Origin of the sequence: Belliella calami (assembly GCF_022549695.1) — a bacterium.
GTDB classification, from domain to species: Bacteria; Bacteroidota; Bacteroidia; order Cytophagales; family Cyclobacteriaceae; genus Belliella; species Belliella calami.
The window spans coordinates 1-115343 of sequence record NZ_JAKZGS010000012.1; the positions used below are offsets into that span (position 1 = coordinate 1).

Sequence of the window (115343 nt, forward strand, 5' to 3'; positions counted from 1 at the left end):
TCAAAGCCAGTCACGATAGCATTCGAGACTGGCTTTTTTGCGTTTGGGGGCATTGTCCCACCCATAACAACCCACCTCTTCCCATCCCGATCCGCCGTGGCGGATAAGCCCTGCAGCGCCGATGGTACTGGTACGCCGCGGCGCACGGGAGAGTAGGTCGCCGCCACATTATTCAAAGCCAGTCACGATAGCATTCGAGACTGGCTTTTTTGCGTTTGGGGGCATTGTCCCACCCATAACAACCCACCTCTTCCCATCCCGATCCGCCGTGGCGGATAAGCCCTGCAGCGCCGATGGTACTGGTACGCCGCGGCGCACGGGAGAGTAGAGCCTGTCCCGATTATCTGGATCGCCGCCACATTATTCAAAGCCAGTCACGATAGCATTCGAGACTGGCTTTTTTGCGTTTACACCCCAGAGAGAATTATCCAGACAAGAATGCAGAGGGGCAAAGATTTTCTGTAGAGCAGATGGCTCATGCAGAGACGCAGGAGCGCATAAGGTTTTTTATTGTTGGAAAGTTATGTGATGGGATTGATTTTTTCGGATTGGCCGTAGTGTTGAAGGATGTTTAGACTTAAAAGTATAGCGGAAAGACTTGGAAGTAAACCTTCGAGGTTTCAAAAAAAACCTCGAAGGTTTCTGTAAGGGTGGCATGAGTTACATAAGGTTTTTTATATTTACTAGGGTTTTCAGATTTTCTAACCATTGCTGGGTTACTTTCTGTCGTTTAACTTTTATATTATTATAGGCTTCTTTGCCAGTAATGAAGTGAGAGAAATATTATTTTGCGGATATCTGGATTAGCAATACAAGATACTAGTAGATTTTAGCTTAGTCAATGGGAAGTAAAACCCAATAATCGAAAAACTTTATATGGGAAGTTGCAAAATTGCATACATCCATTTACTATTAAATTAACATTTCTCTATCCCCTAACTTCTTGTCAGTTTCTATTTTTCTACAAATTTTCTCAGACAATTTATGCCAAATATTGCCTCTATCCATAGATGTTTCTTAACTTAGATTCCCCAAATTCAAGGAGTATTTATGTACATTATTTTTGATACCGAGACCACTGGATTACCTAGGAGTTATGACGCTCCCATGTCAGCGGATGACAATTGGCCCCGATTAGTTCAGCTAGCTTGGCAACTTCATGATGCCAAAGGAAAGTTGATTTCCAATAATAATTTCATTGTCAAGCCCGAAGGTTTTACCATTCCTTATAATGCTGAAAAAGTCCATGGAATATCCACAGAGAGGGCATTGAAAGAAGGTCATGACTTGGTCAAAGTATTGGAAATATTCCATAAGGAAGTAGAGAAGGCTCAATACTTGGTTGGGCACAATATCGGTTTTGATATCAATGTAGTTGGATCCGAATTCCTGAGAAAGGATGTTCCAATGCAGCTTCAGAAGATGGAGGATTTGGATACCAAGGATATCTCAACAGAGTTCTGTGCTTTGCCTGGAGGTAGGGGAGGGAAATTCAAATGGCCGACACTTACAGAATTGCACAAAAAACTTTTTGGAGTAGGTTTCGAGGATGCACATGATGCAGCATATGATGTAGCAGCTACAGCCAAATGTTTCTTTGGTCTGATTACCCAAGGAGTTCAACCTCCTGTGACAGGGGTGCAGGTTGCTGAAGTAGTCTATGAGGAACCAAAACTTGATGCAGCAAACTTTGTAGATGCTAAAGATGATCAAAAATCAGCTGCCAAAGACGTACTCCGTGCCGCGGGAAAGGCTGATATTTCAGACATGGTTGGGATGCCATTCTCCCATCTTCATGTGCATACACAATATTCGGTGCTTCAGGCAACTTCTGAAATACCAGCGATGATTTCCCTAGCCAAAGAAATGGGAATGCCTGCAATAGCCATGACAGATCATGGTAACATGATGGCGGCTTTCAACTTTGTAAAAGAGGCACTTGCAAAAGATATTAAACCAGTAATCGGTTGTGAATTCAACCTGACAAAAGATAGGAAAAACAAAAGCCAGAAAGATGATGGGTACCAAACCGTACTTCTTGCTAAAAATAAAGCAGGATATCATAATCTAGCCAAACTGGCATCTTATGCAAACATAGAAGGGTTCTACTATTTGCCTAGAATCGATAGAGATGTTTTGGTAGAATACAAAAGTGATTTGATAGCTACCACTGGTGGGCTTTGGGGTGAGATTCCATTTTTGATCCTGAATGTTGGGGAGACCCAAGCAGAGGAAGCCTTTGTTTGGTGGAAGGAACAGTTTGGTGAGGATTTTTATGTAGAACTAAATAGGCATGGGATTCCCGAAGAGGAAAAAGTCAATGAAGTGTTGCTGAAATTGGCAGAAAAATATGATGTCAAATACTTTGCCGCCAACAACACCTATTACAATCAAAAAGCAGATGCCAAGGCACATGATATTTTACTTTGTGTAAAGGACGGGGAACTGGTAGAAAAGCCAAAAAAATATATTGGCAAGAGAGGAAGAGAGTACAGGTATGGATTTCCAAATGACGAATTTTATATCAAGAGTCCTGAAGAGATGAAAAAGCTCTTTGCGGATCTTCCTGAGGCAATCGCTTGTACCAATGAAATCGTAGAAAAAATCGAGACTTATAAGCTCGCAAGGGAAGTTTTACTTCCAAAGTTTGATATTCCTGAAGAATTCAAAGATCCGCGTGATGAAGAAGATGGACAGAAAAGAGGGGAAAATGACTTCCTTAGACATCTGACTTACGAAGGAGCCAAGCAAAGATATCCAGAGCTGACAGATGAAATCAAAGAAAGGCTGGATTTTGAATTGGCTACGATTGAGAAAACGGGATATCCAGGATACTTCTTGATCGTGCAGGACTTTATCACCGCAGCGAGAAATATGGGGGTTTCTGTTGGGCCTGGCAGGGGGTCTGCAGCAGGTTCAGCGGTTGCTTATTGCACAGGTATTACAAATGTCGATCCGATAGCGTACAACCTCCTTTTTGAGAGATTCCTAAACCCTGACAGGGTTTCTCTTCCAGATATTGATATTGACTTCGATGATGAAGGTCGTCAGAGTGTGATTGACTATGTGATCAAAAAATATGGATCCAAACAAGTAGCCCAAATTATCACCTATGGTACGATGGCAGCCAAATCTGCTATTCGAGATACGGCAAGGGTGTTGAATTTACCGCTTTCTGAAGCGGATAGATTGGCTAAGCTAGTGCCAGATATTAAACTGAAGGCACTTTTTGCATTGTCAAAAGACAGAGCAAAGCTTTCTGACAAGCTCAAAAACAATGGGGAAGATCTTGGCAAAGCAGACGAACTTATCAGAATATCTAAAGGTCAAGATGAATCCTCAAAAACGATCAATCAAGCAACTATGCTTGAAGGGTCAGTAAGAAACCTTGGGATTCACGCTTGTGGTGTTATCATTACTCCAGACGATATTACCAATTTTGTACCAGTTGCATTGGCTAAAGATTCGGACTTGGTATGTACGCAGTTTGATAACTCCGTAGTAGAAAGTGCTGGCCTATTGAAAATGGACTTCTTGGGCTTGAAGACACTAACCCTGATCAAGGATGCGGTGAAGATAGTCAAAGAAAGGCATGGAATCCAACTGGATCCTGACAATTTCCCGATTGATGATGTGAAGACCTATGAGCTTTTTCAACGTGGTGAGACAGTCGGTATATTCCAGTACGAATCTGCAGGAATGCAGAAATACATGCGGGAATTAAAACCTACTGTTTTTGCGGATTTGATTGCCATGAATGCGCTTTATAGACCGGGGCCTTTGGCTTACATTCCATCTTTTATCCAAAGAAAGCATGGGACAGAGCCTATTACCTACGATTTGGATGACATGAAGGAATACCTAGAGGAAACTTATGGTATTACTGTCTATCAGGAACAGGTGATGTTGCTTTCCCAAAAACTCGCTGATTTCACCAAAGGTGAAGCGGATGTATTGAGAAAGGCAATGGGGAAAAAGCAGAAAGATGTCCTTGACAAAATGAAACCAAAGTTTATAGAGCAAGCAGCTGTTAAAGGACATGACGCCAAGAAGCTTGCGAAAATCTGGACTGACTGGGAAGCATTTGCCTCTTACGCTTTCAATAAATCCCACTCGACCTGTTATGCATGGATTGCTTATCAGACAGCTTACCTCAAAGCACATTATCCAGCAGAATATATGGCTTCTGTATTGAGCAACAACATGAACGATATTACCCAAGTGACATTCTTTATGGAAGAATGTCGGAGAATGGGAATTTCTGTATTGGGGCCGGATGTGAATGAATCCAAAAGTGGTTTTACCGTAAATCAAGAAGGTAAAATTCGATTTGGATTGGCGGCTATCAAAGGCTCCGGTTCTGCAGCTGTTCATTCGATCATTGAAGAAAGGGAAAAGTCAGGACCATATCAGAATATTTTTGATTTCACCAAACGGGTAAATTCAAAAGCTGTCAATAAAAAAACTTTGGAATCTCTTGCAATGGCAGGAGGATTTGATTGTTTTCCTGCTCACCATAGAAGGCAGTATTTGGAGTCTGTAGATGGTGATGGAACTGTCTTGGAAAAGGCTGTAAAATATGCCCAAAAAGTACAACAGGAAGCAGACAGCTCTCAAGTTAGTTTGTTTGGAGGAGGAACTGGTATGGAAGTTCCCTTACCGAGCTTTACTCCAATTGAACCTTTCAGTCAATTGCAGCAGCTGAATATTGAGAAGGAAGTTGTCGGTCTGTATATTTCTGGACATCCTTTGGATCAATTCAAAATCGAGATAGAAGCATTTACCAATACACCACTTCCTGATTTTGCAAACATGGATATACTTCGTACTAAAGGAGATATCAAAACAGCAGGGTCTGTGTCAAGTTTTGCGCATAGGACAACCAAGACGGGGAAACCGTTTGGGACATTGTCGCTTGAAGATTATCATGGAGCACATACATTTTTCATCTTTGGGGATGACTATGTGAAGTTCAAAGAGTACTTTATGACGGGTTGGTTTCTCTATATCACTGGATCCGTACATCCGAATAAGTGGAAAGAAAATGAATTTGAATTCAAGATAAACAACATCACCCTCCTAGATCAAATCCGAGGCAAGATGATCAAAGGGCTAAGAGTGAATATTGATTTGGATGATTTGACTTTGGATTTGATGGAAAAATTGGAGAAAATCACCCAGAAGTATTCAGGTGATGCCAAGCTATTTATCAATGTCATAGACAGCAAAGAAAACATCACCCTAGACCTCATGTCCACCAAATTCAAAGTAGATCCATCCAATGAAATGATCCAAGAATTGGGGATGCTACCGGAGGTGGTCTATCAGATTGTGTAATAGGAGTTAAAAGATTGGAGGAGATTAAAATTGAAAAATTGATCAAGGCTTTTTTGGGGCTGTTGTGATGGATAAGAAAATCAGCGCAATCAGCGGGCTTTATTTATTTCCCGCAGATCTCGCAGATTACCGCAGAAGTAGGAGTATGGATTGATCAAGTTCTTTGTTTCCGGTAAAGAATCAGCGTACATCAGCGCAGTCAGCGGGCTATATATTTCTCCCGCAGATCTCGCAGATTACCGCAGAAGTATGAGAGTGGATTGATCAAGTTCTTGATTTTCGGTAAAGAATCAGCGGATATCAGCGTAATCAGCGGGCTTTAATTATCTCCCGCAGATCTCGCAGATTACCGCAGAAGTAGGAGTTTGGATTGATCAAGTTTTTAAATTCCGGTAAAGAATCAGCGTACATCAGCGCAGTCAGCGGGCTATATATTTCTCCCGCAGATCTCGCAGATTCCCGCAGAAGTAGGAGTATGGATTGATCAAGTTCTTAATTTTCGGTAAAGAATTAGCGGATATCAGCGCAATCAGCGGGCTATATATTTCTCCCGCAGATCTCGCAGATTACCGCAGAAGTAGGAGTATGGATTGATCAAGTTCTTTGTTTCCGGTAAAGAATCAGCGGATATCAGCGCAATCAGCGGGCTGTTTATTTTCCCCGCAGATCTCGCAGATTCCCGCAGAAGTAGGAGTTTGGATTGATCAAATTCTTAATTTTCGGTAAAGAATCAGCGTACATCAGCGCAATCAGCGGGCTGTTTATTTTCCCCGCAGATCTCGCAGATTCCCGCAGAAGTAGGAGTTTGGATTGATCAAATTCTTAATTTTCGGTAAAGAATCAGCGTACATCAGCGCAGTCAGCGGGCTATTTATTTCTCCCGCAGATCTCGCAGATTCCCGCAGAAGTAGGAGTTTGGATTAATCAAATTCTTAATTTTCGGTAAAGAATTAGCGGATATCAGCGCAATCAGCGGGCTGTTTATTTTCCCCGCAGATCTCGCAGATTACCGCAGAAGAGGAATGGGTTGGTTTGATGATAAATCCCTAGAAAAAAATCAGTGCAAATCTGCCTAATCAGTGTCCTCTGTGTTCAATCTATCTTTGTATTTTTCAATTAGTTTTGGATCGTAGAGTGGATGGCCAAAGAATTTGATTTTGTTCTTTCCATCTAGAAGAAAGGTACGTAGATTCCTGTCGGCTGTGAGCAAGTCATTGGAGTTTTCGAAAGTATATCCATCATCCCAAAGTATTATGCCCTTTACATCGATAGATGGTTCAAAATGCCTTAAGAAATATATCGAATCGGCAGGTGGGACATTCAAGACATAAATTGTTTGGGCAAGTGTGTTTTCTTCTGTGATTTCCCGGAACAGCATATCGGCTTGGTTAAGGTCATTGATGACACATTTCATACAGACACCATCAACGATGGAGATGATTTTCTTTTTGGGCATGAATTGAGTTAGGATAGAATCAGGATCATAAAGCTTGCCACTTATTAGTAGCTTTAAATTCCTGTTGAATTCCACGGCAGGTCGGTCGATTATGAGATCAGAAGCTTTATCATTTTTTCTGTGGCAAGCAAAAAATATAAAGCCTAGGACTAAAAATAAAACTATTGCTTTGTTGTTCATATTCCTAATCATAATGGAAATAACCTAATGGGATTTCTCTATCTGAGAAAAAGCAGAAAATGCGATTGTTTTCCTCATCTACGGTGAAAGTCATAATTTGATGTTCTGTGTCTAGGGTTTTTAATAATTCTCCTTCTAGGCTAAAGAACAGTAATTTATTTGGCTGAATTCCTTTTGGTCTTTGATTTTTATCTAATAAAAAGCCGTAATCGCCCAAATAAGAAGTTATAATATATTTATCTGTGATTGTCGTTTGACCAAAAAATTTCAATTTTCTATTCTCATTATCAAATTTCTTTTCTCCAATTAGGTTCATTTTAATTTTACCATGATTATCAAAGACACTTAGTATATCATAATTAGTATATGATAGTACCATTATATTATGATGGTATGAATAATCAAAGTAAGCATTTGTTCTTTCTCCGACGAGATTTGGGTGCTCTTCCCCAAACTTTTCAATATTACCAGTTTCCAAATCCCATTTGCCTAAGCTGGTTCTAAACTCCCCTGGTCTAAGTACTTCAACCCAAGACCCATAAGCTAATTGTTCATCTACAAATTTTAGTCTAGATAAAAACTCTCCCTTTCCAAAAGGAAAAGAAACTGAAGGTTTGTATTTGTCATCCAGAAGTAATGAATCTAAATTGAATTGAAACAACTTTAGTTTTGCAAAATCGGGAATCCAAAATCTATCTGAATGGTAGCTTTGAGTAAATTCTCCAATTCTTGTGATTTCACCAGGGCCTTCTCCTAAAAATCCAGTACTACTTATATATTCAAAATTGTTTTTATTATAGATATGTATTGCTTTTTCTGCTGTTGAAAGCATATCCATAACGATTAAATACTCACCTAGAATTGAAAGTCCACCATAAGTGATCAATGGTTCTGTGTCAAAATCCTGAATTTTAGTTGAAATGTTTTCAACTTTATCTATTGTAAATGGTCTATCAAAGGAATCTTGTTCACAAGATATAAATAGAAGCATAGTGAAAATGGAAAAGATTCTCATGTTATCTTTTTGTTTTATATAAAAATATTTGTTGTAAAAAGATTCTCAATTATAGTCAACTAAACTATAATTGAGAATAGCTCTTTTATTGAACCTTTACATCTCCCCAGTCATATTCTTCTAGGCAAGAATGCCATCCATTACACGAACATCCACCACTACCTTGAACACACCCATTCGGGCAATCTGGATTAGTTTGAGCAATGCTGTTGCCGCTCATCATCATCCCACCTGCAATAAAAAGAGCACAGGCTACTAAAGTAATCTTGATTTTTGAAAACATAATATAGTTATTTTGGTTAAAATTATACAGAGCAGACTTTGCTATGCAATCAATACTTTTCAATCAAAAAATAATGATACTTCAATAATATATATATATATATATATATATAAGCTAAATGCAAAATGGTGCGTATTTCTGCGTAAATAAAAAATCCCGCAGATCTCGCAGATTCCCGCAGAAGTAGGAGTGTGGATTGATCAAGTTCTTAATTTCCGGTAAAGAATCAGCGTACATCAGCGTAATCAGCAGGCTATTTATTTCTCCCGCAGATCTCGCAGATTACCGCAGAAATAGGAGTTTGGATTGATCAAATTCTTGATTTTCGGTAAAGAATCAGCGGATATCAGCGTAATCAGCGGGCCTTATTTATTTCCCGCAGATCTCGCAGATTCCCGCAGAAGTAGGAGTTTGGATTGATCAAATTCTTAATTTTCGGTAAAGAATCAGCGGATATCAGCGCAATCAGCGGGCTGTTTATTTTCCCCGCAGATCTCGCAGATTACCGCAGAAGTATGAGAGTGGATTGATCAAGTTCTTGATTTTCGGTAAAGAATCAGCGGATATCAGCGTAATCAGCGGGCTTTATTTATTTCCCGCAGATCTCGCAGATTCCCGCAGAAGTAGGAGTTTGGATTGATCAAATTCTTGATTTTCGGTAAAGAATCAGCGGATATCAGCGCAATCAGCGGGCTGTTTATTTTCCCCGCAGATCTCGCAGATTCCCGCAGAAGTAGGAGTTTGGATTGATCAAATTCTTAATTTTCGGTAAAGAATCAGCGTACATCAGCGCAGTCAGCCGGCTATTTATTTCTCCCGCAGATCTCGCAGATTCCCGCAGAAGTAGGAGTATGGATTGATCAAGTTCCTGATTTCCGGTAAAGAATCAGCGTACATCAGCGTAATCAGCGGGCTATTTATTTCTCCCGCAGATCTCGCAGATTCCCGCAGAAGTAGGAGTTTGGATTGATCAAATTCTTAATTTTCGGTATAGAATCAGCGTACATCAGCGCAGTCAGCCGGCTATTTATTTCTCCCGCAGATCTCGCAGATTCCCGCAAAAGTAGGAGTATGGATTGATCAAGTTCCTGATTTCCGTTAAAGAATCAGCGTACATCAGCGTAATCAGCGGGCTATTTATTTCTCCCGCAGATCTCGCAGATTCCCGCAGAAGAGAAATGGGTTGGTTTAATGACAAATTCTTAGAAATAAATCAGTGCAAATCCGCCCAATCATTGTTATCCGCATTCAATCATTAAAGTCCTAAAAGCCTCAATTCAAGCAAAAAGCTCTAAAACACCTCAACTTTCACTTTTCAACCTTGCAACATTCCAACCCTCATATATGCTTCTCCTTCCCCGAGGCAATCTCAAAAAGCAATTCCCTAGACCTGTGAAGTTGGGCTTTGACAGTACCAAGCGGCTTGTCCAGTTCTTGTGCAATTTCATCGTAGGATAATTCTTGGAAATAGCGGAGCTCAACCAGTTTTCTGTATTTGGCGGGCAACTTATCGACAAATACCCTGACCATTTCGATTCTCTGGGATCTGATGAATTCATCCTGTGGATTGTTGTCATCATCTTCCACATCTATCGTCACAGAGTTTCCTCCGTCATCGCTCAAGGTGGTATTCAAACTCATGGTTTTGAGTTTTTTCTTTCTGATAAAGTCAATGGTATTATTGGTGGCAATTCTGAAAAGCCAAGTACTGAAAGTATAGTCTTTTTTGAACTTGTGAAGGTTTTTGAATGCTTTTGCAAAAGCTTCCATTGTCAAATCTTCGGCATCGTCAGCATCTCTGATCATTTTCAAAATCATAAAATAGACTGCTTTTTTGTAACGCTTCATCAACGTAGCATAAGCTTGCTGATCCTTTTGGTCAACAGCCTGATCTATTAGATCAAAATCTTCTAAAGCTTTATTCGAAAAACCTCTTGTATTTACTTCCATCTAACTTTTTTTGATTGATACCCCAAAGTCCCTACAATCCAAAAATACCCCAGATAAATGACATCGAAAAACGTTGTCCAATACACTTTTGTATTTCCTTCTAATTTTTTTCTTGCCGATGTAAATACCGAAGTGAGCAATATCGACCGGACAATAGTTATACCTATAATTAATGAAAATTGTTCCCAATTTTGGTTAATGCCATGAAATATAGTCAAGGAAATACTGCATACCCAAAATAATAGATGGGAAAATGAGTAAAGTCCAATTTTCAGTTTGTCTTTGCTGCGATAATATTTTCCGGCATGGAAATGCCTCTTTTTTTGCAAAAAGTAATTTTTCCAAGTTGATTTTGGCTTTGATAGTGTATTGCACAATGGATTTATGACCACTGTGGTGTTTTTGCCGTTTGCATATTTGTTGATAAATAGGTCGTCGTCACCACATTCGATTTGCCAAAGATCTTTGAAAGCCTTTTTCTCCATGAAGAAACCTCTTCTATAACAAAGATTTCTTCCCACACCCATAAATGGCGCCCCCCAAAGTGCAAATGAAAAATAAAGCATCCCTGTCCACAATGTTTCAAATTGAATCCATTTGTTTAAAATACCGACGTCCTTTTCATAAGGGGAATAGCCTAAAGCAAATGTTTTGCCTTCCTCTCTAACTGGTGCTGTCATCAAACGAATCCATTGATCGGATTGTGGAACACAGTCTGCGTCGGTCAGCAAAAGCACATCATTTTTCGCTACTTTGATACCAAGTGTGAGTGCGTATTTCTTTGAGGTGACATGATCGGGGGTGTATTTGATCGTTACTGTTCGGAGTTGGGGGTAGATTGCCATCATTTTTTCCAACAAAACCCTAGTCCCATCAAAAGATCTGTCATTGATGATCATGACATCATAGTTTGGATAATCTTGGCTGCAAAGAATTGGGATAAGTTTTTTGAGGTTGGCTTTTTCATTGTGAGCAGCAACTACAATGGTCACACCTTCCATGTTGCCATTGTTTTTTCCTGAATTTTTGTTTTTGTTGGAGTAGGAAAGCCTTCCAAAAATAAAAAGTATGTAGATCAATTGCACACCTAGGGCAACCAAAAACATTATCCACAAAATATCATTGATCATTCTTATGCATTTAACTGGCAAATATAAAAGCAAATTCAGCATTCATTTAAGAATAAGCTTATATTTTTGTGCTTGAATTTATGAAGAAGTGCCAAAGGCCGTAATATAAAGGTCTTGGTGCTTGAGAAAAGGATATGAAATTTACATTAGAACATACAGACCCTCAGAGTAAAGCAAGGGCAGGAGTACTCAAGACTGATCATGGAGATATAGAAACTCCTATTTTTATGCCTGTAGGGACAGCGGGCTCAGTCAAAGCAGTTCATCAGCGTGAACTGACTTACGATATCAAAGCCCAGATTATTTTGGGGAATACTTATCATCTTTATTTGAGGCCGGGACTAGGTGTATTGGAAAAAGCTGGAGGATTACATAAATTCAATGGCTGGGAAAAACCAATCCTGACAGACAGTGGTGGTTATCAGGTGTTCTCTTTGGCAGGCACGAGGAAAATCACCGAGGAAGGTGTGGTTTTCAAATCACATATCGATGGTTCCAAGCACATTTTTTCTCCGGAAGGAGTGATGGATATTCAGAGAAGCATCGGAGCAGATATCATTATGGCATTTGATGAGTGTACTCCATATCCTTGTGAGTTTGAATATGCGAGGAAATCAATGGAGATGACCCATCGATGGCTGAAGCGTTGTATTGATAGATTTGATAGTACTGAAGGGAAATATGGCTATAGACAAACTTTGTTTCCGATCGTACAAGGCTCTGTTTACAAAGATTTGAGGAAGCAATCTGCGGAATTTATTGCTTCTTGTGACAGGGAAGGAAATGCTATTGGAGGATTGTCTGTAGGTGAACCTGCTGAAATGATGTATGAAATGACCGAAATGGTCACTGATATTCTCCCTAAAGACAAACCAAGATACTTGATGGGAGTTGGTACTCCAGCCAATATTTTGGAGTGTATTGCGTTGGGAGTGGATATGTTTGACTGTGTGATGCCTACCAGAAATGCAAGAAATGGAATGCTGTTCACATCTGAGGGAATCATCAATATCAGGAACGAAAAGTGGAAAGAAGATTTCAGTTCTATAGACCCTGCGATCAATTCTTACGTAAGTAGTTTTTATTCCAAGGCTTATTTGAGACATTTGACAATATCAAAAGAAATCCTAGCTGCCCAGATCGCCAGTATTCACAATTTGGCCTTCTATCTATGGCTGGTAGGTCAGGCGAGAGAAAAAATCAAATCAGGTGAATTCTCCACTTGGAAAGATCAAATGGTCAAAAAAGTCAGTACTAGATTGTAAGCACATGAAATTATTGGATAAACTCATCATCAAGGATTTTCTCAAAACCTACTTTTTTGTGGTTTTGATGCTGATCCTTATTGTGCTTGTTCTGGATTTTACAGAAAAAAATGATGCATTTATCCGAAACGAAGTGCCTGTATCGGAAATTTTGAAGTATATGGCCAATTATGGCCTATATCTCAATAATTTACTTACTCCCATTACAGTATTTATCTCAGTAATTTTTATTACTTCCAAGATGGCAGGGAGAACAGAAATCGTTGCCATTTTGAGTTCAGGAACGAGTTTCGTCCGCATGCTTGTGCCGTTTTTTACCGGAGCAGCATTGATCGGAGCAGCTTCATTTCTGTTGAATGGATGGGTTTTGCCTGTTGCGACGGCTGGAGTTACTGAGTTTAAGACAAGATATTTGGAAGATACTAAATTCTACAATGAAACAAACATCCATATCAAAGTAGCTCCTGATGTTTATGCTTATATTTCGAGGTATTACCCTTCGGGAAATATGGGTTATAGCTTCACTTTGGAGCAAATTAGGGATGGGGAATTGGTTGCCAAATTATCAGCAGACCGAATAGTTTGGGATACTGCCATCAATTCTTGGACGATGAAAAACTGGAACTTGAGGGTTTTGAACGATATGGGGGAAGATTTTACAAAAGGAGATAACCTCGATACCTTACTTTCCATTACCCCTGATGATTTTGATTTGCCTTCCAATCATCATGAGACTTTGAAATTGCCAGAATTGACACGTCAAATCCAAGTATTGGAAGATAGGGGAGCTGACAATGTGAATTATTATAAGATTGAAAGATATGTTAGATACATGTCTCCATTTGCGGCAGTTATTTTGACATTTATAGGGGTCATCGTTTCATCTAAGAAGACCAGGGGAGGTTCTGGATTTCAGATTGCCTTGGGTTTCATGCTGGCCTTCGTCTATATTATTTTGTTTTTATTGTCTCGGACTTTTGCAGAAGCTGGTACCACATATCCTATATTTGCGATATGGCTGCCCAACTTGGTATTTGCCATCACAGGATTGGTGTTGTATAAAACAGTGCCAAGATAAATATGCTTCAAAACACTACAGTCAAAGATTACCTAATGCTCCATTTCATCGTGTTGATTTGGGGATTTACAGCTATTTTGGGATTATTGATCAGTATTCCATCAGTAGAGATTGTTTTCTACAGGACGCTTATGGCAAGCGGTTTTTTGGGTTTGGTGTTTTTGGTGAAAAAGCAAAAAGTCAGACTTACAAACCAAGAACTTTTGAAAGTTATCGGTACAGGTTTTTTGATTTCCATCCATTGGATTTTATTTTTTTGGGCGGCGAGGGTTTCCACAGCTTCTGTTTGTCTTGCAGGCATGGCTACGACATCTCTTTGGACGGCTTTCATTGAGCCAATGGTCAATAAATCCAAAGTTAAGTGGTTTGAGATTTTGCTTGGGATGATGGTGATTTCAGGCCTTTACGTAGTTTTTAGCTTTGAAGGTGGCTATTGGCTGGGTTTGACCATGGCAGTAGCTTCAGCGTTGATTGCAGCAATTTTCACAGTGATCAATGGGAGGTTGATCAAGAGGCACTCTCCTTATGTATTGACCTTTTATGAAATGTTTGGAGCCTGTATTTTTTCGGTTTTGTTTATGCCATTTTATGCAGCATTTTTTACAGAAGGAGTGGGTTTACAACTGATGCCAAATGGTTGGGATTGGTTTTGGTTGTTTCTCTTGGGTGGTGTTTGTACTGTTTACGCTTTTTCCGTTTCGGTAGAGCTGATGCGTAGGTTAACAGCCTTTGCGATCAACCTAACGGTAAATCTAGAGCCCGTTTACGGTATCGTATTGGCGGTATTGATTTTTGGTGAAAAGGAACAGATGACTCCAGGTTTTTATTTGGGGACATTGATCATTTTGATCTCAGTTTTGCTCTATCCCGTGTTCAATTATTTCAACAGGAGAAGGCAAGCTAAGAGGGTTTTGGGGGTTTGAGATCATTGTTCTTAAAACTGAGTAGTACGCCGGAAACGCTTAACCTCTGCTAAGAAATTGTGTGTGGGGATATAGTGCAAAATTTGGCTATAATTCCATTTTTATTTTTTTTTTTCAGATTCCAATTTTTGAAATAATTTCCTTAGAGTACATAGTATATTTACTCTGCCCTTCGGTAGCTTTATTTTAAATTATCAATAGTGAGAAAATTTTAGCTCTTTTTTTTGTAATATGATAAAAAAAACATTGATTTAAATTAATTGAAGAAAATTGATTGAATTTTTACCGTGAAAAACATTTTTTTTTGATATTCAGAAAAAATTGAGAAATAATTGTTGTTTTTTTTATTATTCAAAACAATTTATGTTTGCTGAAATTTAAACAAAAAACATATGAAAATCAATTTAGCAATCATTGGTTTGTTTTTTCTTATCATTCCACAGAATCTTTTTTCTCAGGATCAGAAGTCAAATAAGTTTCAGGTACATGTTAACTATCTTAATATAGAAAACAAAATAAGAGGAGGTGCTAATTCGGGTATTGGAATAGGAACAGAATATCATTTTCCAATAGTCAAAAGTATTGGTTTGGATGGAATTGGAGGGATAGGTTATGAAAGGCTCCTTAATTGTTCACTTTGCCAATCTGAATGGTTTGTGAATGGATATTGGGCTGGAATAGGTCTTTCCAAAAAATTTCAGATAAAAGATAAACATAAGTTTATGACTCAGGTAAGATATAGGTATGTTGGATTTGAAAGAAATGAAGCTGAATTGTTGGAAATGGATGGTACTTTTGTGAGATGGCAAGAAGCAAAAAAGCCACAAGACATGTTAGGCTTTAGATTTAGTTATTTTTTGCCTGTCAAGGTTCCAGTAATTTTGTCCTATACATTCGAAAATGGATCGTTTCATAGAATGAATTCATTTTCTTTAGGATATCAGTTTTAGAATTGTTAGTCGGTCACCTTTTGAAAAATCGGTGACCGATTTTTTTGGAGATATTTTTACTTTTTTTAATTCATTCCAAGTTTAGAAATTTAAATATTTTTTTCCAATAATATTTTGGTTTGCGATTCTTCTATCTGCTTGAAATATTCCGCCATCCCTTCTTCTGCTAAATTGACCATGTCCTTGTCTTCTTTGGCTTGACTATATGATTTTACATATGCAGCTCTTTTGAGATGCTCAAGGTATAATCTTAAGGCTTTTTCAATTAGCTTGTTTTTAGGAATCTCTAATTTCTTGGCATGCTCGTCGAGCATTTCCAATAAGTCATTTGGAAGTGAGCTAGTAAAAGTTGCCATATTTTTACATTTGAAGTAATAATACAAATTATATTTATAAAATGTAAATATGGATTTGTCAAAAATTATTCATGAACTTTACTACATCTCTCCCTCAAACACAAAATAACCTTCTTTCCAAACCCCTTTTTCTACTTTCTCATCAAACAATCCAAACACTGTCGACCCTGACCCTGACATGGCAGCGTAGAAAGCACCCATTTCATAAAGTTTACTTTTGATAGCTGCAATCTCTGGGTATTTGGGGAAGATGCTTGCCTCAAAATCATTGATCAATTCATCCTTCCACCTCGATCGGTCGGCAAGGACTTCAGATAGGTTAACTTTCGGTGCTTTTGGGATTACACCGGCATAAGCTTCTTGGGTTCCGATATGGATATTTGGGTTGATTAGTAGAAGGTGTTTGCCTTTCAGGTCGATATTCACTGGCTCAAGAACTTCTCCTCTTCCTGTAGCGATCTTTGGCGTATTTTCTACGAAAAAAGCACAATCACTACCCAATTGCGCAGCATAATCTTCCAAAAACCAATCTTCAAGCAACAAATCAAAAAGATTGTTCATCAAGCTCAATGCAAAAGCAGCATCTGCTGAACCACCCCCCAAACCTGCACCCATAGGGATGTTTTTGTGAAGATGAATGCTCACATGCGGCAATTCATTGAAGTCTTTGCGCAGGAGTTTGAATGCTTTGAGTATGAGGTTGTCTTTGTCTGAACCAGGGATAGGCAAACCCGTACTTGTGAAAGTGGTTTTCTTGTCTAAGATCATTTCCAACGCATCGTACAAAGGAATGGGGACCATGCAAGTCTCTACCTCGTGATAGCCATCTTTTCTTTTGGCTGTGATGTGTAAGCCAAGATTTATTTTTGCATTTGGGAAACTGATCATGCCCCGAATTTATAAATTATGTGACGAGATAAATAATTCACCAAGCAAATCTTTCAAAACCATTTGTTTTTCAATAGTTTATTGTTTTTTATTGTGATTTGTGGAAATACAAAAACTTTGCGTATTCATTACTGTATCTTATCGATAAGGATTTTTTATTTATAAAAAAATCAAAAAAAATAACTTTTTGTTAACACTTAGCGAATCCGTGATTTTGTTTTGAAATTTTAAATAAATTTTAAAAAAAAAATATATAATTCTGATTATAAACAAAAAAAAGCATGATAATTTTTTCAAAAAGTTTAATGACGGTATTTAAAATTTAAATGTGAGATAAAAAAAGAATTAAAATATTGTAAGTATGGAAATTGAGGTTTAATATTGTATCACGAAATCGAAACAAAAAATATTAACCATAACCACATGTTTAAATCAGTCAGCCTTATTGGAATTATTATTCTCATCATTGGAAAACAATGAGGCGCTGGACTATATAAATTAAACAACCATATAATTCTAGGTGCCTCATCCAAGTGAGGCACTTTTTTTTATACAAGCTTATTAAATAAACCTATTGAACCATGAGTTTGAAGAAATACAGTTGGGAAATCAGCCAAAATGAAGAGCATCCGGCCGGCAAGGCCATGTTGTATGCCACAGGCTTGACTGATAAGAAAATGAACCAACCCTTCGTGGGTGTTGCCAGTTGCGGCTATGAAAGCAACCCTTGCAACATGCACCTCAACGACTTCGCCGGTCTGATCAAAGCATCTTCCCAAGAGCATGATCTGACCGGTTTAGTATTTAATACCATTGGTATTTCGGATGGTACGACGATGGGTACTTTGGGTATGCGCTATTCCCTTGTATCTAGGGAGATCATCGCCGATTCTATAGAATCTTTTATCATCGGTCATTCCTTTGATGGCTGTATCTCTGTCGCAGGTTGTGACAAAAATATGCCAGGAGCACTGATGGGGATGATCAGGACAAACAGACCCTCAATCCTCGTCTATGGAGGAACAATAGCCTCGGGTAATTACAAAGGTGAAAAACTTAACATCGTATCTGCATTCGAAGCTTTTGGCAAGCGTGTCAATGGAAATATTTCTGATGAAGACTATGATGGTGTGATCCGAAATTCATGCCCTGGAAAAGGCGCTTGCGGAGGAATGTACACAGCAAATACCATGTCTTCTGCCATCGAGGCAATGGGCATGTCTTTGCCTTATTCCGCATCATATCCTGCTAATTCCCCCGAGAAATTGAGGGAGTGTAGAGAGGTCAATAAATTCATGAAAATCCTTCTTGAAAAAGACATCAAGCCAAGTGATATCATTACCAAAAAGAGTTTGGAGAATGCTGTCACTGTGATCATAGCACTTGGAGGAAGCACCAACGCTGTGATGCATATCATTGCGATTGCGAGGACTGCCGGTATTGATTTTACCATTGAAGATTTTAAGGCGATCAACGCAAAAACTCCGATGATAGGAGACTTCAAGCCTTCAGGTAAATTTATGATGGAAGACCTTCACGAGCAGGGTGGACTTCCTGCATTTATGAAGTACATGTTGCAAAATGGGTTTTTACATGGCGATTGCCTTACAGTAACTGGTAAAACTTTAGCTGAAAATCTTGAGAATGTGGATGCGATTGTTCCTTCTATGGTCAATGTAATCCATCCTTTAGAACAACCTATCAAGGCTACGGGACACCTTTGTATCTTAGATGGAAATCTTGCCCCCGATGGAGCAGTTGCCAAAATCACAGGAAAAGAAGGGAGTTCATTTACAGGGCCTGCAAGGGTTTTTGACTCAGAGCAAGAGGCAAATGACGCTATTCGTGACCATAAAGTACAGAAAGGAGAAGTGCTTGTGATTCGAAATATTGGCCCAAAAGGTGGTCCAGGCATGCCTGAGATGCTTAAGCCTACATCAATGATCATTGGTGCTGGCTTGGGTTCTGATGTGGCATTGATTACTGATGGCAGATTCTCGGGTGGTACTCATGGCTTTGTGGTAGGACATGTCACTCCGGAAGCATTTCTTGGGGGACCGATCGGATTGCTGAAAGATGGTGATATGGTCACTATTGATGCAGACAAACTGAAATTGACTTGTGAAGTCAGTGAAGAGGAGTTTTCTGAGAGGAGAAAGGCTTGGAAAAAGAAAGACATTAAGGGCCTACAAGGTACTTTGAAAAAATATAATTTATTGGTTTCCACAGCCTCTGAAGGATGTGTGACTGACAAACAATAAAACCCAACACCATGATAAGAGGAGCAGATATCGTAGTGAGATCATTGATAGCCGAAAATGCCAAGCATATTTTTGGGTATCCAGGAGGGGCGATTATGCCTGTGTATGATGCGCTTTATGATTATAGTGATCAGATTAGGCATGTTTTGACACGACATGAGCAAGGGGCAATCCATGCCGCTCAAGGATATGCACGTGTCTCTGGACAAGTCGGTGTGGCCTTGGCAACTTCAGGCCCTGGTGCTACCAATTTGATAACAGGCCTTGCTGATGCCATGATTGACAGTACACCTTTGGTCTGTATTACAGGTCAAGTTGCTGCACATTTGCTGGGTACTGATGCTTTTCAAGAAACGGATGTGGTCGGAATTTCAATGCCTGTGACAAAGTGGAATATTCAGGTCAGAAGAGCCGAAGATATTGCTCCAGCTATCGCAAAAGGCTTTCATATCGCAAGATCTGGTCGTCCAGGACCAGTTTTGATTGATATCACAAAAAATGCCCAGACTGATTCTGGAGAGTTCAATTACGTGCCTTGCTTAAGTATCAGATCCTACAGGCCATATTTTGAAGTGAAGAAAGATGAGGTGCAAAAAGCAGCTGAATTGATCAATGCTGCAAAAAGACCTTATGTATTGTATGGACAAGGTGTTGTCATTGGAAAAGCAGAGTCAGAGTTAAAAGCATTTTTGGACAAAACAGGAATTCCTGCAGCATGTACTTTATTGGGTTCAGGAGCTCTTTCGGAAGAGCATCCTTCATACGTTGGTAAACTTGGTATGCATGGAAACTATGCTCCAAATATGCTGACCAATCAATGTGATGTGCTGATAGCTATCGGAATGCGCTTTGATGACCGTGTTACTGGTGATCTCAAGCGCTATGCGAAGCAAGCAAAGGTGGTCCACTTGGAACTTGATCCAGCAGAGATCAATAAAAATGTATTTGCTGACGCACCTGTTTTGGGAGATTGTAAGCAAAGCTTAAGTATGCTAAATCAGGCAGTGAATCCAAATAGCCATGAGGATTGGATGTCAAAATTCAAAGAACTGGAGTTGCTAGAAAGAGAATCTGTAATCGCCAATGACCTGTCACCGACGAAAGTAGGGTTGACAATGGGTGAGGTGATCAGATTTATCAATCAATATAAAGCTGACGATGCTATTTTGGTAACGGATGTTGGACAGCATCAGATGATCGCATGGAGGTATTTTGATTACAAAACTTCCAAAACACAAGTAACTTCCGGTGGACTGGGTACTATGGGATTTGCCCTTCCAGCAGCATTGGGAGCGCAAATGTACGATTATAGCCGTCAGGTGATCTGTGTGGTCGGTGACGGAGGAATCCAAATGACAATCCAAGAGCTAGGTACTATCATGCAGACCAAAGCTCCTGTGAAAGTAGTGTTATTGAATAATAACTTCCTTGGGATGGTAAGACAATGGCAGCAGATGTTCTTTGATAGAAGGTATTCATTCACAGAACTGGACAATCCTGATTTTATCAAACTAGCGGAAGCATACAGCATCAAAGCTACAAAGGTGTCTGAGAGAGAGGGTTTAAGTGAAGCAGTAGCAGATATGCTGATGCATGATGGACCATATTTCTTGGAAGTTGTGGTAGAAAAAGAGGACAATGTATTCCCGATGATCGCTACGGGTTGTTCGGTAGAAGAGGTAAGACTAAGCTAAATCGAAGAGAATTTATGAACCGTTATACCATACTTATTTATACAGAGAATTTTATCGGTATCCTCAATAGGATCACGATCATTTTCACAAGAAGAGGCATCAATATTGATGCGCTCACAGCTTCCGAAAGCCGCTTGGACGGGATCCACAAGATCACCATCGAGTGTACTGTGACAGAAGAGCAGATTATCCAATTGGTAAAGCAAATAGAAAAAATCACAGATGTGATCAAAGCTTATTACTTCATGGATAGTGAGGTTGTCTATCAAGAAATTGCACTTTACAAGCTTCCAATTGACAGCTTGGATGCAAGTCTTGAAAAAGTAATCAGACAATATAATGCCCACATCATTGCAGCAGAGAAGGAATTTGTTGTGGTGGAATTTACAGGGCATAAAGAAGATACTCAGGCATTGTTGGAGACACTCAAGCCTTATAGCCTTCTTGAGTTTTCTAGGTCAGGCCGTGTAGCTATTGCCAAACCTAGATTTTCCGTATCAGAATATTTAAATAATCAAACCTTATAAAAACCAATAACTATGAAACTGAAATTTGGATCAGTAGAAGAAAATGTAGTAACCAGAGAGGAATTTCCACTGGAGAAAGCTAGAGAAGTATTGAAGGATGAAGTGATCGCCGTATTGGGTTACGGAGTACAAGGTCCTGGTCAAGCATTGAACTTGAAGGACAATGGCTTCAATGTAATCGTTGGTCAGAGAAAAGATTCCAAGACTTGGGACAAAGCAGTTGCTGACGGCTGGGTTCCTGGAGAGACACTTTTCGAATTGGAAGAAGCTTGTGAAAAAGGTACAATTCTTCAATTCTTACTTTCTGATGCAGGACAAATAGCGCTTTGGCCTACAGTGAAAAAACACCTTACTCCTGGAAAAGCATTGTATTTTTCTCATGGTTTCGGTGTGACTTACAAAGAAAAAACAGGTATCGTTCCCCCAGCTGATGTTGATGTGATTTTGGTTGCACCTAAAGGTTCTGGGACATCTTTGAGAAGAATGTTTGTAGAAGGTAGAGGATTGAACTCTTCTTATGCCATCTTCCAAGACGGAACAGGTAGAGCAAAAGATAGAGTTGTAGCACTTGGAATCGGTGTAGGATCAGGTTACTTATTCGAGACTGATTTTTATAGAGAGGTTACATCTGATTTGACAGGTGAAAGAGGAACTTTGATGGGGGCTATTCAAGGAATCTTTGCTGCTCAGTATGAAGTGTTGAGAGCGAATGGTCACACTCCTTCTGAGGCTTTCAATGAGACTGTTGAAGAATTGACACAAAGTCTGATGCCATTGGTGGCAGAGAATGGAATGGATTGGATGTATGCCAACTGTTCTACTACTGCCCAAAGAGGTGCTTTGGACTGGTGGAAGCCTTTCAGAGATGCAACTAAGCCGGTATTTGAAGAGCTTTATGATTCTGTGAAAACAGGTAAAGAAGCACAAAAATCAATTGATTCAAATAGCAAATCTGACTATAGAGTAAAATTAGAAGCTGAATTGAAAGAATTGAGAGATTCTGAAATGTGGCAAGCTGGCGCAACCGTCAGAAAATTAAGACCCGAAAATAACTGATATTATGAGTGAAAAGCTATGGATATTCGATACCACCCTTCGTGATGGGGAACAGGTACCGGGTTGTCAATTGAACACCCGAGAAAAGATCGTGGTCGCTAAGGCATTAGAAGAACTGGGAGTAGATGTGATTGAAGCTGGGTTTCCAATATCCAGTCCAGGTGACTTCAATTCAGTTGTTGAAATTTCCAAAGCTGTATCAAATCCCATTATCTGCGCCCTTTCCAGAGCTGTGGAAAAGGATATTGATGTAGCTGCTGACGCGCTGAAATATGCAAAAAAAGGAAGGATTCACACCGGCATCGGTGTGTCTCCTTTTCATATACAATACAAACTCAGATCTACTCCTGATGAAATCATTGAGCGGGCTGTAAGGGCGGTGAAATACGCCAAGCGTTATGTAGAAGATGTGGAATTTTATGCAGAAGATGCAGGTCGTGCCGAAAAAGATTTTTTAGCCAGAATATTGGAACAAGTCATCAAAGCCGGTGCAACTGTAGTCAATATTCCAGATACCACAGGTTATTGTCTTCCAGAGCAATACGGATCAATCATCAGGCATCTAAAAGAAAATGTTTCCAACATTGACAAAGCAATCATTGCTACTCATTGTCACAATGATCTTGGTATGGCGACAGCCAACACTATTTCTGGTGTTCAGAATGGAGCAAGACAAGTGGAGGTTACGATCAATGGGATAGGCGAAAGAGCTGGAAACACTTCCATGGAAGAAGTAGTCATGGCAATCAAATGTCACCATGATATCCCAATCCACACAAGCATTGTCACTCCGAAGATTTACGAGACCAGCAGGTTGATATCTAAGTTGATGAATATGCCTGTTCAGCCAAACAAGGCCATTGTAGGAAGAAATGCCTTTGCACATTCATCAGGAATCCATCAAGATGGAGTGTTGAAGCACAGAGAGAATTATGAAATCATCGATCCTAAAGATGTTGGGGTTCATGAATCATCGATAGTATTGACAGCAAGAAGTGGAAGGGCAGCATTGAAGCACCATTTGGATGCTTTGGGTGTAGTTTTGGAAGGTGAAGCTCTGAAAGAAGTTTATGAAGAATTTTTGGTGATGGCAGATTCCAAAAGGGATATCACACCAAAAGACCTACTTTCATTGGTAGGGAAATATATGGACGAGTCTTCCTTTATCGAATTGGATAAAGTGAGTTACGAGTCAAATGGAGAAATCAAATCAACCGTTTCCCTAAAAATCGGTGATAAAATTGAAGTGGCATCTTCTGCAGGAAATGGTCCAGTAGATGCAGTGCTAAAAGCTATTGAGAAAATCGTAAAGCCTGATATTGAGCTTGAGGAATTTCTCATCCAAGCTATTACGGCAGGAAGTGATGATGTAGCTAAAGTTCACATGAGAATCATGCAAGGAAAAATACCTTATTATGGTTTTTCTTCCAATACTGATATCGTATTGGCTTCAGCACAGGCATTTGTAGATGCCTTGAATAAAATACCCGTCAAAAATAAAGTGACAGTAGCCTAATTATGGAAAAGAAAACATTATTTGATAAAATTTGGGATGCACATGTGGTCAAATCTGTCCCATCAGGACCGGATGTATTCTTCATTGATAAGCATTTTATCCATGAAGTAACCAGCCCTGTTGCGTTTTTGAATTTGGAAAAACGTGGTGTAGGTGTCCTTCATCCGCAGAGGACAGTAGGTACTCCAGATCACAATGTGCCAACGGTGGATCAAGATAAGACCATCAAAGACAAGCTTTCAAGAATGCAAGTAGAAAAGCTTCGTGAAAACTGCAAGAAGCATGGGATCGAATTGCATGACTTGGGTTCTGCCCACCATGGGATTGTCCATGTGATAGGTCCAGAGCTTGGGATTACCCAGCCAGGAATGACCATCGTTTGTGGGGATAGCCATACTTCTACCCATGGGGCTTTTGGTGCCATCGCATTTGGTATTGGTACATCAGAAGTTGAAATGGTATTGGCTACGCAATGTATCATGCAGAGCAAGGCAAAGAAAATGCGCATCACTGTCGATGGTGAGTTGAGTGCTGGTGTCACTTCTAAAGATATCATTCTATATATCATCGCTAAAATCTCTGCGGCAGGCGCTACAGGTTACTTTGTGGAATATGCTGGCTCGGCAATCGAAAGCCTTAGCATGGAAGCAAGGATGACCATCTGCAACATGAGTATAGAAATGGGTGCCAGAGGAGGCTTAATAGCTCCTGACGAAACTACTTTTGATTACCTAAAAGGAAAACAATATTCTCCAAAAGGGGAAGAATGGGATAAAGCAGTGGCTTATTGGAAGTCTTTGAAAACTGACGATGGAGCTGTTTTCGATAAAGAATATCATTTTGATGCAGCGGATATTGAGCCAATGATTACTTATGGTACCAATCCAGGTATGGGTATCAAAGTCAAAGGAAATATCCCAAGTACCGAAGGTATGGAAGGTAGCAACAAGACTTCCTACTTGAAGTCATTGGATTACATGGGATTTGCTCCAGGTGAAGCGATCCAAGGAAAGAAAGTGGATTTTGTCTTTGTAGGAAGCTGTACCAATGGCCGAATCGAAGATATCAGATCTGTTGCCAATTATGTAAAGGGTAAGAAAAAGGCGGATAACATTACCGCTTGGATCGTTCCGGGATCTAGGGAAGTAGAGAAAATGGCTCACGAAGAAGGCTTGGTGAAAATCTTGGAAGAAGCAGGATTTGAGTTGAGACAACCGGGTTGTTCTGCTTGTTTGGCGATGAATGATGATAAGATTCCTTCAGGGAAATACGCTGTCTCCACTTCAAACAGAAACTTTGAAGGAAGGCAAGGGCCTGGAGCCAGAACTATGCTCGCCAGTCCATTGACTGTAGCAGCAGTAGCTGTCAAAGGTGAAATATGTGACCCTAGAGAGATCTTTTAATTCTTAAAAAAAGGAAAAAATGGCTTACGATAAATTTAATGTGTTGACTTCAACAGTTGTCCCGCTTCCTACCGAAAATGTGGATACAGATCAAATCATCCCTGCAAGGTTCTTGAAAGCAACTGAGCGGGAAGGTTTCGGTGACAATCTTTTCAGAGACTGGAGATATGACGTAGAAGGCAACCCAAAAAAGGATTTTGTACTCAATGACTCTACTTACGCTGGGAAAATACTCCTAGCAGGCAGAAACTTTGGTTCTGGCTCGAGTAGGGAGCATGCCGTTTGGGCACTGTATGACTATGGATTCAGATGTGTGGTATCTAGCTTCTTTGCTGATATCTTCAAAAACAACTGTCTGAACATCGGAGTACTTCCAGTGACTATCAGCCCAGAGTTTGCAGACGTATTGTTTGCGGCAATTGAAGCTGATCCGAGTACAGAAGTAGAAGTGGATATTGATACACAAAAGATCACTTTGCTCAGTACAGGTCAATCAGAATCTTTTGATATCAATGCCTACAAAAAAGAGAACATGAAAAATGGCTTTGATGATATAGATTATCTTTTGAACCTAAAAGGGGAAATAGAAGAATTTGAGAAAGGAAGAGCTTAGAAAGGATGAAGGCTGAGGGATGAAGTAAGAAAGATGGAAGATTGAATAACCAAAACATAGGTTATCAATGGAGGAAGGGAAAAGAACAAAGAGGTGAATCGAAATCTTTTATCTTATCTCGATATGATATTTAGATTAGAAAAAAAAACAACCCCGAAGGGGTTAAACTATGATTAACCCCGGGTTGCAACCCGGGGATTAAGATGATTTCATCGGACAACAACCCCGAAGTGGGTTGAATTTGAAATGCTTGTAAATAGAAAAAAATAACATCAATCAATTCAAAATATCTAAAATCAAAATTTCATCCCTCAAACTTCATCCTTCCTTCTTTCAAAATCTAAAAATCTACCCTCTACAATCAAAAATATAATGGGAACACATAGGAAAATAGAAATCATGGACACCACGCTGAGGGATGGAGAGCAGACCTCAGGAGTCTCTTTTCTTCCTTCTGAAAAACTCCAGATAGCCAAGTTGCTGCTAGAGGAACTGAAGGTGGATAGGATAGAAGTGGCATCTGCCCGGGTTTCTGAGGGAGAGATGGAGGGTGTCAAAAAAATTACCCAATGGGCTGCAGAGAAAGGTTACTTGGATAAAGTCGAGGTTTTGGCTTTTGTAGATACGCCTGCATCTATCAATTGGATGGTGGAAGCAGGTGCCAAAGTCATGAACCTTCTCACAAAAGGATCATTGAATCATTTAACCCATCAACTCAAAAAAACTCCTGAGCAGCATTTTGAAGATATCAGAGCTTGTGTCAAATATGCACGTAGCAAAGGTATAACTGTCAATGTCTATTTGGAAGATTGGAGTAATGGGATGCGAAACTCCATGGATTACACCATGGATTTAATTAGCTTTTTGAATGAAATCAGAGTGCGTAGGATTATGCTTCCCGATACTTTGGGTCTTTTGCATCCTAGGGAAGTTTCCCATTTCGTAAAACTGATTACAACAGAATTCCCTGATTGCCATTTTGATTTTCATGCACACAATGACTACGACCTTTCTGTAGCAAATGTACTGGAGGCGATTTACAATGGAATTGCGGGGATTCATACCACTGTCAATGGACTCGGTGAAAGAGCTGGAAATGCTCCTTTGGAATCTGTAATTGCAGTTTTGAAGGATTTTACCGATTACAGGATTGGCCTCAACGAAAATAAGATCTATCGTGTAAGCAAACTAGTAGAGCAGTTTTCCGGCCAACATATTCCTGCCAATAAACCAGTGGTGGGAGAGAATGTCTTTACACAAACTGCAGGAATCCACGCAGATGGTGACAATAAAAAGAACCTTTATTTCAATGACTTGCTTCCTGAGAGATTTGGAAGACAAAGAAAATATGCGCTTGGAAAGACTTCTGGAAAGGCCAATATCCTCAAAAACCTTCAGGAATTGGGAATTTCCCTCGAGAAGGATGAGTTGACCAAAGTGACGCAAAAGATCATCGAGCTTGGCGACAAAAAAGAACGGGTGACCACTGAAGATTTGCCGTATATCATTTCAGATGTATTGCAAAACAATTCGATCACCAAAGATATCTTTATCGAAGGATATCACATGACCCACTCTAGGGGCTTGAAGCCTACAGTGCAGTTGAAAATGAGTATCCATGGCAAGTCTTTTGAAGAGCATTCTTCGGGAGATGGTCAGTACGATGCATTTATGCGTGCATTGGTGAAGATCTACAAATCTCAAGGAATGCAGTTGCCGAAGTTGACTGATTACCACGTATCCATACCTCCAGGAGGAAAAACAGATGCTTTCGTAGAGACTGTGATCACATGGGACTATGGAAGGATTTTCAAAACCAAGGGCTTGGATTCGGATCAGACAGTAGCAGCGATGATGGCTACTGAGAAAATGTTGAACATAATTGATAAAATGCATAAAAATCCTTCTGATAAAGCAATTTTTCAGGAGTTGAAAAATCAAAACCCAGAACAAGACAAAGAGAATTTCTATGGAAATGAATATAGCACTACTGCCAGGTGATGGCATAGGACCTGAGGTAATTGCTCAGGCAGTAAAAGTGGTCAAAGCTGTAGGTAAGAAGTTTGGCCATACGATCAATTTCGAAGAAGCACCAGTTGGGGCGGCAGCAATAGACTTGACTGGCAATCCCTATCCAGATGCTACCCACGAAGTTTGTCTAAGAGCAGACGCGGTGCTTTTTGGAGCTATCGGAGATCCCAAGTATGACAACGATCCCAAAGCCAAAGTAAGGCCAGAGCAAGGTCTTTTGGAAATGAGGAGGAAATTGGGACTTTTTGCCAATGTACGTCCTACTTTCACATTCCCTTCATTGATTCACAAATCTCCATTGAAACTCGAAAGGGTGGAGGGAGTAGATTTTGTTTTCTTCAGAGAACTGACTGGAGGGATTTATTTTGGTGAGCCAAGAGGAAGAAACGAGCAAGGAACCAAGGCATTCGACACAAATGTCTATACCAAAGAAGAAATCACGAGATTGGCTCGAATGGGTTTCGAAGCTGCGCAAAAAAGAAGGAAACTGTTGACTTGTGTAGATAAGGCTAATGTATTGGCTACTTCGAGATTGTGGAGGGAAACAGTACAAGAACTTGCTCCAGAATACCCTGATGTCAAGGTGGAATATGAATTTGTGGATGCAGTGGCGATGCGTTTGATCCAATGGCCAAAAGCTTATGATGTATTGATTACAGAAAACCTATTTGGTGATATTTTGACTGATGAAGCTTCTGTGATTTCAGGTTCGATGGGTTTGATGCCATCAGCGTCGGTTGGTACAGAAAATAAATTGTTTGAGCCAATTCACGGATCCTATCCGCAAGCAGCAGGAAAAGACATCGCTAATCCATTGGCAACAGTGCTTTCGGCAGCGATGATGTTCGAGTATGCTTTTGATCTGAAAGCAGAAGCCCAAGCTATTTCTGATGTAGTCAATAAATCCTTGGCAGAAGGAATCGTAACAGAAGATATCGCCGAAGGAGCCAAAGCTTATAAGACTTCAGAAGTAGGGGATTGGTTGGCGGAGAATATTTAATCTTTAAAATAGTATTAGTTGTTAAAAATCCACCTTGAGAGAGGTGGATTTTTTTTGGCTTCTACAGATCTTAGTCTCGGTTTGTCGTAAGAGGCAGACAAATAATGCTTTGTGTTTTTTAAATTTGGGTGTTACAGTGTCGAAGTCAAGTGTCCAAAATAGAGATGTTGTCTGAAAAGTGCGCAATAATAAGATCCTCGTTCTAAAGCAACAGGAATTCTTGTTTAAACCAAATTTGGTTGATTGCCTAAGTTAAAACCTTTCAGGATTAGCATTCTTACTACTTTTAAGTAGGGAATCCTTTGTGCTGCTCCTGAAAGGTCTTTAAGTCAATTTTTAGATGATTAAAAGCTATGGTGCATGTTGGAAAAGGGTCTTTATTTTTTGAGAATATTTATCAACTGCTTTAGCAATCTACCATGGGACAGGCGCGGTGTAGTCAATATTAACTCCAAATCGCGATTCCATCAAGATATTGTTTGTTTAGCTGTAAGTAAGCTGATATTCAGTTTTTTTAATCGATTTCTAGCTCTTCTGAAAATCTTTCCAAAGCTTCAGGCTTACCCACAGCGTAAACAGTATCTCCTAATTTGAGTTTTTCATTTGCTGTGATTTCAGCGATCGTTTTACTTTTTCGTTTGATTGCAACAATATTTATCCCAAACTTATCCCTAATTTGAGCATCTTTCAATGGAATATTGATAAAGTCACCAGAGTCTTTTTCTACCTTCAAACTCACAAAATTAATGTCAGGCAACTCTACCTTGAACTTAGAGTTCGCCTCTGTCGAAAGATTCCTAAACATTTCATAATTATGCGATCGGATTTCTACTGTGAAATCATCGATATCATGTTTGGATACAAGATATTTGTTGAGAACTCTGGTGAAAATCTCAATAGAAGTCTCAAACTCTTCAGGGATCACTTCATTTGCTCCAAGTTTTAGGTTCTCTTCCATTTCTCCGAGGTAACGTGTCCTTACGATGATATAGGGATTTTGCGTTATGTGTCTGATAGAAGCTATAATGCGCTTAGTTGCTTCTGGGTTGGAAATTGCAATGACTGCTACTCTTGCTTTGTGGATGTTTACATGTTCCAAAACAGCATCATTGGCAGCATCTCCATACATAATTGGTTCACCTTTTTGCGATTCAGTTTTGACTGTTTCGGGATTTGTTTCAATGATTGAATAGGGGATATTCGCAGATTTAGCTGCTTTAGAAAGATTCCGGCCATTCAGTCCATATCCAATGATAACTAAGTGATCTTTTAGTTCTTTGGTGTCCAGTACAATATCTGGAGTAGTTTCATTTGCAAGACGCTTACTTAATTTATTTGGAAGAGGAAGGTTCAAAACGCCACAAGCAAGATCCTCTCTTTTCTTTAAGATAAATGGAGTGATTGTCATTGTTAAAATAGAGATAGCTAGGAAATATTGGTAAGTATCTGGATCTAAAAGGTTGTACTTTAATCCTTCTTTGGCCAAAAGCAAAGAAAATTCACCAACTTGAAAGATTGAAAATCCTACCATAAAGGCTTCTTTGAACCCTTGTCCAATCGCCCTTACAGAAAAGGCTACTACCAAAAACTTAATAAGGAAAGTCAAAGCAGTAAGTCCAAGAATGATGAATATATGTTCATACAAGAAAGTAATGTCAAATAACATCCCGACAGACACAAAGAAGAAACTCAAAAATATCTCTCTAAATGGGAGGATTTTTCCGGTAGCATGGTGACTATAATCTGATTCACTTATGATCAAACCTGCCAAAAATGCCCCAAGACCCAAAGACAATCCGAGTAGTGACGTTACATATGCGACAGCAAAGCAAGTCAAGATAATACTAAGCAAGAACAGTTCTTCATTCCTCGTCTTGGTGACTCTGAAGAGAAGTTGTGGGATAATATATTTTGCACTGATAATCGTAAGCAATATCACCAATGCTCCTTTGAGTGCTAAGTAAAGCAATGAAAGTAAGACGTTGTCGGATTCTCCTGCCAACATTGGGGTGAAAAGCATCAATGGTACGATCACCACATCTTGAAATATCAATATAGCCAAAGTAGTTCGTCCAGGAATGGTATTGACTTGACCATACTCTTGTAGGAGTTTCAATACAATCGCTGTACTACTCAATGCAAATAAGAATCCAAAGAACACAGCAACATTCCAGTCAAAGCCAAAACTATAAGTCAGTAATGTAGTCGCTCCAATTGTCAAACCTACTTGAAGAGAGCCTCCAATAAATACTGCTTTCTTGATCGATAATAGACTTTTTAGAGAGAATTCCATCCCAATCACGAAGAGCAATAGAATTACCCCAACTTCTGAAAGAACTTCTACTGCTGTGGAGGCATTTACTAATGAGAGGCCATAAGGGCCGGCAATAGCGCCTGTGAAAAGAAACCCAATGATAGTTGGGATTTTCAACCTCATAAATAGAAGAATAACCAAAGTAGCTAGACCAAAAATAACTACAATGTCGGACAGCATCGGCATTTCAGCACTAGCCAATATTACTTTATGCATAAAAAAGAGTTTAATTAAAATTCAATTCGAAGTTAAAAATAAATTAACAATCTCTAACCCAAAAATCTAAGGTTTCTTCTGAAAATACGTTTTGATTTAGTTGTTTCGAATTATTTTGTATTGGAATTCAGGCAGATAAGAATTTTATTGAATGAATTTTTCATGATACATCAACTTAAATAAATTCTACTGCCATCAATAAGCCCTTTATGGGAAGGGTAAAATTGGACTTGTTTTTTTATAGACAATTAATGTTTTTTTGATCATATCTTTTGAAAACAACGTTTTCTCTAATGATCTGACCTCGCCAGACAAGAAGCGATCAATCAACAAGCGATCAATCAATAAGCAAACCCCATTCTTTTGTAGATAAAATGCATCAACCAGGCTGGACCAATTAAAAGAAATTGTATGTCTTTCAAAAATGATGGTTTTTTGCCTTCGATCTTATGTCCATAAAACTGGCATATCCACGAAATGACAAATAATCCAAGGGATAACGCCCACAAAGGAACTGGTGAAATCAAATCAATAAGATTGGCAACTGCCAAGCATAATGCAGAAAAAAAGAACATGCCCAAAGTCAATGGAGGTGAAATAGTCAGGTAATAAACCAGCACAATTGCCAATACAATGGTAGCCCAATTAGCGAAATTCTGAAGAAATGGCAAATAGACCACCAAAGTCTCTGAAGGAATGCTGAAAATCAATCCTACAATACTGAAAAATATAGCAGGCACACAAATCCAATGGATGGTTTTGTTGGTTTCATTTTGGTGGCTCAACCCATATTCGTACAATAACTCGTCAATTTTCCGCATGTAGAAATAGCTTTAGATGGATGTTTTTGGAATATCCTGATTAATTTAATAAATAGTCTTGAGTTTTCACTAAATCGTATAAAATAATGCTCAGTTTTTGGGAGAAAAAACATTTTCTGAATTACGACATGATAATCATCGGTGCAGGTATCGTTGGGCTATCTACCGCTATTCATTATAAAATTAGATTTCCGAAAAAGTCGGTTCTTGTCTTAGAGAGAGGGGTTTTTCCTACTGGCGCAAGTACAAAAAATGCTGGTTTTGCTTGTTTTGGAAGCCTGACAGAGATTTTAGATGACTTGAAATCCATGTCTGATAAAGAAGTTTTTGAATTGGTGGAAAAAAGGTACAAAGGTCTTTTGGCAATTAGGAAGTTTTTTGGGGATGAAGCAATAGGCTACATATCCAATGGAGGCTTGGAATTGATCACCAAAAGCCAAGAGAATGTCTTGTCAGAAATTCTCCGAATCAATGAATTGCTTTTTCCCATCTTCGATGACGATGTTTTTGAGATTGTAGATGATATCCAGTCATTCCAGTTCGGCGCAAATGTTAAGTATATCATTAGAAATAAATTTGAAGGCGAACTGGATACTGGATTGTACATACAATGTCTGTGGTCGAAATGCCAATCCTTGGATGTGAAAATTCTAACTGGTACGCATGTAGATTCTTTAGATGAAAGCCAAAAGGTAGTTTATGTGAAAAATGGTTTGGAGTCAAAAGGAATTCCCTTTCAGGCAAAACAAATTGCTATTTGTACCAACGCATTTACGAAAAAAATTATTCCTGACATTGATATCAAACCTGGAAGAGGATTGATTTTAGTGACAAAGCCTCTGAAGGAAAATATTGATTGGCAGGGGGCATTTCATTATGATGAAGGATATGTTTATTTCAGATCATTAGAAGGAAATAGGTTGCTGATAGGTGGAGGTAGAAATTTGGATTTTGCAGTAGAAGAAACAGATCAATTTGCAATCAATCAAAAGATTAGAGCCTATCTAATCGATTTGATGAAAAATGTGGTCATGCCTAAACAGGCTGTTGAGATTGATTTGGAGTGGTCAGGTATCATGGCTTTTGGATCAACCAAAACACCTATAATTACCATGCTGAATGACGATGTCGGCCTTGCAGTGAGATTGGGTGGAATGGGTGTCGCAATTGGTTGGCAGACAGCAGAGGAGTTGGTAAGCTATTATTAAGAAGTGGAAAGTTCCGAAATTTTATTAATTTCATGCTTTAGAAAAATCCAAAATATGATAAATGGTTAAGATTCGTAAAGACCCTTCACTATTGGAAGCGATGTTTCCAATACTATTTTTAATAGTTCTACTTGTGATCAATATTTGGATTTTTGGGACAGATGGTCTCAGTGGCTCCAATCAGATGGTCTTGGTAATTTCTTCTGCCTTAGCAGCGTTGATTGCAGTGTTTAGACTGAATATTAGGTGGGAGACGCTCCAAGATGGCATAGTGAAAAGTATCAGTTCTGCGATGTCCAGTATTTTGATTTTGTTGCTGATTGGTTCATTGGCAGGTACTTGGATGATTAGTGGAATTGTTCCAGCAATGATATATTATGGTCTGCAAGTGTTAAACCCTACGATATTTTTGATAGCAGCTTGTATTGTGAGTGCAGTAGTTTCAATCTCGACAGGTTCTAGTTGGACCACAGTAGCTACGGTTGGAGTTGCTTTGTTGGGAATAGGTAAGGCTCTTGGTTTTGGAGAGGGGATTATAGCAGGTGCGATTCTTTCTGGGGCGTATTTTGGAGACAAAATGTCACCACTTTCCGACACTACCAACCTTGCACCGGCAATGGCAGGGACGGATTTGTTTACACATATCAAGCATATGACCAAAACTACCATTCCATCGATTTTGATAACTTTGGTGATTTTCGGAATAATTGGATTTACGAGTGGCGCTGAAGGTTCCGTTGAGCAAGTCAAAGGAATATCAAGTGTAATTCTTGAGAAATTTAATATTAGTGGATGGCTATTTATAGTACCATTGGTGGTGATTGGACTGATTGTCAAAAAAGTACCCGCAGTCCCTGCACTTCTTGCAGGCGCACTGTTAGGAGGTGTTTTTGCGATTATTTTTCAACCACAAATCATCTATTCTATAGCCAACGAAGCAGGTCAGGGTTATGCTTATAATGCTTTCAAAGCGGTAATGATGTCTCTCTATGGACAAGTGAGTGTCTCTACTTCTAATGATATTGTAAATGAATTGCTCGTAACAGGAGGGATGTCTGGTATGCTCAATACCATTTGGTTGATTATTTGTGCGATGATTTTTGGAGGAATCATGGAAGAGAGTAAAATGCTGGCAGTTTTGGCCGAAGCGGTAATCAGAAAAGTGCATTCTGTTGGCTCTTTGGTAGCTTCTACGGCCGCTACTTGTGTCTTTTTCAACTTGACTACCTCTGACCAATACCTAGCTATCCTTGTGCCAGGTAGAATGTACGCAGATATTTATAGAAAAAGAGGTTTGAGACCTGAGAATTTAAGTAGAACTTTGGAAGATAGTGCTACTGTCACATCTGTTCTTATCCCGTGGAACACTTGCGGAGCTACCCAAGCCTCTGTATTGGGAGTGGCCACTTTGACTTATGCACCGTATTGTTTTTTCAATATCATAAGTCCATTTATGACGATAATGTATGGTTATTTTAAACTTGGGATTAATTATTATTCAGAAGAGGAAATGATTGAAATCAGAAAGGAGTTTTTAGTATGATTCCAAAAAGTATTACAAAAGAGCAGGTAAACGAGCTTCCGTTGGGACAATTTGAAGGAGAAATCATTCTGATCAACTCCATGGATCAAGTGCAGGAAGCTGTAGACGAGCTGTCCTCACATTCTTTGATTGGTTTTGATACTGAGACAAAGCCGGCGTTCAAAAAAGGGGTTTTCAATCAGGTGTCATTGCTGCAGCTCTCTACACCTGAAGTTGCCTATCTCATAAGGTTGAATGAATTGGGATTGCCAGAAGGTATTCGTGAGATTTTGGAGGATAGACAAATTGTAAAGATTGGGGCAGCTGTTTTAGATGATTTAAGAGGTCTTCGTAAATATGCTCAAGATTTTGTGCCTGCAAGCTTTTTTGATCTCAATCAAGAATTGAAAAAAGTAGGGTTTTTGAATATAGGCGTCCGCAATCTTGCTGCTATGGTGATGGAGATCAGGATATCTAAATCTGAACAGGTATCCAATTGGGAAGCTGTTACGCTCTCAGAAAAACAAATGCTTTATGCGGCTACAGATGCTTGGGTTTGTCTTGAAATTTACAAAAAACTTTATGCACAAGGTTACTTAGATGATCTCTTCAGATATTAAGGATTTTTACAAGATCCATATCCTTGATTTTAGTTTCGAATATGTCAAAAATACCCTCTCTGACCCTAAGTGTGATTTTACAAGTGTTGTCAAAATCCTGTGAGAGGATTTCCAAATCCAAATCTTTTACCATACGCATTACATCATTCATTGCTAAATAGTCAAATTTCAAGATTACATTTTTTTTGACTATTGCCTCCATAATCTCGTTGTTTTCCAAGGCTTCAAGAGCAGCTGTTTTGTAAGCTGTGATAAGACCGCCAACGCCCAGTTTTGTTCCACCAAAATAACGAATAACTACAATTAGTGTGTTGGAAAGGTTTTTTGACCTGATTTGCCCTAATATAGGATCTCCAGCTGAGTGGTTTGGTTCGCCATCATCATTTGCTCTATATTGATCTTGATTTTTACCTAAAATGTAGGCATAGCAATGATGCCTTGCGTCATAATATTGCTTTCTAAGGCTGTCTAGAATCTCTTTGACTTCATTTTCATCCGATACAGGATATGCAAAAGCCAAAAATTTACTGCCTTTTTCCTTATAAAGTCCTTCTGAAACATTTGATATAGTTAGGTAAGTGTCGTTCATAAAAATTAATTGAAGATAATTTTATGATTCAATAATTTGGTTGATTTGGGTCTTTAGCCCAGAAGTCTTCTGTTAAGTAGAAAACAGTAACTATAATGTAATGGATTTTATTTCTAGTTAAAACATTTTCATCATGTAAATTTTCCAAAATGATTCCTAGAGTTGGATTGAAGTAATCATGGTTGCGGGTATTTATGAAACCATTAGATTCCATGAATGCTTTAACTTTTTCTAAATCAGTATTCATATCAATAGTAACATAAGCTTGTTCAACTACAGCAAAAAGACTGTTCTCTTCTTGAAAGAACCCTAGTAACTTGTATGCTGTGTCAGGAAAAAAAATAATTATGTAATAGTAAATTTTGGAAATAATCTTTCCAAGAACTGTAATTAATTGCATCATTTAATTTTATTACAGTTTTTGAATCACTTAAATAAACTCTTTGCTCAGCTCCACTACTAATAATTTTGGAAAACTCTATTTGTTCGATCCATAGGTCAGTTGCAAGAATATATGCTTTTAGTTTTTTTTCTTCTTGAATACGGATTTGCTTTGAGTGCTCAGTTTTTGGGCTTGTAATCTCGCCTTTTCCAAGGTGACAGGAGATTGTTTGGATAGTTGCTCGAAACCTAACTTTGCTCTTTCCTGAAAGGATACTATGTAGTTCATACTTTATTGAGTTATGCATTTTTACAAATCTAGGGATTTTAGACAAATTGAAAAATATTAAAATTGATGTGTTGTTTTTCAACTGATTCTAATTGACAAAGTCAAATAATACTTATTTTTGAATTAATATGAACAACTTCTCAAGTCCCAAAATTATCTTACTGGAAGGTATAGTCAATGAATCAGGTAGTCTTCACTTCTTCGAGTATTCTGAAGCTTTGCCTTTTTCGATCAAAAGGTCTTTTTGGATTACTGAAGTGCCACAGGGTGGAAAAAGAGGAGTCCATGCGCATAAAAAGGAAACGCAAGTATTGGTAGCGTTGAAAGGGTCTGTTAAGGTTAGTCTGGAAGGCACGTCAGGAAGTAAACATGAATTTATTCTCGATCAACCGAACAAGGCTTTGATTTTGCCTGCAATGTTTTGGTCTGAAGTAACATTTGATAAGGATACGGTTTTATTGGTTTTGTCTGACCAGGAGTTTTTGGAAAGTGATTACATTAGAGATAAAAATGAATTCGATGAATATTAAAAAGAATATTAATGAAAGCTACAATTTGGAACTCAAGCCAGTTGATGAATTGTCTTCAGATTACTTTTTGCAAGCATTCAGACCTGAGGAAAGTGGCGCATATTTTCATTTAATATTGAAGAAAAAAGAACTGGTCAGGGGAGAGTTTTTTGTTTTTGTAAATGAAGATCGACACGCAATGTCAATCCCAAAGAGTCCATTTGGAGGTTTTTGGATTCATGATTCAATTTCCTCAGAAGTCATCGGACAAATGATAGGATTTTTGTCTGAATGCATGATTGAAATGAATGTAGTCTCTTTAAAAATAACGCAAGCTCCTAATGTTTATGGATCAAAGTCTGACTTGATAGGCTACCTGCTTTTTTGTCAAGGATTCAAATTGGAAAAACTGTTGAATCATCAAATCCTTTCTGGAAAAAAGAAAATCAAACATGCTTTTCAACAACTTTTCCCAAAGCTGATCGAAAAAACTAAAAAGCTCAATTTCAATGCTGTTGTAGGAAATATTCAAAGTTTTAATTTTTTAGAGCAAATGTCACTATGGAAAATTCAAAAAGGGCACTCGTCAAGTATTGACGAAAAAAGACTGATTCATCAAGTTTCTAGTCATCCAGAAAGATATTTTGTGGTTTCGATTTTGCAGGAATCTAAACCTGTAGCCCATGCGGTTGCTGTAAAACTAACATCAGATAGTCTTTACTATTTTTATTCTGCGATCGATCCAAAAAACCAATCTAAACATACAGGAGAGTTGCTGATGGTGTATCTATTAAAACTGGCGATGGAACAAAAGGTATCGTTTTTGGACTTGGGTTCTTCTGATTTAGATGGATCTCCAAACCATAAATTGATGTTTTTTAAGGAAAAATATGCTGACTCTTGGGTCAACAAGTGTACTTGGAATAAGAACTTTTGAAATGGATCAATCTGATTTGGTTTCCGTTATTTGCACTGTTTTCAATCAGGAAGATTATGTTCTGGAATGTCTTGAAAGTGTAGCAAATCAAGAATATGGTAATTTTGAATTGATAATTCTTGAGAATGGAAGTAAAGATCAATCTCCTTCTTTGGTCAAATCATGGGTTGCGAAAAACGACAAATTGAATATTCAGACATTTTTCCATGACGCTACCATTTCCTATTGTGAAAATTTCAATATAGGACTGGAAATTAGTAAAGGAAAGTTTGTCATCGATCTTTCAGGAGATGATCTGATATGTCCTGAACATATTATGATTTGTATCGCTAAGCTTCAAAAAAACTCTTCTGCGGCATTTTGCTTTTGTGATGCAATGCTTTTTGAAGTAGGCAAAGAATCAAAAACTTTTTATAAAAGAACTCATGAAGGGAAGCTTATCCATCGTATCCTAGAAGAAAATCTCTATACACAGATCGTTGCAGGGAATCCTATTTTGTCAGCCACATTGGTGTTTGATGCAGCGAAATTAAAAGCCATAGGTGGCTATGATGAGAAATTGTCTTATGAGGACTTTGATGTTATGGTCAGGCTTTCCAGAGAATACAGGGCAGTCTTTTCAGATCATGTGGGGATAAAAAAAAGAATTCATCCCAAATCCTTTTCCAAAAATCAATACCTTCCAAAAGCTTCAGTTATGCTCCCTTCAACTTTGAAGGTTTGCAATAAAATCAAATCCATGAATAAAAATTGGGAAGAAGATCAAGCATTGCTCAAAAGGGTAATGTTTGAAACTAAGCATGCGCTTTGGTCTGCAAACTTTGATGTGGCAGTAGGGTTCTTAGAATTAGCCAAGTCCCTCAATGCAAAAGGTATGGAGTATGAATTTTTTAGAAAATGGTCAATGGTTAAGATTGATCTTTCTCGTCTCTACGTAACGTTGAAAAAATAAAGCCCTATTTAGTGTTTAGCTTTTCTAAAGTTCTAAACTTTAGAAAAGCTAAATAAATGTTATTTATCCAACCATGACTTCCACCATGTCACTTTTGTGGAAGTATTTTTGCCCGACTTCAAGGATGTCCTTTGCAGTGAAATTTCTTATAAAATCTAGTTTTTCATAATAGAAGTCTTGATTCATCCCTGCTTGATGAATACTCTTAAACCTTCCAATTAAGTCAAAAGCAGAACTGAAATTTGACAAGAAATTACCAATCATATAGTTTCTTACCGTTTCCAGTTCATCAGATCCGACTAGATCTGTTTTTAGTATGTCTATTTCCTTATAGATTTCAGAGATGACTTCGTCGAGATACTGTTTTTGGACATCAGCCATCACTACCCAATAATCTGCATTTTTCAAGCTTCCTATGCTGCTGTATATGCCATAAGTGTGACCTTTTTCCTCTCTGATATTTTTGATAAGCCTTGATCCAAAATATCCTCCAAGAATTGTATTGAAAACGGACAGCGCATGGTAATCTGGGTGGTTTTTTGGAATCAGGTGACAGCCTATCCTAATTGTAGATTGGAGGGATTTTTCTTTGACTTCATATAGTTTTTCTTTTGTGATATTTGAAAACAAAGGATATTCCCTTTCTGTAAAACTGACTTCAATAGATCCCAGAAGTTCAGCAATCATATCCAATTCTTTTTCTTCTACATTTCCAGTAAGAAAAATCTCAGGGTTGAACCAAAGTGAATTCTTGTAATATTCTTGCAAGTCTTCTCGAGTAATGATTTCGACATCACTTTCATCTGAAATCAATCCGTAAGGATGATTCTCTCCAAAGAGTTGCTTTCTGAATAGTTGACTGGCCCGAGCTCCATTTTGTTCCCTTTGAAGGCTAATACTTAATGCTTTTTGTGATTTTCTTTTTGCGAGTTCTTTTTCAGGAAAAATAGCTTCTGTCAGCAATGATCTGAATACGGGGAATACATTGGAAAAATGTTTCTTTGTCGTCAATAAGGAAATGCTATTGTTTTCAAAACCGGAGCTTACCTCTACTTCACTTGCATAATGGTCAAAAAAGTCATCCAATTCAAGAGCGGATTTTTCTTTAGTCCCCTCCATGATCATGTTTAGTGTGAAAAATGAAGTTAGTTTTTTATCGATGATATTCAATGACCTTTGTGTATCAGTATTGATTTCCAGTCTAATAGCGTCGATATCAGGTGTGGGTATAAAATACAAGTGGACTCCGTTTTGAAGAGTCCGCTTGATTGGGTTTTGTAATTTTATATTTTCCGGAATTTGGAATTCCGGAGCTTTGCTTCTATCTAAAACCATTATTTTGAAATATTGTATGCGAGAGAAAGTCTTAAAGTCTCAGCCAATGGGTGGTTTTGAACTTGTGGAACCAAGTAAGAGAAATCAAATCCCAAGGATTTGTAATTAAAACCTACACCCATAGTAAAGTATCTTCTTCCCCCTTTATTGATGTTTTCATGAAAATATCCTGTCCTCAATGCGAGTGTTTCATTGTAAACATATTCAACACCAAATGAAATCATTACCTCTTGAATTTCCTCACTGAATCCACCCGGAGCATCGGTAAAGGAACCGAACATCCCAGCGATCAATGGCCTGTTTGGGTCTTTTCCATTCCCAGGTTCTATGACAAGGTTACCATTGGCATCAGTGATTAAATTTCCATTTTCATCTCTGCTATAGATAGGAGGTGTTGGCACCATTAGCTTATTGAAATCCAAGGCAAAAGTAATGGAATTGAATTGATCCATTTTAATTTGGTATGCTGTTCCAATTCTGAAATTGGTTGGAATATAATCCAAATCTTCTGTACTGTTGTAAGTTAATTTTGGACCTATGTTGGTTATAGATGTCCCCCATGACCACACACCTTCTTTGCTGCCTACCAGTACATCTTTTGTGTAATACAGGCCAATGTCTGTGCCTACTGACACACCAGGTCTACTTTCAGTACCGCCTGCGGATGATATGTTTCCTGAAAGGTTTGAGTGGATCAACCTCGCAGAAATACCCAAACCTAGATTTTCAGATAATCTTCTTGAATATGTACCACCAATAGCAATGTCTCTTGGAGTGAACTCTCCCAATTCATTTCCTCTTTGATCTGTCAGTTGGATGTCGCCCATATTAAAATAGCGAAGGTCAAAACCAAAAGCAGAATTCTCATCTATTTTTTTAAATCCTGTCAAGTAACTTACTGACATATCATTGACAATTCTCCCTAGCCAAGGCGAATATGAGAGGGAAAAACCCATGTCATCTTTGATAAATGCGAGTTTTCCTGCATTCCAATGTGCAGAATTGGCATCTGGTGAAGTGGCTACTCCCACATCTCCCATCGCTGAATGTCTGCTATCTGGTGCAAAATTCAAAAAAGGAACGGCTGTATTGATTACCCGCCTATTAGGATCTTGCCCCGATATTATAGTCGAGTTTTGTGCAGATACTTCATACGCAGATAGACATACGAGAGAAAGAAAAAGTGTCTTGAATGAATGGCTTACAGATATTTTCATTTAATGATTATTTTGCCGCTCTTCTTATCTGAAGTATTGTCTATTTCTGATACGAGCTCTAATTCGTAAATATAAGTTCCTTTTGTTGGATATTTGGTTTTAGAATGGAAAAAAATCCACTCAAAGTCATCCAAAATATAATCGGCTTTCACATAACGCTTGCTAGCTTTATATATTTCATGTCCTGATATGGAGAAAACACGCAAATGAAGCATTAAGTTTTCTCCTGCTCGATTGTGCTCTATTTTAAATTTACTAAAGTCTGAACTTGGGTTGGGATAGATTGTGCTTTTAAGGATTTGTACCTTAGTGCTGCCTACTACCATTATATCTCTTTTTACAACCGAACTGTTCCCAACATTGTCCCAAGCTTCCAAAGAAATGGTATTAATACCTTCTTCCAAGCCTTCCACAGGGATAAGTATCCTTCCTTTCTTGTAACTGTTTTCAATAGAGTTGTAAAATTCATTCAAGTATATCGTTTGGCCATCATTTATTCTCATGGCAATGCTTTGATCTATGTTTGCTGAAGAAATATTGATTCCACTTTCATCGCTAAGATTTGCCATAAGACGAATGTTATAGGCGGAAAATTCCGTAAGATTCTCTCCATATTCATTTCCAAAAAGCATTTCTATCAAGGGGCCTTCTGTGTCATCAGGTATTGCTTGATTGACTCCACCGACTATTGTTTTTTTGGCAGACATGGCTTCTTGGTTGTTATCTAACTCTGCAAAAACACGGATAAGTCCTTCACCAAATTCGATTCTGATGTTTTGAGGTAAGAAAATTTCAGTTTCAAAAACCCCGTCATTGATGTCTCCAATTCCTTGGAACAGTATATTTCCTTCAACTTCAAAATTCACTTGGCTACTTTCATCCCCCAATGTTTGTCTTGTTTCTTTCTTGTCAAACAACACCAATTTGTAAGTGCCTTTGGCATTCAATATGGAAGATTGTGTAAGTGGGTCTTTGATTTTGCCTTTTACTAAGATTTTTTGCAATGCACGAAGAGTATCTACTTCTATTTCCAGATCGATATCTATCACTTCTTTCACATCAGATGAAAGTTCTGGCATAGCTAGTTTTAAGGATGGATCTCCCAATAGTGAAAAATTTCGGTTGAATGCTCCATTCGAGCTATTGTTTTTTGTTCTTTTAAAAATTTCCCCAAGATCTAAGCTTTCTCCATTTTCTTTTTGAAAAACAGCTTCAATAAATGCTTTGTTCAACGCGAAATTACTGCTGCTAAAGACTGGTCGACCTGTAGTGAGTAAAGCAATAGCGCCTTTGTTTTCGGCAAAAAGCATTTCTTCTGCTCCAGATCGTACAAATGGGCTGTCATGTCTCCCAAATTCACAAGTAGCAGTTACTACCAAGGGAAGCAGTGGGTTGTCTACCCAATCTCTCAAATCAGAGGTTTGAAAGACTCGTTCAGCAGTTAGTGTTGTTTCGTTTCCATGGCCAACATAGTTTAAAATTAAGGCGCCATCTTCAATGGTTTTTTGTAACGCTTCTTTGGCTTGGGGAGAGGATTGTCTTCCGCCATTTCTGACTTGCTCATAGCGATCCAAGTATAGCTTGTCGACGATGTATTCAGGATGGTTTTCTGTCAAATATCTTGCATGACTTTCGGCATCATTCAAGTGGATATTATTGTCGCCATCATCTGCGAACAATGCAATCTTTCGTTTCCAGTCTCCCTGATTGTCAATTTTCGTTTCATAAGTTATAATTTTATCCACAGCCTCCCGTGCTTCTTGGATATTAATTGCAGGGATTCTTCCTACACCAATTTTGAGGGTTTCATCGCCTGAATTGTTCTCTTCCCACTCTCCTTGTCCTATTTCCAAAAAGCCAAAGTAATCATCAGATGAATATGTTGAAAGTGGATTGAGACTGCTTCTCGAGCTGTAAGATGGTATTAGGTTTGGCCTTCCGCCGGCAATCTTTTTTTTATAGTCAATTGTGCCTTTTCCAAAAAACAGTACGTTTTTGATTTGTCTGTTATTTAAATAGTGATACGATAAAAAATTCCTGATGGCTGTGATATCATAAGTGCCATATCCAAAAGCATCAAAAACTTCAGGCAATGTCACCACTTTACTGCTTATTCCAATAGAGTTTTTATGGTTTGCGAGTCTTTCTGCTTGAGATTTAAGTGATTCGGGGCATATGATAATGAGAGATTGTGTGAGTTGTTTTTCTCTTAGATGAAGGGTTGCTGTGATAGGTGTTGGGATATTTCTGATTGCCTTTGGATCGAATACAGCTAATTTTTCATTTGGTAGGACTTCACTTTTGTTGATGATATGTTTTATCCCATATCCGTCTGTTATGCTAAACATTTCTTGGTTTCCTATCGGAGCAATGCTTATTGGCGACGAAGAAATATTGAAAAAGAGTCCGTTTGGAAGATTGTTGTTTGAAAATGGAACTGCAATTGATACATAATCTATATGAGCAGCGCCATTGAAGTCAGCGGTTTGCTGTGTTAACCTCATTGTCGCAGAGGGATTTGGAGGAATTGGAAAGTTTGAGATTATCGTTTCTTCCCTTCCTTTGACTCCATAAGTTGCATTTGGAATAGCAGGAATGCTAATATCCGCTATCGACTGGCCATTTATCGTCAAGTTTAATTTATTTTCTTGTAATGATTGGGCCATCACTTTTGCTTTGACGATTCCAAAACCTAGATTTCCAGCTTGGATAGCAAATGAATGGTTATAGGATTGGCCACCGTAGAAAGGGTTTCCATACCAATTTCTCCCTGATGAAAGGATGTTTTGGTTTTCTTCTTTCTTTACGAGAATCTGATGTAGATTACCATTGAAGTTGGTTTGGGATTGCTGAACTTCTTGGATTCTGATAGAAGGTGCTTGGTTGGTTATCAGATAGAACGTTGTATCAGTGTAATGATGATGCAGGTAGTTCCAGTCATTCGTTTTTGGTTCGATAATATGTGGACCTTCAAGGTAAAAAAACAGTTCATTGCCAATTAGCTTTGTAGGGATCTCTCTTAGTGTCAAATCAAGGCTGTCAAGTTTTTGGGGTAGAATTCCAGGATTTCCAAAGATTGAAATGTTTTCCAATCCAGAAATTCCAATTTGATTCAGTTGACTTTGTGAGATTTTATAAACGCCAGATTCGGTGATTGGGAATTTGAAATATTGAGATTGCGCTTCTGAAATATTCCCAAAGAATAAAACAAATGAAGAGCAAAGCAAAATTGCTTTTATGGATATCTTATAAGCTGTTTCCATTTTTATAGATCACTCCTTCCAGTACCGAAAGCGCAATATAGGAAATAATTAAAATCGGAATTCCAGCAAGCCCAAAAGTAATAATGCAAGCCAACCCAATCACCAAAATCAAGTATCGGAAAACATTGTCTTTGGGACTGTAGTTTTTGAATTTTAAAGCGATAAGTGGTATTTCTGCTACCAAAAGAAAAGACATGACAACCGCTACAGCCAATAAAGCGAAAGGGGATTCTATGTAGCTCCCTACATATGGAAACTTGGAGACGAAGAAAGGAAGGGTACTCACAAGTAAAGCGTTTGCTGGAGTCGGTACCCCAATGAAACGATCTGATTGTCTAGTGTCCACATTGAACTTAGCAAGCCTTAGTGCAGAAAATATCCCCACAATCAAGGCGATAAATGGCAAGTACTCATGATCAGTGAGTTCTTTTGTCCACTGAAAGAGTATGAATGAAGGCAAAACCCCGAAAGTTACCAAATCAGCTAAAGAGTCCAATTGCTTCCCGATTTCACTGTGAACATTTAGAATTCTTGCTACAAATCCATCAAAAAAATCAAAAATTGCCGCCAAGAAAATAAAATATGCTCCATATTCAATTTTTCCAGACAGGACAAAATAGATCCCTATCATCCCAGATAACAGGTTTAGGCTGGTGATGCTATTGGGAATGTGTTTTTTGATCATCAAAATCTTGCTCTTTTTCCTACAAATGGATTGTTTTCTTTTTCAAATTCGATGGTTGTCTCAGGGCCATGTCCTGGATACACTATCATGTCATTTGGCAAGGTAAACATTTCGGACTTAATCGCAGACAACAAAGTCTGATGATCTCCTCCTGGAAGGTCAGTCCTCCCAATACTACCCAGAAACAACGTATCTCCCGCAATGCATATTTTTGAGCTTTCATCATAAAAAACCAAATGGCCTGGGGCATGTCCAGGGACAAATTTTATTTTCAATGTGGTGTTGCCAAATTTGATTTGGTCATTTTGATCAATAAACTGATCTGCTTCAGTCTCATCATACCCTGGAAATCCATAATTGGAAGCATAAGCAGAGACAGATTTCAACACAATAACCTCGTTTTGATGGATAAGTAATGGGACATTGTATTGTCTTTTGACGAATGCATTTCCCAAAACATGGTCTATATGGCAATGAGTATTGATTAAATATTTTATCGTGAGGCCTTCAGATAGGATAAAATTATGTAAAATTTCTCTTTCTTCTTTTTCGTAACACCCAGGGTCAAAGATTATACCTTCTTTGGTTTCGTCGAATAGGACGTAGGTGTTTTCCATAAAAGGATTGAAAGTAAAAGATTTTAATTGTAGCATATTGGCAAACATTTTCTAGAAAGCATCAAAATAACGAATAAAGAATTTATTTTTGGGCATGGAAGTAGATTTTTTACTCATTGGACAAGGATTGGCAGGCACTGTTTTGTCATACAGGTTGATCAAATCTGGATATTCCGTATTGGTAATCGATCAACCAGAGGCAAACAATAGTAGTAGGGTAGCAGCGGGGCTTTATAATCCACTTACAGGTCGCAAGATGGTAAAGACTTGGAACGCAGACTTACTGTTTCCAGAGATTGAGCCGCTGTACGAATCCTTGGAGCAGGAGCTAAAGAGTAAGTTTTTGTACAAAAAGCCAATTTACCGTCCTTTTTTATCCATTGAGGAACAAAACGAATGGATGGGAAACAGCAGTGATATAAAGTTTCAATCTTATTTGGAAAAAATACATACTAAAAGTCTTTTCAATGAAGTTGTAAATGAATTCGGGGGAGTAATGCTCGCAGGGTCAGGTTATTTGGATATAAACACTTTGCTGGATGTTTCTTCAAATTTCCTGATAAATAAGGGTGCACTTAGGACAGAGTCATTTGAAGAAAATGAACTTGTCATTGGTGGAGGGAAAGTAATCTATAGAGACATTGAAGCTAAAGGAATTGTATATTGTAATGGCTTGGGGGCAATGAAAAGTGTCTACTTTAATTTCCTTCCATTTGCACCAGTCAAAGGAGAAATATTGGATTTAGAGCAAGAGTTCCATCCTCAAGAGATCATAAACAGGGGTGTTTTCCGGATTGCTTTAGAGAATGGCCTAGTAAGAGTAGGATCGACTTATTCATGGCATGATTTGGATGAAGGACCTACAGAAAGGGCAAAAAATGAATTGTATGATAGGTTGGATAATCTGATGAAAATCCAAAAGAAAATGCTCGTCGTACATAAAACAGGAATAAGGCCTGCAACAAAAGATAGGAGACCGATGTTAGGTAAACATCCTGACCATGATTGCGTTTACATCTTCAATGGTTTTGGAGCCAAAGGTGTTTCGTTGATACCATACTATAGCAAAATGATGATAGATTTATTGGTGAATCAAAATCAACCCCATATTGATGTTAATATAAGTCGTTTTTTTAAGTATATTTAAAACGTAAGTTATCTTTAACTAATGAAAAAAAGAATTTTCTACTTAACACTCCTTATAGGGCTTATTTTGCCTAGTTTAAAATCCTTTGCTCAATTTGATCAAGAAAGGTTTGGCAAAAACAGAATTCAACATAAAAATATTGAATGGTATCTATTTAGCTCAAATAACTTTGAGGTATATTACTATGACGGTGGCGTGACCAACGCCAGGATGGCAATCGATTATTTGGAAAATGAGTTCGATAGATTGACGCAAATGATTGGTTATGTAGCTTACACTAAGCCCAAGATTTTTATTTATAATTCACCTGAAGAACTACTGCAAAGTAACCTCAATCTCAACAAAGACGATTTTACTGTAGATGGTCAAACTTTTTTCAGCAAGCTTCTTGGTGAAGTTGCTTTTACTGGGGAATGGGAGAGTTTCAAAAAAGAGTTGATATATGGGACTTCGAAAGTTATCATTGAAGAAATGCTATATGGTTCTACCATAGCAGATGCTTTTCAGTCCAATCTGATAAATAGTTTCCCTGAATGGTATATAGAAGGGGCCGCGATGTATTTGGCGCATGGCTGGGGAATGGAAATGGATGATTACATCAGGCATTATTTTAAAGATGAGAAAAAAAACAAATTCCATAGACTTAGGGAGAAAGAAGCGGCCTTGGTTGGGCAATCTATTTGGAATTTTATAGCTGAAAAGTACGGAAGACGATACATCTCCAGTATATTGAATCTCAGTAGGATCAATAGGAATGAGGAAAATAGTATTGCCAATACAATTGGTTTGAATTACAATGCATTCCGTGAGCAATGGAAGGAGTTTTATACCAAGATTAACGAACCAGTATTGACTACTTTCAAAGGATTTGATGAAAGTAATGTTGTGAACAGAACAAAAGCTTCACAATTGGGGATTATAAATGACATCAAGTTTAGTCCTGATGGTAAACATTTAGCATATGTTATTAACAATGGTGGCAAGTTTAAAGTGCAGGTACAGGAGTTAGCCACCAAAAGAGAAAGGACAATCCTATCAGGAGGAAGCAAATCTGCTGATCAGCCTGCTAACTTGACAAGTCCAGTTTTGGCATGGAAGGATACGCTAAACCTTGCCATAGCTACTTATAAAAGAGGCACTACTTCTTTGGTGTTGAGGGCAATAGATGGTTCTGGCCAAGATAAAATTTACTTAAGAAATATAACACAGATATTGAGCATTGATTATAACTCCACCGGCAGAAACATGGTGGTGTCAGCAATATCCAACAATGGAAAAACAGATATTTTCTCACTTAATGTAAGAGGAGTCGGGAAAAGGTTGACAAATAATGTTTTTGACAACATCGATCCCGTATTTTTGAATGACTCGACAATTATTTATTCTTCAAATTTCACGGATTTACCAGATTCTGTTTTGACTAGATATCCAGATGTTAGAGAATTACCTGATTATTTTAATCTCTTCAAGATAGATATTACTGATTCCACGGAAATCACAACCAAACTAACCAATAGCAATAATAAGAATATCAAAACAAGTGTATTAAATGGCAATTTTGTTCTCCACCTAAGTGATCAGAGTGGAATCATGAATTTGATGAGAATGAGTGTAAATGGAGCTATTTCTAGTCAAGTTTCATCATTTAACAAAAGCTTGGAGGCATTTGATTATTCAGCAAGATTGAATAGAATCGCTTATTCCTATAGGGATGGCAACCAAAGTGTATTGGTAGTAGAGCCTTACTCAAATACAGATCAATTCACACCAAGCACACCGAGAATTCAGCTTCAGCAAGCAAAAGTCCTTAATGAAAGGTTGAGTTCCCGTAGGACAGAGCAACAAGCAGACATTAGAAATGACAGGCCTGATGATGCAAGGGGAAGGATTGTGACAGAAGAAGCCAAAAGAGATACTACTTTAAATATACGATTGGAAGATCTGATGATTGGAGGAAGAACTCCACAATCTTCGACAGGAGTCAATAGAGCGCCACAAACAACAGCTCCAATACCATTAGTCCAAGACTCTATACCCCCTTTTACAGGAAATACCACAGGTAGCATCAATACAGAAAGGTTGAGGTTTGAAAGAAGGGGAGGGATTGATACAGAAAACTATTCGTTTGATACTATTCCAGAAATTAGTCAACCAACTTCAGGTTTGTCACAATTGCAGGCAAGGAGTAGCCTCTTGGATAATTTTAGAAAACAGAGTTTGAGGAGATTAGTGACTGGGCCTCAAAGAATGACTCCTCAATTCATTACGAGTAGCTTGAAAACCACCTTTGTGGTTGATCCTTTAAGAGGGTTTGGGATTAGCTTGAATGGTAAAATGTCAGATTTGCTTGAGAACCATCTATTCGAAGGAGGTATTATGACCACCTTGGATTTTAGGTCTGGAAGTGATATATTCTTTGACTATCAATATCTTAAACAAAGAGTAGATGTTAGGGCAAGGTTTGACAGAAGATCTATTCAGATAACAGAAGGAGATTTGACATTCCAGAAATATGTATTGACTAAAGCTGAATTGGGTTTTTCTTATCCATTTACCGTACACAGTAGAGTGATGGCCGCGCCATTCTTCGCAAAGAGTCAGTATTTTAATTTGAATTCTGATTCGATTTTGCGGGGCACAGTACCAGAGCAAAATAGATTTGATGTAAACTATGCCGGTGCCAAGGTTGAATTTGTAGTAGATAAAACTCAACAGCTTGGGCTGTATATGCAGCAAGGTTTGAAAGGTAAAATTGGAGCTGTTCATTATCAAGGGATGAATGACGGTGAAAGGTCGTTTACAAATGCTTATTTGGATTTGAGAAACTATCAAAAGATCCACAAGAATATTACTTTCGCTACAAGACTGTTTGCAGGATCGTTTTTTGGAAAAAATCCTCAGACATATCTCGTAGGTGGTATGGATAACTGGCTTTTCAATCAGTTTTATAGTCCTCCTACAAATAGGCCAGAAGTATCTCCTGTCAGAAATTCTGGCGGTTTCGAAAATTCTAATATACTCTTTGCAGAATTCGTTGATTTGAGGGGATACGATTATGATGAAATTCGAGGTAAGAATGTTTTGACATTCTCGTCAGAATTGAGAATTCCTCTTTTCTCTTATTTGTCTAGGGGAAATATTACTTCAAATTTCATCAAAAATTTTCAGCTGGTAGCCTTTTATGATGTTGGGACTTCATGGAATGACTCTCCACCATGGGATCGTGTCAATGATCAAAATACCGAAGTGATTGACTCCGAAGGTTCTCCATTTTTGATTACACTTAATAACTTCAACAATCCATGGCTTCAAAGTTATGGAGCGGGACTTCGGACAGTTCTTTTGAATTATTATGTCAAATTTGATTTGGCTAGGCCAATCAGGAATTACGAGTCTGGGGATCTTAAATTTTATGTTACCTTAGGGTATAATTTCTAATTTACTTATTTCTTATTTATGATTAAATCAATGACAGGCTACGGTCTGGCCAGTTTTGAAGATGATTCGTTTGTGGTTAGTGTTGAAGTGAAGACATTAAATTCAAAATTTTTGGATCTTTCAATTAGAAGTCCAAAACAATTTTCGGATAAAGAGCTTGAAATTCGAAATATAGTCAGTTCCATACTTGAAAGGGGCAAAGTTAATATCTCTATTGAATTCAATAGGAAGTCTGGTGAAGAGCTTCCTGTAGGTATTGACGAGACTCTTTTTGCAGGTTACTACCATAGGTATTTGGCTTTGGCAAATTTGGTTGGAGCAGATACAAGTGACGTGTTCAAGCTCGCAATCCAATCACCAAATGTAATGACTCAATCCACAGAGAAAATTTCCGTAGGGGAAGAATGGAATGTTGTCAAAGAAGTTATCCACCAAGCGTTGATGAAATGCGATGCATTCCGGTCAGATGAAGGAAATGTGTTGGAGAAAAAATTCAATGAAAATTTAAATATTATTAAAGCAGGCCTCCGGAATGTTGAGAAAGAAGACCCTGTCCGCAAAGATAGAATTAGGCAGAGAATAGGGAATAACTTTAAAGATTGGCTGGAGGAGAATGATTTTGACAAGAATAGATTTGAGCAAGAGTTGATCTACTATTTCGAAAAAGTAGATATTACCGAAGAAATAGTCAGACTAGGCACTCATCTAGATTATTTTCAAAAAAACCTTCAAGAGGATACCAATCAGGGTAAAAAGTTAGGTTTTATCAGTCAGGAAATAGGTAGGGAAATCAACACGATTGGATCAAAAGCAAATGACGCAAGTATTCAAAAGCATGTCATTGTAATGAAAGATGAGCTCGAAAAAATCAAGGAGCAAGCATTGAATATCCTGTAATTAGGAATTCAACAATAACACTAGTATTTGATTCTTCCGAAAATTCATGCGGAAATGGCTACTTACTCCAAGTGTCGTTCAGCTCAAAGGATTATGGAGTTAGTTTTTAATGCATCAATTGACTCAAAAAATATTAATATGTTTAGCTACTAAAATCAATGAGCGAATACAAATTTTATAAACGAGTCGCTTTTTTTATCTATATGAATTGAAAAGAAATTGATTTGTGTGTTTTCTATCAATTTCTTTATAAGAACCCGAGTAAAGTGTCTTTGAGCTTTACTCGGGTTTTTGCTTTTTATTTAAATCGTATTAGCCTAGTTTAAATCTTATTGGCATTCTCATTCGAACCCTTACTGGTCTACCTCTTTGTTTTCCTGGTTGCCAGCTTGGGGCGTTTTTGATGACTCTTATAGCTTCCTCGTTACATCCTCCGTCTAGCCCTCGAAGGATTTCAATATCCTGAAGGGAGCCGTCAGTATTGACTACAAAGACTACTGTAACTGTACCTTCGATTCCCATGCGTCTTGCCTGAGTTGGGTATTTCAGGTTTTTTTGTAGATACTTGTTCCAGGCGCTCATGCCTCCAGTTGGTGTTGGCGCAGATTCTACAAACTCAAAAATTTCATCAGCATCTTCTACAATTGGGGCTTCTGTTAATTCAATATCTTGTATGACCAATTCGTCTTTTGTATCTACATCGATTACAAACTCAATTTTATCTATTTCGATATCATTGGGGACTTCTTTGAGAACAGGTTGTTCTATAGGAGGGGGAGGAGGTGTTTCCTGTACAGTAATTGGTATGTCCAACAAGTCATCATCTATTGTGTTTAGTTGGATGTGGGTAATTGTACCATTAGCGTCATATACTTTATAGTTGAAAGCAAAGAGGGCTAAAGAAACACTTACTACTAGACCTAAATTAAATAACATTCCAGTTTTTGTCGTAAGGTCTGCGTTAGGATTTTTTTTAAGTTCCATGATTTTTTTTCTTTTAATTTGATGTTAGGATTTTATGTCTATCCGCTTTCATGCAAGAAGCCAAACAATAGAATGTTGGTTGATCGATTTGTGGTTCTGTTGATAGTTAACTGTTGTGTGATGACGGGTTTTCACAACTTACAAAGCTACTTCTTACCCTACTTGCAACATTGCGGATACTCATATAGGAAATTTTTCTTCAATGTGTTTAGACCTAGCAGCTTGGTGTGATTAGTCTATGCTTTATTGGAGTTTGCTTTTAATAAACAAAAGTTAGTTATAAAAAACTTAAATAACTAATAAGTTAATAATAAAAAGTTCAATTATTTTTAATGGATTCATTTTTCTATATTCTAATTGCCTTTTGGAACTATGATTTTCCTAGTCTAGGGTGTCAGGTGATCTAAATTGAGCTGTCCACTTTTTAACAAGAATCAAAAATATATCTTTGGTTGAATGATTTGAGATTCTGTTGACTATTGTCAGATGACTAGAACCAGCAATATGAAAAATCACTTCTTAGCCAAAGTGCACCATTGGGAATAGTTATATTAAAATATGTGGGTTTTCCATTAAGCTTATTCAAAAAAAATAGGCAAAAAAAAAAAGGACCGAAGTCCTTTTTTAGTTTCTTGATTAACCAAGTTTGAATCTGATTGGTAATCTCATTCGAACTCTTACCGGTCTACCTCTTTGTTTTCCTGGTTCCCATTTCGGAGCTGCTTTTACTACTCTCATAGCTTCTTCATCACAGCCTCCTCCGATTCCTCTTAGGACATCGACATCTTGTATAGTTCCATCAGTATTTACTACGAATACAACATACACTGTTCCTTCGATACCCATTCTACGGGCTTGGGTTGGATATTTAAGGTTTTTGCTCAAATATTGATTCCAACCTTCCATTCCTCCTGGAGGATTTGGAGCATTTTCAACAACGTCAAAAATCTCATCGGCTTTTTCTTCTACTGGAGCATCAGAAATCACAACTTCTTTAATGACAGTTTCTTCTTTTACATCCACATCGAAGTTAACTTCGATTTTTTCCTCGATTTCTACCTCATCGGGAATTTCCTGGATTACCGGTTGCTCCACTGGAGGTGGAGGGGGTGGTGGTTGTTCAGTGATGGGAATGTCCAATAATTCTTCAAAATCATCGGATACCTGTCCTAAATCTTTCAAATCCCTGTCGTCAAAAGACTTGTATTCAAAAGCAAATAGAACTAAACCAACACTAACTAGTAGACCTAGATTCAGGAACATTCCTGATCTTTTGGTCAAGTCAGCTTCTGGTGTCTTCTTAGCTTCCATGGTTGTTTACTTTATTAAGGTTATTAACTTATTCCTGTTTGGAGATAACAATTCTAGTTATTTATTTTTACTTATACAAGTTTAGAATCCATCTTGTATAAAATATAAAAACAAATTATCCCAAAGGCTGCTCCAAGCATATTTGCGGCAATATCAAAGTAATCAAATGATCTATTTGGTACATACAATTGCAAATACTCTACTAATATAGCAATAATTATTCCAAAAACTAAATAGCTAGTAAATAATTTTAAGTATTTCTTTTTGCTATTTGCTTCGTTCATCCATATTCTCAACCATAGGAAGTTAAGGATAAAGAAAAGCATAAAATGGACTATTTTATCTTTATGAGGTATTTGTGGCGTTGATGGGAATTTGTCCCCAGGACTTAGCATTGCAATCAGTAATAATACCGTCCATATCAATGCTGGAAGTACTCTGGAATTTTGAAATTTATCAAGCACCAACCAACTCGGCATATGCTTCTGATGAAAGCAAATCAGAAGGAAGGTCTCCAGATATCTTTATTTTGATCATCCAACCAGCGCCATAAGGATCTTCATTGACAACTTCAGGTGCAGCTTCGAGTTCTTCATTGAATTCAATGATTTCTCCTTCGAGCGGCATAAAGAGATCAGAAACTGTTTTTACAGCTTCTACAGTACCGAAAATCTCACCTGTGGCAATAGTTTCTCCGACTGTTTCTACTTCGACATAGACAATATCTCCTAATTCTCTTTGGGCAAATTCAGTGATACCTATGGTGGCAACATCACCGTCGATTTTTACCCATTCATGGTCATTCGTGTACTTGAGTTCTTTAGGGAAATTCATATTATTTTTTTTAAGACTTTCAAAAATACAAGCTTTACTCTAATGATAAAACCTATTGGCCTAAATTAAATCTTAATTGTCCACCAAAGGCTGTAGAGCTTCTTCTAAATGCAGTAGTGACTCTTGGGTCATTGATCGTTCTGTCAAAATAAACTGTGATGTTCAAGTTTTGATTGATCACATAGCCAACTGTAGGACGGATCTGGATATTCAGATTGCCATTGGTCACTGTACTTCCTTCTTCGATTTTGCGTTGGACCTGCCTTGTATCTACTACCCTAGTATTGACTCTAAGTTGGAGGTCATTGCTTAACACTTCTTGTTTCCCTTGAATTTTGAATGGGATTTTTACACCAGATTTTGTGTATCCCAAATCAAAACCAAAATCCCTACTTCTCTGCTCTGTCACCTGTGCATTTGAAAAGTTCAATCCTAGGTTTCTCTCAGAATTATATTCCATCGATATATTCAATCTATCCTTTGTAAGGAAGTTTACGCCAATCAATGGCGAAAAGCGCTCTGTCAGAATGACTTGATTGAGGATGAATATTGGGATATATAGTCCAAAATCATCTGTTAAACTTGCACCTGGGATGTTTTGGATAGAATTATAAAGCTCTAAACCATTTTGATAAAGCAAGGAATTAGAGAAGTTGCTTACCTCATAAGTAGAGGAGTAGCCATGCGTTATGTTGATGCTAGAGAAATGCTCCCTCAATGCAGGAATTTGTGTAAGGCCTTTAAAGTCCAAACGCCAATTTGGAATTGGAAACTTCGGGAAGGGGTTCAAATTCATGCTTTCTGGATCTTTTCCACTGTAAGCAGCAATAAACGCAAGACCAAGCACATCCTGTCCATTCAATGCGTATTCCCCATTGCCAGGGCTAGATGCATTTAGACGGGACTGAATTATTTCTCGATAACTTGCGAAATTATTAAACAGCCTTGAATTGTTATTTTGATCATCTCTTGCGAAAGTGGTCTTAATCATAGAGTAGGTAATACTATATCCACCCATTCTATTTGGGCTTAAAGAGCTATACTGGCCTGGTGAATCTATCGAGTTCCTGAATATTTCAGTGTATTCTCCAGACTCTCTTTTTCGGGCTTCAAATGTAATCCTGAAATCCCTAAATGGCTCTGCAATACCTGCTACTTGTAGATTTATTGCCTGATTTTGTCTAAACTGTTGGGTCAATTCTGTACTTGGAGCTATAAGTCCATTGTTTGCTAGACCAAACCTGACATTTGGATTTTGGCTACCCATTATAAAGCCGAATCCGGGATTCATGAAGCTTCTGTCTAACCCCAAAAGTCCGGTGTTTTCCATGTAACCTGGCAGAAATGTGCCTTCTATGATAGAATACCTGAAATTGATATCCTTAATCATAGTGACAAACTTCAGCAGTTTGTTTGTAAATGGAGTGCCAATAGTATCTTCAGCATTCACCACTGTTCGGCCGGGGATTGATGGCCTTTTTGGTGCTGTCAGGGCTTTGTATTTTGCACTCTTGTTGTAAAGCTTTACAAAATCAAATTTTCCAGTGACCGTCCTGTCTCTAGTGTTTTGAATAACATTTCCCAACGTATCCCTTTGTCCAATAGCTCCAGTCAGCCAGGTATAGTCTGCTGCATACCTGACATCTGCACTGATCCAATCTGCCAAAGGGATCTTATCCAATGGGATTTTATAATTGACATCTACTCGGTGATTGTAATTCATTGTTCTACCCAAATTTCTAATATTGTTTCGAATCGAATCAAGTTTCGCCTCTGTGTCAATTGCCCCTTCTGGCTCATCAACTACAGCTAACACCATGCTTGTAAAATCAACCCTGAGATTTTTAGTAAGGTCCCAATTTACATTATAGAATCTATTGAGGAAGAAGCTTTTTTGGAAAAAGGGATCTACGCCATCAGTGGTCAAGTCATCATTCCGATATTGGGTCCGCATGTACCTTCTGTCCATGTCTATTCTCGCTGATATAGAGCTTGGAACAAAATTAATATTGAAATCCTTGATCAACTTGGTGTAAGACCCACTGAACAATTTAGAGTTTTTGAAAGGCTCAAATGTCACAGGTTTCGGCTGGAAGGTATAAGCAATATTTCCAACGTATGTTTGGAAATCATAAGATTCAGTGTTGATATTACTTTGCCTTACCGAACCATATGCATATGAGAAGGAGAAATTACTCAAATCATAAACTCTGGAATTTTCCCGCTCTGGATTTTTATTTTTCCTAACATTGGTGAACCCTATATTTCTTCTTCGTACTTGATCTAATACCTGCGATTTGTAAAGCTCTCTTTCTGCATCTGTATTGAATTTGCTCAATGCAAGTTCGAATGGCACATCGGCATTGAGCGGATCAAATTCTGGTTTGGTGGTTGAATTTTCCAAACTCACATACATTGGGATGCTTACATTAAGTGCTTCTGGCATAAGTTTCTCCAATGCTACATTCGCAGAAATATCATACTGTGTGGTCGAGTGTCTGGCTCTTTGTGACAATCTAGTTTCCAATCCTCCAAAACCTATCGAGTTATGGCGAATTGATGTTGATATTGTTGCTACATCTGCAATTTTTGTATTCAGTATGGCATTTGCCGCCCAGCCTGCTGATTCTGTAAAGCCGGTAGCCCTAAGTTCGTTTGCCCATACACATATTGATTTTGAGGCAGAACCAGTTTCGCCAGGGTTTCTTACACCGATCATCATACCTTGTACCAAACTGATTTCTGGCCTCCCTACCACCGTTACTTTGTATTGTCTTACTTCTTGGGTGAATGGAAGGTTCAACGGTACTTGCTGGTTGTCTCTTGCGATTTTTACACCAACTACCTCTGATATTGCAATATCGATTTCATTTTCCAATGGCCAGATCTGTCTCGGATCACGAGTGCCCTTTGGAGTAATCAAAAGAGGAACCTCTATTTCATAATAGTTGTCTGTATAATCTGTTCCCAACCTTAAGAAAGCTGTCAACTCTCCATCTTCAGCGTCATCACTGTCTGCATGGAAAAACATCTTGATGTTCCCAAACTGTACTAAATCTTGTCTCGTATTTTTGAATACAGCTCTTGCATCTCTAGCTTGAAGATCATCTATACAAAGTCTCAAGGATTGCTCGTTCAGTTGCCTTTCTACTGTTGAAAGGTTGTCACGATCCCTATTGATGCCTGGGGGAAGTACATACGGGCTTTGTGTAGGACTACCTTGGCTATTTTCTTCAATATTGACTACACCCACTGTCAGATTAGAAACGTCAGGTTCAGGAATTTCAAAAAAGCCTCTTTCAAAAAGAGATTCTTGGAAAACCCTCCATTGTGATCCAACCAATCTGAAATTTGCCATTCTCATTACTACAGGCTGTTCAAAATCAGTGAGGTACGTCCTCATAAACCTAATGGATTTGAATCCTGAGATATCTCCTTCGACTCTGTCTGGAGTTCTAACTGGAATTCTGAACAAATACCAGTTGACCTCATCGCCACTTTGATTAGTGGTTACTTTATCGACAATGTTATTTCTACCCACTTCAAGTTGACCAGGACGCAAATCCAATTCATACTCATAATAACTTTCCAATTCGTTGATGGTGTTGTCATTGTTCAAATCTTCATTGTTTGGAAGGTTTGAACCGGAAGGTGTAAATGCTAGGTTTTGGTTGGCTGTAATCGGTGTATTGCCTTCCATTCCATTAAATTTTTTGTACCTCTCTAAAATTTTAATGTTGTTTTGGTCAAGATTTTCATCTAAATAATATTGGAAATCATCTTCTGATGGATCTTGAAGAATCCTATTGAGTGCATTTTGATTGACATTAAGCCTATTGATAAATCTATCTCTAAAAAACTCAACTTCTTCGTCACTTTTCAATCCGTCAAGACCTACATCTTGATTTTCTCTTGCTTCTGCCGAGTTGTCAAAAGCAGGAATCAAGAATTGCTCCCTCGTTATCCTGCCCCATTCGGTAGTTGCTGTTGCATTGGGGTCACCATCTGCTGGAAGTCCATTTTCAAAACTATGTCTTCCATCACGGATGATGTCTTCTGATACATCACCAAGGTTGATCCTTAATTTTCCTCCTGTTGTATTATTTTCATTGAAAATCCCATCAAGTACACGTCCATTTTCACCAGCAATAAACGGATCCAAAAGCCAAAACTCGATGTACTCTATATTGGTTCTATCAAAATCTACTTCTGTAGTGATGGCACGGGTCACTCCTCCATAGTTATTTCTTGGATTTGGTAGTAAGCCATCACTTGTCAGGTTGGTGTTGTAATTGTACATTCCGCGCTCACTTGGGAAATATGCCATTTCGAACAAAGGTTCAGGTACAATGATAACGTCCCGATCTCTTCTTGGGAAGATTTCTTGAGGGATAACGCTCCTTACATAGTGATTTTGACGATCTTCTCTGGATATATTGGAGGGGACACCAGGTCCAGACTCCCTGTAAAAGATATTGTCAATATTGTACCATGCGACTTTTGCTCTTCTATAGGCATTCCCAAGTCTGTCTTCCGTGGTTGCGCTAAGATCGAATTCATTGTCCTCTGTTTTCGGAGTGGCAGCTAAATGCCAATTTTGTGCAGCGGCACCACCTAAGTTGAATGCAGTGATTGCTGATTCAAAGTCATCTATATAAGCTGCTTGTTCTCCATTGACTCTATTAGAAGTACCGGGTATAAGCTGAGCAAACTCACCACTAAATTGAACCAAAGATGTTTCCTTTGTATTTGTAAATGGCAAGGCATCTGCAAGCTTCGTCAAAAATCTTGATTCATCGCTGTAGTTGGCATCCAATCCCCACATACTATTCCTCAATGTTTCACTGCCAGCTGCTATCCTCGTTATGTTTGGTCTTTCATTGAGGTAAAGGAATGTGCCTCCAAGGTTAAATTTGTCGCTGAAAATATAGTCTAATCGCGTCCCTAGCAAACTTCTGGTTTGGAATGAAACCAAATCTGCTTTTTCAAAGCTTACATTTATTCTTTTTCCTGACTGGAGAATTCCTTCGTTGATGATGTTAAGTCGGCCTATATTATAATCAATCGTAAAGTCAACACCTTCGGTAAGTGGGATGTTTCCTGCCATTACGACTACCGATCCAGGAGAAATATTCAATCCAGGAAGCATAATTTCAGATGCAGATCCAGCGGTAAGCCTTCCTCTTATAAAATATTTGTTCAATCTAGTAACTAATTCTGCATCTGCTTGGGTAGTCCTATACAAAGTGTCATATACAAATTTATCAACCAATGCACCTTCATTTGGCAAGAAAAGGTTTTGGAGTGTTTGGCCAAAAGGCTCCAAGACAGGGAAGACGATCATCCCTCTTTCTGGAAATATGGTAATACCTGGAACAAAGTCAAAATTCCCATCAGGTGATGGATCATTTTGCGGATTAAGATTGTCTAAACCAGTTAAGCGAATCAAGGGTATGTTTTTGACATTTTGGCCTTCAAGTAAGCTTGGATTATCTAGACCCGTTCTGTCATCTCTGTAAATCACTTGAAGTTGAAATCCATCTCTCTGAATTTGGTTTGCATTCAGGTTATAGACATTTTTCATCATTAGGTCCCAAGTTGGAAGCCTTGTATTGATCCTAGCAGGTCGTAGCATTTTCATGAAAATGATTTGATCCTCAGGTCTATTCTGATAGTCTTCCGAAAGTTCACCAACTTTATAGACGTTTCCATTATAGGTGTATTCATAAGCTACAGCCAAAACTTCGTCATTTTGAAGTTTTCTGGTCAATGAAATATATCCCAATTCCCTGTTGAACATAAACTCGGTTGGGGCAAGTTGTCTCGCTCCATTAACTTGTTCAAAATCTGAACCTCTTGTCAAATTCAAATTTGATTCAATAGCCGCTGATCCTGTATCAAAAGGTCTAAATCCAGGGTTACTATTCAAGTTGTTATAAAGTAGATTCGATCTGTTTCCTGCAGGTACACCTGGGGTTCCAGTTCCGATATTTGGGTTTTCGGGTCTGAAAATTCTCTGACCTTCCCCCAAATCAATAAATGCAGCAAAATTCCTTAGCGTTTCTGTATTGTTGGCCCTGTTCATTATATATACCTCGACACGGGTAATGTTTACCCCAGAAAGAACTTGTGGTAATCCCCGAAGCCATCTTTCATAATTGTCCCTGAAAAAATGGGCTAAAAAAAAGTGTCTGTTTTCATCATATTCTGAACCTTGAATTTCAAATGACCTACCTTGTCCACCACCCTCAATGATCAATTCATCTCTTCGTCCTCTTTGGGTGGAAGCCACTCCTGTGACAAAGAGTTTGCCGAACTGTAGTTGGGTTTTTACACCAAAAAGATTTTGAGCGCCTTGGATCAAACTGTTTTGAACAGGCATACTCACATTTCCAATTTCTATTGATTTGATAATATCCTCTTCGAAGCCAGCATATTCCAGTTTGAGTTGGTTTTGAAAGTCAAATGAGTTGTTGGAGTCAAAGTTTGCTCCAAGCTTGACTTTTTGACCCAAAGAACCATTTACACTCATTTGTATTTGCTGGTTGAAGTTAAAGCCACCATTCTGCTGCTGCCTAATAGGAATGGAAGGGTTGTCAACTCTTCTGAAGATTGCACCGAGGTCTAGGTTTACAAAACCATTTGGGGTTATATTTATTTCATTACCGCCAAAAATCCTGTCAAAACTAGGGCTTGTCGTTATTGGAGGGATCAATCCTCTGCCGCTTACAGCACTTTCACCATCAGCACCTCTAGAGCGATCTCTCCAATATTGTTGCCTTAACCTGAATTCTTCTAATTTTGAATATTCTTCAAAGTCATATACATAGCCAGTATTGACCTCTGTTGAATCAAGCTGGTTTTGGATACGGTATTTGAGTGTGGTGTCAAGTTCTACCTGAACTCTCTCCTGTCTTGGCGAAGAAGGGTAGAAAGGTGATTGAATATTTCTAAATTGGTATGGATTTGGATATAAAGGATTCGTGTTTAAGTTTTGCCATAAAAGGAAAGAGGGTAGAACCCTCCGTTTGTTTAGGGAGTCAACCTTGCTCACTGTTGTGTCTTGAGCTGTCTGCTGCGCATTCGCGCTAGACATTAAGATACCTCCCAACAATAAAAGAATAATTGCTGGGGGAAGTAAACGAACACTTTTTAGGTGTAAAAAATAGCTAAAGCAAAAGTTCAATTTTTTATCAATTAAAGGATTATGTGGACTTTAAAGATGCTTTAATTAAATCTTCTAATGAAATTTCTGTCCCTGTTTTTTTTAAAATTGTGGCAATATTTTTTTCTGCCGTGTTTTTCGGAAATCCAAGAGTCATCAGTGCCTGTAACGCCTCTTCTTTCACTTTATTGTTTTGATGTAAAAAACCTGAATTGTTGGTAGAAATATCTAGTGTTGAGTCTTTTTTGACTTTATCCTTCAATTCTAAAACTATTCTTTGTGCAGTTTTCACACCTACACCTTTTACATTCTGGATTGTTTTATAATCTTCTTGTATAATAGCAGTTTCAAGTTCTTCAGAGCTGAGTGAAGACAAGATCATCAACCCCGTGTTTGGACCCACTCCGCTAATTGAAATTAAATTTAAGAAAAGTTTTTTTTCTGCCTCTTCTTTGAAGCCATAAAGTGTGTGAGCATCTTCTTTGATGTGTAAAAAAGTGAGGAGCATAACTTGCTCCTCATCTTTGATTTTTGAATAGGTCTGAAGGGATATCTTTACGTGATACCCTATACCCGAAATATCAATTATTACAAAAGTTGGGTCTTTGAAGACCAATTTGCCTTTTAGATATGCGATCATATTTTAGCTTTTTGTTTGTGCATCTACCACAGCAATCGCCACCATATTGACAATTTCTCTGATCGAGCTTCCAAGCTGTAATATATGAACAGGTTTATTCATTCCCAAAAGAACAGGTCCAATTGCTTCAGCATTTCCGATTTCAGAAAGCAATTTGTAAGCGATATTTCCAGAACTCAAATCAGGAAAGATCAAAGTATTTGCTTTTTTTCCTATAAGAGCGCTGAATGGATAGTTTTCTTTTTGGATTTCCTCGTTCAATGCAACGTTTGCTTGCATTTCCCCTTCGATGATCAATTCAGGATATTTAGCTTTGGCAATAGTAGTTGCCTTGGCTGTCTTAGATGCTGTTTCACCTTTTGCCGAACCGAAATTTGAGTAAGAAAGAACTGCTACTCTTGGTTCAATATCAAAGAACTTGACGCCATTGGCTGTCAAACCAATTATCTCCACCAATTCTTCCGCTGTTGGATTTAAATTCACTGTCGTGTCGGCAAAGAAATATGGGCCTTTGTCAGTGTTCATGATATACATCCCAGCAACTCTTTCTGTTCCTGGTTTTACACCGATTACATGAAGTGAGGGAAGGATTGTCTTTGGATAATCTTTTGTAAGACCTGAGATCAATGCGTCAGCTTCACCTAACTCGACCATCATGGCACCGAAATAGTTTCTGTCTCGCATCAGTCTAACAGCTTCTTTCGAAGTCACACCTTTTCTCTGACGTTTTTTGAATAGAACTTCGCCGTATGCGTTAAGCTTTTCAATATTTTTATAAGTGTCAATGATAGTTACTCCATTGAGATCAAGCTTGTTTTCTTCGATCATTTCCATGATCTTTTCTTCGTTACCCAACAAAATTGGGATGGCGATTTTTTCATCACGAATCATTTGAGCTGCTTTCAATATTTTGATATTGTCAGCTTCTGCAAATACTACACGTTTTGGATCTTTTTTGGCCCTCGAAATGACTCTAGACATCAATCTTTGATCAATGCCAATTCTCTCCTGAAGTTCAAGTTCGTAGGCATCCCAATCTGTTATCATTGTTTTGGCAACACCTGACTCCATAGCGGCTTTTGCGACGGCAGGAGCGATGGTGGTGATCAACCTTGGGTCAAAAGGCTTTGGAATCAAATATGTTGGCCCAAATGCCAATTTATTGTCCCCGTAAGCTTTGTTTACAATTTCAGGAACGGGTTCTTTTGCTAGCTTGGCGATCGCTTTTGCCGCGGCCAGCTTCATAGCTTCGTTGATGGAAGTCGCTCTGACATCCAATGCTCCTCTGAAAATATATGGAAAACCTAGTACGTTGTTTACTTGGTTTGGATAATCTGATCTTCCCGTTGCCATGATCAAATCTTCACGAGCTGCCATAGCTACATCATAGGGGATTTCAGGATCAGGATTGGCAAGGGCAAAAACAATAGGGTTTGGTGCCATTACTTTGATTTGATCTCCAGAGACAATATTCCCTGCCGATAAGCCAAGGAATACATCCGCACCAGATAGAGCTTCTGTCAAAGTATTTATATCTCTAGCTGTTGCAAATTCTTGCTTGATCGAGTCTAAATCCGGCCTGTCCATTCGGATAGCACCCTCTTTGTCACACATGACGATATTTTCACGCTTGACTCCGAGACTCATATAGAATCTAGTGCAAGATACCGCAGATGCACCAGCACCATTTACAACTAATTTGATCTCTTCAATCTTTTTGTCTACTACCTCAAGAGCGTTCAGTAATGCTGCCCCTGAGATTATAGCTGTGCCATGCTGATCATCATGCATGACAGGGATTTTCATTTCTTTCTTGAGAGTCGTTTCTATTTCAAAACATTCTGGGGCTTTGATATCTTCTAAATTGATACCTCCAAAAGTTGGTTCTAAAGACTTGATGATTTGAATAAGTTTTTTAGGATCTTTTTCATCAATTTCTATATCGAACACATCGATACCGGCGAATTTTTTGAAAAGCACACCTTTTCCTTCCATGACAGGTTTGGATGCTTCAGGGCCAATATCCCCGAGTCCCAATACAGCTGTTCCATTGGAAATTACAGCGACTAAATTACCTTTGGCGGTATATTTATAAACATTCTCCTTATCTGCTTCTATTTCTTTGCATGGCTCTGCTACTCCCGGTGAGTATGCCAATGCCAAGTCAAGTTGACTTGAGAGGGGCTTGGTAGGGATAACCTCGATTTTTCCAGGTTTTCCTTGTGTGTGATAATTTAAAGCGTCTTCTTTTCTGATTTTAATCGCCATAAAGGTTAATTATTAAGGTTAATTAGCTCGCTTCCCCTGATTTTGGAAGAAGCTTTGTAGCTAGAAGTAGGGTTTCTATTTCTCTTATCGCTTCTCTATGTTCTTTATTTGGAAAATATACAAAACCCTCCATGTAGTAGAGTTTTCCTTTTTCCGAATCTACAATCACGTAGGCAAGGAATGAACCACCCATTGAAATATTGTTTGTTTTCCATCCACCTCGGACTTCCACGGCAAAGTTACCATTTATATTGAAGTTATTAAATACAGGTGTGGGATCTACTTTTTCGATGACCAAAAAGGATTCTCTGTTGTTTGGGTCACCATAAAGATGCTTTTGGGCAATCTGGTCACGAAGTTTAATGACATTTTCGGGGAAAACCTGCTCTTCAGAAGAATAATCTGTCTCATAAAAGAACAGGCTGATGTCAGCTCTGTCTGGTCTAGGTGTGGGTTGTCTTAGCCACAAAAAATCATCTTCTGATTTCGCAACTTGATAAGAAGCTGGCACATTGATGGTAAGTCCTAATTTCTCTCCTGCATTTCTAGCCAATGCACTTTTCCTATTCAACAAATTTTTCTCGAGTCTCTTTCTTTCCCGAACCTGAAATAGGTTTTGAAGCTTTCCCTTGTTGGCGTTTAAATTCTTGATTAATTCTTCTTCATTATTGCCAAATAAATATATCAGTTCTTGTCCAACCGCAAATTCATCCTCATTTCTTAACAAATACAAGGAAGGGTCTGTTTTTGCCTTTTCTTTTGCTTCTTTGCTGAATAGGGCATTTATGTTTTGACTCCCTGCCTTGCGATCATCAAAAGTAGTGACATAGACTATATTGGTGGCAGTTTCAAAAATCCTATTCATCGCACGAGGATCAATTCTCCTTATTGAAAACATAGGCTCATCTCTGATAAGTCCTTTTACATCTTCCAAGAAAACAGCCTGCAATGCATCACCAACAGGGCCTTGCCATTTTGTGGAATCTATAGCTAGAATGATTTCCCCTATCGCTCCTCTGGCTTTAGGTTTTTTTGAATTTGAGTTTTCGGAATTTTCATCACATGCCCCAAATGCTATGATAGAAAGTACGATTAAAACTATGGAAAGTAGTTTATTGAATGATTTCATGGCTTTATGATTATTGTTTAGGCCTAATTTAATGATTAGTTAAAGAAAGAAAAATAAAATCACTATTAAATTAGTTTATCCTATGATTAATTTTTGACCGGGCTTGATCTGATTGGAATTTAGGTTATTCAATTTCTTGATTTGATCAATGGTAACACCGTTCAACTTTTTTGTGATCAACCACAAGGAATCTCCAGGTTGTACTGTATATAGCTTTGATCCATTTTGGAGGTCTGTAGTGTTTTCTGCTAAAGTTGTGTTTTGAACTGATTTGTTGGAGTATATCTTCAATGTTTGTCCAACTCTTATGGTATTGGATCGGAGGTTATTCCAGCTTTTGATGTTGGTAACCGAGGTGCCATGTCTTTGAGCTATGCTCCCCAAAACATCTCCTGATTTAACTCTATATGTAAGCAGCGATTCAGGGTTGGTATTTGCTGAAGTTTTTCCAGCTAGATTTTGTGAGCTTTCAGAAGCCCTGATTTCCATTACTCTTTCATCTGTCAAGGCTACTGCCTTTTTGAACTCCTGTTGGTTTTGAGCTATAAAATCGACTTTGGAAGCAGGTACTTTTAGCGCAATATGTTTGTGTGAACTTGGTATCATCCTATTCAATATAGACGGATTCAACTGCTCGAGGTCTTCAATGCACAATCCCGAAATCTGGGCAAGCTGATCCAAATCTACTTCTTGGTTAAACTGGATTTTTTTGTACGCAATAGGATAGGTAGGCTCTTCCAAAAACAGATTGTGCTCTTCAGCATATCTCAATATATACATCATTGCCTGAAACTGCGGGACATAACTCCTGGTTTCTCTTGGCAGGTGGTCATACACTCCCCAAAAAGTTTGTTTACCACCGGATCTTCTAATTGCTTTTCTGACATTTCCAGGGCCACAATTATAAGCAGCCAATGCCAATTCCCAGTTTCCAAACATTTTGTATAGGGATTTGAGGTATTTTGCAGCAGCATCTGTAGAAAGCTCCGGATCCATTCTGTCATCAATGTCACGATTTGCCTGCAGGTTATACATCCTGCCTGTAGCAGGCATAAATTGCCAAAGACCCATGGCTCCGACTCTTGATTTGGCTTTTGGATTTAATCCAGATTCTATGATTGCTAAAAACTTTACATCGTCTGGCATATTGTGATGTGCAAGGGTTTGCTCAAAAAGTGGGAAAAAAGTAGCTTGTCTTTCCAATACCATTTTGGCATAGTCCCTATTTCTTACAGCAAAGTAATTGATAAAAGAAAAGATTCTATCATTGAGTTCAAAAGGCATTTCTGTATCCATTTCCTTGATTCTCTGAGCTACTTGATCGTAAGTAAAATCAGGGATATAGTCGAATGAATAATTTGGCGAGATGCTTTCTTCTTCTTCAGTATAGAATTGAAAAAAATCCTGACCATAAAGAATAGAATTACCAGACAAAACCATTAACATAGTAAGGGAGATGGAGGAAATCAGATTTTTCATGGTCAGGGATTTATTGTTTATTGTTCGTTGTAGACAAATAGTTTGCAAATGCGTAGAGCTCGGCTTCTTTGAAAGAATTAGCCATGATTTGAAGGCCAATTGGCAATCCACTCTTGTCAAATCCATTTGGGATTGAAATTGCAGGGACCCCAGAAACTGATGCTTGTACCGTGAAAAGATCTTCAAGATACATCGCTACGGGATCATTACTATGTTCTCCAAACTTAAACGCTGTAGATGGTGTAGTTGGCATAATAATATAGTCATATTTATTCAATAAATCCTCAGTAAATTCTTTTATCAATCTACGGACTTTTTGGGCTTTGGTAAAATAAGCATCATAATAGCTTGCACTCAGTACAAATGTGCCTAGCATAATTCTTCTTTTGACTTCATCACCAAATCCTTCAGAACGGGTAAGTTTGTACATACTCTCCAAATTATGTGCATTTGGCGTTCTATAACCATACTTCACTCCATCAAATCTTGATAAATTCGAACTGGCTTCTGCAGTAGTCAGGATATAATAGGTAGGCAGAATATATTTCAAAAGTGGAAAATTGACTTCATCTACTTGATGTCCTTCATTTTTCAATCTTTCCAATACAGTCAAAGTATTTTCTTTGATTTCTGGTTGTAAAGCTGGTGATTCTATGGATTCCTTTAAAAATGCAATCTTCACCCTTTTTTCAAAGTGCAGTAATTCACTGTAATGTGGAACGGGTTTTTTAGATACTGTACTGTCAAAATCATCAGATCCTGCCATTATTTCCATGACCAAGGCATTGTCTGGGACATTCCTAGAGAAAATACCTATGGTATCAAATGAAGAAGCATATGCGATCAATCCCCATCTCGAAACTCTTGAATAGGTTGGTTTGATCCCAACGATTCCCGTGAATGCTGCAGGTTGCCTTACCGATCCACCCGTGTCAGTCCCCAATGAAACTGTACAAAGATTAGCTTGAACTGCTACTGCCGATCCACCGGAAGAACCTCCTGGTACACGGTTTTCGTCAGCTGCGTTCAAGACTTTTCCGTGTACGGAATTCTCATTGGAACTACCCATACCGAATTCATCGCAATTCAATCTTCCAATGATAATGGCATCTTCATCTATAAGCCTCTGTACAGCTGTTGCTGTAAATTGGGATTCAAAACCTTCAAGGATTTTGCTGGAAGCGTTGGACTCATGACCTTTGTAGCAAAGGACATCTTTGATCCCAATCACCATTCCTGCCAATCGACCAGTGTTGCCGGAATTGATTTTCTCGTCAACCTTGGCTGCTTGTTCTAATGCAGAATCTGTATAAACTTCAACGAAGGCGTTTAAGTGCGCCTTCGTTTGGATGTTGTTGAGATAATAATTTACGATCGCTGTACAATCAGTATGTTTGTTTTCTAGCGACTTTTTTATTTCGTCAAATGAAAGGAATTTTTCCAATGTTTGATTTTTTTAGTCTTTCTTCTTTTTGTCATCCTTCAACCCGTCTTCAAGGTCGTTCTGGATCTCTTTTGTAGCGTCCTTGAATTCTCTGATTCCTCTGCCCAACCCTCTTGCTAATTCAGGGATTCTTTTGGCACCGAAGAACAATACAATTACCAAGATTATTAGAATCATAGATCCTGGACTCATTCCTCCGATAAAACCTAATGCTGTCATGATCTTTTAATTTAGATTTTGAATTTGATACAAAGATATAACAGTCGTACGCTAACACAAAGGATTAGTGTGCTGTTATTCTTCTTTTTTTATAAATATACGAATAAATAATTTCTATTGTCCCGCAAGCCAAGATGATGGGTTCATTGGTTGTAGTCCCTTCCAAGTCTCAAAGTGTACTTCAGCAATCCCATCTTTATTGGTATAAACTTGCCCCAGCACCTGTTTGGCTTTTACTTTGTCCCCAGTTTTGACTGACACTACTTTAAGTTTGCTATACATGGTGTAATATTCCCCATGTTTGACTACGATGGTGCCTCCGTAACCTGGAATGGTACCTATTTTGATTACTTCACCATCGAATACTGATCTTACGCTGGAGTTTGGGGTTGTTTGAATGTCAACACCATCATTGTCTTCGACAATACCTTTGAGTGTAGGGTGGGGATGGGTTCCAAATTTTTTGGATACAAATCCTGTGGCTACCGGCCATGGTAATTTACCCTTATTTCCAGCAAATGAATTTGACAATGCGGCTGCTTCTGGAGTCATCGGAATACTAGATCCAGATGATTTGGTAGTTTTCGAGTTTGATTTTTTGGCTTCAGCCTCTGCTTTTCTTATCTCATCCTCAATCGCTCTTTTGATCAGGTTATTGAGATTTTCTTGTTGTTTTTTAGCTTGCGCAATTTTCTTTCTCAAGTCAACTTCTTGCTTTGTAAGCGTGCTTACAATACTTTGTTGTTCATTTTTAGCTTTGGCAAGTTGTTTCCTTTGTTGCTCTTCTTGATTGATAACCTGCTGTTTCTCGATTTTTTTGTTTTCAAGTCGAACCCTTTGGTCTGCTAAATCTTTTGTGACAATCTCAATTTGTTCTACTTGTTTTTTTCTGGCATCTGTATATTGTTTGAGATATTTTAACCTCATGTAGAATTGCTTGAAAGTGCTAGAGCTAAAAATAAATGTGGTCATGGTCAGGCCCTGGTTCAGCTTTGAGGAAGTATAGACCATTTGAGAATATTCTTCTTTGAGGTTTTCCAAGTCATTTTCCAATGACTTGATCCTTTTCTCAGTATCTGAAATTTCATTATTGATCAAACTTACTTCTCTGCTCAATGTCCTGATGTATGTCACACGGGTCTCAAGTTGCTTGTTTACAACATTGAGTTGACCTATTGTTGTTTTTTTTGATTCTGCTGTTTGCTTTAAGATTTTGTCGAATTCCAATAGTTTTTTCTGAACCTCTTCCTTTTCCTTTTCAAGTTGTGCCCTAGATTTTGCAGTTTGCGCGAAACCTTTGTTTGCTTGAAAAGCGCAGAGTCCAATAAAAAAGAAAAGTATATAAAATATTTTTTTCATCAATTAAAACTGAAAAGGAAAACTGATTGGTGTATCTGTAACGCTTATGGAAGAGATATCTATATGTATGATAGAGTTTTGTATCTGACCATCTATGTAAAATGAAGTCTTGAAAAGGGACGCATTGGGAAATGGTTGTGTATTTACATCCTGAAATGTTGGGTAATTGGCCAATAAGGCTCCTTTATCGTCCATAGAAGTAACCGACAGTTCCTCAACTTTTCCATGGGTAGTTCCGATTTTTGTATGGTATCTAATGATCCCTCTTGTTTGGGTCAATTCAAAGAATTTGCCAATTCTCAATAGCCGATCTCGGTAGCTAAATTCTTGAGGTATGTTGGCGTAAAGTAGGTTTTGGAAAATTGATAAAGAAAGATTTAGACCAAATCTATCTTCGAATTCGGCATAACTCATATTCACATCCTCTCCGTTGATTCGGTCTTTTACCCTGATTTTATCCGCAGTGATCATACCTCTCAAAGCTTCAATACCAAGTCCAGGGGTGACACTGAACCAAATCACGCTGTCTTTTTTTGCTCGAATATTCAATGAACCTCTTGTTGTTTTGCCATTTTGGTCTTCGATCACTATCCTCGCTTTTGCACTTAGATAGTTGAAGTCAAAATATGCTGGTTCAAATTCTTGCATGACTTCGTCAGAAACGTAAAGATTGGGCTTTTTGGCACAGCCTGATGCGACAAGTAAAAGAAGTAAAAAACTTCCTAAAAACACCCTATTCATAATATTTCTGGTCCTTGATTTTTTTGATTAATACATCTGTCGTCTCTTCGCCTCCTTCTGCTTTTTTCCAAAAGCTCAATGCTTCACTTTTATTCCCTAAGTGGTATAAAATATCGCCATAGTGCTCCAGCATAATTCCACTTGGTGAATCTTCAAATTTCAGGGCTTTTTCCATATAGGTTTTAGCATTTTGATAATCCTCTAGTTGGAAAAGAACCCATGCATGCGTATCAAGATATGTGGGGTTGTCTGGGAAATTTTTGACAAGTTTTTCCGACATCGAACGAGCCTTGTCAAGGTCTTTTTTTGCTAAGGAAAGGAAATAGGCATAATTATTCAGCACATGTTCGTCATTAGGTCTTTCTTTCAGGACTTTTTCATAAGCTTCATAAGCTTCATCTTTTTGGTCGAGACTGTGGTAGACGTCGCCTATTTGGCCATAGACAAGCAGGTCTAGTTGTTTGTTTTTGCCTTTGTTTACTTCTTGGGATTTTTTCAATGACTCCTTAGCCTCTTCCCATTTTTTCAATGCGGTCTTTGTAGTGCCGTCAAAATACCAAAATTCAGCCCTTTCAGGAAATTCATCAACAGCAATGATTGTGTATTTTTCTATCTCAGAAAAATCTCCGCCTGTTTCAAACATTATCGTAATGATTCCTTGCAATACTTGTGGATTGTCAGGGTTTATTTCAGCGGACTTTTTATAGAATGATAGTGCCTCTTCTTTTTTTTCATTGAACAATCTTCTGTCGCCTACTACAGTGAGTACATTAGAGTCTTTGGGGTTGTTTTCAAGCATAAAGACTTCTAATTTGTCCAGAAGTTGATCTCTTTTTTCAGTTTTGATCTCTTGGAGGATGTCAGAGAAAGCTTGCGCTTTTACCATTCCATCCAAATCTGGATTAGCAAAAGCATCTAAAATCAATGCTTCTGCGATTTCAAATTCACCTAAATCTTTGTAAAGGGCATATGCACCCATCTGTAGATCAGGTTGATTTGGATAAGCCTCTAGGGATTTTTCTATGGCTGCGATTGCTTCTTTGGTCCTTCCGTTGTTGAATAGGATTTCCACCAAGCCCAATACGTATTGAGAATTGCCAGGGTGTGCATTTATCAGCTTTTCTCCTTCTTCAATTGCTTTTGGAAGGTTGTTTTTTCTTAAATAAATTCTTTGCTTTTGAACAACGAGTTGCTCTACAACCCCATAATACTCTTCTGCACGATCCAGTGCATCAAGTGCTTTGTCGTATTCGTTTGCTCCTAGGTATAATGAAGCCAATTCGAGAATGTAGTTTTGATTTTCATCAGAATTTTCCATCAAGCTTTCCAGAATTTCCGCAGCTTTGATGGGCTGGTTTTTTTTGGAATATACCTCAGCCATCATCAGATTGTAGTATTTGTTTTCTGGATCAGCTTCTACAGCCATCAATCCATACTCCAAAGCATCATCAACTTTGTTGGCCTTTAGGTAGATTTCTGCTATCTTAAAACTTATAGCTGGCTCGTTCGGAGCGATTTCTCTGGCTTTTTGGAAATAGAAATATGATTTGTCATAGTCCTCAAGCATCAGAAATTTCTGCCCTTCTATAAAAAGTCTTGTTGCTTTTGTCTCTTCAATAGCCTGTTTTCTTTCTTTTTTTGAAAGTTTTTGTTGGGCAGAGACTTGGTGCAGCGTGATACAGCCAAGAATTAGAAAGAGATAGATAGATTTAAATAAATTCACTTTATTTGAATTAATGTGGCTTAAGAAAGTCAGGAAAAAGGAAATTCATTTCGTAACTTTTTGGTAATGAATAGGTCTTGCTAATGACAGATTTACATTTCTGGTGCAAACATAATGCCTTTTATTCACTCCGGCAATCTATCAAATCCAATAACGGAAAATAAGCTAAAATGGTGCAATTTGTTCTTCAAACTACTAAGATTTGCCTGTACTTCCATATCCACCACTTCCTCTTTCTGTGTCGGAGAGCGATTCTGCATTTTGCCAGCTTATATGTTCATGCTTGGCGACTACCATCTGGGCAATTCGCTCACCATCAACTATTGTAAAGTTTTCATTAGATAAATTTACCAATAGAACTTTGATCTCACCCCGATAATCGGCATCGATCGTGCCAGGGCTATTCAATACAGTCAAGCCATGTTTGAACGCCAATCCAGATCTTGGACGAATCTGTGCTTCGTATCCTTCTGGCAATTCCAAAAATAAGCCAGTTCCGATAAGTTTCCTTTCCAAAGGAGCCAAAACAATATCTTCTTCAATATTTGCCCTGAGATCAAGTCCTGCTGAATGTGGTGTTTGGTATTCGGGAAGTGAATGCTTCGATTGGTTGATGACTTTTACTTTCATGGCTCTATTTTGAATTTCTTTTGAGTAATATCGTTTTGATTTCCTTTCTTTCAAAAAGCAAAATTAGGATAACAAAAGGAATGACCATCAGATTTTTGAGTATAAATTGAAAAATTTGGTTATCTGTCTCTAAGAAGAAACCAGCATAACTTAGACAAGCAGCAAGTAGGATGTAGGAAAGACCTTTTCCCAACTGGTAAGGTATTGGAAAATATCTTTGACCATAACTATAGCAAAGGGCTGACATGATAAAATAGCATGAAATGGTGCTTAGCGCTGCTCCCATATACCCGATTTTGGGAACCAAAACCATTATGACGATGATTGTCACGATTGCTCCAATCAAAGTGAAATAGAAACTGTATTTGGTCTGGTCGGTGAGTTTGAACCAAATGCTGAGATTGAAATATATTCCCAAAAATAAATATCCCAAAAGAAGAACAGGAACTATGTACATTACTTCCATATATTCATTTTTGACCAATATGAATTTCCCCAAAAGATCTAGGTTGACAGAGACAGTAATCATCAGAAGGCAGCAGAATATGATAAATGCATGCATCACCCTTGCAAATAATTTAGGGCTGTTTTTGTCTTCTGACTGATTGAAGAAGAAAGGCTCAGCGGCAAACTTGAATGCTTGGATAATCAAGCTCATAAAGATAGCAAGTTTGAAATTAGCTCCGAAAATACCACCAGCTTCCCGTGGGGTCAATTCTGGATAAAAATCTTCAGGAATGACAAATTCAAAAATCGATCTTGAAAACACTTCATTGGTAACGCCGGCCAAACCCATAAAGAAAAGTGGGATGGCATATTTCCACATTGGTTTGATAAATTCCCTTTCAATTCTGAAAGCGAAAAACCCACTAAAGTAGAATAAAACTGGAATCATCAAGGCATTTGCGATCAAGTTGGAAATCAAAATGTATTCTATCCCCCAGGTGGGTTGATAAAGAGCACCTATTGAACTTTGAAGCCCTGTTAAATAATCCCCTTTCCAAATGTGGTAACTGACAGCAATCAAAAGGATATTAAGTGCAACATTAATTATGATGTTTCCGAGTTTGGAAAGGGCAAATTTCAGTGGTTTGTTTTCTACCCGTAATTTGGCATAAGGTATTGCTAAGATGGCATCTATAACCAAAATTCCAGCCACCCATTTGAAAAGGTAAGCTTTCTCAGGGTAGTTTAACCAAATACTCAATTGTTCTGAACTGAAATAAATCATTGAACCCAAAAACAATGAGCTGACGAGCAAAAGAGATTGGATCTGTGAATAGACTTTTTTTTGATCTAGACCCTTTCCGGTATAGAATCTGAAAAAAGTAGTTTCCATTCCATAAGTGAATACCACATTGAAAAACGCAATGAACGCATAAATATTCGTAAATGATCCCATTGCATCTTTGTCTAGATAGACAATGTAAAGGGGTATAAGGAAAAAATTTATCGTTCTTCCAAGAATGCTACTGATTCCATAGATAGCCGTTTGCCCGGCAAGTTTTTTCAGTTGGCTCATCCTTCAAAAAAAGTAAAGGGGAATCACTCCCCTTTGAATATTGGTTTTCTTTTTTCCAAGAAAGCAGAAGTCCCTTCTTTGTAATCTCCGGATTTGACACATCTTGCGAAGCTGTTGGCTTCAGTTTGATAGCCATTTTCTTCTGGAATATAGACCGAGTTCACACAATCTACAATCATGCCGATTGCCAAAGGTGCTTTGGTCATTATTTTCTTTAGAATTTCTTCGGCTTTTGCCATAGATTCATCTTTGGTAGCGAGTACATGATTGACAAGACCAAGCTTTTTTGCTTCCTCTGCACCAATCATATCTCCTGTCATCATCAACTCATTTGCTTTTCCTCTTCCTATAAGGTAAGTCAAGCGTTGGGTGCCTCCATATCCTGGGATGATGCCTAAGTTTACTTCAGGTTGCCCAAATTTAGCATTTGCTACTGCCACTCTCATATGGCATGCCATTGCCAGTTCACAGCCGCCTCCTAAGGCAAAACCATTGACTACTGCTATCACTGGTTTGTGGCAGTTTTCGATCAAGCCGAAAACTTCCTGGCCATTTTCTGCAAATTTTCTGGCATTCAGCTCGTTAAGTTCTGCGATTTCACTTATGTCTGCACCTGCTATGAAAGCTTTTTCTCCAGACCCGGTGATGATTACGCCTTTGATTTCTTTGTTATCAACGACCTCGTTAAAAATATTCCTGATCTCTTCCAGGGTAGCAAAATTCAGTGCATTCAGCTTGGATTCTCTGTTAACTGTAAGATAGAGAATACCTTCCTTTTCTTCAGAAAGAATATTTAGTGTTTCAGCCATGTGTTATTGGTGAATGTTAAGCGTCAAATATACAAGTAGTGCAAGCATTCCCCAAGCAATTGTCGGGAAAATACATAGATGCAAAACTCCAAGAAGAAATTTTGGTAAGAGTGAGTGCTTCCAAATTGTTGGATATTCTGCTAATTTATAATAGGTTTGACCATTCCCTTCCACCATTTTTTCCTATTTTTGTCACAATAAGAATTTTCAACAAAATATAATATATATGTCATCAAAAAGAAAAATTACCGTAGCCTATGGCGATGGAATCGGTCCCGAAATCATGAAAGCCACGCTGAATATCTTAGAAGCGGCCGGTGCTCAATTGGAATACGATGTCATTGAAATTGGCGAGCAGGTATATTTAAAAGGAATTAGCTCAGGAATGGAGCCTGGTGCATTTGAATCCTTGAAAGAGACAAAAATATTTTTAAAATCTCCAATAACAACACCACAAGGTGGAGGGTTTAAGAGTCTGAACGTGACTACAAGGACTTCCTTTGGTCTTTTTGCGAATGTTAGGCCTTGCAAAGCTTACTCACCTTATATCAAAACACATTATCCCGAAACAGATTTGGTGATCATTCGAGAGAATGAAGAAGATCTTTATGCAGGGATAGAGCATCGACAAACCCAAGAGGTAGTGCAAAGTTTGAAATTGATCTCAAGACCAGGTTCTGAGAAAATCATCAGATACGCGTTTGAGTACGCCAAGAAATATGGCAGAAAGAAAGTGACCTGTATGACCAAAGACAATATCATGAAACTGGCTGATGGGCTTTTCCACAAGACTTTTGATGAGATTGCCAAAGAATATCCAAATATCCAGACAGATCATAAGATCATCGATATCGGATCCGCATTGATCGCAGAAAGACCACAGACTTTTGATGTGATCGTAACTTTGAATCTCTATGGTGATATCATTTCTGATATTGCAGCACAAGTGACTGGCTCAGTCGGTCTTGGAGGATCGGCAAATGTCGGTGAAGAAGTGGCGATGTTTGAGGCGATCCATGGATCTGCACCTGATATTGCAGGCATGGACATGGCTAACCCGTCTGGATTGCTGAACGGTGCCGTGATGATGTTGGTACATATTGGTCAACCTGATGTGGCAGAGAAAATCGCCAATGCATGGATGAGAACTTTGGAAGATGGGATCCATACGGGGGATATTTATCAGGAAGGATTGTCATCCAAAAAAGTCGGTACGCAGGAGTTTGCCCAGGCAATTATAGAAAGATTGGGACAGAAACCAGTGAATATGATTCCAACAGTATTTGATAAATCAGCTACTGAGCCAATGAACATCAAACTATCTCCAGTAACCAAGTCCAAGAAAGAATTGATCGGTGTGGATGTGTTTGTAGATTGGGATGAAGACGGTAGAGACCCAAATGCCATCGGTGAAAAACTCAGACAGGCAGATGCTGATGGACTGAAATTGACATTGATCACCAACAGGGGAGTAAAGGTATTCCCAGGCGGAATGCGTGAAACTTTCTGCACAGATCATTGGAGATGCAGGTTCCAAAATGCAGGTCAGTCTCCAGTCAGCCACGCACAGATTTTGGACTTGATGGATCAAGTTGCCAAGTTAGGCTTTGACTTTATCAAAACAGAAAATCTCTATTCCTTCGATGGTGTAAGAGCATATAGCTTGGCACAGGGAGAATAAAATGAAAGGATGAAGGAGGAAATCAGAAGGAGGAATTTCACAGAATAAAATTAAAAACCGGGTAGAGATGCTCGGTTTTTTTTGTTTTTCATTTCTTCGAAATGTTTTATTTTTTTAGATGATTAGAGGGGATAGTTCATTAAACTGTGACCAAAATACCCAGACCATGAAATAATTAAAATTGAGAATGGTCTCTTCGAAGGAAATTATTTTATACTTCAGAGAGTTTTTAATCGATTTGAAAGTCTCTTAATAAGGAATAAAGCCCACAACATCACCATGGATACAGTCTGCTGTAGCCGAGCGTTTCCGAGAAATTAGAAAGGTTAGTGTCTTTAAGAAGTTTGGAGTAGGTTGGAAGAGAACGGCTTCGAATGCCCGCCTGAAGTCAACATGCCTGCCATCTCCAAGCTGAATCCCGTTGTCAACAAGCTTAAAACCCACAATATCTATAATTGAAGAATGTTGGATTTTTCATAAATTCTTCAATTATGATTTAAGAAATATCGCTATTTATTGAAACATTCAAATATGATTGAAAAATTAACTATATTTGTATAAAGTTTAAGATATAGATGAAATGGCTAAATACATCGAAAGACCACTTTACATTGATAGATTAAAACCATTTATTGGTAAATCATTGATAAAGGTATTAATTGGACAGCGGAGAGTTGGGAAAAGCTATCTGTTAATGCAATTGAGAGACCTTATTAAAAAACAAAGCCCTGATACTCAAATAATTTATATCAATAAAGAGCAACATGAATTCTCGAAAATAACAAATTCAGATGACCTCTTTCTCTATTTGAAAGAAAATGTAAAGGGGAACGGCAATGTAGCACTATTTATTGATGAAATACAAGATATTGAATCATTCGAGATAACATTAAGAGACCTTGCAACGAGAGGTAATTACGATATCTATTGCACGGGAAGTAATGCTAATTTACTTTCAAGCGAACTCGCTACATTTTTAAGTGGTAGATATATTGAAATTAAAGTATTTGGTTTAAGCTATACTGAGTTTCTGGTGTTTTATAATTTGCAGGATTCAGTTGCAACATTTCAAACCTATCTAAAATTCGGAGGATTACCATACCTAATTAATTTAAATACTGAAATACAAGTTGCATATGAGTATTTAACAAGCATTTATAATACCATATTGCTCAAAGATGTTGTTACACGATTTAAAATTAGAAATGTAAAGTTTTTAGAAAATTTGGTTGAATTCCTAGCAGATAATATTGGAAGTATAGTATCCTCTAAGAAAATCAGTGATTATCTAAAATCTCAAAAAGTAAACATATCACCTCAAGTTGTTATCGACTATCTTGGGTATCTTGAGTCATCATTTTTGATTTTCAAAGTAAAACGAACAGGAATAGAGGGAAAAAAAATATTTGAAATAGGTGAAAAGTATTTCTTTGAGGATATTGGTATTCGTAATGCAATTGTTGGATATAAGACAAGTGATATTCATAAAATATTGGAAAACGTTGTTTATCTACACTTACGAATGGCAGGATATTCTGTAACTGTTGGGCAAGAGGGGAATAAAGAAATTGATTTTATCGCACAAAAAGCTGGAGAAAAAATTTATGTTCAAGTTGCTTACATGTTGACAAATGAGGGAACAATAGAACGAGAATACGGAAATTTACTGGAAATATCGGATAACTTTCCAAAATATGTTGTTACAATGGATGAATTGACTGAAATATCAACATACAAGGGAATCAATCGAATGCATGTTAAAGACTTTTGTTTAAAAATGGTGTGACAGATATTAATCGTTTGAATCCTGTCATCAGGGGACTGCTCAATTACTATCATAAGTTTAGAGGAGAATCCATACGTGAAGTATGGAACCAACTTAACCACCGCTTGCTCAAGTGGGTAAAATGGGAGAAGGGGCTATACAAATGGGGGCAGTCAGATGGCTAAAGCCACAATACAAATCTACCCCAAACCTGTTTGAACATTGGAAATTGGTTCAACCTTAGGTAAATTAGAACCGAAGCGATTTGCAAACATGAAGAGTCCGCCGCGGCGGATGAGAGTCTCACGCACAGCCTGTCCCGATTACGGGAGTTCTGTGGGAAGGAGGGGGTGCAATTCCCTCGTCTGACCCGATTGAAGTGTATTAAAAGAAGCCATACTTTTGGAAAATGTTATCATTTGAGATAACTTTATGGATATGTTGAGGAAGATAATTTTTTATGAAAACCACTTTATTGAATTTTATCAAAACCAGAATGATAAGGTTAAAAGTAAGATTCAATACGTATTTGAGCTGATAAAGCAAGTGGATAGGGTACCAGAGAAGTTTCTCAAACATCTGGAAGGAACTGAAGGGTTATTTGAAATAAGAGTAGAATTTCAATCAAACATTTATTGAATTTTCTGTTGCTTTGATGAAGGAAGGCTGGTGGTGCTCTTCAATGGTTTTCAAAAGAAGACCCAAAAGACCCCAAAGAATGAAATTGAGAAGGCAGAAAGATTAATGAAGGAATATTTTCAAACAAAGAAATAGGCTTATGAAGGATTATAGCAAAGTCAAAACATTCGATGAATTGATTGAATTGGAACATGGAAAAATTGGAAGTGAAAGCAGGAACAAGTATGAAGAGAATTCCCAGATGTTCATCATCAGCGAAATGCTGAAAGATGCTAGAAAGGAAGCTAACCTGACTCAAGAGCAATTGGCAGAAAAGGCCGGAACAAAGAAAAGTTATATCTCAAAGCTTGAAAATGGTAAAGGAAATATTCAGTTGTCAACTTTGATCCGAATTTTTGAACAAGGATTGAATAAAAGAATTGGGTTAACATTCCTGTGAGCATTCGAAAGGAATAACGCACTCTAACATCACCTTGGAAGACGGCGGGCGGTTCCGAGTAAATTGAAAGTTTAGTACCTTTAAGAAGTTAGGAGTAGACTGGAAGAGAACGGTTCCGAATGCTCGCCACAAACCATATACGCAAACAGTTATGGCACATTTAAAATGAAGACGATATTCAACATAATAACTTGCTTTTTACTCTTTGGTTGTGTTGATAACAAAGGAGAACAAAATGATGAACATCCAATTGAAATAAAGCAAGATTCAAACGACACTTTGACAAAAGAAGAGACAACTAAAACAAAAAATACCGGAATTGACATTGGGAGATTTAAGAAAGGATCAGATTCTTTATTGAAATCTTTAAAGGGTGAAAATTATTTCTTTGAATTAGATACTGACATTTTCGACTTCAGGACAGACAATCCTGAAACTTTTACAAAAGGACACGGGATTTTTTGGCAATTATATCAAGACACTTCTGAAAGAATAGTGAGGCATCATCTTTACGTTCCAAATACAAAAAAACAACTTAGGATATATTTAGTCGAAGCAGAATATAGGAATAAAGAGCATTTGGAAAAAGTGATTTCAAAACTTGAAAAGACTATGAACGACTCTATAAATGCTCCTGACAGTGACGACTATCAGAAGTGGAGATTAAGCCCAATTAGTGATTATGTAATTGCTTCTGACTATAAAATGTATTGGTTAAACGGTGCTTATCCTTATTCAAATAGAGAGTTTCTGAAATTTATAGACTGTCTGAAAAACAACATCGACACGACAACATTTAAGGGACGAATAATTTGCCTATTTGGAAAAGACTGTGAAAATGAAAACGTGCCATAATAGGTGTTTGGCAAAAGTAGCGGTTAAGTGCTTCGTATGACAGTTTTTACTAAATTTGAAGTTCAGTGCTCGAATGAAGTTTGGTGGTATAAATCGCCACCTTCGCCAAGCGCCAAAATATTACAGCCAATAGGAAAAAATGCAGACACTAGAAAAATTACTTTTAGCCATAATCTTTATTGCAATCCTAGGTTGTGATTTTAAACCAAATCAAAATAATTTTTGGATCAATCAATCTAAAATAGATGAAGTCCTTAAGTTTGAAAAATCATTAAATTATAACACCCAAATTATTGAACAAAAAGTTTTTCTTTCTTCAACCGTATTTCCAAAAGTTGATGAACTTGATATAGAACTTCCATTAATTGTAAAAAGAGAAGGGGAATTTATCCCATTGTATGCGGAATATTTTTTTACGCGTGAAGATTCCATTGTTCAATACGTAAGCTATAATTGGGAGCACGACCTATTTGGTAGTTACCAAGCAAAACAAAATTTATGGAAATCGGAAAGTAATAAGTTAACTCAGTATGATTCAGCCTATCAAAAAATAAAAGAAGATTTAATTGCATTGCTTTCCTTACCTATGATTGAAGATAAGGAATTAGAAAAAAGCATAAATCAAAATGGAGTAGAAGTTTACTTTAGAGAAGCGATTTGGGAGGATGAAAAAATCAAATCAAAGCTAAATCTTTTCTTTGGAGACCAAACCTTTCGGGTTAGATGGAGCTATTATTGGAAGTAAGGAACTACTGGCTGTAACATCACATTAGGTTCAGCAGGCTGTTCCGAGTAAATTGAAAGTTCAGTATCTTAAAAAAGTTAGGAGTAGGCTGGAAATGAACAACTCCGAATGCAGGACCGCCGTCTCCAAGCAGAATCCTTTTGATATCAATTAAAAAATGAGGTACGCACTAATTCTCATTTTGAACCTTTTGATTCTTTGTATTTGGTATCGATATAGAAGAAAAAAAGGAAAGAACTTACCATGGTTCGCAGGTTGGATCCTTCCGAGTGATATTTTCGTCTTTTTTGGACTCCTAATAGTCGGAATCTTTGGAATAGTTATGTTTTTTAGCAACAGCTTTCCAATGAGTCAAAAGAGAACTGAAAAAGAAATGACAGAGATAAAAACGTCTATAAAGAAGTATAAAAAGGACACCAAGGATTTTCCAGATTCTATTGAGGAACTCATTGGTAAGAATCCTTTAAGAAAAGATTGGAGCGAAGATTATTGGGGAACTCCTTACAGACTTTCTAATAAAGGAGACCAATCTATCGAACTGACATCTGCAGGTTCTGACCGACAATTTGGAACTAAAGATGACTTGAAAATTACAATTATAGGCTGAAGCCAACTTCACCTTGGATACAGCTTGCTTACCGCAGGTAGGCGGACAGTTCCGAGTAAATAGAAAGTTTAGTATCTTTAAGAAGTTAGGAGTAGGCTGGAAATGAACGACTACGAATGCAGGCCCGCCGACCACAAGTTGAATCATTTTACTTCAATCACCCTCAATGAAACTGAGTAAAATTGGAATTACATTAAAAGTAAAATTCTGAATATCAAATAAACTCAAATCGATACTATGACTATATACTACAAAAAGAACGAAGTAAAGCTCAATCTATTTTTTGGGATAATGTGGCTGGGATTTGGGCTTTTGAATATGTTGGTATTTGATCGAATGCTGCTTGGTATTGCATCGACAGTGCTTTCTGGACTTTATTTTATTTTGTACCTCAACCAAAAAAAGAAACAATACTTAAACATTGAGAATGGGTTGATTAAGCAAAACTGGCTTCTCTTCGGCAAGGAAATGAAACTCGATGCGATCAATTTTATCAGTTATGGGAAAGATAAATATATTCTCAAAACAGCACAGGAGAATATGAAGATCTCAGTGAAGATCATCGATGAAAGTTCTCTTGCAGATTTGAACTCTGTTTTGGATCAGCTAGACGTAGAGTGGGTTGATCAATAACTTTTCAGAATAGGCAAATGATAACGAGTTGAAATATATGTTTTAAGAAATTCTAATTAGATTTAAGTAAATTTTAATAATGTTTTTAATTTGTTAAATGATCGAATTCTAGTATCAATGAAACAGGGTTTTCTTCTTTTTATCATTTCACTAGTTGTGAATTTGGACCTTCTCTCTCAAGAATATCCATACTTTGTCCAGGAAAATATTGCTTACTGTGAAAGTAATGTCTCAGATAAACAAGCTATCCAACTCCGTGAGGAACTTAAAGAACTTGAAGACTACTTTGTGAAAAAGGGTCTTTTGAAAGACAAAAGTGGGAGTAGCTATATTGAGGTCTTAAAGCAAATAGCCATGGACAATGACCTATATTTTAACATTGATAGAGATTTCCAGATTCTTGATAAATTAGGCTTTAAGATTTATTCGAAGTGCTACTATAAGGCTCTCGATCCTGAAGGCTTTGGCAAACTTACAGATAGACACTTGCATGCCGCTGAAGTAATAGTTCAGAATAATAACGATGAGATAACACCTGGAATAGTAGCGCAAAGAATTCTAGATAACCTGCTTGATGAAGATTTTGATCTTGAGTTTTATAAAATATCATCGCTTATTGCTTTTTATACAATATCCCAAACAGGCTCTATAATGGATTTTGTTGAGGCAAATAAGAGTTTGGCTGATTTTTCTGAGATCATGGAAGTTTTTTTAGATGATACCAACCGAATAACGATTGATGGTAGTTACGTTAGCTTTGATCAATTGAAACAAAAGGCTCATCAATTTCTACAAATCGACCCAAATGAAAAGGGGATAGTGCTCATTGCATCAAAGGAGGTAAGTTATGAAGTGTATTTACAAGTAAAAGAAATACTCAGCCTTGTCTATTCAGAGTTGAATGTGGAAGATGGGGATGTTTCAAAAAATATAATTTACAAATTCGAAGGACTCTAAGGTTTATTCATACATTTCGCAAAACATTGTAGGGCAGACATTTTTACTATCAAGAAATTATGGATGTCCACATTATATGTAAAGATATCTTTTTTCATTGTTGGGGAAATTGGTGATGTTCTTTGGGCATCTCATGGTTGAAATTTCTATTTTCACTTTCTATTTTCAATATTTTTTCTATCAGAAAAACTGTTCTTGTTTATCATTGTTAAACTTAATTTATTGAATAAAGTTTTATGTTTTGTTTATTTTTAGTTTAATGTTATTTCAATTTATTTGAATAATATTTAATAATTGTATTATATTTGATTTCTTAGTTTTAAATAAATGAATAAAAAGTTACCGATAATTTGTCCTAGTTGCAGTTCTGGTTTGAAGGTCAAAAGTCTCCATTGCGATAGCTGCGAAACAACAATAACTGGTCAATTCAATTTACCTGTGCTATTAAGGTTGGAAAAGACTGAGTTGGATTTTGTTTTGGATTTCATAAGATGTAGTGGAAGTCTAAAAATCATGGCGTCCAAACTTAACCTGAGCTATCCAACTGTTAGGAATATGTTGGATGATTTAATCTATAAAATCGACAAACTAGAGCAAGATGTTTAAAAAGTTAACCAACCCTTTTATATATGTTGCAGGTTCAAAATCGCTAGTTCTTGGCTTGCTTACCATATTTGGGACCTCTATTGTGGCGTATTTTAGTAAGACCTATTTCCCGGATATTATTTCAGTTAAAATGGGTGTTGATTTATCTATTTTGAGCTCTATCGCTCAAAATTTCATAAATTGGTTTGTAGTTTCTATTTTGTTCCACCTTATGGCTATGATTTTGTCAAAATCAAAAATCCGAATGCTGGATATTTTTGGCACACAAGCATTGGCAAGGTTTCCCTATTTTTTTGTTTCATTTATTAATTTTTCAGAGTCTTTGGATCTGTTTGGGAAGTATTTGCTTTGGACATTTATGAGCTATGGTGAACCTATTGAAATTACAATAATCCAGAAATCGATAGCTGTATTCTTGTTGTTTATTTCTCTGGTATTTACCATTTGGATGGTGATGCTAATGTATAATGCTTTCAAAGTTTCTGCAAATTTGAAAGGGACTAAACTAATCTTGTCATTTATTATCGTCATGATTTTCTCCATGGTGGTTTTAACTTATCTGTCTAAAATACTCATTTTAAACATCAATTAGTATGAAAAAATCAATCTCACTTTTAGTCTTGTTCCTATTTTCCACTTCTCTGTGGGCTGCCAATAAAGAAGATACGGTTTTTGTAGAAACAAAAATCACATTGCAAACTAAAACGGGAGAAATTTTCGGGACTTTGACAAGCCCTGAAAAAATTGAAAATGTTCCTGTTGCTTTGATTATAGCTGGATCTGGACCGACAGACAGGGATGGGAATAATCCCATGATGAAAAATAATTCCTTGAAAATGCTTGCCCATGCTTTATCCAAAAACGGCATAGCAACTTTGAGATATGACAAGAGGGGGATTGCAGAAAGTAAACTAGCAGGAAAAAGTGAGGAAGATCTTCGGTTTGATGACTATATCAATGATGTACAAGAATGGATATCATTGCTAAAGCAAGATGGGAGGTTTTCAGAAATAGTGGTTATTGGACATAGTGAGGGATCATTGATTGGAATGATAGCGGCAACAAATGCAAATAGGTTTATTTCCATCGCTGGAGCAGGACAGTCTGCAGATAAATTGATAAAAGGACAATTGAGTGCACAGCCAAAAGAAGTTCAAGATATATCCTTTCCGGTTATTGATAGTTTGAAAATGGGGAAAACAGTGGAAAATGTAAATCCCATGCTTTATTCATTGTTTAGACCAAGTGTTCAACCTTATATGATTTCATGGTTTAAATATGATCCTCAGGAGGAGATAAGTGCACTTCATATTCCGACAATGATAATCCAAGGAACAAATGATATCCAAGTGACTGTGGAAGATGGACAAGATCTTTCAAAGGCGAATCCTGATGCACAATTGGTTCTTATTGAGAATATGAACCATATTTTCAAAATAGTGGAAGGAGATAAACAAGCAAATTTGGCTACATACAATAATCCCGATATACCCATAGCAAATCAACTGGTTGAATTGATAGTGGGCTTTGTTTTGGATAGATCAGATGATTTGACAAAAACACATAAAAAATGATGATGTTATGATCATTACAGGATTGTTTTTGATAGGGATTGGCTTTTTGGTGAAAGCTTTTCCGAATTTGATCGCAGGGTACAACACCATGTCGCAGAAGCAAAAAGACAATGTAGATGTAGAAGGATTATCTACTTTTATGCGCAATGGGCTTGTTTTAATGGGCATGGTCGTGATTATTGGTTATCATGGTTTGAAGTGGGCAGGCCAGGATGTCTTGTTGGGATATTTTATTCCGGGAGTGATTTTGATAGGGGTGTTTTTTTTGGTTTTTAGAGCAAAAAAATTCGACCAAAACGAGGGCGGGTTGGTTAAATCCAAATTAAAGAGCGTGTTCACAATAGTGATTTTAGTTTTTGCTTTAGGAAGTGTTGGCTATGGTCTTATACCTTCCAGCTATGAACTCAACGACGATCGTGTGACATTTTCTGGAATGTATGGTACAGAGATAGTGATTTCAAAAATTGAAACAGTTTCTTTGATCAACAAAATGCCTTCCGTCAAAGCCCGAACAAATGGTCTTGGGTTTGGACCGATTCGAAAGGGTTTTTTCAGGATAGAAGGTCAAGGGAAGTGTCGCTTGCTCCTACATAGTTACCATGGGCCTTTTGTAATGATCAGTACCAAAGACCAAGAAGTGGTATATGTAAATTTCAAAAAGAAAGAAAAGACAGAAATGGTTTATAATAAGCTAAAAGCACTAAAAGAAAAATAAGTGAAGAATAATTGCTTAGTTTGTAATTTTTATTAACTTAGTTGATTGCTCACTCAATTTATGTTATGAGAAATCTTCTACTCCTTATCATGTTCCCTTGTCTAATCGCGTGCTCTGACAAAGGAGCCGATTCTATTGGTAAAGTTTATACCAATAGTTTTACTGAAGTTGGTCAAGTCAAATTAGAGATTGATACCTTGTCTGATTTTAATTTTCCAGAGTTTCAGGTGATCCAAGATTCAGGGCAAGAAATGCTACTTGTGATGAACAAGGTTAATTTTTCTTTTGATTTTTATGATTTGATATCCGGAGAAAAAGTAAAAAGAACAGTAATCCAAAAAGAAGAAAAATTTCCTATTCGAGCATTGTATGGGTTTTGGTATCATAATTCAGATTCTATTTTCTTATTTAATCAGATGTTATTAAATGGGATTTCATTGATCAATGGAAATGGAGAGATATTGACGCAGTTCAATCCTCAAAAAGTTGACAGAAGTAGTCCACAAGCAATAATGAAAAGTATGGTTAATCATTATTCAAGATCTGCCAATCCGACTATTTATGAAAAAGGCAAATTGCATTTTTCAGACATGAGTTTGAATGGTTTTTTAAGTTCCCCAGAAGCGATGGAAGCTTTCCGACCTGCTGTAGAAGTCGATTTGGTTAAGAATGAAGTGACTTTGATTGATAAAATAAGACTGCCAAGTTTTTATGAAGGGAAATCATGGCCTATGGATTTGGGAAATTTTTCAAGAATCAGACAAGGTGATTTGTGGATATATTCATGGTCAGGAATGGACTCTTTGTTGGTTTTTGATGAAAATATGGATTTGATTAAATCAGTAAATGCCAAAAGTGAATTTGCAAAGCCTTTGAAATATACTTCTGGGAGTAATCTGCCAAAAGATATTCAAATCCAAGAACGCGTTTCCCAAACAACATATTCATACATTTTTTATGATGCCTATAGAGAAGTTTATTATAGGTTTGTCAATATTGGAAGAGATATGGATGAAGACGATTTAGAAGATCAATTTCCTCATTTAAAAAATGATTTCAGCATCATTGTTTTGGATAAGGATTTCAATCTATTGGCAGAAAAAAGATTTCCCGGAAAAATTCATTACCCTTATAAATCATTTGTTGGTGAAAAAGGACTTTACCTTTCCCGCACCAATCCTTTTTATGAGGGAATTAATGAAGATGAGGTGGTTTTTGATGTATATGAGTTTAATTGAGTATCATAATTAATCTTGATTTCGTTTTATTGTTTACTAAACAATACTAGTGTTGTGACTTTGTAGTTTTTGATATGGAAGGATTGGCAGAGTTGGTGTAAGTTTGCTGTGATCTCAATTCAGAAAACCTATAAAGGGAGTTGAACGGACTTTGGGAGGCCATGAAGTTTTTTGATAAAAAAGAAGCACTTTTGGTCATGCTATCCCAAGAAGATGAATTTAAGCAGGAAGGATTTAAGGTAAAGGTCGTGACTTTTCATCTTTTACATTAAGACCTGCCAAGTTTTCAAAACCTGGCAGGTCTAGTCTTCTGATGAAAAGGAGACCTTCGAGGTTTTTGGAAACCTCAAAGGTCAAAAAAAGACCCCAAAGGTTTCGAAAACCTTCGGGGTCTAGTCTTGGTACATCGTACATTGTACTTTGTACAAATTTTAAGCTTCTTTCTTCGCCATTCTTGTTCTCTCACCTTCGTCCAAATAGATTTTTCTCATTCTGATGGACTTTGGAGTGATTTCTAGGTATTCATCCTTTTGGATGTATTCCATAGCTTCTTCCAAAGAGAATTTTTTGGCAGGCTGAATCCTAACGTTGTCATCAGAACCTGAAGCTCTCATGTTGGTTAGTTTTTTACCTTTCTGAACGTTTACCACGATGTCATTGTCACGGGAATTTTCGCCGATAACTTGACCTGTGTATAACTCTTCTCCTGGCTCAACGAAGAATGTGCCTCTGTCCTGCAATTTGTCAATAGCATAAGCGGTACACTGTCCACCTTCCATAGAGATCAATGAACCATTGTTTCTTTCAGGGATCGATCCTTTGAATGGCTCGTAAGCTGAGAATCTATGGTTCATGATTGCTTCACCTTGTGTAGCTGTCAGTACATTGTTTCTCAATCCGATCAAACCTCTTGAAGGGATTCTGAATTCCAAATGTTGTAAATCACCTTTTGGCTCCATTACAAGGAGTTCACCTTTTCTTTGTGTAGCCAATTCGATTACTTTTCCTGCAGTCGTCTCAGGTACATCCACTACCAATACTTCAATTGGTTCATGTTTTACACCGTCAATTTCTTTGTAGATCACTTGAGGCTGTCCAACTTGTAGCTCGTAACCTTCTCTTCTCATCGTCTCGATCAAAACTGACAAGTGAAGAATGCCACGTCCGTAAACCAAGAATTTGTCTTCAGAATCTGTAGATTCAACTCTCAAAGCCAAGTTTTTCTCCATTTCCTTCATCAATCTGTCTCTCAAGTGACGGGAAGTCACAAATTTTCCTTCTTTACCAAAGAAAGGAGAGTTGTTGATCGTGAAGAGCATGTTCATAGTAGGCTCATCTATAGAGATTCTTGGTAGCGCTTCTGGATTTTCAAGATCAGCAAGTGTATCACCGATTTCGAAATCATCAATACCAGTTACAGCACAAATGTCTCCTGCTACTACTTCAGTTACTTTATTTTTTCCTAGACCTTCAAATACATGAAGTTCTTTTACTTTTACTTTTTTGAAAACACCATCCGCCTTGCACAAAGTCAATTGAGATCCTTCTTTGATGGAACCTCTTTTTACTCTACCGATGGCTATACGACCTACGAAGTTAGAGTAATCAAGGGAAGTGATTTGCATTTGTAGCGTACCTTCGTCGATTTTTGGCGCCGGAATATGGTCTATGATAGCATCCAAAAGTGGAATGATGGTATCAGTAGGGTTTTTCCAATCTGGACCCATCCAGTTGTTTTTGGCAGAACCGTAAAGGGTCTGGAATTCCAACTGCTCTTCTGTAGCGTCCAAATTGAACATCAATTCGAAGACAGATTCCTGAACTTCGTCAGGACGACAGTTTTCTTTATCCACTTTGTTGACTACCACAATTGGAGTCAATCCAAGTGCTAGGGCTTTGCCCAATACGAATCTTGTCTGTGGCATAGGGCCTTCAAAGGCATCAACCAATAGGATAACCCCATCAGCCATTTTCAAAACTCTTTCCACTTCACCACCAAAGTCTGCGTGACCTGGAGTATCAATAATATTGATTTTGGTGTCTTTATATCTTACGGATACGTTCTTAGAAAGAATTGTGATACCCCTTTCTCTTTCCAAGTCATTGTTGTCAAGGATAAGATCGTCAAACTGTTGGTTCTCACGGAAGATTTTAGAGAGATGAATGATTTTGTCCACGAGAGTGGTCTTGCCGTGGTCAACGTGTGCGATAATCGCGATATTCCGAATACTTTGCATTGTAAATTTGAATTAAGGTGCAAAGGTAGGAATAATATTTGGTTTCTTTCTGATTCACTTCAAATTGATAAGGAAAAGATAACATGGATTGTATGGATAAAAGATTGAGAAAATTGAAAAATTACAGATTATTGAATTTAATCAAGGTTGAAATCAATATTCCTGTTTTTTCTCTTTTCTCAAAAAACCAAATATAGACGCTAATTCATGTAGCTTATTTTAAGACCATTTCCACTCGTCTGTTTTTACTTTTTCCTTCTTCGGATGTGTTACTAGCCACAGGTGACAATGATGCTACACCATAAGCACTGATTCTCGAAGTAGGTATATTATAATTGCTTGTCAGTTCCTTTACTACAGATCTGGCTCTTTCCTCGGAGAGCTTTTGGTTATGTTCATGTGTACCAGTATTGTCGGTATGTCCTACGAAATAAACATTTACTTTCGGATTTTGGGTTAGATACTTAGCGATATTTTCCAGTGTTTCTTTTGATTCCGGTTTGATCTCTGCTTTGTCTGTATCGAAGTAAATCCCGTAAAAAGCAGCCTTTCCATTGGCCTTGATTTCGCGGGCAATATCCTCTGCGGAAAGTACAATATATTGATTCATTGTTTCTTCTATAACGGTGCTTACAGAGAAAGTGCCACTTTGATCACTATTTATCGCTATCCACCAAGTTGCTCCTCCTGATTTCAGAGTTAAAAAAACAGTGGATTTAGATTCATTGATTACAGTCCCACCTTTGGAAGCTACTGCTTGGATGTAGTTTTGAAAAATCATCGCATTAGAAGGTCTTTTTTCCCAGTCTCCATCAAAGCTGTAATAGGTTTTTAGAAAATATCCAGCTTTCTCGTATTGTACCCAAGTACCATCTTTATCTGTAAAGTCAATTTTGATTTTGTCATACTCTTTTTCTTCACAACCGGAGATACTATGTTGTGGTAACATATTGAAAAGAGGATGAGGATTACAAGGTGTCTGGGAAAAAACATTAAATGAAATGAGTAGTCCCAGAAAGATTGAGAAAAAGATCTTAGCCATACAATTGTTTTTTACTGAAAGATAATTGGCAGGTCTTAAAATAGGAAATTTTCCTTTTAAAAATGCATTTAGTTTTTTTTGATAGAAAAGATTTATTTGTTTTCTGTTTAAACATTTCATTCCGGAAAAAATATTGGCTAGACTTATACTTCATCACATTTTTTCATTTTTTAACATCATGCTGTTTTGATCTTATTTAATAAATTAGTTTATTGTTGGCTAAATAGATCATTCCTGATATATATGAAGCAATTTAGACTGTTTTTTATCGTGGCTGTGCTTTTGGTCACAACTTTATCCTGTGAAGAGGAGAAAAAAGAAAGCCAAGAAATCCCATCAGAATCCTTTAGAGGTGAAGTCGCTGCGACTCCGGTGAGGGTTGCGAAAGCTGAAAAGAGAACTTTTGATTACCTCATCAATGCTACTGGTAAAATTGATGCCATGGATCAGGTGAAGATCGTAACCCAGCGACAAGGAATCCTTAGTGAGCTCAATGTTAAGGAAGGGGATTTTGTAGAAAAAGGTACCGTCTTGGCAAAGCTGGATGATTCTGAAGCCAAATTCAGACTGGAAAAAGCCAAAATTGCCTTGAAAAATTCACAGGTGAATTACGATTCAGACATATTGAGTTTTAGTTCCATTATGGAATCTGAAGATAATGAAAGAAAAACAAACCTCGTCGATCAATTGAAGTCAAAAAGTGGTCTGTTTTCAGCTGAAATTGACTTGAAAGAAGCTGAACTTGAGATTGAAAAGTCAACGATCAAAGCGCCGATTTCGGGACGTGTTGCTGATTTGAAAATCAAAAAAGGTAGTCTTGTATCCAGTGGTGAGGATTTTATGGAGATCATTAACACCAACACATTGGAATTGAAAGTGAAGGTTTTGGAATCTGATATCAACTTGATTTCCATTGGCCAAAAAGCGGAAGTTTATCCAGTAAGTAGTTCCAATATCGAAGTTACTGGTACAGTCAGAAGTATCAATCCCAAAGTTGATGAAAATGGATTGGTTCAAGTCAGTCTTCTAGTGAGTGGATCAAAAGGGTTGTTGCCAGGAATGAATGCAAGAGCAATTATCAGAGCACCCCAAACGAACAGTATCGTTATTCCAAAACAAGCTTTGGTTTATAGATCAAGTAGGGCTGTGGTATTTACAATAGAAAATAATGAATCAAAGTGGAACTATGTCGAAGTAGGCAAAGACAATGGAAAAGAAGTAGAGATTCTTTCAGGAATCGAAGCTGACAACACTGTGATTACCACCAATAATTTGCAGCTTGCACATCAGGCACCCATCCAAATTGTTAAAGATTAATCGCTATGGTTAGATTTTTATTAGCGAGGCCTATTGCGGTTTTGATGACTTTTTTGGCATTGATGGTATTCAGTATCATTGTTTTTAGGACATTGCCCATTTCACTTCTTCCGCCAATAGATGTACCTCAGATAGTCATCAAGGTCAATTATCCCAATGCCTCGCCAGAAGCAATAGAGCAAAATGTTCTGGCAAGAATTCGGGATGAATTGATGACGCTCAATGGCCTCGAAGATATGGATAGCAAATCCGGCAGTGAGGTTGGTACAATCAGGCTGACATTTGATTACGGTACTAAGATGGAGCTGGCATACATTGATGTCAATGAAAAAATAGATAGAATCACCAATTCACTTCCTTCAGACTTGGATCGACCCCAAGTAATTCGAATCAATACTAATGATATTCCAGTTGCTCGAGTTCAGGTAATACCAAAGGAAGGAATTGATTACACTGAGGTAAGTTTGCTTGCAGAAAATGTTTTGAAAAAAAGGTTGGAGCAATTGCAAGGGGTTTCTTTGGTAGATATCAATGGAAAAAAGGAAAGGAGTATCACCGTTACGCCAGATAAACCTGCGCTAAGGGCTTTGGGGATGACTGAGGAGAATGTTATCCGTGCGATTCGCTTCGGTAACGAAGAGTTGCCAGGGATCAGTGTAGAAGATGGACAGTTTAGATATTATTTGAGATTGGCTACAAGGGTAGATACTCCTGATGATATTATGCGTCTTCCGGTGACCAATGATGCTGGTCTTACCGTGGATTTAGGCCGTGTAGCAAAAGTGCAGTATGAAAACAAAGATGTGCTTGGCTATCATTATTTTGGTACAGAAGAAGGTTTGGTGATTACAGTTCACAAACAGGCTTCAGCCAAAATGAACGAAATGATGCCTTTGATCTATGAGTCTCTGGAGTTTTTCAAAAATGATTACCCTCAGGTTGAATTTGACTTGACACAAGATCAATCAACATTGCTCAATGCAGGGATCAGCAATCTCCAAACATCACTTTTGTTTGGAGGTCTTTTCGCTTTTGGAGTGTTGTTTATTTTTATGGGAAATTATAGAACACCCGTAATCATTGGAATCAGTTTGCCATCTTCCCTCGTTATCAGTTTTCTGGTTTTCTACTTTTTCGATATTTCCATCAATGTCATTTCTCTCAGTGGCTTAGCTTTGGGTCTAGGGATGTTGATAGATAACTCCATCATTGTATTGGACAATATCACAAGGAAAAGAAAAGAGGGATTAGAGATATTCGAAGCATGTGTGCAAGGAGTAAATGAAGTGATGTCCGCTTTGATCAGTTCTGTTTTGACAACTTTGGCGGTATTTATTCCATTGATTTTCCTAAGTGGGATTTCAGGCGCTTTGTTTTATGATCAGGCAGTATCTGTCGCGGCGATTTTGTTTGTATCTCTTTTGGTAGCATTTATTCTTTTACCGATGCTTTATCATTTCTTTTTCAGAAACAAATCTGCTGAAGAATTGGCAAAGGAAGACAGCAAGTTCTTTGGGGTGGTTTTGAGAGGCTATAAGAAACTTTATCAAATAATTTTCAGAAGACGTGGACTAAGTTTTATCATATTTTTGATTTTCATTCCTTTGGCTTTGCTGGTAAGTCAATTGCTAAATACAGAGGGACTTCCACCGATTGAGAAATTTGATGCATTGGTTGAGGTAGATTGGAATGAACCCATAGGAGTGGAGCAGAATAGAGATAGACTTCTGAGCATACTCCAATCTTTGGATGGAGATTACTTGAAAGCGGAATCGGATGTTGGGGTGAGGCAATTTTTGCTTTTTGATGGTGAAAACTCCATCCAGCAAGCTAGTGTCTATTTCTTGTTTGAAACACAAGAAAAAAAATCATCCGAAATGGAAAGGTTGAGAAATTTGCTTCTAGAGAATTTTCCAGATGCGAATTTGAACATTATGGATGCTCCAAATGCTTTTGATCAGCTTTTTGCTTCCAATCTCCCATATTATGAGGTAAGATGGAAGGATCTGGGCACAAAGCGTCCAGTGGAAGAAGCTAAGATGGATACTTGGCTAGCTGAATTTCCTACTCAAGATTTTGAGAGAGGTCCTGGTCTACAAAAAGAAGCTTCGGTTATCTTCAGGCTGGATGGAGCAAAAATGGCACTTTATGGAATAGAATCCTCCGCTGTTCAGGATCAGGTTCAAAAGCTATTCGGGACTTTTTCAATCACTGAGATCAAGCGATTTGGTGAAATCACACCGATTAGAATGAAAGGCGAACGCTCCGATTTTGAACAAATCTTGAGGACAAGCAATATTATTGGCAAAGATGGAAATGAATATGCTTTGAATAATTTCATCAGTTTTGATTACGAAAATCACTACAAATATGTCACCGCTGACAAAGGAGGGATTTTTCAATCCGTATTGTTGAATGATAAAAACCCAACCCAGTTCAACAGTGAAATCAATCTTTGGGGAGCTGAAAAAAACTTGGGTATCAGTTTCTTTGGCCAATATTTCAAAGACCGTGAAACCATCAGTCAATTGGTCAGTATTCTGATGATTGCTGTTCTGTTGCTATATTTTATCCTTTCTGCACAATTTGAGAGTTTTATCCAGCCTTTGATAGTGATTTTCACCCTGCCGCTTGGGATTGGTGGAGCTTTTATCGTTTTGCTTTTGACAGGAACTTCCCTGAATGTCATGTCGGCAATTGGTTTGGTAGTAATGCTCGGTATCATGGTGAATGATGCCATCTTGAAAATAGATACAGTGAACAGGTTGAGAATCAGGTATTCGGAGAATACTGATTTGGATGAAAAAACAATCTTGGATAAATCCCTATATGAGGCTGGGGAAATTAGGCTGAAGCCAATCTTGATGACTTCTATCACCACAATATTGGCGTTATTGCCGGTAGTGTTTAGCTCAGGTCTTGGTGCAGATCTTCAGCGGCCTTTGGTGTTTTCTGTTATTGGAGGACTGACGATCGGTACATTTACGGCATTGTATTTTGTGCCTTTGGCTTACTGGTTTATGGGTGGAAAAGTAAGTGTCAAGGAAAAGGAATAGACAATTATGACTCCATTTAGAATTATTATATCATTTATTGTTTTGGCCATCATTGGCTTTGCCTTGGTTCCAAAGCTATCTGTAGATCTCAATCCAAGAGAAAAGCAACCCGTGCTTACGGTGAGTTATTCTGTTCAGAGATCTTCCCCCGAATTGGTCGAAAAGCTCGCAACCTCCCCATTAGAAGGGGCATTGTCCCAACTTGCAGAGCTCAAGAAGGTCAATTCGATTTCAAACTACAACCAAGGCTCTATCACACTTCGGTTTGATAAAGAAACTGATATGGAGTTCAAAAAATTTGAAGTCGCTTCCATTATCCGTCAAGTTTATCCTTCTTTAGATCAAAATGTGAGTTATCCATTGGTCACACAAAGTGAAGCTCGGAGATCGGATCAAAAGACTCCAATTCTTACTTACAGTATTAATGGGCCATTTGCTTCATTCGAAATCAAAAAAATCGCAGAGGATGTGCTCAAATCTTCCCTCAATAGATTTGAAGAAATTGAGGAAGTGAATATTCGAGGAGCAAATGACCTTCAGCTATATGTCACTTATGATATCAAAAAGCTACAAGCACTAAAACTTACAAGGTCAGATATCAACTCAGCAATATCCTCTTCATTTGGAAGGAATTTTCCAGGATCACTTGTCAACAATAGAGGAGAGACACTTTTTATCCAAGTGGATCGGTCTTTATCTACTATTGATCAAATTGAGAATCTTCTCTTAACGACCAGGGAAGGAAGTGAAATCTACCTGAAGGATGTAGCCAAATTGACCCTCGAAGAAGCTGAAGCCAATAGCTATTACCGAATCAATGGAAACAACTCAGTTACACTTTCGGTCATCAATAGGGATGGAGTCAACAAAGTGCTTTTAGCTCAAAACATCAAAAAAGCAATTGAAGATTCTAAACCACTTTTGCCTGCTGGCTTTGAAGTAAGGTTGGAGAATGATGATACGGAATATTTAGAAAAGGAATTGAATAAAATCTACAAGCGGTCTGGGCTTTCTATTCTGATTTTGATTGTATTTATTTTTATCATCAATAGAAACCTGAAGTATCTAAGTATTCTGTTTTTGGGCATTGTGATCAATTTGAGTGTAACTGGGATTATCCTTTATTTTCTCAAAGTTGATATTCATCTTTACTCACTCGCTGGGTTGACGATTTCTTTTGGATTGATAGTGGATAATGCCATTATCATGATAGATCATTTGCACAAACATAGAAATCGAAAAGTGTTTTTGGCTCTATTGGCTGCCTCCTTGACGACTATAGCTGCTTTGATGATCGTGTTTTTTCTCCCAGAAGAGGATAGGAAGAATCTAACAGAATTCTCAATTGTAGTGGCAACCATGTTGGGAGTTTCTCTTGTTGTAGCTTTGCTTTTTACACCTGCTATGTATGCAGTTTTGTTTGGGAATAAAGGCCAAAAAGGAAGGGTTTTGACTGTTACCCAGTTGAGAAAAAGAGTAAAGGCCTTCAGGATTTATAGTAAAAGTATTGCCTTTACTGCCAAATACAGAAAGACCTTTGTTACATTATTGGTCTTGCTTTTTGGACTTCCAGTGTTTTTCCTACCTGCAAAATGGGAAGGGCAAGAATGGTATAACAAAACAATTGGCTCTACGCTTTATCAAGAAGATATCAGGCCTTATGTGGACAAAGCACTTGGAGGTTCCTTGAGAATGTTTGTAAGGGGAGTTTATGAGAAATCAGCCTATCGGGAGGCTGAAAAAACCAGGCTATATGTTTCGGCAAGATTGCCATTTGGAAACACTTTAGATCAGATGGATTTCATTATGCGGGAGTTTGAAGTCTTCCTGAAAGGAGTGGAAGGGATAGATCAGTTCGTGACATATGTCCAATCTGGCCAATCTGCAAATATCACAATTACATTCAAGGAGGCTTATGAAAAATCAGCTCTCCCATATCAGTTAAAGGGAAGATTATCTGTCAAATCTACTGATTGGTCAGGTGCCAGATGGAACATTTATGGAGTTGGACAAGGATTCTACACAGGTGGAGGTGGTGAAGGTATTCCATCTTTCAATGTCACCATGAAAGGATACAATTTTGATGAACTTGAGAAGCAATCTGAAGTCCTTGCCGAGAAGCTTCTTCAGCACAAAAGAATCCAAGAAGTGAATACCAATGAAAGGTTGAGTTATAATGAATCCAAGACAGAAGAGTATGTGTTGAGATTGGATCAATCAAGCCTTGCATTGGGAGGCGTAAATCAATATCAACTGATCAATTCTCTCAATGATGTATCAAAGCCGTCTGGTCCATCGGCATATGTTGCCTTGGACGAGAAAAACTATGGCGTAGTAGTTAGAGAAAACAATTCCAGTAGTTTTTCAAAGTTCGATTTGGAAGAAAATAGTTTGATTACAGGAGAAGATAATATTTTTAAAGTAAGTAATTTTGGTACGCTAAATAAGGAGTTTACTACAAATGCGCTTCATAAAGAAGATAGACAGTATATCAGGTCTGTTGCTTTTGAATATATGGGGTCAAGAAAGTTTGGGGAAGAATATCTGGACGAAATATTGGAAGAAATGAAGACTTCAATGCCAATTGGGTATTCTGCAAGCAAACAGACTTGGTCTTGGGGTTATGGAAAAGCCAAGAGACAATATGGTTTGATGGGGATTCTGATTATTGGTGTATTTTTTATCACTGCTGTTTTGTTTGAAAATCTTCGGCAGCCTTTTTACATCATAGCCATTATTCCACTTTCATTTATCGGGTTGTTTTTGATCTTTTCACTGTTCGATTTCTATTACGATCAGGGAGGTTGGGCAGCATTTGTGATGCTGGGTGGTTTGGCTGTGAATGCAGCAATATTTATTGTCAATGATTTGAACAACAGAAAATCCGGAAGCCCAGTCAACTACAATAGAAATGTCATCAAGTCAGCAGCAGGCAAAGCGATCCCAATCATGCTGACCATTTTATCGACTTGTTTTGGTTTGATTCCTTTTGTTGTTGAAGGACAAAATGAAGTGTTCTGGTTCTCGCTGGCGATTGGTACGATTGGAGGATTGGTGTTCAGTGTGGTAGGTGTTTTCCTTGGACTACCTGTATTCTTGTGGAGGAAAGTGAAAAAAGCAAAAGTTCAATAATGCACTTTTGCCCATAAACTAAGTGGTGAAAAAAATCTATAATTTTTTTTATTATAGGTCATATAAAGTCAGTTTTTTGACACTAATGATTAGTTTAATTTTATTTTACAACTCACAATTATATCAGTAAGATTTTCGTGGATCTTCAAATTGTACTGCCTTAATAGACAATGTTTTGGTTTGACGGAGTAAAAGTAGGCCTTTGTTATTACGAATTCCTTACTGATGTAGCTGTGAATTAATCATCCAAAGACAAAATGAAAAATCTTTATTATTTAGTTGTTTTATTAATAGCACCACTTTTTATAGCTTGCTCTGGGAGTGAGCAGCAAACCGAATCAAATCCTTCAGATCTTGTCGTGCTAGAATTGATTGATTCCTTGATCGTAGATGAATTATCGCCACTGACACTTCAGGATGTCAATCTGGAATCAGGAAAGGCCTTATTGGTAGCCAAGAGTAAGAATGTCTTTTTGACAGATTTAATGGGAGAAGTTTTAAAAGAATATTCCTTATCAAATGATGGTCCTGATGGAGTCGGGGGGAATGGAGCTTTTGGATATAAGTTTTTGGGAGAGGATAAGTTTGTGGCTCAAGGTTTTTTTACTTCATATTTTGTTTATGATTTTGAGGGGAAGCAAGTGAAAAAAGTCCCTTACAATACAGATCAACTTTATAGAATGATGCTCTACAGAAATAGGACAACTTTTCATCCCTACATGGATGGTGATCAAATGATGATGATAGGTGAAGAGCATAATTTTTTCTCTGACGAAGAGATGGATCCTACAGTGCTTGGGACAAAATTTTACGAGAAAATTAGTTCTACTTATAGGTACAACCTGGAAACCCAAGAAAATGAAATTTTGGAGTCATTTCCTCCTACTTGGGAACCAAGAGTAAACAACAGGTATGTTGGTTCAAAAACTTCATTTCTAGCATTGCATGATTCCAAAAAATCTTTTGCATTGTTACCTCTTCAAGGATCTCAAGTTTTTTTCTACGATTTGGGAAAGGAAGTCACATTCAAGGGGGAAGTTCAATTGCAACATCCAAAGAGACCAGAACTAGCACCCACAATTTCACCTGACACCAATGCGGATTACTCTGATTTCCCTTCCTTTAGCAATGTTCTTTACGCAGGGGATTATTGTCTTATTCAGTTTTTCTCTACTATTCCAGAAGCAAAAGTATCTGAGCTTAAGGCGCTTTCTGAGCAATACTTTACCACACCAGAATACAAAGAGGCATCTAAACAATATGTGAAGCCATATTTTATTTTAGTTAAAAATGGAAAACAGATTGGTATTATCAATGAACTTCCAGTCAATGGGACAGTAGAGTTTTTGGACAAAAATGGGGTTATTTATATCAATGACAATATCAGTCCACAAGTAGAACGTGACTATAATCTTTTTTACAAAGTCAAAATCAAAGAGTAAAGGCTATAAAACAAAAACGGCCTGGGAAATTAATCCCCGGCCGTTTTTTTATATATGTATAGTTGGTTTAGATTCATTAATTATTTTTCAAACTCCATGCCAAAATATTAATCGAAATAGAAACTTAATCCAATAGATGGTTGAATCATATTGAAAGTAGATCTTCGAGGGGAATATTCAAAAGTACCATTCACTTGCCCGTCAGGATCAGGAACATAATTCACATCGCCTTTTGTAAGATATTCTAATCTTCCCGTATTTTGATACATCAAGCGAAGTTCAAGGTTTGCATTGATTTCACTACCCAAAGGAATCATCACTCCACCTCCTAGCTGACTTAACCTGGTCCAATTCCCCATGTCTCTTTCTAATTCGATAGGTTCTGAAAATGCGTCTTCCCTGATTTTGAAGCGGGTGTAGCCATAAAGAGCTCCTATTTGAGCTTCCATAAATGGAAAAACCTTCCCATAGACTTGTGGAAAAAATCTAAATACTCCGGCCATGCTCAAAGTGTTGTTGTTCCTTCTAAGTCGAAGTTCATCATTGAAACCTACGTATAGGTCATTTCTTTTTTCCAATTGTGTTCCATAAAGTCCAAAACCCAAGCTCACGCCAACTTCAAAAGGTAAATTTGGAACTTGATAATTGGTGAAAACAGCTAATTCGGGTACTACCAACCTTCCTGATACTTCATGGAAATCTTGCGTAGCAATGCCACTTTTGAACTGAAGTCCCCAAAGCATGTCTTGGGCTCTTAGTGGGAGTAAATAAAAAAAAACAAGTAATAGTAAGATTGATTTTTTCATAGTGCCGAAAATACGTAGTTTGATTATACGGCAATTACTTAAGAGTGTTTTTTCAAATTTTCGAATTCTACTCACCCAACCCCTCAAAAACCTGCTCCAAGTCCAATACAAATCCTTTGAGGACTGACGAAGACACTTTGTGTCCCATGGTGTAAAGTTTGGAAGGGATATACTTTCCTTCGATCAAAGTGTATATGAAAAGTGTTTTTTCAGAAGGATGAATGATCCAATATTCCTTTACACCACTTTCTTCATAGACCTCATATTTGTTGATCAATTTTTTTTGATTATTTGAAGGAGAGAGAATTTCAATGATCAGATCCGGTGCTCCGACACAACCCATTTCATCCAGCTTCTACATGTCATAGATTACACAGATATCAGGTTGTACTACAGTGAAAATGTCTTCATTCAGATTGGAGTGAACAGGTAGTCGAACATCAAATGGGGCTGAGAATATTTTGCATTTTTTGTTTTCAAGGAAATTGAAGATTTTGTTTGAAACAATAGCTGAAACCTCTTGATGAATCCTTCTAGGGGCAGCGGCTTGTCTGAAAACTTTGCCTTTTATGAGCTCCACCATTTCCTCAATATTCCATGATAGGTAATCTGCATAGGAATACTTGCCGTAAAGAGCTTCAGGGTCATTTAAAAAGTTTTTGTGATCTTTGGATTCCATAAAGCTAATTTATTAAAAATAAGATAAAAAAAGAAGTTGTTTATGAATAGCTCTTTTAGTGAATCTTTATGTAATGTTAGTAGATGTAGTTTTAAGCCTTTAGGATTCTATTAAATCTGTCATTCAACAGAATCCTAAAGGCTAATTGATTCTAAATGTGTTCGTGTCTCAATTGCTAAATGTTCTAAGTTCGGACAAAATCTTAGGAGATGGATCCGATCTAGAATTTAGAAAATTTAAATTTTTGTCATTGATCAATTTAAAATCTCAAGTTATTGAACTTAGAATTTATTCCATCAGAGCAAAAAACTTGTCCAAATCAGGTAGAATGATGATTCTCGTCCTTCTATTTTTGGCCATGTTTTCAGCACTGTCGTTGTCTACCAGTGGTGAATAACTACTTCTTCCAGCTGCGATTAGTTTTTCTGGAGCCACATTATATTTAGACTCTAAAGCCCTTACTATTGAAGTAGCTCGCTTTACACTAAGGTCCCAATTATCTTGTAAAACTGATGTAGAGATACTTCTTGGGTCTGTATGGCCTTCAATCATCACTTCCATGCTAGGTTCCGAATTGATGACTTCGGCTAATTTTTTCAAGAGTCCATCTGCGTTTCTACTAACTACAAAGCTTCCTGTATTGAACAAAAGTCGGTCAGAGACTGAAATCATCACAACAGTTTTGTCTATATCTATTGTGATATCTTCATTCTCTTCAGCAGAGCCATCCGATATTGATTTCTTTAAATTGTAAGATATCGCCAAATTTACCGAATCTTCCATCGTTCTTGCATTTGCTAATTTTTCAGGATCAACATTTGCTAAAGTTGCTTCTAGTTTTTTCCTACTATTGTTGGACATTGGCACAGCACCATCCAAGCTGAATTTTGAATCGCTCGTTTCTCTTAAAGAATTGATTTTGGCATTGTACTCCTCAACTCTCTGCTCGATTCTGGCAAATCGCTCTTCCAAGATCCTGTTTTCCTCTTCTAGCTTTTCCTTTTCTGATTTTGTTTCAGCAAGGTGAAATGATGTCGTGTTCAAATCATTTTCAAGTGCTACATATTTCTTTTTGGATACACAGGATGCCATCAGGGATCCTGAAACTAAGGTGATTAAAATGATTCTTTTCATGTGTTTTTATTTAGTTTTTAAATTCTTACCCCGAATAGTCGGGACAAGCTATGGAACCTCTGATGACTGATAATGAACTCAATTTGATTCGTTTTCACCATCTGTGATTTCATAAGTTGGTTTGTTTTGATATTTAGGCATCATGCCAAAAACAAAGCCATAGAAAAGTTAAATGTAATTTCTACCACAAAATTGTTATCTAGTAGAGGTATTTAGTCTCAATTATCGACTTTTTAAGGTAAAGCAGATTATTTTTTTGCTGAAATTTGCATGACTGAAAGTTGAATTCGGATAGGTTTTATATCCTAAAAATGACTATCCATTTTCTTGCACGTAGCCAAACGATAGATTGTCGGATGAACGATTTGTGGCTCTGTTTACAGTGGGCTGTTGTCTGCTGACGAGTATCCGCAACTTAAAAAGTTATTTTTACCTAAGGTGTAACATTGCGGATACTCATAATCCTAAAAATGCTTATGCATAGTTTCATATTAATATAATTGTGTTTTTTACGGCATTGATTTTTCTACTCTGTAAATATTTGATAGTTGTCCGTTGATTTAAAACTTCAATATGTATTCTTGAAGATTCTCTGAGCGATCAAGATTAAGTTTTTTTCGGAGTCTATACCGTGCTATCTCTACACCACGTATAGAGATATTCATTAAGTATGCAATTTCTTTGGTAGAAAGATTCATTCTCAAATATGCACTTAGCTTGATTTCTTGGGGACTCAGGGTGTTGAATTCTTTTTTGAATCTTGACATAAAATCACCGTGAACTTGATCAAAATGGATTTCAAATTGTTCCCAATCGTGATCTTCGGCAATATTTTTCTCTATGTTTTTAATCACTTTTTGAAGTTCATTTTTCACTTCTTGGTTTCGGCTCTTTTTGATTATCGAATTCAAATTACTCCTCATATGATCTATAAATCCATTCTTTGTGATCAGATGCATGGTAGCAGTAGCGAGTTCTTTGTCCTTGATTTGAATTTCATGTTTGAGTTTTTCGGTTCTCAACTTTTCCACCTCTTCTTGTGTGATTTTTAGTTCAGAATCCTTTTCTTCGATGACTCTTCGGGAGGCCGTTTTTAATTTTTGAGCCTTTTTCTGATACCTTTTTTCTATCGTTCTGTAGCTTAAATAAATACCTGCAATCACCATTACGGTGTAAAGAAAGTATGCGATGGTGCTTCGGTACCAAGGAGGTAAGATTACAAACGAATAACTCGCCACAGGACTGATTTCGTCAAAGAGATTCTTACTACGCACATGAAAGGTGTAATTACCTTCTCTTAGGTTAGTATAGGCTTTTTCTCGCTTATCGACCCATTCACCATAGTCATTTTCAAGACCCTCTAACCAATATTGAAATCGCAAGTCCTTTTCATTATTTGGAGTAGGGTTGGTACTTTCAAATCTGATATTGCCCTTTTTATATGGGATTTTGGGAATACTGTTTCTTGACTGATGCAGGTTTAGCTTGTTTTCGGAATAAGAATTTCCATGGAACAACAATGAATCAGAAGGCCCCGTCAAATAAACAGCTCGAATCAACGTAGGGAAGTTTGTCGAATGGATATTGTTTTCATTGAGATTAAAGTGCACAAATCCACCATTCGCCCCAAATAGTATTTCATTTCCCCGAAACGCAGAAATGTTTTGTAAGTCATCATTTAGAAGTGGGAGTAATTGATTGAATATTTGATAGGTTTTAGTGTATGAACCATCTACATTTTTTTCTAACACACCGATTTCTGTTTCTCCAATGAAGTATATGTTCCCAATTTGGTCTTCTACCAAGTAGTGAATCAAAAAATCATCTTCAAAATAGTTTTTAAAGAAATCGTCTCTTTCGAATTTTTTTTCATTTTCTACAAATCTAAAAATCCCTGCTTGTGTCGTAAATACTAACCTATTGTTTATCTTCCAGACATTATTGAGGTTGGTTGTGAATAACCCTGATTCTGCCCCAAAAAATTCGACTTCCGCATTTTGGACTGCTTCATCCAACTTCAACCTATAGACACCTTTATAACCATGTGCAACCCAGATGTTTCCTTTTTCATCTTGCTCAATGACCCTGCTTGATCCATTGAAACCATTGATTTGCCTTAAATATTTTATGCCTTGAAGAGTTTTTTGATACAAATGCAGACCTGAATAACTGCCTACCAGGATTAGATCAGGATGATTTTTCAAAAGCTGGAAGTTCCAAATCCCCGATGGCCCTTCTATCCTCACTGCTTCGTTATCTTTTATTACGAAGACACCATCATTGTGAGCCACCAATAGGTCACCTTGAATAGACTTGATTTGATAGACTTGACCAGTAGAATTTTGAACCAAGTTGATGTCCGACCAATTATTATTCAATTCTTCCTGAAAATAGACACCATTGTTGGTTCCATAATAGATTTTCCCTTTTTCAAAGGTGCCATGATAGCCAGTGCCTGTCAGTCCTGAGTGTTGATTGATTCTTCTAAATGGCAAGCCTAATTGCACCATGGTAAGCCCGTTGTTGTGCCCAATCCAGAGGTTTCCTGACAGATCTTCAAATAGCGAAATGATGGAATTGTTGTCCAACCCATTGTTTTTGTCCAATTGCATTATTTTCTTTCCATTGGAATCAAAAATCATCAAGCCATTTAGCTGTGTTCCTATTGCAATTTGGCCATTTCTAAGCATTAATGAAGTGTTGATTTTCCAGTTTTTACTTTCATTCCATGAATTGTCCAGAATGCCATTTGTCGTGATAGGAAACACCCCTTCATCTCTTGTGAAAATCAAGTATTTTTCTGTGCTTTCCTTAATTATTCCAGTGACTAATTTATCTCCAAAAAAATCAGAATTCATTAAATCTATAAATTTTCCATCTTGTAATTTTTTCAGACCAGCACCAAATTCGTTTATGTAAAGCTGATTATTGCTGAAATGAAAACTTTCAAAATTTGTCTTACTTTCAATGCTATACTTGAACCTTCTTTCCTCGTCAAAAACAAAAATTTTCTCGAATGTGCAAAAGTAGATTTCAGTATTTGAAATAAAGACTTTCCACACTTCCTCTAAATTTCGATCTTTTTCCGGGAGCTCTGATTTAAGTGAATTGAATACGAATTGGCCAAAATCATCTACTGAAAAGTATCCGAAATCACCTTGACCAGAAATATACACAACACCTTTTTGATCTAACTGAACATGTCTTGTTTTAGCACCATTGGGAATAGCATGTCTTCTCCATGTGGTTCCGTCATGTTCTAAAAGTCCATAATTGTTGGCGACATAAATGATACCAGCATTGTTTTGAGCGATTGCATAATTTTGAATACCGCCTTGATAGTCTTGGCTTGAATAGTACTTTGAAAATGGTAATCCTAAGTTTTGGGCAAATCCATTTATGCCAAACAGCAATAAAACTAAACATACAGGATATTTTTTCATTTTGGGTTTGAATTGTTAACCAAAGCAATATAATAATTTTTGGTTGATGTATTCCAGTAAAAATATTTTTGCATTTTTTAGTAAGAAAAAAACGCCCTCAATTTTCATTTATAAGGTATTTTTGATCTATATGTAGTGTTTTTGTGAAATGATTTTTTTCATGTTGATGTATTAATGATGTATAGCTAATTTTTGATTTGATTAAAGATATTTACTACTTGTACTATCAATAAATCCAAAACAAATGAGAAAAATTTTATTACTGTGTTTTGCCTTTGCTCTGAGTTATGGAGTGTGGGCTCAATCATCACTAACCAAGGGAAAGGTTACAGATGAAACGGGATTTCCTCTTCCTGGTGTCAGTGTACTCAAAGTAAATTCAACCGTTGGTACTGTCACAGATCTTGATGGGAATTATAGTATCAATGCTGCGACAGGAGATGAGCTTCGTTTTTCATTTATAGGTTTCAAATCCCAAGTTGTACCTGTAGGAAGTAGTAGCGAAATCAATGTAGTTCTGGAAGAAGATCTAACCAATTTGAATGAAGTGGTTGTTATTGGTTATGGTTCTGCTACTAAAAGGGAGTTGACAGGTGCTACGTCACAAGTTAAAGGTGAAGCGATTGAGGCGATGAATATGCCTCGTGTGGATCAGGCACTTCAAGGGAAAATCGCCGGTGTAAACATTACAACAAATTCCGGTGCTCCTGGAGGAACTTCTAATATCAGAATTAGAGGTATAGGTACTTTTGGAGACAATGACCCGCTTATCTTGGTAGATGGAGTCATCTACGATGCAGCTGGGTTAAATGCGCTCAACCCAAATGACATTGAATCTGTCAATGTATTAAAAGATGGGACGGCCGGTATCTATGGTGTAAGGGCCGCCAACGGTGTGATTTTGATCGAAACTAAAAAGGGTAGCCTAGGGTCAAAACCGAGACTTGATTTTAATGCCTATTATGGTGTGCAGGAAACAGCTAGAAAACTAGACTTGCTCAATGCAAGAGAATATGCAATTCTTAAAAATGAAGCTTTTGCAGCAGGTGGACAGGCTTTGCCTTTCAATAATACCGCTTTGGGTGAAGGTACAAATTGGCAGGATGCGGTGTTTCAAGAAGCACCTATCCAAGAATATAATATGACCGTAACAGGCGGGACTCAAAAGACCTCTTATTCGATTGGGGGTTCTTATTTTGCGCAAGAAGGAATAGTTGGAGGTCCAAAGGCGAATTTTGAGCGTTACAATGCCAGAATCAACTTTACGACTGAATTGGCTCCAAGAGTGAAATTCACAAATGTATTATTGTTTACAAGAGAAGAAAGCAGTGGATTAGCTCAAGGTGGAATTGGTTCGGTTCTCTATAACACAATCAATGCCTATCCTACAGAAACTATCAGAGTTGGAAACAGGTACTCTTATTTGGAAAATGTCAATGACATTATCAATCCAATTGCTCAGATGGAGAATACCTACAACAACAATTATGTAAATAAGCTTGTAGGTAAAGAAGAGATAGAGTACAAAATCAATAGCAATTTCACTTGGACTGGGCGTGTAGGGTACAACTACGCAATGGTAGATTCCAAGACTTTCAACCCATTGGTATGGTATGGACCTGGTAAATTTGCCAACTCTGCCAGAAATGAAAACCTTGATCCGGTATTGGTAGATGTGGGAGGTTTAGAGATTGAGAGAGGTGCAAGTGTGTCTGAGTCCAGAAATACTTTTTTGGATTACAATCTTGAAACATTTTTGAACTATGAGAATTCTTTTGGTCAAGATCATAGAGTGAAAGGAATGTTTGGACTTTCCTTGGTAGGAAACAGAAGTGAAGGACTAAACGGCACAGGTTTCAACATACCTAACAATGATTTGAATTTTGCAGATATCTCTGCAAATCAAGCTCCAGGTGGTTTCTTAAATAATGTGGGGTCATTCCAAAGCAGACAAAGGCTTACATCGGCTTTTGTTAGAGGTGAGTATGATTACAAGCAGCGTTACTTTGTATCTGCAATCTTGAGAAGAGACGGATCAACCAATTTTGGGCCAAACAACAGAATCGGTTATTTCCCCGCAATCTCAGGTGCTTGGTTGATTTCAGATGAGTCTTTCTTCAACGTGAAGGCGATTGATTTCATGAAGCTAAGAACCAGTTTTGGTGTATCCGGAAATGATCAGATTGGTTTGTTTCGATATCGTGGTTTGCTGAATGGTTCTGCTACTTATGTTTTCAATGACTTGATCGTCAATGGTGCGGCTATTGGAAATACTAGTAATCCTGATTTGAAATGGGAAACGACCTACCAAACGAATATTGGTTTGGATTTTTCATTGTTCAATAGCTTAGATTTCACAGCAAACTATTTCATCAAAAACACGAAAGACCTATTGTTTCAGCCAGATGTTTCAGCATTATTAGGTTCTTATGGGCCAGGTGGTTCACCTCCCGTGATTAATGCAGGTGATGTGTTGAATAGAGGACTTGAATTGGAACTAGGATATGGCACCAATAGGAGTGAAGGAGTGAATTTCAGGTTTGATTATAATGTGACTTTTTTGAAAAATGAAGTTACAGCTGTGCCAGAAGGATTTGAATTTATCCCAGGAGCTGCCTTTAGTGTCGGCGGAAATGTAGCTACAAGATTCCAAAAAGGTTTCCCAATAGGATACTTTGTGGGTTATCAGACAGATGGTATTTTCCAAACAGCGGAAGAAATTGCTTCCAGTCCAGTAGCCCAGCCAGGTGCACAGCCTGGTGACTTGAAATTTGTCGATCAAAATGGTGATGGAGTAATCAATTTTGGAGATGATTCTGACAGAACCATGATTGGTTCTCCAATTCCAAATATGATAATGGGTTTCAACTTTAATGTTGATTTCAAAGGTTTTGACGTAGGAGCGAATGTTTATGCTGCTTTGGGGCAGGATATCATCCGAAATTATGAAAGACAGCAGCCGTTTGCAAACCAGCTTGCTTACAATATTGACAGATGGACAGGTCCAGGCACTTCAAATGAAGTCCCAAGATTGACTACAGGAGCTACTAGGAATACTGTTTTTTCAGATTTCTATGTAGAAGATGGTTCTTTTGTGAGATTGAGAAATGTTCAGCTTGGATATACAATTCCAAATACAATTTCCCAAAAAATTGGCATTCAATATTTCAGGTTTTATTTAGCCGCCAACAACCTCGTTACCTTGACAAGGTATCAAGGATTTGATCCGGATGTGGGATCAGGAAATCCACTTTTTGCAGGTGTAGATAATGGGATTTATCCTCAGGCACGCACATTTATGGCAGGTTTAAATATTAAATTTTAAAAATCATGAAAAATACATATAAATGGTTACTATTCATGCCTTTATGGATATTTACCGCATGTGACAGTTTATTGGATATAGATCCTGAGTTTACCCAGGATGCAGAAAACTTCTTCAATACAGAAGAGGATTTTAACAGGGCGATCATTGGGGTTTATGACATGATGCAGCCAGCATATCTGAATATGTGGATAGGTGAGATTGCATCTGACAATTCTATAGCTGGTGGAGAAAGTGTCAATGACAGTAGAGGTCTTCATGAGATCGAAAGTATGACTCATGGCGGGGTCAATGAAGAGTTGAGAGCAGTGATGCGAGTGAATTATACAGGTATTGCAAGGGCTAACTATATTTTCGAAAATCAAGATAATCTTGATTTTGCAGGTAAGGATCTAATTCTTGCAGAAGCAAAAATGATGCGTGCATACTTCTATTTCAATTTGGTGACATATTTTGGAGATATGCCTTTGATCGTAGATAGAAGGTTGTCTATCAATGAAGTGTCTAATACCCCTAGGGCTCCAAAAGCTGAAATTTATCAGCAAATTGAGTCAGACTTAAGGGATGCCATTGCAGTGCTTCCTGCTACTGTCAATGAAACAGGTAGACTGACAAGTGGTGCAGGAAAAGCACTATTGGGTAAGGCGCTTTTGTATCAAAACAAATATGCTGAAGCAGCTACTGTTTTGGGCGAGTTAATAGATAACAATCAGGGTGGGTATGGTTTATTTTCGGATTATACTACACTATTCTATGCAGCTAATCAAAATATAGCAGAGGACGTATTGACAATTCAGTTCAGTGGACTCCAAGGTGGAGATTATGGTTGTTTGGTTTGTCTGAATGGAAATGCAGCAGTAGGGTTTCATAGTATAAGATTATATAATGGCCCACTCTATGCAGATGGCAATAGCTATAATCTGCCTACTCAAGATTTGTATGATTCTTTTGCAGATGGTGATATCAGACGAGATGCGACAGCTTTGAATCTTGATGAGTTCATTGCAGCACAGCCAAATGCTTCAGAGATCACCTATGCAATTGGTGGTGGTGGTCATACAGGTTTTTTCAACAATAAGTATATCAAAAGGTTAAATGAAAGAGGGCTTCCTGATGATGACCTTACAAGCCCCTTGAATTATAGAGTAATCAGATGGGCTGATGTATTGTTGATGGCTGCGGAGTCTTTTCAAAGGTCAGGAAATGATGGAAGGGCAAGAACTGAATTGAATAAAGTTAGAAGCAGGGTTTCGATGCCTGCTGTGAATAGCTCAGGTGACGCGCTTTACCAAGCTATTCTCAACGAAAGAAGGTTTGAGTTGTCTGGGGAAGGTTATAGATTCTTTGATTTGGTAAGAACAGGTCAGGCTGCTAGCAGAATCAATGGATTTGTTACAGGTAAACACGAGTTGTTTCCCATTCCTCAGGTTGAAATTGATCTTGCTGGTGGTATTTGGAATCAAAATCCTGGCTATTAAAACAAAAATCACATGAAAAGATATTTAAAATATATATGGTTAATGCTGCCAATATTGGTTTTGGCAGCCTGTGTGGAGGAATATTCCTTAGAAGGAAACCCACCTACAGAAGCAGAGGCAAATTTCGGCTTCCAGCCAACAGCCACTAGTGACAATATTCTCCAGTTTACTGCTGATAATGACTTTTTCATTATGAATTGGGATTTGGGAAATGGAGCTACAGGAACAGGTAAAACCGTGACAGGAACTTATCCATTGGCAGGTACTTATACGGTTACGCTCACAGTTTTCAATAATGCAGGAAATGTATCATTTAGTAGAGAAATAGAAATCGCGGAGACAGATCCTCTTCTTTTGGATAAGCCATTATTTAATGCTCTAACAGGTGGAGCTGCAGCTACAGAAGGTAAAACTTGGAAGATTGACGCCTCTCGTCCTGGACATTTTGGTGTAGGGCCAAACCCATCTGCAGCGGGAGATTTCCCTGAGTGGTATGCAGCCCAAGCCAACGAAAAAGAAGGTTCTGGAATGTACACTGATAGATATACTTTCTTCTTGGATGGGTTCAATTTCAATATGGAGACCAACGGTTTTGTTTATTTGAATGCAGCTCAAGGAAGTAGTTTCCCAGGAGCTTTCGATCCAGGTGTAGGAGATCTTTCTGCTCCATATGAAGCTCCTGATAATTTAAAATGGAGCATAATCGAACCTGAAGGGGCGTATCCTGAATTGACTATTTCTCCAGGAGGATTTTTGGGATATTTTGCCGGAGGTAGAACTTACCAAATAATCAATATTGAGGAGAATGAATTGTTTTTGAGAATGGTAGATCAAGCAAATACAGAACTGGCATGGTATATCCGTTTGATCCCGGAGGATTTTGATCCTGGGGAAGAGCCAGAACCAGAGCCTGAGCCTATTGATCCTACTGTATTCGCCTTGCAGAGTTTGATTGGAGATGGGACAAAAGCATGGAGGCTAAAGCCAGCAGCGGGGGCTTTTGGTGTTGGGCCAGGGCCTGGCAGTGATGCGTTTTTCCCTAATGGAAATGATATTTCTGAAGACAGAGCTTGCTTGTTCAATGATCTATTTATTTTCAGCGAAGGAGGTCAATTCTCTTACGATCCCCAAGGTGATATTTTCGCAGAGTCGTACATGGGTACTGGAAGTGAAGGTTGTCAGCCAGCTTCCAATCTAGTGGGTACTCCAGGTGAAGCTTGGGGGCCAGGTACACATTCGTTTTCTTTAACAGAAGCCACTGCTACCGAAACAGCAAAGATTACGGTAACAGGTACTGGTGCTTTTATCGTACTTCCAAAAGCATTTAATGGTGGGGAATACGGTGCTGGCCCTCCTGAAGCAAATAGATCAGTTACATATGATGTGATTGGTTATGTCAATGAAGGAGGTCAGGAAGAATTAACCATCACAATCAATATTAATGAAGCAGATGGTATATTCTGGTCATTTGTTTTGATTCCTGATAATGATTAAAAATGATAGTTATGTTTAAAATGATTCAATTCTTGTTCGTTTTTCTAACGCTTGTTGGTGCTAATTCCTGCACACAAGACGAAGTTGATGAACAAGTTATCCTTCCTACTAACTTGGAAGTGACTATTACTGAACTGGAAAACGGGATGGTTAAAGTAGGTTTTTCAGCTGAAAAAGTGAATTTCTTCAGAGTGAGTTTCGGTGTGAACAATAGCTCTCCTGAGCTTGTCTCAGGCAGAGAGGTGACATATAGATACGATCAGGTCGGAGAATACACTATTACTGTTCAGGCACATGCCACAGAGGCTGATTTCATCAAAAAGGAAGAAACCGTAACTATCACTGAGCAATCTCTTGGCATTGGATTTCCTACTTCTGGATTTGAGTCTCCAATAACTTATGATGGATACTCTTTATCATGGAGTGACGAGTTCAATACTTCAACTTTATCCAGTGATTGGGTTTTCGAGATCGGAGACGGGTGTCCCGGACTTTGTGGTTGGGGGAATAACGAGTTGCAATACTATCGGAGAGAAAATACAGAACTCAAAGATGGCTATTTGGTAATCACGGCAAAGCAAGAGAGTATTGGTGGTAGAAACTATACATCTTCAAGATTGAAAACACAAGGTAAACAAGTGTTTCAATATGGTAGGATCGATATTCGTGCAGCATTACCTAAAGGTCAAGGGATTTGGCCTGCTTTCTGGATGCTTGGCGAAAGTATTACAGACATCAGCTGGCCAGCATGTGGAGAAATTGATATCATGGAGATGGTAGGAGGAAGTGCAAGTGGTAGGGATGATACTGTGCACGGCACACTTCATTGGGACAACAATGGGAGCTATTCATACAAGGGCGGGAAATTGACTCTCCCTGGAGCAGCAAAGTTGGCAGACAATTTCCATGTTTATTCCATTATTTGGGATGAAAATAAGATTGTTTGGTTACTGGATGATGAGGTGTTTCACGAACAAGATATCAGTCCTGCAGCGATGGATGAATTTAGAAAACCATTCTTTTTGTTGATCAATATGGCGGTTGGTGGAAATTGGCCAGGTAATCCTGACGGAACGACAATCTTACCTCAGCAAATGGCGGTGGACTATGTTCGTGTATTTGAGAAAAATTAAGACCTATTAATAATACATTGTAGTTATTCCTATTATTGAAAGACAAAATGGGCTGTTGGAATTTTCCTTCAGCCCTTGTTTTTTCTTGTAAAAATAGCCACAACTAAAGTTGTGATCGTGCCTACAATTGGGGCGAAAAGGACGCTTTGGTATATATAATTTTCTAAGTTGAAGTATACCTTGGCTTCATCTTGAGTCATCTGTCCGGAGTTCACTGTGTATTCTATGATATTTGGGAAGTAATCGGGTGTGATGTACATGGTGGTCAAAAATTGAGAAATAGGAGTCAAAAGTGTGACGAATAGCGTAATGATCAGTCCTGAATAAACTCCCTGTAAGTAAGTCATTTGTCCTTTGTAGTGATTTTTTCTTTTATCCAAGAGTGCAAAAATGTATATAGCAATAGAAGGAATGGCGACTATATTTGTGTAGATAGCATGCTTGGATATAAACCTGTCATGAAGTCCAAAAGACTTTTCCAACAATACCCAAACCAATCCCATTAGGATAAAAATCACAGCCCATTTAAGTTCAATTTTTAGATTATTCATATCATTGACATTTTTATGTGTGGAGTATTATAAAAATACAAATAATTGGAGTTATAAAATCAGTAATTTTAAAAGTATTCTATTGTTTGGGAAATCGTGTGACATGAGAGAGTCAGTTTCATGTTTCTGTAGATAATACCTATATTTCTGCAATTGAAAATTTTAAACGGATAATTAATAAAAAAATGAAATTTCTTTCAGCTCAGGTAACATTGTTATTGAAAAACAAACCGGATCGTAGGAACCTGAAAATTCTTTTTAAGTTTATTTTGGTTCTTTTTGTAATGATAACTGTCTTTTCTATCATCTTTCACTTTTTGATGATTCAAGAAGGACAATCTTTCACATTTATCACAGGTTTTTATTGGACTTTGACTGTAATGTCCACTTTGGGTTTTGGAGATATTACTTTTCATAGTGATGCAGGTAGATTGTTCTCCATTATTGTGTTGTTGTCGGGGATGTTGTTTTTATTGGTTTTGTTCCCATTTACT

Annotated in this window: 90 protein-coding genes and 2 pseudogenes (1 of these 92 running past the window's edge); 49 read left to right on the top strand and 43 right to left on the bottom strand. The window is 37.8% G+C overall.

Annotated features, from left to right (window positions below):
- Nucleotides 1–401: 401 nt before the first annotated feature.
- Both MM236_RS13645 and dnaE read left to right on the top strand, forming a co-directional pair.
- Nucleotides 402–575: a hypothetical protein gene (locus tag MM236_RS13645; RefSeq protein WP_241275545.1), complete on the top strand. Its 174-nt coding sequence runs from the start codon at nt 402–404 to the stop codon at nt 573–575.
- A 475-nt stretch (nt 576–1050) separates the two neighbouring features.
- On the top strand, nt 1051–5337 hold the full coding sequence (dnaE, locus tag MM236_RS13650) for a DNA polymerase III subunit alpha (protein ID WP_241275546.1): 4287 nt from the start codon (nt 1051–1053) through the stop codon (nt 5335–5337).
- Nucleotides 5338–6409: 1072 nt separating this feature from the next.
- Here dnaE and MM236_RS13655 read toward each other — a convergent pair.
- The 5 genes from MM236_RS13655 to MM236_RS13675 form a co-directional block, all read right to left on the bottom strand.
- A complete protein-coding gene (locus MM236_RS13655; RefSeq protein ID WP_241275547.1) occupies nt 6410–6973 on the bottom strand; it encodes a hypothetical protein in 564 nt (187 codons plus the stop codon).
- Nucleotides 6974–6977: 4 nt separating this feature from the next.
- Nucleotides 6978–7964 carry a 6-bladed beta-propeller gene (locus tag MM236_RS13660; protein WP_241275548.1) on the bottom strand — a complete coding sequence of 329 codons (987 nt, stop codon included), beginning with the start codon at nt 7962–7964 and terminating at the stop codon, nt 6978–6980.
- Between the two features lie 109 nt (nt 7965–8073).
- Nucleotides 8074–8271 (bottom strand): hypothetical protein, encoded by a 198-nt coding sequence (locus MM236_RS13665; protein WP_241275549.1) that lies wholly within the window; start codon nt 8269–8271, stop codon nt 8074–8076.
- Between the two features lie 1338 nt (nt 8272–9609).
- On the bottom strand, nt 9610–10221 hold the full coding sequence (locus tag MM236_RS13670; RefSeq protein ID WP_241275550.1) for an RNA polymerase sigma factor: 612 nt from the start codon (nt 10219–10221) through the stop codon (nt 9610–9612).
- Entirely contained in the window at nt 10212–11351 is a 1140-nt protein-coding gene (locus MM236_RS13675) for a glycosyltransferase (protein ID WP_241275551.1), read from the bottom strand. Before MM236_RS13675 ends, MM236_RS13670 begins: the two co-directional genes overlap by 10 nt.
- 134 nt (nt 11352–11485) lie before the next feature.
- Here MM236_RS13675 and tgt point away from each other — a divergent pair, with 134 nt between their 5' ends.
- The 4 genes from tgt (at nt 11486) to MM236_RS13695 (ending at nt 15567) form a co-directional block, all read left to right on the top strand.
- Nucleotides 11486–12616 (top strand): tRNA guanosine(34) transglycosylase Tgt, encoded by a 1131-nt coding sequence (tgt, locus tag MM236_RS13680; protein ID WP_241275552.1) that lies wholly within the window; start codon nt 11486–11488, stop codon nt 12614–12616.
- A 4-nt stretch (nt 12617–12620) separates the two neighbouring features.
- Nucleotides 12621–13694, top strand: a complete 1074-nt coding sequence (locus MM236_RS13685; protein WP_241275553.1) for an LptF/LptG family permease — start codon at nt 12621–12623, stop codon at nt 13692–13694.
- A 2-nt stretch (nt 13695–13696) separates the two neighbouring features.
- Entirely contained in the window at nt 13697–14617 is a 921-nt protein-coding gene (locus MM236_RS13690) for a DMT family transporter (protein WP_241275554.1), read from the top strand.
- Between the two features lie 392 nt (nt 14618–15009).
- Nucleotides 15010–15567, top strand: a complete 558-nt coding sequence (locus MM236_RS13695; RefSeq protein WP_241275555.1) for a hypothetical protein — start codon at nt 15010–15012, stop codon at nt 15565–15567.
- Between the two features lie 89 nt (nt 15568–15656).
- Here the strand turns inward: MM236_RS13695 and MM236_RS13700 are convergent, their stop codons facing one another.
- A complete protein-coding gene (locus tag MM236_RS13700; RefSeq protein WP_241275556.1) occupies nt 15657–15923 on the bottom strand; it encodes a ribbon-helix-helix domain-containing protein in 267 nt (88 codons plus the stop codon).
- An 81-nt stretch (nt 15924–16004) separates the two neighbouring features.
- On the bottom strand, nt 16005–16811 hold the full coding sequence (gene ispE, locus MM236_RS13705; RefSeq protein WP_241275557.1) for a 4-(cytidine 5'-diphospho)-2-C-methyl-D-erythritol kinase: 807 nt from the start codon (nt 16809–16811) through the stop codon (nt 16005–16007).
- A 581-nt stretch (nt 16812–17392) separates the two neighbouring features.
- Between ispE and ilvD the strand changes: the two genes are divergently transcribed.
- The 9 genes from ilvD (at nt 17393) to leuB (ending at nt 28912) form a co-directional block, all read left to right on the top strand.
- Nucleotides 17393–19072 carry a dihydroxy-acid dehydratase gene (gene ilvD / locus MM236_RS13710; protein WP_241275558.1) on the top strand — a complete coding sequence of 560 codons (1680 nt, stop codon included), beginning with the start codon at nt 17393–17395 and terminating at the stop codon, nt 19070–19072.
- Between the two features lie 11 nt (nt 19073–19083).
- Nucleotides 19084–20766: a biosynthetic-type acetolactate synthase large subunit gene (ilvB, locus tag MM236_RS13715; RefSeq protein ID WP_241275559.1), complete on the top strand. Its 1683-nt coding sequence runs from the start codon at nt 19084–19086 to the stop codon at nt 20764–20766.
- 14 nt (nt 20767–20780) lie between these two features.
- A complete protein-coding gene (gene ilvN, locus MM236_RS13720) occupies nt 20781–21293 on the top strand; it encodes an acetolactate synthase small subunit (RefSeq protein ID WP_241275560.1) in 513 nt (170 codons plus the stop codon).
- Nucleotides 21294–21305: 12 nt separating this feature from the next.
- The gene (ilvC, locus tag MM236_RS13725; protein WP_241275561.1) at nt 21306–22349 is read left to right on the top strand and encodes a ketol-acid reductoisomerase; all 1044 of its coding nucleotides are present in this window, start codon (nt 21306–21308) and stop codon (nt 22347–22349) included.
- A 4-nt stretch (nt 22350–22353) separates the two neighbouring features.
- Nucleotides 22354–23865 carry a 2-isopropylmalate synthase gene (locus MM236_RS13730; RefSeq protein ID WP_241275562.1) on the top strand — a complete coding sequence of 504 codons (1512 nt, stop codon included), beginning with the start codon at nt 22354–22356 and terminating at the stop codon, nt 23863–23865.
- Between the two features lie 2 nt (nt 23866–23867).
- Nucleotides 23868–25268 carry a 3-isopropylmalate dehydratase large subunit gene (leuC, locus tag MM236_RS13735; protein WP_241275563.1) on the top strand — a complete coding sequence of 467 codons (1401 nt, stop codon included), beginning with the start codon at nt 23868–23870 and terminating at the stop codon, nt 25266–25268.
- A 19-nt stretch (nt 25269–25287) separates the two neighbouring features.
- Nucleotides 25288–25881 (top strand): 3-isopropylmalate dehydratase small subunit, encoded by a 594-nt coding sequence (gene leuD / locus MM236_RS13740; protein ID WP_241275564.1) that lies wholly within the window; start codon nt 25288–25290, stop codon nt 25879–25881.
- Nucleotides 25882–26253: 372 nt separating this feature from the next.
- Nucleotides 26254–27882 (top strand): hydroxymethylglutaryl-CoA lyase-like TIM-barrel protein, encoded by a 1629-nt coding sequence (locus MM236_RS13745; RefSeq protein WP_241275565.1) that lies wholly within the window; start codon nt 26254–26256, stop codon nt 27880–27882.
- Nucleotides 27851–28912, top strand: coding sequence for a 3-isopropylmalate dehydrogenase (gene leuB, locus MM236_RS13750; RefSeq protein WP_241275566.1), 1062 nt, complete (start codon nt 27851–27853; stop codon nt 28910–28912). The genes MM236_RS13745 and leuB overlap by 32 nt, the downstream gene beginning before the upstream one ends.
- A gap of 514 nt (nt 28913–29426) precedes the next feature.
- Here leuB and MM236_RS13755 read toward each other — a convergent pair.
- Both MM236_RS13755 and MM236_RS13760 read right to left on the bottom strand, forming a co-directional pair.
- Nucleotides 29427–31442, bottom strand: a complete 2016-nt coding sequence (locus MM236_RS13755) for a monovalent cation:proton antiporter family protein (RefSeq protein WP_241275567.1) — start codon at nt 31440–31442, stop codon at nt 29427–29429.
- Between the two features lie 341 nt (nt 31443–31783).
- Nucleotides 31784–32263: an Mpo1 family 2-hydroxy fatty acid dioxygenase gene (locus tag MM236_RS13760; protein ID WP_241275568.1), complete on the bottom strand. Its 480-nt coding sequence runs from the start codon at nt 32261–32263 to the stop codon at nt 31784–31786.
- Nucleotides 32264–32349: 86 nt separating this feature from the next.
- Between MM236_RS13760 and MM236_RS13765 the strand changes: the two genes are divergently transcribed.
- The 3 genes from MM236_RS13765 (at nt 32350) to MM236_RS13775 (ending at nt 35613) form a co-directional block, all read left to right on the top strand.
- Complete coding sequence (locus MM236_RS13765) at nt 32350–33471, top strand: NAD(P)/FAD-dependent oxidoreductase (protein WP_241275569.1); 1122 nt, start codon at nt 32350–32352, stop codon at nt 33469–33471.
- 61 nt (nt 33472–33532) lie between these two features.
- Entirely contained in the window at nt 33533–35014 is a 1482-nt protein-coding gene (gene nhaC / locus MM236_RS13770; protein ID WP_241275570.1) for a Na+/H+ antiporter NhaC, read from the top strand.
- Entirely contained in the window at nt 35011–35613 is a 603-nt protein-coding gene (locus tag MM236_RS13775) for a 3'-5' exonuclease (protein ID WP_241275571.1), read from the top strand. Before nhaC ends, MM236_RS13775 begins: the two co-directional genes overlap by 4 nt.
- On the opposite strand, the gene MM236_RS13780 is transcribed toward MM236_RS13775, so the two are convergent.
- From MM236_RS13780 to MM236_RS13790, 4 genes are read right to left on the bottom strand one after another with little or no spacing between them, the layout of a single operon-like run.
- Nucleotides 35603–36202 carry an IMPACT family protein gene (locus tag MM236_RS13780; RefSeq protein WP_241275572.1) on the bottom strand — a complete coding sequence of 200 codons (600 nt, stop codon included), beginning with the start codon at nt 36200–36202 and terminating at the stop codon, nt 35603–35605. The two genes, MM236_RS13775 and MM236_RS13780, sit on opposite strands and share 11 nt — an antisense overlap.
- 28 nt (nt 36203–36230) lie before the next feature.
- Nucleotides 36231–36605 carry a putative polyvalent protein kinase domain-containing protein gene (locus MM236_RS13785; protein ID WP_241275573.1) on the bottom strand — a complete coding sequence of 125 codons (375 nt, stop codon included), beginning with the start codon at nt 36603–36605 and terminating at the stop codon, nt 36231–36233.
- Nucleotides 36532–36783 (bottom strand): putative polyvalent protein kinase domain-containing protein, encoded by a 252-nt coding sequence (locus tag MM236_RS19800; RefSeq protein ID WP_369415211.1) that lies wholly within the window; start codon nt 36781–36783, stop codon nt 36532–36534. The genes MM236_RS13785 and MM236_RS19800 overlap by 74 nt, the downstream gene beginning before the upstream one ends.
- Nucleotides 36723–36872: a hypothetical protein gene (locus MM236_RS13790; RefSeq protein WP_241275574.1), complete on the bottom strand. Its 150-nt coding sequence runs from the start codon at nt 36870–36872 to the stop codon at nt 36723–36725. Before MM236_RS13790 ends, MM236_RS19800 begins: the two co-directional genes overlap by 61 nt.
- A gap of 128 nt (nt 36873–37000) precedes the next feature.
- On the opposite strand from MM236_RS13790, the gene MM236_RS13795 reads away from it, so the two are divergent.
- Genes MM236_RS13795 through MM236_RS13805 form a run of 3 tightly spaced genes read left to right on the top strand, consistent with a single transcriptional unit; the run spans nt 37001 to nt 39270 of the window.
- Nucleotides 37001–37402, top strand: coding sequence for a sugar 3,4-ketoisomerase (locus MM236_RS13795; protein WP_241275575.1), 402 nt, complete (start codon nt 37001–37003; stop codon nt 37400–37402).
- A complete protein-coding gene (locus MM236_RS13800; RefSeq protein ID WP_241275576.1) occupies nt 37392–38318 on the top strand; it encodes a hypothetical protein in 927 nt (308 codons plus the stop codon). The genes MM236_RS13795 and MM236_RS13800 overlap by 11 nt, the downstream gene beginning before the upstream one ends.
- A 1-nt stretch (nt 38319) precedes the next feature.
- Entirely contained in the window at nt 38320–39270 is a 951-nt protein-coding gene (locus tag MM236_RS13805; RefSeq protein WP_241275577.1) for a glycosyltransferase family 2 protein, read from the top strand.
- 63 nt (nt 39271–39333) lie between these two features.
- Here MM236_RS13805 and MM236_RS13810 read toward each other — a convergent pair whose 3' ends face one another.
- Genes MM236_RS13810 through MM236_RS13830 form a run of 5 tightly spaced genes read right to left on the bottom strand, consistent with a single transcriptional unit; the run spans nt 39334 to nt 46423 of the window.
- Nucleotides 39334–40605 (bottom strand): M16 family metallopeptidase, encoded by a 1272-nt coding sequence (locus MM236_RS13810; RefSeq protein WP_241275578.1) that lies wholly within the window; start codon nt 40603–40605, stop codon nt 39334–39336.
- Nucleotides 40605–41822 (bottom strand): type IX secretion system outer membrane channel protein PorV, encoded by a 1218-nt coding sequence (gene porV, locus MM236_RS13815; RefSeq protein WP_241275579.1) that lies wholly within the window; start codon nt 41820–41822, stop codon nt 40605–40607. The genes MM236_RS13810 and porV overlap by 1 nt, the downstream gene beginning before the upstream one ends.
- Nucleotides 41819–45085 carry a type IX secretion system sortase PorU gene (porU, locus tag MM236_RS13820; protein ID WP_241275580.1) on the bottom strand — a complete coding sequence of 1089 codons (3267 nt, stop codon included), beginning with the start codon at nt 45083–45085 and terminating at the stop codon, nt 41819–41821. Before porU ends, porV begins: the two co-directional genes overlap by 4 nt.
- Nucleotides 45069–45773 (bottom strand): CDP-diacylglycerol--serine O-phosphatidyltransferase, encoded by a 705-nt coding sequence (pssA, locus tag MM236_RS13825; RefSeq protein WP_241275581.1) that lies wholly within the window; start codon nt 45771–45773, stop codon nt 45069–45071. The genes porU and pssA overlap by 17 nt, the downstream gene beginning before the upstream one ends.
- Nucleotides 45770–46423, bottom strand: coding sequence for an MBL fold metallo-hydrolase (locus MM236_RS13830; RefSeq protein ID WP_241275582.1), 654 nt, complete (start codon nt 46421–46423; stop codon nt 45770–45772). The genes pssA and MM236_RS13830 overlap by 4 nt, the downstream gene beginning before the upstream one ends.
- A 58-nt stretch (nt 46424–46481) precedes the next feature.
- Here MM236_RS13830 and MM236_RS13835 point away from each other — a divergent pair, with 58 nt between their 5' ends.
- The 3 genes from MM236_RS13835 to MM236_RS13845 are packed head-to-tail and all read left to right on the top strand — an operon-like array spanning nt 46482 to nt 51869.
- On the top strand, nt 46482–47534 hold the full coding sequence (locus tag MM236_RS13835; RefSeq protein ID WP_241275583.1) for an NAD(P)/FAD-dependent oxidoreductase: 1053 nt from the start codon (nt 46482–46484) through the stop codon (nt 47532–47534).
- A 21-nt stretch (nt 47535–47555) separates the two neighbouring features.
- Nucleotides 47556–50972 carry a biopolymer transporter Tol gene (locus MM236_RS13840; RefSeq protein WP_241275584.1) on the top strand — a complete coding sequence of 1139 codons (3417 nt, stop codon included), beginning with the start codon at nt 47556–47558 and terminating at the stop codon, nt 50970–50972.
- An 18-nt stretch (nt 50973–50990) separates the two neighbouring features.
- Nucleotides 50991–51869: a YicC/YloC family endoribonuclease gene (locus tag MM236_RS13845; protein ID WP_241275585.1), complete on the top strand. Its 879-nt coding sequence runs from the start codon at nt 50991–50993 to the stop codon at nt 51867–51869.
- Between the two features lie 312 nt (nt 51870–52181).
- Here MM236_RS13845 and MM236_RS13850 read toward each other — a convergent pair whose 3' ends face one another.
- The 17 genes from MM236_RS13850 to MM236_RS13930 form a co-directional block, all read right to left on the bottom strand.
- Nucleotides 52182–52853, bottom strand: a complete 672-nt coding sequence (locus MM236_RS13850; protein ID WP_241275586.1) for an energy transducer TonB — start codon at nt 52851–52853, stop codon at nt 52182–52184.
- 636 nt (nt 52854–53489) lie between these two features.
- Nucleotides 53490–54164, bottom strand: a complete 675-nt coding sequence (locus MM236_RS13855; RefSeq protein ID WP_241275587.1) for an energy transducer TonB — start codon at nt 54162–54164, stop codon at nt 53490–53492.
- Between the two features lie 71 nt (nt 54165–54235).
- On the bottom strand, nt 54236–54643 hold the full coding sequence (locus MM236_RS13860; protein WP_369415209.1) for a VanZ family protein: 408 nt from the start codon (nt 54641–54643) through the stop codon (nt 54236–54238).
- Nucleotides 54621–54998 (bottom strand): glycine cleavage system protein GcvH, encoded by a 378-nt coding sequence (gcvH, locus tag MM236_RS13865; RefSeq protein WP_241275588.1) that lies wholly within the window; start codon nt 54996–54998, stop codon nt 54621–54623. Before gcvH ends, MM236_RS13860 begins: the two co-directional genes overlap by 23 nt.
- A 52-nt stretch (nt 54999–55050) precedes the next feature.
- A complete protein-coding gene (gene sov / locus MM236_RS13870; RefSeq protein ID WP_241275589.1) occupies nt 55051–62094 on the bottom strand; it encodes a T9SS outer membrane translocon Sov/SprA in 7044 nt (2347 codons plus the stop codon).
- A 109-nt stretch (nt 62095–62203) separates the two neighbouring features.
- The gene (gene ruvA / locus MM236_RS13875) at nt 62204–62803 is read right to left on the bottom strand and encodes a Holliday junction branch migration protein RuvA (protein WP_241275590.1); all 600 of its coding nucleotides are present in this window, start codon (nt 62801–62803) and stop codon (nt 62204–62206) included.
- A 3-nt stretch (nt 62804–62806) separates the two neighbouring features.
- On the bottom strand, nt 62807–65071 hold the full coding sequence (locus MM236_RS13880) for an NADP-dependent malic enzyme (protein WP_241275591.1): 2265 nt from the start codon (nt 65069–65071) through the stop codon (nt 62807–62809).
- A gap of 22 nt (nt 65072–65093) precedes the next feature.
- Nucleotides 65094–66200 carry a DUF4837 family protein gene (locus MM236_RS13885; RefSeq protein WP_241275592.1) on the bottom strand — a complete coding sequence of 369 codons (1107 nt, stop codon included), beginning with the start codon at nt 66198–66200 and terminating at the stop codon, nt 65094–65096.
- A gap of 75 nt (nt 66201–66275) precedes the next feature.
- Nucleotides 66276–67679, bottom strand: coding sequence for a transglycosylase SLT domain-containing protein (locus tag MM236_RS13890; RefSeq protein ID WP_241275593.1), 1404 nt, complete (start codon nt 67677–67679; stop codon nt 66276–66278).
- Nucleotides 67680–67689: 10 nt separating this feature from the next.
- Nucleotides 67690–69123 (bottom strand): Asp-tRNA(Asn)/Glu-tRNA(Gln) amidotransferase subunit GatA, encoded by a 1434-nt coding sequence (gene gatA / locus MM236_RS13895; RefSeq protein ID WP_241275594.1) that lies wholly within the window; start codon nt 69121–69123, stop codon nt 67690–67692.
- Between the two features lie 12 nt (nt 69124–69135).
- Nucleotides 69136–69342, bottom strand: a complete 207-nt coding sequence (gene tatA / locus MM236_RS13900; protein WP_014770797.1) for a twin-arginine translocase TatA/TatE family subunit — start codon at nt 69340–69342, stop codon at nt 69136–69138.
- A 114-nt stretch (nt 69343–69456) separates the two neighbouring features.
- Entirely contained in the window at nt 69457–70701 is a 1245-nt protein-coding gene (locus tag MM236_RS13905) for a murein hydrolase activator EnvC family protein (RefSeq protein WP_241275595.1), read from the bottom strand.
- Nucleotides 70702–70704: 3 nt separating this feature from the next.
- A complete protein-coding gene (gene lolB1, locus MM236_RS13910) occupies nt 70705–71442 on the bottom strand; it encodes a lipoprotein insertase outer membrane protein LolB1 (RefSeq protein ID WP_241275596.1) in 738 nt (245 codons plus the stop codon).
- Nucleotides 71435–73165 carry a tetratricopeptide repeat protein gene (locus tag MM236_RS13915; protein WP_241275597.1) on the bottom strand — a complete coding sequence of 577 codons (1731 nt, stop codon included), beginning with the start codon at nt 73163–73165 and terminating at the stop codon, nt 71435–71437. Before MM236_RS13915 ends, lolB1 begins: the two co-directional genes overlap by 8 nt.
- 195 nt (nt 73166–73360) lie before the next feature.
- Nucleotides 73361–73795, bottom strand: a complete 435-nt coding sequence (dut, locus tag MM236_RS13920; RefSeq protein WP_241275598.1) for a dUTP diphosphatase — start codon at nt 73793–73795, stop codon at nt 73361–73363.
- Nucleotides 73796–73799: 4 nt separating this feature from the next.
- Nucleotides 73800–75317, bottom strand: coding sequence for an MATE family efflux transporter (locus MM236_RS13925; protein WP_241275599.1), 1518 nt, complete (start codon nt 75315–75317; stop codon nt 73800–73802).
- Nucleotides 75318–75340: 23 nt separating this feature from the next.
- On the bottom strand, nt 75341–76126 hold the full coding sequence (locus tag MM236_RS13930; RefSeq protein ID WP_241275600.1) for an enoyl-CoA hydratase/isomerase family protein: 786 nt from the start codon (nt 76124–76126) through the stop codon (nt 75341–75343).
- Nucleotides 76127–76164: 38 nt separating this feature from the next.
- Between MM236_RS13930 and MM236_RS13935 the strand changes: the two genes are divergently transcribed.
- The 16 genes and pseudogenes from MM236_RS13935 (at nt 76165) to MM236_RS14010 (ending at nt 88580) form a co-directional block, all read left to right on the top strand.
- Nucleotides 76165–76347, top strand: a complete 183-nt coding sequence (locus tag MM236_RS13935; protein ID WP_241275601.1) for a hypothetical protein — start codon at nt 76165–76167, stop codon at nt 76345–76347.
- Nucleotides 76348–76352: 5 nt separating this feature from the next.
- Entirely contained in the window at nt 76353–77807 is a 1455-nt protein-coding gene (locus tag MM236_RS13940) for an NADP-dependent isocitrate dehydrogenase (RefSeq protein ID WP_241275602.1), read from the top strand.
- Nucleotides 77808–78387: 580 nt separating this feature from the next.
- Nucleotides 78388–79593 (top strand): ATP-binding protein, encoded by a 1206-nt coding sequence (locus MM236_RS13945; RefSeq protein ID WP_241275603.1) that lies wholly within the window; start codon nt 78388–78390, stop codon nt 79591–79593.
- Nucleotides 79590–79757, top strand: a complete 168-nt coding sequence (locus MM236_RS13950) for a group II intron maturase-specific domain-containing protein (protein ID WP_241275604.1) — start codon at nt 79590–79592, stop codon at nt 79755–79757. The genes MM236_RS13945 and MM236_RS13950 overlap by 4 nt, the downstream gene beginning before the upstream one ends.
- 253 nt (nt 79758–80010) lie before the next feature.
- Nucleotides 80011–80346 (top strand): annotated as a pseudogene (locus MM236_RS13955) (type II toxin-antitoxin system RelE/ParE family toxin).
- Nucleotides 80347–80350: 4 nt separating this feature from the next.
- Nucleotides 80351–80650, top strand: coding sequence for a helix-turn-helix domain-containing protein (locus tag MM236_RS13960; RefSeq protein ID WP_241275605.1), 300 nt, complete (start codon nt 80351–80353; stop codon nt 80648–80650).
- Nucleotides 80651–80929: 279 nt separating this feature from the next.
- On the top strand, nt 80930–81505 hold the full coding sequence (locus tag MM236_RS13965; RefSeq protein ID WP_241275606.1) for a hypothetical protein: 576 nt from the start codon (nt 80930–80932) through the stop codon (nt 81503–81505).
- 139 nt (nt 81506–81644) lie between these two features.
- Nucleotides 81645–82250, top strand: coding sequence for a hypothetical protein (locus MM236_RS13970; RefSeq protein WP_241275607.1), 606 nt, complete (start codon nt 81645–81647; stop codon nt 82248–82250).
- A 157-nt stretch (nt 82251–82407) separates the two neighbouring features.
- Nucleotides 82408–82857 carry a type II secretion system protein GspG gene (locus tag MM236_RS13975; RefSeq protein ID WP_241275608.1) on the top strand — a complete coding sequence of 150 codons (450 nt, stop codon included), beginning with the start codon at nt 82408–82410 and terminating at the stop codon, nt 82855–82857.
- Nucleotides 82858–83094: 237 nt separating this feature from the next.
- Nucleotides 83095–83490 carry a hypothetical protein gene (locus MM236_RS13980; RefSeq protein WP_241275609.1) on the top strand — a complete coding sequence of 132 codons (396 nt, stop codon included), beginning with the start codon at nt 83095–83097 and terminating at the stop codon, nt 83488–83490.
- Nucleotides 83491–83607: 117 nt separating this feature from the next.
- A complete protein-coding gene (locus tag MM236_RS13985) occupies nt 83608–84447 on the top strand; it encodes an ExbD/TolR family protein (RefSeq protein WP_241275610.1) in 840 nt (279 codons plus the stop codon).
- 327 nt (nt 84448–84774) lie between these two features.
- Nucleotides 84775–85053 (top strand): DUF2089 family protein, encoded by a 279-nt coding sequence (locus MM236_RS13990; protein ID WP_241275611.1) that lies wholly within the window; start codon nt 84775–84777, stop codon nt 85051–85053.
- A complete protein-coding gene (locus MM236_RS13995) occupies nt 85046–85645 on the top strand; it encodes a hypothetical protein (protein ID WP_241275612.1) in 600 nt (199 codons plus the stop codon). Before MM236_RS13990 ends, MM236_RS13995 begins: the two co-directional genes overlap by 8 nt.
- Before the next feature lies 1 nt (nt 85646).
- On the top strand, nt 85647–86627 hold the full coding sequence (locus tag MM236_RS14000) for an alpha/beta hydrolase (protein ID WP_241275613.1): 981 nt from the start codon (nt 85647–85649) through the stop codon (nt 86625–86627).
- A gap of 7 nt (nt 86628–86634) precedes the next feature.
- On the top strand, nt 86635–87342 hold the full coding sequence (locus tag MM236_RS14005; protein WP_241275614.1) for a DUF3784 domain-containing protein: 708 nt from the start codon (nt 86635–86637) through the stop codon (nt 87340–87342).
- A 65-nt stretch (nt 87343–87407) separates the two neighbouring features.
- Nucleotides 87408–88580 carry a DUF4221 family protein gene (locus MM236_RS14010; RefSeq protein ID WP_241275615.1) on the top strand — a complete coding sequence of 391 codons (1173 nt, stop codon included), beginning with the start codon at nt 87408–87410 and terminating at the stop codon, nt 88578–88580.
- A 234-nt stretch (nt 88581–88814) separates the two neighbouring features.
- Here the strand turns inward: MM236_RS14010 and MM236_RS14015 are convergent, their stop codons facing one another.
- The 3 genes from MM236_RS14015 to MM236_RS14025 form a co-directional block, all read right to left on the bottom strand.
- Nucleotides 88815–88994 carry a hypothetical protein gene (locus MM236_RS14015; protein ID WP_241275616.1) on the bottom strand — a complete coding sequence of 60 codons (180 nt, stop codon included), beginning with the start codon at nt 88992–88994 and terminating at the stop codon, nt 88815–88817.
- A 17-nt stretch (nt 88995–89011) separates the two neighbouring features.
- Nucleotides 89012–90817: a translational GTPase TypA gene (gene typA, locus MM236_RS14020; RefSeq protein WP_241275617.1), complete on the bottom strand. Its 1806-nt coding sequence runs from the start codon at nt 90815–90817 to the stop codon at nt 89012–89014.
- Nucleotides 90818–91031: 214 nt separating this feature from the next.
- Nucleotides 91032–91859 (bottom strand): OmpA family protein, encoded by an 828-nt coding sequence (locus MM236_RS14025; RefSeq protein WP_241275618.1) that lies wholly within the window; start codon nt 91857–91859, stop codon nt 91032–91034.
- A gap of 243 nt (nt 91860–92102) precedes the next feature.
- Here MM236_RS14025 and MM236_RS14030 point away from each other — a divergent pair, with 243 nt between their 5' ends.
- The 4 genes from MM236_RS14030 (at nt 92103) to MM236_RS14045 (ending at nt 100806) form a co-directional block, all read left to right on the top strand.
- Nucleotides 92103–93176, top strand: a complete 1074-nt coding sequence (locus MM236_RS14030) for an efflux RND transporter periplasmic adaptor subunit (RefSeq protein ID WP_241275619.1) — start codon at nt 92103–92105, stop codon at nt 93174–93176.
- Between the two features lie 5 nt (nt 93177–93181).
- Complete coding sequence (locus MM236_RS14035) at nt 93182–96232, top strand: efflux RND transporter permease subunit (protein ID WP_241275620.1); 3051 nt, start codon at nt 93182–93184, stop codon at nt 96230–96232.
- Nucleotides 96233–96238: 6 nt separating this feature from the next.
- Nucleotides 96239–99364: an efflux RND transporter permease subunit gene (locus tag MM236_RS14040; protein ID WP_241275621.1), complete on the top strand. Its 3126-nt coding sequence runs from the start codon at nt 96239–96241 to the stop codon at nt 99362–99364.
- Nucleotides 99365–99621: 257 nt separating this feature from the next.
- Nucleotides 99622–100806, top strand: a complete 1185-nt coding sequence (locus tag MM236_RS14045; protein WP_241275622.1) for a hypothetical protein — start codon at nt 99622–99624, stop codon at nt 100804–100806.
- 107 nt (nt 100807–100913) lie between these two features.
- Here the strand turns inward: MM236_RS14045 and MM236_RS14050 are convergent, their stop codons facing one another.
- The 4 genes and pseudogenes from MM236_RS14050 to MM236_RS14065 all read right to left on the bottom strand — a co-directional run bounded on the left by MM236_RS14050 (nt 100914) and on the right by MM236_RS14065 (nt 106868).
- Nucleotides 100914–101612: a hypothetical protein gene (locus MM236_RS14050; RefSeq protein WP_241275623.1), complete on the bottom strand. Its 699-nt coding sequence runs from the start codon at nt 101610–101612 to the stop codon at nt 100914–100916.
- A 67-nt stretch (nt 101613–101679) separates the two neighbouring features.
- Nucleotides 101680–102291, bottom strand: a pseudogene (locus MM236_RS14055) (Uma2 family endonuclease).
- A 288-nt stretch (nt 102292–102579) separates the two neighbouring features.
- Entirely contained in the window at nt 102580–103425 is an 846-nt protein-coding gene (locus MM236_RS14060) for an OmpA/MotB family protein (protein ID WP_241275624.1), read from the bottom strand.
- Between the two features lie 560 nt (nt 103426–103985).
- On the bottom strand, nt 103986–106868 hold the full coding sequence (locus MM236_RS14065; protein ID WP_241275625.1) for a triple tyrosine motif-containing protein: 2883 nt from the start codon (nt 106866–106868) through the stop codon (nt 103986–103988).
- Nucleotides 106869–107112: 244 nt separating this feature from the next.
- Here MM236_RS14065 and MM236_RS14070 point away from each other — a divergent pair, with 244 nt between their 5' ends.
- From MM236_RS14070 to MM236_RS14085, 4 genes are read left to right on the top strand one after another with little or no spacing between them, the layout of a single operon-like run.
- Entirely contained in the window at nt 107113–110193 is a 3081-nt protein-coding gene (locus MM236_RS14070; protein WP_241275626.1) for a SusC/RagA family TonB-linked outer membrane protein, read from the top strand.
- 5 nt (nt 110194–110198) lie between these two features.
- Entirely contained in the window at nt 110199–111671 is a 1473-nt protein-coding gene (locus MM236_RS14075) for a RagB/SusD family nutrient uptake outer membrane protein (protein WP_241275627.1), read from the top strand.
- Nucleotides 111672–111683: 12 nt separating this feature from the next.
- Complete coding sequence (locus MM236_RS14080; protein ID WP_241275628.1) at nt 111684–113165, top strand: PKD domain-containing protein; 1482 nt, start codon at nt 111684–111686, stop codon at nt 113163–113165.
- Between the two features lie 11 nt (nt 113166–113176).
- Nucleotides 113177–114298 carry a glycoside hydrolase family 16 protein gene (locus MM236_RS14085; RefSeq protein WP_369415210.1) on the top strand — a complete coding sequence of 374 codons (1122 nt, stop codon included), beginning with the start codon at nt 113177–113179 and terminating at the stop codon, nt 114296–114298.
- Nucleotides 114299–114366: 68 nt separating this feature from the next.
- Here the strand turns inward: MM236_RS14085 and MM236_RS14090 are convergent, their stop codons facing one another.
- Nucleotides 114367–114849: a DUF4199 domain-containing protein gene (locus MM236_RS14090; RefSeq protein WP_241275630.1), complete on the bottom strand. Its 483-nt coding sequence runs from the start codon at nt 114847–114849 to the stop codon at nt 114367–114369.
- 185 nt (nt 114850–115034) lie between these two features.
- On the opposite strand from MM236_RS14090, the gene MM236_RS14095 reads away from it, so the two are divergent.
- A protein-coding gene (locus MM236_RS14095) for a potassium channel family protein (protein WP_241275631.1) crosses the window boundary here: on the top strand, nt 115035–115343 show its 5' end (the start). It continues 1380 nt past the right edge of the window; the window shows 309 of its 1689 coding nt (coding positions 1–309); the start codon lies at nt 115035–115037; its stop codon lies off the right edge, out of view.

What these genes read in the sequence shown, in the direction of transcription:
- dnaE (WP_241275546.1), top strand. Translation starts at nt 1,051, where the DNA reads ATGTACATTATTTTTGATACCGAGACCACTGGATTACCTAGGAGTTAT.
- MM236_RS13655 (WP_241275547.1), bottom strand. Translation starts at nt 6,973, where the DNA reads ATGAACAACAAAGCAATAGTTTTATTTTTAGTCCTAGGCTTTATATTT.
- MM236_RS13660 (WP_241275548.1), bottom strand. Translation starts at nt 7,964, where the DNA reads ATGCTTCTATTTATATCTTGTGAACAAGATTCCTTTGATAGACCATTT.
- MM236_RS13665 (WP_241275549.1), bottom strand. Translation starts at nt 8,271, where the DNA reads ATGTTTTCAAAAATCAAGATTACTTTAGTAGCCTGTGCTCTTTTTATT.
- MM236_RS13670 (WP_241275550.1), bottom strand. Translation starts at nt 10,221, where the DNA reads ATGGAAGTAAATACAAGAGGTTTTTCGAATAAAGCTTTAGAAGATTTT.
- MM236_RS13675 (WP_241275551.1), bottom strand. Translation starts at nt 11,351, where the DNA reads ATGATCAATGATATTTTGTGGATAATGTTTTTGGTTGCCCTAGGTGTG.
- tgt (WP_241275552.1), top strand. Translation starts at nt 11,486, where the DNA reads ATGAAATTTACATTAGAACATACAGACCCTCAGAGTAAAGCAAGGGCA.
- MM236_RS13685 (WP_241275553.1), top strand. Translation starts at nt 12,621, where the DNA reads ATGAAATTATTGGATAAACTCATCATCAAGGATTTTCTCAAAACCTAC.
- MM236_RS13690 (WP_241275554.1), top strand. Translation starts at nt 13,697, where the DNA reads ATGCTTCAAAACACTACAGTCAAAGATTACCTAATGCTCCATTTCATC.
- MM236_RS13695 (WP_241275555.1), top strand. Translation starts at nt 15,010, where the DNA reads ATGAAAATCAATTTAGCAATCATTGGTTTGTTTTTTCTTATCATTCCA.
- MM236_RS13700 (WP_241275556.1), bottom strand. Translation starts at nt 15,923, where the DNA reads ATGGCAACTTTTACTAGCTCACTTCCAAATGACTTATTGGAAATGCTC.
- ispE (WP_241275557.1), bottom strand. Translation starts at nt 16,811, where the DNA reads ATGATCAGTTTCCCAAATGCAAAAATAAATCTTGGCTTACACATCACA.
- ilvD (WP_241275558.1), top strand. Translation starts at nt 17,393, where the DNA reads ATGAGTTTGAAGAAATACAGTTGGGAAATCAGCCAAAATGAAGAGCAT.
- ilvB (WP_241275559.1), top strand. Translation starts at nt 19,084, where the DNA reads ATGATAAGAGGAGCAGATATCGTAGTGAGATCATTGATAGCCGAAAAT.
- ilvN (WP_241275560.1), top strand. Translation starts at nt 20,781, where the DNA reads ATGAACCGTTATACCATACTTATTTATACAGAGAATTTTATCGGTATC.
- ilvC (WP_241275561.1), top strand. Translation starts at nt 21,306, where the DNA reads ATGAAACTGAAATTTGGATCAGTAGAAGAAAATGTAGTAACCAGAGAG.
- MM236_RS13730 (WP_241275562.1), top strand. Translation starts at nt 22,354, where the DNA reads ATGAGTGAAAAGCTATGGATATTCGATACCACCCTTCGTGATGGGGAA.
- leuC (WP_241275563.1), top strand. Translation starts at nt 23,868, where the DNA reads ATGGAAAAGAAAACATTATTTGATAAAATTTGGGATGCACATGTGGTC.
- leuD (WP_241275564.1), top strand. Translation starts at nt 25,288, where the DNA reads ATGGCTTACGATAAATTTAATGTGTTGACTTCAACAGTTGTCCCGCTT.
- MM236_RS13745 (WP_241275565.1), top strand. Translation starts at nt 26,254, where the DNA reads ATGGGAACACATAGGAAAATAGAAATCATGGACACCACGCTGAGGGAT.
- leuB (WP_241275566.1), top strand. Translation starts at nt 27,851, where the DNA reads ATGGAAATGAATATAGCACTACTGCCAGGTGATGGCATAGGACCTGAG.
- MM236_RS13755 (WP_241275567.1), bottom strand. Translation starts at nt 31,442, where the DNA reads ATGCATAAAGTAATATTGGCTAGTGCTGAAATGCCGATGCTGTCCGAC.
- MM236_RS13760 (WP_241275568.1), bottom strand. Translation starts at nt 32,263, where the DNA reads ATGCGGAAAATTGACGAGTTATTGTACGAATATGGGTTGAGCCACCAA.
- MM236_RS13765 (WP_241275569.1), top strand. Translation starts at nt 32,350, where the DNA reads ATGCTCAGTTTTTGGGAGAAAAAACATTTTCTGAATTACGACATGATA.
- nhaC (WP_241275570.1), top strand. Translation starts at nt 33,533, where the DNA reads ATGGTTAAGATTCGTAAAGACCCTTCACTATTGGAAGCGATGTTTCCA.
- MM236_RS13775 (WP_241275571.1), top strand. Translation starts at nt 35,011, where the DNA reads ATGATTCCAAAAAGTATTACAAAAGAGCAGGTAAACGAGCTTCCGTTG.
- MM236_RS13780 (WP_241275572.1), bottom strand. Translation starts at nt 36,202, where the DNA reads ATGAACGACACTTACCTAACTATATCAAATGTTTCAGAAGGACTTTAT.
- MM236_RS13785 (WP_241275573.1), bottom strand. Translation starts at nt 36,605, where the DNA reads ATGATGCAATTAATTACAGTTCTTGGAAAGATTATTTCCAAAATTTAC.
- MM236_RS13790 (WP_241275574.1), bottom strand. Translation starts at nt 36,872, where the DNA reads ATGAACTACATAGTATCCTTTCAGGAAAGAGCAAAGTTAGGTTTCGAG.
- MM236_RS13795 (WP_241275575.1), top strand. Translation starts at nt 37,001, where the DNA reads ATGAACAACTTCTCAAGTCCCAAAATTATCTTACTGGAAGGTATAGTC.
- MM236_RS13800 (WP_241275576.1), top strand. Translation starts at nt 37,392, where the DNA reads ATGAATATTAAAAAGAATATTAATGAAAGCTACAATTTGGAACTCAAG.
- MM236_RS13805 (WP_241275577.1), top strand. Translation starts at nt 38,320, where the DNA reads ATGGATCAATCTGATTTGGTTTCCGTTATTTGCACTGTTTTCAATCAG.
- MM236_RS13810 (WP_241275578.1), bottom strand. Translation starts at nt 40,605, where the DNA reads ATGGTTTTAGATAGAAGCAAAGCTCCGGAATTCCAAATTCCGGAAAAT.
- porV (WP_241275579.1), bottom strand. Translation starts at nt 41,822, where the DNA reads ATGAAAATATCTGTAAGCCATTCATTCAAGACACTTTTTCTTTCTCTC.
- porU (WP_241275580.1), bottom strand. Translation starts at nt 45,085, where the DNA reads ATGGAAACAGCTTATAAGATATCCATAAAAGCAATTTTGCTTTGCTCT.
- MM236_RS13830 (WP_241275582.1), bottom strand. Translation starts at nt 46,423, where the DNA reads ATGCTACAATTAAAATCTTTTACTTTCAATCCTTTTATGGAAAACACC.
- MM236_RS13835 (WP_241275583.1), top strand. Translation starts at nt 46,482, where the DNA reads ATGGAAGTAGATTTTTTACTCATTGGACAAGGATTGGCAGGCACTGTT.
- MM236_RS13840 (WP_241275584.1), top strand. Translation starts at nt 47,556, where the DNA reads ATGAAAAAAAGAATTTTCTACTTAACACTCCTTATAGGGCTTATTTTG.
- MM236_RS13845 (WP_241275585.1), top strand. Translation starts at nt 50,991, where the DNA reads ATGATTAAATCAATGACAGGCTACGGTCTGGCCAGTTTTGAAGATGAT.
- MM236_RS13850 (WP_241275586.1), bottom strand. Translation starts at nt 52,853, where the DNA reads ATGGAACTTAAAAAAAATCCTAACGCAGACCTTACGACAAAAACTGGA.
- MM236_RS13855 (WP_241275587.1), bottom strand. Translation starts at nt 54,164, where the DNA reads ATGGAAGCTAAGAAGACACCAGAAGCTGACTTGACCAAAAGATCAGGA.
- MM236_RS13860 (WP_369415209.1), bottom strand. Translation starts at nt 54,643, where the DNA reads ATGCCGAGTTGGTTGGTGCTTGATAAATTTCAAAATTCCAGAGTACTT.
- gcvH (WP_241275588.1), bottom strand. Translation starts at nt 54,998, where the DNA reads ATGAATTTCCCTAAAGAACTCAAGTACACGAATGACCATGAATGGGTA.
- sov (WP_241275589.1), bottom strand. Translation starts at nt 62,094, where the DNA reads ATGTCTAGCGCGAATGCGCAGCAGACAGCTCAAGACACAACAGTGAGC.
- ruvA (WP_241275590.1), bottom strand. Translation starts at nt 62,803, where the DNA reads ATGATCGCATATCTAAAAGGCAAATTGGTCTTCAAAGACCCAACTTTT.
- MM236_RS13880 (WP_241275591.1), bottom strand. Translation starts at nt 65,071, where the DNA reads ATGGCGATTAAAATCAGAAAAGAAGACGCTTTAAATTATCACACACAA.
- MM236_RS13885 (WP_241275592.1), bottom strand. Translation starts at nt 66,200, where the DNA reads ATGAAATCATTCAATAAACTACTTTCCATAGTTTTAATCGTACTTTCT.
- MM236_RS13890 (WP_241275593.1), bottom strand. Translation starts at nt 67,679, where the DNA reads ATGAAAAATCTGATTTCCTCCATCTCCCTTACTATGTTAATGGTTTTG.
- tatA (WP_014770797.1), bottom strand. Translation starts at nt 69,342, where the DNA reads ATGACAGCATTAGGTTTTATCGGAGGAATGAGTCCAGGATCTATGATT.
- MM236_RS13905 (WP_241275595.1), bottom strand. Translation starts at nt 70,701, where the DNA reads ATGAAAAAAATATTTTATATACTTTTCTTTTTTATTGGACTCTGCGCT.
- lolB1 (WP_241275596.1), bottom strand. Translation starts at nt 71,442, where the DNA reads ATGAATAGGGTGTTTTTAGGAAGTTTTTTACTTCTTTTACTTGTCGCA.
- dut (WP_241275598.1), bottom strand. Translation starts at nt 73,795, where the DNA reads ATGAAAGTAAAAGTCATCAACCAATCGAAGCATTCACTTCCCGAATAC.
- MM236_RS13925 (WP_241275599.1), bottom strand. Translation starts at nt 75,317, where the DNA reads ATGAGCCAACTGAAAAAACTTGCCGGGCAAACGGCTATCTATGGAATC.
- MM236_RS13930 (WP_241275600.1), bottom strand. Translation starts at nt 76,126, where the DNA reads ATGGCTGAAACACTAAATATTCTTTCTGAAGAAAAGGAAGGTATTCTC.
- MM236_RS13940 (WP_241275602.1), top strand. Translation starts at nt 76,353, where the DNA reads ATGTCATCAAAAAGAAAAATTACCGTAGCCTATGGCGATGGAATCGGT.
- MM236_RS13945 (WP_241275603.1), top strand. Translation starts at nt 78,388, where the DNA reads ATGGCTAAATACATCGAAAGACCACTTTACATTGATAGATTAAAACCA.
- MM236_RS13960 (WP_241275605.1), top strand. Translation starts at nt 80,351, where the DNA reads ATGAAGGATTATAGCAAAGTCAAAACATTCGATGAATTGATTGAATTG.
- MM236_RS13970 (WP_241275607.1), top strand. Translation starts at nt 81,645, where the DNA reads ATGCAGACACTAGAAAAATTACTTTTAGCCATAATCTTTATTGCAATC.
- MM236_RS13975 (WP_241275608.1), top strand. Translation starts at nt 82,408, where the DNA reads ATGAGGTACGCACTAATTCTCATTTTGAACCTTTTGATTCTTTGTATT.
- MM236_RS13980 (WP_241275609.1), top strand. Translation starts at nt 83,095, where the DNA reads ATGACTATATACTACAAAAAGAACGAAGTAAAGCTCAATCTATTTTTT.
- MM236_RS13985 (WP_241275610.1), top strand. Translation starts at nt 83,608, where the DNA reads ATGAAACAGGGTTTTCTTCTTTTTATCATTTCACTAGTTGTGAATTTG.
- MM236_RS13990 (WP_241275611.1), top strand. Translation starts at nt 84,775, where the DNA reads ATGAATAAAAAGTTACCGATAATTTGTCCTAGTTGCAGTTCTGGTTTG.
- MM236_RS13995 (WP_241275612.1), top strand. Translation starts at nt 85,046, where the DNA reads ATGTTTAAAAAGTTAACCAACCCTTTTATATATGTTGCAGGTTCAAAA.
- MM236_RS14000 (WP_241275613.1), top strand. Translation starts at nt 85,647, where the DNA reads ATGAAAAAATCAATCTCACTTTTAGTCTTGTTCCTATTTTCCACTTCT.
- MM236_RS14005 (WP_241275614.1), top strand. Translation starts at nt 86,635, where the DNA reads ATGATCATTACAGGATTGTTTTTGATAGGGATTGGCTTTTTGGTGAAA.
- MM236_RS14010 (WP_241275615.1), top strand. Translation starts at nt 87,408, where the DNA reads ATGAGAAATCTTCTACTCCTTATCATGTTCCCTTGTCTAATCGCGTGC.
- MM236_RS14015 (WP_241275616.1), bottom strand. Translation starts at nt 88,994, where the DNA reads ATGTACGATGTACCAAGACTAGACCCCGAAGGTTTTCGAAACCTTTGG.
- typA (WP_241275617.1), bottom strand. Translation starts at nt 90,817, where the DNA reads ATGCAAAGTATTCGGAATATCGCGATTATCGCACACGTTGACCACGGC.
- MM236_RS14025 (WP_241275618.1), bottom strand. Translation starts at nt 91,859, where the DNA reads ATGGCTAAGATCTTTTTCTCAATCTTTCTGGGACTACTCATTTCATTT.
- MM236_RS14030 (WP_241275619.1), top strand. Translation starts at nt 92,103, where the DNA reads ATGAAGCAATTTAGACTGTTTTTTATCGTGGCTGTGCTTTTGGTCACA.
- MM236_RS14035 (WP_241275620.1), top strand. Translation starts at nt 93,182, where the DNA reads ATGGTTAGATTTTTATTAGCGAGGCCTATTGCGGTTTTGATGACTTTT.
- MM236_RS14040 (WP_241275621.1), top strand. Translation starts at nt 96,239, where the DNA reads ATGACTCCATTTAGAATTATTATATCATTTATTGTTTTGGCCATCATT.
- MM236_RS14045 (WP_241275622.1), top strand. Translation starts at nt 99,622, where the DNA reads ATGAAAAATCTTTATTATTTAGTTGTTTTATTAATAGCACCACTTTTT.
- MM236_RS14050 (WP_241275623.1), bottom strand. Translation starts at nt 101,612, where the DNA reads ATGAAAAAATCAATCTTACTATTACTTGTTTTTTTTTATTTACTCCCA.
- MM236_RS14060 (WP_241275624.1), bottom strand. Translation starts at nt 103,425, where the DNA reads ATGAAAAGAATCATTTTAATCACCTTAGTTTCAGGATCCCTGATGGCA.
- MM236_RS14065 (WP_241275625.1), bottom strand. Translation starts at nt 106,868, where the DNA reads ATGAAAAAATATCCTGTATGTTTAGTTTTATTGCTGTTTGGCATAAAT.
- MM236_RS14070 (WP_241275626.1), top strand. Translation starts at nt 107,113, where the DNA reads ATGAGAAAAATTTTATTACTGTGTTTTGCCTTTGCTCTGAGTTATGGA.
- MM236_RS14075 (WP_241275627.1), top strand. Translation starts at nt 110,199, where the DNA reads ATGAAAAATACATATAAATGGTTACTATTCATGCCTTTATGGATATTT.
- MM236_RS14080 (WP_241275628.1), top strand. Translation starts at nt 111,684, where the DNA reads ATGAAAAGATATTTAAAATATATATGGTTAATGCTGCCAATATTGGTT.
- MM236_RS14085 (WP_369415210.1), top strand. Translation starts at nt 113,177, where the DNA reads ATGTTTAAAATGATTCAATTCTTGTTCGTTTTTCTAACGCTTGTTGGT.
- MM236_RS14090 (WP_241275630.1), bottom strand. Translation starts at nt 114,849, where the DNA reads ATGAATAATCTAAAAATTGAACTTAAATGGGCTGTGATTTTTATCCTA.